Annotated in this window: 75 protein-coding genes, 4 tRNA genes and 1 pseudogene (1 of these 80 cut by a window edge); 47 read left to right on the top strand and 33 right to left on the bottom strand. The window is 57.6% G+C overall.

Features of this window, described 5'->3' with window-relative positions:
* Positions 1 to 554: 554 nt before the first annotated feature.
* The 4 genes and pseudogenes from KMP13_RS07775 to KMP13_RS07760 all read right to left on the bottom strand — a co-directional run.
* A pseudogene (locus tag KMP13_RS07775) lies at positions 555 to 786 on the bottom strand (transposase); the annotation flags it as partial.
* Between the two features lie 207 nt (positions 787 to 993).
* Complete coding sequence (locus tag KMP13_RS07770) at positions 994 to 2001, bottom strand: ABC transporter substrate-binding protein (RefSeq protein WP_215265276.1); 1008 nt, start codon at positions 1999 to 2001, stop codon at positions 994 to 996.
* The gene (locus KMP13_RS07765; protein WP_215265275.1) at positions 1980 to 3353 is read right to left on the bottom strand and encodes a sensor histidine kinase; all 1374 of its coding nucleotides are present in this window, start codon (positions 3351 to 3353) and stop codon (positions 1980 to 1982) included. The genes KMP13_RS07770 and KMP13_RS07765 overlap by 22 nt, the downstream gene beginning before the upstream one ends.
* The gene (locus tag KMP13_RS07760; protein ID WP_215265274.1) at positions 3350 to 4015 is read right to left on the bottom strand and encodes a response regulator transcription factor; all 666 of its coding nucleotides are present in this window, start codon (positions 4013 to 4015) and stop codon (positions 3350 to 3352) included. The genes KMP13_RS07765 and KMP13_RS07760 overlap by 4 nt, the downstream gene beginning before the upstream one ends.
* Before the next feature lie 107 nt (positions 4016 to 4122).
* On the opposite strand from KMP13_RS07760, the gene KMP13_RS07755 reads away from it, so the two are divergent.
* The 3 genes from KMP13_RS07755 to KMP13_RS07745 all read left to right on the top strand — a co-directional run bounded on the left by KMP13_RS07755 (position 4123) and on the right by KMP13_RS07745 (position 7194).
* Positions 4123 to 5106, top strand: coding sequence for a Bug family tripartite tricarboxylate transporter substrate binding protein (locus tag KMP13_RS07755; protein ID WP_215265273.1), 984 nt, complete (start codon positions 4123 to 4125; stop codon positions 5104 to 5106).
* Positions 5107 to 5198: 92 nt separating this feature from the next.
* Entirely contained in the window at positions 5199 to 5681 is a 483-nt protein-coding gene (locus KMP13_RS07750) for a tripartite tricarboxylate transporter TctB family protein (protein ID WP_215265272.1), read from the top strand.
* Between the two features lies 1 nt (position 5682).
* Positions 5683 to 7194, top strand: a complete 1512-nt coding sequence (locus tag KMP13_RS07745) for a tripartite tricarboxylate transporter permease (RefSeq protein ID WP_215265271.1) — start codon at positions 5683 to 5685, stop codon at positions 7192 to 7194.
* Between the two features lie 75 nt (positions 7195 to 7269).
* Here the strand turns inward: KMP13_RS07745 and KMP13_RS07740 are convergent, their stop codons facing one another.
* Positions 7270 to 8268, bottom strand: a complete 999-nt coding sequence (locus KMP13_RS07740) for a TraB/GumN family protein (RefSeq protein WP_215265270.1) — start codon at positions 8266 to 8268, stop codon at positions 7270 to 7272.
* 30 nt (positions 8269 to 8298) lie between these two features.
* On the bottom strand, positions 8299 to 9282 hold the full coding sequence (locus KMP13_RS07735; protein ID WP_215265269.1) for a TraB/GumN family protein: 984 nt from the start codon (positions 9280 to 9282) through the stop codon (positions 8299 to 8301).
* 113 nt (positions 9283 to 9395) lie between these two features.
* Here KMP13_RS07735 and KMP13_RS07730 point away from each other — a divergent pair, with 113 nt between their 5' ends.
* The 3 genes from KMP13_RS07730 (at position 9396) to groL (ending at position 12718) form a co-directional block, all read left to right on the top strand.
* The gene (locus KMP13_RS07730) at positions 9396 to 10070 is read left to right on the top strand and encodes a DUF2161 domain-containing phosphodiesterase (protein ID WP_215265268.1); all 675 of its coding nucleotides are present in this window, start codon (positions 9396 to 9398) and stop codon (positions 10068 to 10070) included.
* A 637-nt stretch (positions 10071 to 10707) separates the two neighbouring features.
* On the top strand, positions 10708 to 10995 hold the full coding sequence (locus KMP13_RS07725; RefSeq protein ID WP_215265267.1) for a co-chaperone GroES: 288 nt from the start codon (positions 10708 to 10710) through the stop codon (positions 10993 to 10995).
* A 76-nt stretch (positions 10996 to 11071) separates the two neighbouring features.
* The gene (gene groL / locus KMP13_RS07720) at positions 11072 to 12718 is read left to right on the top strand and encodes a chaperonin GroEL (protein WP_215265266.1); all 1647 of its coding nucleotides are present in this window, start codon (positions 11072 to 11074) and stop codon (positions 12716 to 12718) included.
* Positions 12719 to 12841: 123 nt separating this feature from the next.
* On the opposite strand, the gene KMP13_RS07715 is transcribed toward groL, so the two are convergent.
* The gene (locus tag KMP13_RS07715; RefSeq protein ID WP_215265265.1) at positions 12842 to 13318 is read right to left on the bottom strand and encodes a MarR family winged helix-turn-helix transcriptional regulator; all 477 of its coding nucleotides are present in this window, start codon (positions 13316 to 13318) and stop codon (positions 12842 to 12844) included.
* A gap of 219 nt (positions 13319 to 13537) precedes the next feature.
* On the opposite strand from KMP13_RS07715, the gene ectA reads away from it, so the two are divergent.
* From ectA to KMP13_RS07700, 3 genes are all read left to right on the top strand, one after another.
* Positions 13538 to 14068 (top strand): diaminobutyrate acetyltransferase, encoded by a 531-nt coding sequence (gene ectA, locus KMP13_RS07710; protein WP_215265264.1) that lies wholly within the window; start codon positions 13538 to 13540, stop codon positions 14066 to 14068.
* 65 nt (positions 14069 to 14133) lie between these two features.
* Positions 14134 to 15420 (top strand): diaminobutyrate--2-oxoglutarate transaminase, encoded by a 1287-nt coding sequence (ectB, locus tag KMP13_RS07705; protein WP_215265263.1) that lies wholly within the window; start codon positions 14134 to 14136, stop codon positions 15418 to 15420.
* Between the two features lie 4 nt (positions 15421 to 15424).
* Positions 15425 to 15823 carry an ectoine synthase gene (locus KMP13_RS07700; RefSeq protein ID WP_215265262.1) on the top strand — a complete coding sequence of 133 codons (399 nt, stop codon included), beginning with the start codon at positions 15425 to 15427 and terminating at the stop codon, positions 15821 to 15823.
* A 101-nt stretch (positions 15824 to 15924) separates the two neighbouring features.
* Here the strand turns inward: KMP13_RS07700 and KMP13_RS07695 are convergent, their stop codons facing one another.
* The 3 genes from KMP13_RS07695 to KMP13_RS07685 all read right to left on the bottom strand — a co-directional run bounded on the left by KMP13_RS07695 (position 15925) and on the right by KMP13_RS07685 (position 21291).
* Positions 15925 to 18717, bottom strand: coding sequence for a bifunctional aconitate hydratase 2/2-methylisocitrate dehydratase (locus tag KMP13_RS07695; protein WP_215265261.1), 2793 nt, complete (start codon positions 18715 to 18717; stop codon positions 15925 to 15927).
* 397 nt (positions 18718 to 19114) lie between these two features.
* A complete protein-coding gene (locus KMP13_RS07690; RefSeq protein WP_251363725.1) occupies positions 19115 to 20542 on the bottom strand; it encodes a sensor histidine kinase in 1428 nt (475 codons plus the stop codon).
* 17 nt (positions 20543 to 20559) lie between these two features.
* Complete coding sequence (locus KMP13_RS07685) at positions 20560 to 21291, bottom strand: response regulator transcription factor (protein ID WP_215265259.1); 732 nt, start codon at positions 21289 to 21291, stop codon at positions 20560 to 20562.
* A gap of 224 nt (positions 21292 to 21515) precedes the next feature.
* Here KMP13_RS07685 and KMP13_RS07680 point away from each other — a divergent pair, with 224 nt between their 5' ends.
* The 5 genes from KMP13_RS07680 to speB all read left to right on the top strand — a co-directional run bounded on the left by KMP13_RS07680 (position 21516) and on the right by speB (position 26936).
* Positions 21516 to 22760, top strand: a complete 1245-nt coding sequence (locus tag KMP13_RS07680; protein WP_215265258.1) for an ABC transporter substrate-binding protein — start codon at positions 21516 to 21518, stop codon at positions 22758 to 22760.
* A 63-nt stretch (positions 22761 to 22823) separates the two neighbouring features.
* On the top strand, positions 22824 to 23696 hold the full coding sequence (locus KMP13_RS07675; protein WP_215265257.1) for a carbohydrate ABC transporter permease: 873 nt from the start codon (positions 22824 to 22826) through the stop codon (positions 23694 to 23696).
* Positions 23689 to 24594: a carbohydrate ABC transporter permease gene (locus KMP13_RS07670; RefSeq protein ID WP_215265256.1), complete on the top strand. Its 906-nt coding sequence runs from the start codon at positions 23689 to 23691 to the stop codon at positions 24592 to 24594. The genes KMP13_RS07675 and KMP13_RS07670 overlap by 8 nt, the downstream gene beginning before the upstream one ends.
* Positions 24595 to 24597: 3 nt before the next feature.
* Entirely contained in the window at positions 24598 to 25695 is a 1098-nt protein-coding gene (locus KMP13_RS07665; RefSeq protein ID WP_215265255.1) for an ABC transporter ATP-binding protein, read from the top strand.
* Positions 25696 to 25970: 275 nt separating this feature from the next.
* Positions 25971 to 26936 carry an agmatinase gene (gene speB / locus KMP13_RS07660; RefSeq protein ID WP_215265254.1) on the top strand — a complete coding sequence of 322 codons (966 nt, stop codon included), beginning with the start codon at positions 25971 to 25973 and terminating at the stop codon, positions 26934 to 26936.
* Here speB and KMP13_RS07655 read toward each other — a convergent pair.
* Positions 26862 to 28565, bottom strand: a complete 1704-nt coding sequence (locus KMP13_RS07655) for a Hint domain-containing protein (protein WP_215265253.1) — start codon at positions 28563 to 28565, stop codon at positions 26862 to 26864. The two genes, speB and KMP13_RS07655, sit on opposite strands and share 75 nt — an antisense overlap.
* 257 nt (positions 28566 to 28822) lie before the next feature.
* Complete coding sequence (locus tag KMP13_RS07650) at positions 28823 to 31072, bottom strand: molybdopterin-dependent oxidoreductase (RefSeq protein ID WP_215265252.1); 2250 nt, start codon at positions 31070 to 31072, stop codon at positions 28823 to 28825.
* A 363-nt stretch (positions 31073 to 31435) separates the two neighbouring features.
* Here KMP13_RS07650 and KMP13_RS07645 point away from each other — a divergent pair, with 363 nt between their 5' ends.
* The 8 genes from KMP13_RS07645 to KMP13_RS07610 all read left to right on the top strand — a co-directional run bounded on the left by KMP13_RS07645 (position 31436) and on the right by KMP13_RS07610 (position 39184).
* Entirely contained in the window at positions 31436 to 32908 is a 1473-nt protein-coding gene (locus KMP13_RS07645; protein WP_215265251.1) for a calcium-binding protein, read from the top strand.
* 182 nt (positions 32909 to 33090) lie between these two features.
* A complete protein-coding gene (gene bioB / locus KMP13_RS07640; protein ID WP_215265250.1) occupies positions 33091 to 34068 on the top strand; it encodes a biotin synthase BioB in 978 nt (325 codons plus the stop codon).
* A complete protein-coding gene (locus tag KMP13_RS07635; RefSeq protein ID WP_215265249.1) occupies positions 34068 to 35207 on the top strand; it encodes an 8-amino-7-oxononanoate synthase in 1140 nt (379 codons plus the stop codon). The genes bioB and KMP13_RS07635 overlap by 1 nt, the downstream gene beginning before the upstream one ends.
* Entirely contained in the window at positions 35204 to 35848 is a 645-nt protein-coding gene (gene bioD, locus KMP13_RS07630) for a dethiobiotin synthase (protein ID WP_215265248.1), read from the top strand. Before KMP13_RS07635 ends, bioD begins: the two co-directional genes overlap by 4 nt.
* On the top strand, positions 35836 to 37128 hold the full coding sequence (bioA, locus tag KMP13_RS07625) for an adenosylmethionine--8-amino-7-oxononanoate transaminase (protein WP_215265247.1): 1293 nt from the start codon (positions 35836 to 35838) through the stop codon (positions 37126 to 37128). Before bioD ends, bioA begins: the two co-directional genes overlap by 13 nt.
* A gap of 3 nt (positions 37129 to 37131) precedes the next feature.
* Positions 37132 to 37749 carry a pimeloyl-ACP methyl esterase BioG family protein gene (locus KMP13_RS07620; RefSeq protein ID WP_215265246.1) on the top strand — a complete coding sequence of 206 codons (618 nt, stop codon included), beginning with the start codon at positions 37132 to 37134 and terminating at the stop codon, positions 37747 to 37749.
* On the top strand, positions 37746 to 38534 hold the full coding sequence (locus KMP13_RS07615) for a methyltransferase (RefSeq protein ID WP_215265245.1): 789 nt from the start codon (positions 37746 to 37748) through the stop codon (positions 38532 to 38534). The genes KMP13_RS07620 and KMP13_RS07615 overlap by 4 nt, the downstream gene beginning before the upstream one ends.
* 134 nt (positions 38535 to 38668) lie before the next feature.
* Positions 38669 to 39184, top strand: a complete 516-nt coding sequence (locus KMP13_RS07610) for a DUF2478 domain-containing protein (protein WP_215265244.1) — start codon at positions 38669 to 38671, stop codon at positions 39182 to 39184.
* A gap of 155 nt (positions 39185 to 39339) precedes the next feature.
* On the opposite strand, the gene KMP13_RS07605 is transcribed toward KMP13_RS07610, so the two are convergent.
* A tRNA-Tyr gene (locus KMP13_RS07605) sits at positions 39340 to 39423 on the bottom strand.
* A gap of 119 nt (positions 39424 to 39542) precedes the next feature.
* On the opposite strand from KMP13_RS07605, the gene rlmB reads away from it, so the two are divergent.
* The 3 genes from rlmB to KMP13_RS07590 all read left to right on the top strand — a co-directional run bounded on the left by rlmB (position 39543) and on the right by KMP13_RS07590 (position 41646).
* A complete protein-coding gene (gene rlmB, locus KMP13_RS07600; RefSeq protein WP_215265243.1) occupies positions 39543 to 40319 on the top strand; it encodes a 23S rRNA (guanosine(2251)-2'-O)-methyltransferase RlmB in 777 nt (258 codons plus the stop codon).
* Between the two features lie 209 nt (positions 40320 to 40528).
* Positions 40529 to 40990: a YHS domain-containing (seleno)protein gene (locus KMP13_RS07595; protein WP_215265242.1), complete on the top strand. Its 462-nt coding sequence runs from the start codon at positions 40529 to 40531 to the stop codon at positions 40988 to 40990.
* A gap of 230 nt (positions 40991 to 41220) precedes the next feature.
* Positions 41221 to 41646 (top strand): CoA-binding protein, encoded by a 426-nt coding sequence (locus KMP13_RS07590; protein WP_215265281.1) that lies wholly within the window; start codon positions 41221 to 41223, stop codon positions 41644 to 41646.
* A 33-nt stretch (positions 41647 to 41679) separates the two neighbouring features.
* On the opposite strand, the gene KMP13_RS07585 is transcribed toward KMP13_RS07590, so the two are convergent.
* Both KMP13_RS07585 and hisF read right to left on the bottom strand, forming a co-directional pair.
* The gene (locus tag KMP13_RS07585) at positions 41680 to 41997 is read right to left on the bottom strand and encodes a phosphoribosyl-ATP diphosphatase (protein ID WP_215265241.1); all 318 of its coding nucleotides are present in this window, start codon (positions 41995 to 41997) and stop codon (positions 41680 to 41682) included.
* A 10-nt stretch (positions 41998 to 42007) separates the two neighbouring features.
* Positions 42008 to 42769: an imidazole glycerol phosphate synthase subunit HisF gene (gene hisF / locus KMP13_RS07580; RefSeq protein ID WP_215265240.1), complete on the bottom strand. Its 762-nt coding sequence runs from the start codon at positions 42767 to 42769 to the stop codon at positions 42008 to 42010.
* A gap of 102 nt (positions 42770 to 42871) precedes the next feature.
* On the opposite strand from hisF, the gene KMP13_RS07575 reads away from it, so the two are divergent.
* Positions 42872 to 43324 (top strand): DUF302 domain-containing protein, encoded by a 453-nt coding sequence (locus KMP13_RS07575; protein WP_215265239.1) that lies wholly within the window; start codon positions 42872 to 42874, stop codon positions 43322 to 43324.
* Positions 43325 to 43392: 68 nt separating this feature from the next.
* On the opposite strand, the gene hisA is transcribed toward KMP13_RS07575, so the two are convergent.
* From hisA to KMP13_RS07560, 3 genes are all read right to left on the bottom strand, one after another.
* Entirely contained in the window at positions 43393 to 44115 is a 723-nt protein-coding gene (hisA, locus tag KMP13_RS07570; protein ID WP_215265238.1) for a 1-(5-phosphoribosyl)-5-[(5-phosphoribosylamino)methylideneamino]imidazole-4-carboxamide isomerase, read from the bottom strand.
* 76 nt (positions 44116 to 44191) lie between these two features.
* Positions 44192 to 44443 carry a WGR domain-containing protein gene (locus KMP13_RS07565; RefSeq protein WP_215265237.1) on the bottom strand — a complete coding sequence of 84 codons (252 nt, stop codon included), beginning with the start codon at positions 44441 to 44443 and terminating at the stop codon, positions 44192 to 44194.
* A 167-nt stretch (positions 44444 to 44610) separates the two neighbouring features.
* Positions 44611 to 45147 carry a peroxiredoxin-like family protein gene (locus KMP13_RS07560; RefSeq protein WP_215265236.1) on the bottom strand — a complete coding sequence of 179 codons (537 nt, stop codon included), beginning with the start codon at positions 45145 to 45147 and terminating at the stop codon, positions 44611 to 44613.
* An 89-nt stretch (positions 45148 to 45236) separates the two neighbouring features.
* Between KMP13_RS07560 and KMP13_RS07555 the strand changes: the two genes are divergently transcribed.
* Positions 45237 to 45971 carry an AraC family transcriptional regulator gene (locus tag KMP13_RS07555; RefSeq protein WP_215265235.1) on the top strand — a complete coding sequence of 245 codons (735 nt, stop codon included), beginning with the start codon at positions 45237 to 45239 and terminating at the stop codon, positions 45969 to 45971.
* A gap of 7 nt (positions 45972 to 45978) precedes the next feature.
* Here the strand turns inward: KMP13_RS07555 and hisH are convergent, their stop codons facing one another.
* The 12 genes from hisH to KMP13_RS07495 form a co-directional block, all read right to left on the bottom strand.
* Positions 45979 to 46617, bottom strand: coding sequence for an imidazole glycerol phosphate synthase subunit HisH (gene hisH / locus KMP13_RS07550; protein ID WP_215265234.1), 639 nt, complete (start codon positions 46615 to 46617; stop codon positions 45979 to 45981).
* On the bottom strand, positions 46617 to 47204 hold the full coding sequence (hisB, locus tag KMP13_RS07545; RefSeq protein WP_215265233.1) for an imidazoleglycerol-phosphate dehydratase HisB: 588 nt from the start codon (positions 47202 to 47204) through the stop codon (positions 46617 to 46619). Before hisB ends, hisH begins: the two co-directional genes overlap by 1 nt.
* A 486-nt stretch (positions 47205 to 47690) precedes the next feature.
* Positions 47691 to 49043: an aminotransferase gene (locus tag KMP13_RS07540; RefSeq protein ID WP_215265232.1), complete on the bottom strand. Its 1353-nt coding sequence runs from the start codon at positions 49041 to 49043 to the stop codon at positions 47691 to 47693.
* Between the two features lie 178 nt (positions 49044 to 49221).
* A tRNA-Gly gene (locus KMP13_RS07535) sits at positions 49222 to 49296 on the bottom strand.
* A gap of 180 nt (positions 49297 to 49476) precedes the next feature.
* Positions 49477 to 49551, bottom strand: a tRNA-Gly gene (locus tag KMP13_RS07530).
* Between the two features lie 102 nt (positions 49552 to 49653).
* A complete protein-coding gene (locus tag KMP13_RS07525) occupies positions 49654 to 50562 on the bottom strand; it encodes a NaeI family type II restriction endonuclease (protein WP_215265231.1) in 909 nt (302 codons plus the stop codon).
* 118 nt (positions 50563 to 50680) lie between these two features.
* Positions 50681 to 51640, bottom strand: a complete 960-nt coding sequence (locus KMP13_RS07520; RefSeq protein WP_215265230.1) for a DNA cytosine methyltransferase — start codon at positions 51638 to 51640, stop codon at positions 50681 to 50683.
* A gap of 135 nt (positions 51641 to 51775) precedes the next feature.
* Positions 51776 to 51850, bottom strand: a tRNA-Gly gene (locus tag KMP13_RS07515).
* Between the two features lie 202 nt (positions 51851 to 52052).
* Positions 52053 to 52715: a hypothetical protein gene (locus KMP13_RS07510; protein WP_215265229.1), complete on the bottom strand. Its 663-nt coding sequence runs from the start codon at positions 52713 to 52715 to the stop codon at positions 52053 to 52055.
* A gap of 352 nt (positions 52716 to 53067) precedes the next feature.
* Positions 53068 to 56511 carry a pyruvate carboxylase gene (locus KMP13_RS07505; protein ID WP_215265228.1) on the bottom strand — a complete coding sequence of 1148 codons (3444 nt, stop codon included), beginning with the start codon at positions 56509 to 56511 and terminating at the stop codon, positions 53068 to 53070.
* A 366-nt stretch (positions 56512 to 56877) separates the two neighbouring features.
* Positions 56878 to 58032 carry an alpha-hydroxy acid oxidase gene (locus KMP13_RS07500; RefSeq protein WP_215265280.1) on the bottom strand — a complete coding sequence of 385 codons (1155 nt, stop codon included), beginning with the start codon at positions 58030 to 58032 and terminating at the stop codon, positions 56878 to 56880.
* A gap of 53 nt (positions 58033 to 58085) precedes the next feature.
* A complete protein-coding gene (locus tag KMP13_RS07495) occupies positions 58086 to 58520 on the bottom strand; it encodes a BLUF domain-containing protein (protein WP_215265227.1) in 435 nt (144 codons plus the stop codon).
* Positions 58521 to 58797: 277 nt separating this feature from the next.
* Here KMP13_RS07495 and KMP13_RS07490 point away from each other — a divergent pair, with 277 nt between their 5' ends.
* The gene (locus tag KMP13_RS07490; protein ID WP_215265226.1) at positions 58798 to 61197 is read left to right on the top strand and encodes an ATP-dependent helicase; all 2400 of its coding nucleotides are present in this window, start codon (positions 58798 to 58800) and stop codon (positions 61195 to 61197) included.
* 606 nt (positions 61198 to 61803) lie between these two features.
* On the opposite strand, the gene KMP13_RS07485 is transcribed toward KMP13_RS07490, so the two are convergent.
* Positions 61804 to 62019, bottom strand: a complete 216-nt coding sequence (locus KMP13_RS07485) for a DUF1127 domain-containing protein (RefSeq protein WP_215265225.1) — start codon at positions 62017 to 62019, stop codon at positions 61804 to 61806.
* A 298-nt stretch (positions 62020 to 62317) separates the two neighbouring features.
* Between KMP13_RS07485 and KMP13_RS07480 the strand changes: the two genes are divergently transcribed.
* The 9 genes from KMP13_RS07480 to murD all read left to right on the top strand — a co-directional run bounded on the left by KMP13_RS07480 (position 62318) and on the right by murD (position 73291).
* Positions 62318 to 63385 (top strand): Mrp/NBP35 family ATP-binding protein, encoded by a 1068-nt coding sequence (locus KMP13_RS07480; RefSeq protein WP_215265224.1) that lies wholly within the window; start codon positions 62318 to 62320, stop codon positions 63383 to 63385.
* A 759-nt stretch (positions 63386 to 64144) separates the two neighbouring features.
* The gene (gene mraZ, locus KMP13_RS07475) at positions 64145 to 64636 is read left to right on the top strand and encodes a division/cell wall cluster transcriptional repressor MraZ (RefSeq protein WP_215265223.1); all 492 of its coding nucleotides are present in this window, start codon (positions 64145 to 64147) and stop codon (positions 64634 to 64636) included.
* Between the two features lie 12 nt (positions 64637 to 64648).
* A complete protein-coding gene (gene rsmH / locus KMP13_RS07470; protein WP_215265222.1) occupies positions 64649 to 65635 on the top strand; it encodes a 16S rRNA (cytosine(1402)-N(4))-methyltransferase RsmH in 987 nt (328 codons plus the stop codon).
* A complete protein-coding gene (gene ftsL, locus KMP13_RS07465; protein WP_215265221.1) occupies positions 65632 to 65979 on the top strand; it encodes a cell division protein FtsL in 348 nt (115 codons plus the stop codon). Before rsmH ends, ftsL begins: the two co-directional genes overlap by 4 nt.
* A complete protein-coding gene (locus tag KMP13_RS07460) occupies positions 65976 to 67760 on the top strand; it encodes a peptidoglycan D,D-transpeptidase FtsI family protein (protein ID WP_215265220.1) in 1785 nt (594 codons plus the stop codon). The genes ftsL and KMP13_RS07460 overlap by 4 nt, the downstream gene beginning before the upstream one ends.
* 15 nt (positions 67761 to 67775) lie before the next feature.
* A complete protein-coding gene (locus KMP13_RS07455) occupies positions 67776 to 69260 on the top strand; it encodes a UDP-N-acetylmuramoyl-L-alanyl-D-glutamate--2,6-diaminopimelate ligase (protein WP_215265219.1) in 1485 nt (494 codons plus the stop codon).
* Positions 69257 to 70663 (top strand): UDP-N-acetylmuramoyl-tripeptide--D-alanyl-D-alanine ligase, encoded by a 1407-nt coding sequence (locus KMP13_RS07450; protein WP_215265279.1) that lies wholly within the window; start codon positions 69257 to 69259, stop codon positions 70661 to 70663. Before KMP13_RS07455 ends, KMP13_RS07450 begins: the two co-directional genes overlap by 4 nt.
* Before the next feature lie 16 nt (positions 70664 to 70679).
* Positions 70680 to 71762 (top strand): phospho-N-acetylmuramoyl-pentapeptide-transferase, encoded by a 1083-nt coding sequence (mraY, locus tag KMP13_RS07445; protein WP_215265218.1) that lies wholly within the window; start codon positions 70680 to 70682, stop codon positions 71760 to 71762.
* 131 nt (positions 71763 to 71893) lie between these two features.
* Positions 71894 to 73291 carry a UDP-N-acetylmuramoyl-L-alanine--D-glutamate ligase gene (gene murD, locus KMP13_RS07440; RefSeq protein WP_215265217.1) on the top strand — a complete coding sequence of 466 codons (1398 nt, stop codon included), beginning with the start codon at positions 71894 to 71896 and terminating at the stop codon, positions 73289 to 73291.
* A 59-nt stretch (positions 73292 to 73350) separates the two neighbouring features.
* On the opposite strand, the gene KMP13_RS07435 is transcribed toward murD, so the two are convergent.
* Together KMP13_RS07435 and KMP13_RS07430 are read right to left on the bottom strand one after the other, a co-directional pair.
* Positions 73351 to 73860: a GNAT family N-acetyltransferase gene (locus KMP13_RS07435; protein WP_251363724.1), complete on the bottom strand. Its 510-nt coding sequence runs from the start codon at positions 73858 to 73860 to the stop codon at positions 73351 to 73353.
* A 92-nt stretch (positions 73861 to 73952) separates the two neighbouring features.
* Positions 73953 to 75131 carry an NAD(P)/FAD-dependent oxidoreductase gene (locus KMP13_RS07430; RefSeq protein ID WP_215265215.1) on the bottom strand — a complete coding sequence of 393 codons (1179 nt, stop codon included), beginning with the start codon at positions 75129 to 75131 and terminating at the stop codon, positions 73953 to 73955.
* 179 nt (positions 75132 to 75310) lie between these two features.
* Between KMP13_RS07430 and ftsW the strand changes: the two genes are divergently transcribed.
* The 10 genes from ftsW to ftsZ form a co-directional block, all read left to right on the top strand.
* Positions 75311 to 76480, top strand: a complete 1170-nt coding sequence (gene ftsW / locus KMP13_RS07425; RefSeq protein WP_215265214.1) for a putative lipid II flippase FtsW — start codon at positions 75311 to 75313, stop codon at positions 76478 to 76480.
* 22 nt (positions 76481 to 76502) lie between these two features.
* Positions 76503 to 77594, top strand: coding sequence for a UDP-N-acetylglucosamine--N-acetylmuramyl-(pentapeptide) pyrophosphoryl-undecaprenol N-acetylglucosamine transferase (locus KMP13_RS07420; RefSeq protein ID WP_215265213.1), 1092 nt, complete (start codon positions 76503 to 76505; stop codon positions 77592 to 77594).
* 2 nt (positions 77595 to 77596) lie between these two features.
* Positions 77597 to 78994 (top strand): UDP-N-acetylmuramate--L-alanine ligase, encoded by a 1398-nt coding sequence (gene murC, locus KMP13_RS07415; RefSeq protein ID WP_215265212.1) that lies wholly within the window; start codon positions 77597 to 77599, stop codon positions 78992 to 78994.
* Positions 78995 to 79003: 9 nt separating this feature from the next.
* Complete coding sequence (locus KMP13_RS07410) at positions 79004 to 79243, top strand: DUF2484 family protein (RefSeq protein ID WP_215265211.1); 240 nt, start codon at positions 79004 to 79006, stop codon at positions 79241 to 79243.
* A gap of 75 nt (positions 79244 to 79318) precedes the next feature.
* Positions 79319 to 80959, top strand: coding sequence for a hypothetical protein (locus tag KMP13_RS07405; RefSeq protein ID WP_215265210.1), 1641 nt, complete (start codon positions 79319 to 79321; stop codon positions 80957 to 80959).
* 111 nt (positions 80960 to 81070) lie between these two features.
* Complete coding sequence (murB, locus tag KMP13_RS07400) at positions 81071 to 81991, top strand: UDP-N-acetylmuramate dehydrogenase (RefSeq protein WP_215265209.1); 921 nt, start codon at positions 81071 to 81073, stop codon at positions 81989 to 81991.
* Positions 81992 to 82206: 215 nt separating this feature from the next.
* On the top strand, positions 82207 to 83130 hold the full coding sequence (locus tag KMP13_RS07395; RefSeq protein WP_215265277.1) for a D-alanine--D-alanine ligase: 924 nt from the start codon (positions 82207 to 82209) through the stop codon (positions 83128 to 83130).
* Positions 83118 to 84014: a cell division protein FtsQ/DivIB gene (locus tag KMP13_RS07390; RefSeq protein ID WP_353055691.1), complete on the top strand. Its 897-nt coding sequence runs from the start codon at positions 83118 to 83120 to the stop codon at positions 84012 to 84014. The genes KMP13_RS07395 and KMP13_RS07390 overlap by 13 nt, the downstream gene beginning before the upstream one ends.
* Position 84015: 1 nt before the next feature.
* Positions 84016 to 85350, top strand: a complete 1335-nt coding sequence (ftsA, locus tag KMP13_RS07385) for a cell division protein FtsA (RefSeq protein WP_215265208.1) — start codon at positions 84016 to 84018, stop codon at positions 85348 to 85350.
* Positions 85351 to 85683: 333 nt separating this feature from the next.
* Positions 85684 to 86355: the beginning of a cell division protein FtsZ gene (gene ftsZ / locus KMP13_RS07380; protein ID WP_215265207.1), read on the top strand. The gene runs 993 nt beyond the window's last position; 672 of the gene's 1665 nt are visible here — the first part of the coding sequence; its start codon is at positions 85684 to 85686; its stop codon lies beyond the right edge, outside the window.

Below are 86355 nucleotides of genomic sequence, written 5' to 3'. Positions count from 1 at the left end.
CCAGCACAGAACCGTTGCCTGCTTAATCGCAAGCTTTCGAGGTCCCGCAGGGACGTGGTTCCGATGATGCCGTGGTCAGGACGTCGCTGACATCCGTCAAGCACGCCTATGAGATGGGCACATCGGAATTACATCGAACCAGCATCCTGTTGGCAGCCGTCGCGCTGACCACGAACCGAAGCATGTACCCAAAGGACCTCAGTCAAAGGCTGTGAGAGAAAGCAGCGCGGACGCGACGAACTAAAAGCACCGCTCCGGCGGATCAGTTTGTTTGCGTGGAATCTCTTGACAGAAGTGCTCCCGTTACCGAAGGCCTGAACCTAACTACGCCAAACACAGTCAGAATGACCCAAGAGGTGGCAGCGGGGACGTTGAATATGCGCCTAAAGTACATCGCCACATAGGGGACAAGCAAGATCCCCCCTAAAAAGACAGCAACGCCAAGCGCCTATTGGCCAAGGCCCAGATAGCCACTCAGCAACCTAACAACACCCGATGCAGGCAGTGTCACAAACAGTCCTGTGGGCCAGAGAAAGCTATTTTTTTCGGTGCCTTTGCACAAAGCCAGTGGTCTGCCGTAATGGGAGCCCGAACAGGACCTTCAAAGTCAGGCACGCCTATCGCCGCGTCGCTGAAACTCTGTTATCGACCGCGCTTGCCGCTTGGCGGTGGCACCCAGGCCATCTCAGGGTCAAACCAAATCGACAGCGATCCGCGTAGCTTCAAACTGTCATTGTAAGACGGCCAATTTGTGGTCTTGTACTTCGTTGGGGCCCAGCTGCTCATGCCTTCAACGATCATGCTGGTTTCACAACATGAATCCCCTCAACCGATTTGCGCGGCAAAGCCATTGCCAGGGAGAAGCAAGCATCCGTTCGGTTCTGCAATAACCCATCCAATATCGGCTGCACGAGTTCGAATTGTAACAACGTCATTTTTCTGCAACACGCCGGAGGTCTCTCTTCGCTCGAGGAACATAGCAATTGCGTGAATCTATTGAATGACGGCGCTTTCCCATTCGCGGGTGAACGCCTGACGTTTGAGCCGATCGAGATAAATCATCAAGGCGGGCTCCAAAGGGATGACCTGCCTGTTTTTCTGCCCCTCTTTTGATAACAGCTGCGGCAATTGCGGCGTGCCCAATGGCGGTGGATTGGAGAAGTGTTCCAACATATAGGCCACGAAGTTGCGCGCGTTGTCCTGTTTGCTCGACCGACGCGACACCAGCACGGTGCGCATCATGGTGGTGGCAAAATCGGCCGGCACGATGACTTCGATCTGGGGGTGATCCTGCGCCTGGGCGGCAGCGTAGCTGCCCAGCACATTGTAGGCGACCAACATGTCGCCGCGCGCGACCGCATCGATCATGGTTCCGGAACAGCAATAGAGCCGGGTGCCCAACCCGCCCATCACCTCGGACAGGCGCCAATAGGTTTCGGAGGTACGCGCGTCTTGGGCGGCAAACAGATAGCCAAGGCCAGCGGTGCGAATGTCATAGGTGGCAACCCGGTTGCGAAACAGGTCAGGTTCGGCGCGCAGCAGGCGGATCAGATCCTGTCGCGTTTCGGGGGCAGGGTGGTTGGCCAGCACTGATTTATGCAGCACGATGGCGGCAGGTTCCGCGGTAAAGCCAAACAGGCTGTTGCGCCAATGGGTCCATTCCGGCGACGTGATGTCATCCAACGCAGAGGCAAACCCGTCGTTCACCAGTTTGATTTGCAGGTCCATCGCGCTTGAGATTACCAGATCAAACCGGCCAGGATCTGCACGCATCACGCGGTTCAGATTTTGAGTGCCGGTGACCAGGTATTCCACCGCTAGGTCAGGGTTTTGGGCAATGAAACCGTCGATCATGGCCGCTAGATAGTCGGTGTCGGTGCTGGACAGAACCCGCAGGGTCACCGCTGCATTTTTCTCGCCAAACAGGCGTTCATCTTCCCAATCTTGGGCCAGGGTAAGCGTGGCGCAAAATACCAGAATTAAAGCGATAAAATAGCGCATGCGCCGCCCTCCGCAGGGTTGGTCAGGGTCAATGTGCCGCCGTGCGCGGTGGCCACGTCATAAGCAATTGTCAGCCCCAGGCCCGATCCGATGATGCCTTCGGAATTGGTGCCACGTCGAAACCGGGTTGCCAGCTCGTCGATCTCATCCACCGGAAAGCCGGGGCCATAATCGCGCACTTTGACCTGTGCTGGATTGGCCGAAACTTTGATGGTGATTGCGGTCTCAAATGGGGCGTATTTCAGCGCGTTGTCGATTAGGTTGCGCAGGGCATTTTGCAGCAGGATCGAGTCGCCCTCGGTGTAAACCGTGTCACTGGCGATGAGGTCAAGTTCGACGTCCTTCATTTCAGCAATGGGGCGCATGGCTTGCATCAGCTCTTGGGTCAGTTCGGTCAGGTTCAGCTCTTCCTTGTTCAGATGATCAGCGCGAAAGGTGATCATCGCGTGATCCAGCAATTGCCCCGCCGCGCGGGAGCTTTCGTCGATGGCGCGCACCATGGATCGCAGGGCCTGACGGTTCTCCAACTTGTCGACCCGCTGCAATGTTGTTTCCGCATAAGAGCGTACGGTGGCGAGCGGGGTGCGAACACGGTGCGCTGCCTCGGCGATGAATTCTTCGGATTGGTTCAGCGAATGCGACAACCGCCCCATAAAGCTGTTGAGCGCGCCGACCAGCGGCGCCATTTCGGCCGGGACAGGGGCGGCCACCGGGCGCAAGTCCTCGGCGCCGCGCCGCTGCACCGATGCGGCCAGCCGGGTGAGAGGGGTGATGGTGGCATAGGTCAGCCACAGGGACAGCAGGGTCATCAGGGCAAAGAACCCAAAGCCCAGCAACGCGGCATTGCGGGAAATCCGGTTCAGCACCCCGGCCAGACTTTCCTGTGTTTGGGCCACGGTCACGCTGAGGGTGGTGCGTTCGGTGCCACCGACCAAACGCCGCGCGGCGGTGGCCATGCGCAGGTCAGATCCGTCAAAACGCCCGCTGACAAATTGCACCTCACCGGGTGGGGTTTCGATATGGATTATCCGGTCATAGCCAGACAGAAATTCACCGTCCTGATAGAGGGCGTAGAAAAACCGATCATCGGCCTGCGTCGACAGGATTGAGAAGGCCGAATAGGGCAGTTCCACCGACAAGGTATCATTGCGGATCGCAGCCGCATCCAGGATCGAGGTGACAGATGCGCTCAGGATCCGGTCCTGCGTCGATTGCGCAATCTGGGCCGCATAGGTGCGCACCACCAGATAAAGGATCACCGCCAGCACCACTGCACCACCGATCAAGGAGATCATCAAGGTATTGCGCAGCGACCCGGATGTGTTGACCTTACCGGCCCGTTGATCGCTCATCTGGGGTCCAACTTGTAGCCAAGTCCACGGTGGGTGGTGATGGTTACAGAAGAGGGCTCCAGATGTTTGCGCAGACGTCCGATATAGACCTCAATCGCATTCTCTGAGACGTCCTCATCAAAGGTGAAAAGCCGGTCGCAGAGCTTCTGTTTTGAGAAGATCTGATTGGGCGCGTTGATCAGTAGTTCGAACAGCCGCAGCTCGCGGTTGCGCAGTTTGACGGGCGTGCCTTTGACCCGCATTTGACCGGCCACAGGGTCAAAACTGACATCGCCAACAGAGATCACCGGTTGCGAAGATCCGTGGTTGCGGCGCAACACTGCCCGCACCCGCGCCTGCAATTCGGCGTGGTCAAAGGGTTTGGTCATGTAGTCATCGGCACCCAGATCGAGCAGGCTGATTCTGTCAGAAACCTGCGAACGGGCCGTCAGAACGATGACAGGTGTGTCGCGTTTTTTGGCGCGGTGATGTTCCAAAAAGCTGCGCCCATCGCCATCGGGCAACATTATATCCAACAGGATCAGGTCATATTCCCCGGTATCGGAAAACAGTTTTGCGTCTTCTATTTTCTCTGCATGATCAACAACATGGCCATCCATCAACATGCGTGACGTGACAGCGTTTGCGAGATCCAGATTGTCTTCGACCAGAAGAAATTTCATTGAACATTCCGCCCCTCCCAAGGCGCGACAGGTTTGTGTCAGGTTCACGTGAACAATGCTCCAACGATTGTGTCGCCTTGCGACCAGTTGTCAAATGGGAGGAAATTATGACGACATTTAAACTGGGCCGCCGCGCCCTGTTGGCTACTGCTATCGCAACGCTATCTTTTGGCGCACCAGCATTTGCCGAAGAAAAAGTTCTCGACAGCATCCACTTCCTGATCCCCGGCGGCGCCGGTGGTGGTTGGGACGGCACCGCGCGTGGAACCGGCGAAGCGCTGACTGGCGCTGGGCTTATTGGCACCGCATCTTACGAGAACATGTCCGGTGGTGGCGGCGGCAAGGCGATCGGATTCCTGATCGAAAACGCCGACAGCAACCATGACACGTTGATGGTGAATTCCACCCCCATCGTGATCCGTTCGTTGACCGGTGTGTTTCCACACAACTTCCGCGACCTGACCCTGGTGTCAGGCACCATTGGGGACTACGCCGCGATTGTGGTCGGCAAAGACAGCCCGATCAATTCAATGGCAGATCTGTTGGCTGCCTATGACGCCAACCCATCCAAAACCGCCATTGGCGGTGGTTCGGTTCCGGGTGGCATGGATCACCTGGTCGCAGCGATGGTGATGGAAGCGGCCGGCAAAGACGCGCTGGGCGTGAAATACATCCCCTATGATGCGGGTGGCAAAGCCATGGCGTCGCTGCTTTCTGGCGAAATCGCAGCCCTGTCCACCGGATTTTCAGAAGCGGTTGATTTGGCAGCCGCAGGCGAAGTGAAGATCATCGGCGTTACCTCAGATGAGCGCGTGGATGCGGCGCCTGATGCGATGACCATGAAAGAACAGGGCATCGACACTAGCTTTGTGAACTGGCGCGGGTTCTTTGGTGCACCGGGTTTGCCTGCTGACAAATTGGCGACCTATCAGGCGGCGATTGAAAAAATGTACGACACCCCGGAATGGGAAGCCGTACGTACGCGCAATGGTTGGGTGAATATCCACAACTCGGGCGATGATTTCAAAGCCTTCCTGGAAGATCAGGAAAAGACCATTGGCGACCTGATGAAGAAGCTTGGCTTCCTCTGATCGCGAACAACCCTAGGCACGACCTTTGAAAAAACAAACCTAGGGCGGGACGAAAACTCCCGCCCTTCTTTTATCCCACGGGGAGGGGAATAATGGCACTTGATCGTTGGATCGCCTTGGTGCTGCTGGGCATTTGTCTGGCCTATGGCTATGCGGCGTGGTTCACCATGGACGCAGGTCTTGCACCCTTTATGAAACGCGCGCCCATCTGGCCCAGCACATTTCCAAAAGTGCTGTCGATTTTGGGAATTGTCGCGTCGCTGACCATTCTGTTGGGCCTTGAAAATGGCGAAGCTAAGATTGGCGAAATCGATTATCGCCGCCTTGGCGATTATCATATCGGTCAGGCGCTTTTGCTGCTGGGGCTGATGGTCGCTTATGCGCTGTGTTTGCGCCCGCTTGGTTTTTTGTTTTCAACAATCGCGTTTTTGATGCTGGGCTCCGCCATCCTTGGTGAGCGCCGCTGGGTCATCATGGCGGTGGTGGCAGGTATTGCGACCTTTGTGGTGTGGTATCTGGTTCAGCAAGTGCTGGGGATCTACCTGCGTCCGTTACCCGGTTTCATAGGAGGCTGATATGCTCGAAGGACTTTTGATCGGGCTGCAAACGGCCCTCTCGTTTCAGAACCTGTTGATGGTGATCGCAGGCTGTCTGATTGGTACATTCATCGGCATGTTGCCGGGCCTTGGCCCGATGTCGATCATTGCGATCATGATCCCGGTGGCGATCTCCATGGGGGACCCCTCGGCCGCGTTGATCCTGCTTGCAGGCGTTTATTACGGTGCGATTTTTGGTGGCTCGACCTCATCCATTCTGTTGAACGCACCCGGCGTTGCAGGCACGGTTGCCAGCAGTTTTGACGGCTATCCGATGGCGCGTCAGGGCAAGGCCGGGAAGGCACTGACCATTGCCGCGATCTCCAGCTTTGCGGGCGGCACCATTGGTGCGATCTTGTTGATGATCTTTGCGCCAGCCCTGTCGTCGGTAGCGCTGTTGTTCCACTCTTCTGAATATTTCGCATTGATGGTTGTGGGTCTTTCGGCCATTGCGGCTTTTGCCGGAACCGGGCAGGTGGCCAAGGCAATGTTGATGACCCTTTTGGGGTTGATCATGGCCACCGTGGGTGAGGGGGCATTGTTCAACCTGCCACGCTTCACGATGGGGGTGATGGATCTGCAATCGGGCTTTGGCTTTATCACACTTGCAATGGCGATGTTTGCCCTGCCAGAGGCGCTGTTTCTGGTTTTGAAAAAGAAAGAGATGAGCGGCAACAGCGGCGAAATCTCGGATCTGCGGATCAGCCGGCAAGAGGCCAAATCCATCGCGCCGGTCATTGGTCGCCAGTCGTTGCAGGGGTTCTTTATTGGGGTTCTGCCGGGGGCCGGTGCGACCATCGCCAGTTTCTTGGGCTATGCGTTGGAACGCAATATAGCCACCAAGGAAGAGCAGGATGAGTTTGGCAAAGGCTCCATCAAAGGGCTTGCCGCGCCAGAGACCGCGAACAACGCCGCCTGCACCGGGTCCTTTGTGCCGCTTTTGACGTTGGGTATTCCGGGGTCTGGCACCACGGCAATCCTGTTGGGCGCGCTGATTGCGCTGAATGTGACACCGGGTCCGCGATTGATGATTGATGAACCGCAAGTGTTCTGGGCGGTGATCATGTCGATGTTCATTGGCAATCTGGTTCTGTTGATCCTGAACCTGCCGTTGATCCCCTATATCGCCAAGGTTCTGTCAGTGCCGCGCAACTATCTGATCCCGTTCATTTTGTTCTTTACCCTGATGGGGGCCTATATCGGGCAGAACAATGCAACCGAATTGCTGCTGCTGGTTGGGTTCGGGGTCTGTGCCACGGCGCTGAAGTTTGCGGACTACCCACTGGCGCCGCTACTGATTGGCTTCATCTTGGGCGGTATGATGGAGGACAACTTTGCGCGCTCCATGCAACTGTATGACGGGGTGGCGTTTATCTGGGAACGTCCGATGACCTTGGGCCTGTTGGTGTTGGCCGCCATTTTAGTGGTGCTGCCCAGCTACCGTGCCCGGCGCGCCCGTCTGCGTGCAGCAGGGGTGGCTGACGGGGATTAAATCCCGACCTCTGATCGAGCAGGAGAGGGTGCGCAGTTTTGGCTGCGCGCCCTTTTTCTTGGCCTCTTGCAGTGATCAAAACGCTGCGCGTTCGATGCTGTAGCCCGCATCCGACAGCAGGTTCAGCAGGCCAAATTCACCGGGCAGATGTAGCGCGCCCACTGCGACGGCGATTGTATTGCCTTCAAAGGATTCAATGACCGGCATCCAGGTGGTGTTGCGCTCTTTCAAAAGACGCGCCATCAGGTCGGTCCAGATCTTGTCAGCCTCACCCGTTGAGGTGGTGGAGCCATTCAGAAACTCGGTGCGGCTGATTTCCAAATACTCGGCCACACGTTCATCAAAATAGGCGGCCAGCATGGTGGCAATCCCGTCTTCGCCATCTTCGCCGCCGCCGATCAGCGCAATATAGGGGCGCATCTGGCGCAGTTGTTCCTCAAGCGGGTCGCGGTCCAGCATGCGGATCACATCCAGCGGATCTTCAAGCGAGGCGGTGGGAATATTGACGTCATTGGCCACGGCGGCCAAGCGTTTGTCGAGCCCGTATTCAACGTTGGGATCGGCCCGCAGGCAGGCGGGCAATGACAGCGCGGTTGCCAGAAACCAGGGGCGCATTTTGGCCGCAACCCAAGACGGGATACCGGCCTCCTTGGCCTTTTGCGACAGGATCTCCCAATCACCCGCGGGCAGGCGATCGATCAGAGTGGGTCCTTCGGTGATAAAGGTCAGCTCGGGATCACGCGCCAGATGGTCTTGCATCTTGGCGATCTCATCCGGGGTGCTTTCCAGAAATAGAACGTCGGCCCCGGCGATGATGGGTTGTAGCTGCTCGGTAATGGGCGTCAACCGGTCCGAGGATATATGCACGGTGCCAATCAGATGGATTGTGCGCGCGCCCTGTTTGGCGACCCAATGATTGCCTTCGGCAAAGGGGACATCGGCCATGGATGCGGCCACTGCTGCGCGATCTTGCGGAGACAGATCGCGACGCAGATCCTGGCCATTGCACGTCGCAAGAGCCAGTCCGGGGACCAGAAGAAGCAGCGCAAGGGCCACCGTGATACGTTTAAGCATTGAAACCTCGTGGGTGGACATGCAGGGGCATCAAAATGCCGCCCGCTCCAATCTGTAACCCTGTTGTTTTAACAGGTTCAAAACACCGCTATTGCCAGGAAGATGCGCGCTGCCGACCGCGACCACCACAGTATCACCCTGGACATTCAACAAGGTGCGCATCCATTTGCGATTGCGCCATGTCAGCAGGCTTTCATTTAATACCCTGTTCAATCGCTCCAGCTCACGCGGGGGGCTGTCGACATATTGTTGGGTGATCCAAGGTAGCAGCAAAAAAGCCTGCCAGACGCTCTCGTCGAAATAAGCCTCGGTTGCGGTGGCGTCATCGGGGCGTGGAGACATCAGCAACGCGATATCGTTCTCCAGGATCTTGGCCTGATCGCGGACCGGAATGCGCACCATGGCCTGCAGGCTGGTTTCGACGCTTTCCAGCGCTCCAATTGGGATGCGTTTGCGGACCGCGAATTTTTCGATGCGGTCATCCAGGCCACGGCGCACGCCAAATCCGGAGGGCCGGCAGCCGTTTTGGACCAGAAAAGTGCTGATCGCCCAGGGCTGCAACCGCTCCACCGCCTTAAGATCCAATCCGGTGACTTTGGCGTAGAGCTGGAACTGTCGCCAGCCCGCCTGGGACATCACTTGGGACAATGTCCCCTCTTTCGGCAGCAAGAACGCATCGCGGTTTTTGATGAAATCCTGCCGGAAAGAGGCAACCTCGCGCCCGGTGACCTCAAAATATACCGCGTCCGCGTCGGCAATGACGGGGCGCAGGGTGCGCATGACGGCTGCCATGCGTTGGTCGCCGCTGTGCATGGTGCCCACGATATGCAGCGTCTTGTCGCCTTTGCGCGCGACCCAGTGGTTGCCGGTGGCAAAGGGGGTTGCGGCCATTTGCTGTTCCAGACGTGCGGCAACAGTTGGCGGCAGGTGGTCGCGGTAATCGACCCCTTTGCACGCGGCAAGAGCCGCGGTGCCATAAAGCGCAAAGGCTAGACCCAGCAGAAACTTTTTCATACGTAATCTCAATGCTCATAAAGTCCTTTGAGCTAACGGCCATTGCGCGCAATTTGCAAGGGGGGCAGTCACGATGACTTGTCACGATCTCTTCAACCTGCCAATCATCGCCCATGAACCGTGAAGACCAGCTTTATGCGCCCGTTAAATCCTTGTTGGAACACCAGGGGTATGAGGTGAAGGGAGAGGTGGTCGCCGCTGATGTGGTGGCGCGCAGGGGCGACGAGCCGCCGGTGGTGGTCGAGCTAAAACTGCGCTTTTCCCTGTCTCTGTTTCATCAAGCGATCGCGCGGCTGGCGGTGACGGATCTGGTCTATATCGCCGTACCCCGACCAACAGGGCGGCAGGCGCGGCGGCAAATGCGGGATAACCTGGCAATGTGTCGACGGCTGGGGCTCGGGCTGATCACAGTTCGGGAGGATGGTCGCGCCGAGGTGCAATGTGACCCGGGTCCCTATGCGCCGCGCCAGTCCAAGGTCAAACAAGCCCGTCTGTTGCGCGAATTCGAACGCCTGCGTGGTGATCCCAACCAAGGCGGTGCGACGCGCCATGGGATTGTGACCGCCTACCGCCAGGATGCGCTGGCCTGTGCGACCTATCTGGCGGAAAATGGCCCATCCAAGGGGGCGGTGGTCGCAAAAGAGGCAGAGGTGCCCAAAGCCACGCGGATAATGGCCGACAACCATTATGGTTGGTTTGAACGTGTTGCGAAGGGGATTTATGCCCTGACTGAGGCGGGACAGAAAGGTCTGGCCGATTGGGCGCATAGCGCGGACACGGACGGCTGAGGTCGGGGATCTCACACCGAAAGAGAGAGGGCAAAAGCCCTCTCTTCTGTCGATATGAAAATGGCTTTGTGAAATTCCGTATAGTCTCGAGCAATGCTATATACCGTTGCTCGTATACCTATTATTAAGGATTTCACGGACATATCAACCCTCTGATAACGAAACATTTTTGCAGAATTTGCGGTGATTGTTTCGGTTTGCTCAAAGCTGCAGCGGCTTGTGTTGAAATCACGGTGCGACGGTGACTTTTCTACGGCGATATCGCACCTAATTAATGGCGTAAAAACGACTCTCTGCGCCGTTTTGTCCAGACCGCCGGCCGTCGATTCGCGGCATGTGCGAACCTCAGTCCTGCCCCTTTGGCAGAGGCGACCGCGTCCTGGACTGTGTGGGAAAGGTTAACGCCGCCTGGGCTTCTGGCAAGATATAGGGCGAACTCGGGGCGATGGCCGCAGTGCAGCACAAAAAAGTCACAGTGTTTTCCCTTAGACCCCGTTGACAGGGGCCAACACCCGCCATAGCTTCCGTGCCGTTATCACTCGGCTGTTGTGAGTGATAATGATCCGTGCTCGTTGCTTCCAAGAAGGATGGCACGGGTGTTTAGAGAAACTAACTTTGAGCTTAAGGAGCTGCAAAGATGGCATTGAAACCGCTTCATGACCGCGTGCTGGTGCGTCGTACCGAAGGCGAAGAAAAAACCGCTGGTGGTCTGATCATCCCCGATAGTGCAAAAGAAAAGCCGTCCGAAGGCGAAGTCGTCGCAACCGGCGAAGGCGCACGCAAGGACAGCGGTGAGCTGATCGCAATGGCTGTTAAAGCTGGCGATAAGATCCTGTTCGGCAAATGGTCCGGCACCGAAGTTTCTGTCAACGGCGAAGAGCTGCTGATGATGAAAGAAAGCGACATCATGGGCATCATCGAGTAAGCGACCGGGTTTTTCCCAACGCTTCTCTGATCCCCCATCTCGCATATTCTAACTTAATTCTCGAAGGAGAAAGAACATGGCTGCAAAAGACGTCAAGTTCGACACCGATGCCCGCAACCGTATGCTGGCTGGCGTAAATGTACTGGCAGACGCCGTCAAAGTGACCCTGGGCCCCAAAGGCCGTAACGTCATTCTGGACAAATCCTTTGGCGCACCGCGCATCACCAAAGATGGTGTTTCCGTTGCCAAGGAAATCGAACTGGAAGACAAGTTCGAAAACATGGGCGCCCAGATGGTGAAAGAAGTTGCTTCTCGCACCAACGACGAAGCAGGCGACGGCACCACCACCGCGACTGTTCTGGCCCAAGCCATCGTCAAAGAAGGCCTGAAGCAAGTTGCTGCTGGTCTGAACCCAATGGACCTGAAGCGCGGCATCGATCTGGCAACTTCCAAAGTTGTTGAAGGCCTGAAGTCCGCTGCACGTGAAGTTGCAGATTCTGCCGAAGTTGCACAGGTTGGCACCATCTCCGCCAACGGCGAAGCTGAAATCGGTCAGCAAATCGCAGACGCGATGCAAAAAGTTGGCAACGAAGGTGTTATCACCGTCGAAGAAAACAAAGGTCTAGAAACAGAAACCACCGTTGTCGAAGGCATGCAGTTCGACCGTGGCTACCTGTCACCTTACTTTGTCACCAACCCTGACAAGATGACTGCAGAACTCGAAGACTGCATGATCCTGCTGCACGAGAAAAAACTGTCTTCTCTGCAGTCCATGGTTCCGCTGCTGGAATCTGTGATCCAGTCGCAAAAGCCTCTGCTGATCATCGCAGAAGATGTTGAAGGCGAAGCGCTGGCGACCCTGGTTGTCAACAAACTGCGCGGCGGTCTGAAAATCGCAGCTGTTAAAGCACCTGGTTTCGGCGATCGCCGCAAAGCCATGCTGCAAGACATCGCGATCCTGACCGGCGGCCAGGTGATCTCCGAAGATCTGGGCATGAAGCTTGAGTCCGTGACCATGGACATGCTGGGCACCGCCAAGAAAATCCAGATCACCAAAGACGAAACCACTGTTGTGGACGGCGCTGGTGAGAAAGCTGAGATCGAAGCACGTGTTGCACAGATCCGCAGCCAGATCGAAGAAACCACCTCTGACTACGACCGCGAAAAGCTGCAAGAGCGCGTTGCCAAATTGGCAGGTGGTGTTGCTGTGATCCGCGTTGGTGGTATGACCGAAGTGGAAGTAAAAGAGCGCAAAGACCGCGTTGACGATGCACTGAACGCGACCCGCGCGGCCGTTCAAGAAGGTGTTATCGTTGGTGGTGGTGTTGCTCTGGTTCAAGCTGGTAAAGCACTGGCCGGTCTGGAAGGCGCAAACGCTGACCAGAACGCTGGTATCAAGATCGTTGCTAAAGCAATCGAAGCGCCTCTGCGTCAGATCGCTGAGAACGCCGGTGTTGACGGAGCGGTTGTTGCAGGCAAAGTTCGCGAAAGCTCCGAGACCTCTTTCGGCTTCAACGCACAGACCGAAGAATATGGCGACATGTTCTCCTTCGGCGTGATCGACCCTGCAAAAGTAACCCGTACCGCTCTGGAAGATGCGGCGTCGGTTGCTGGTCTGCTGATCACCACCGAAGCAATGGTTGCTGACAAACCATCCAAAGACGGCGGCGCATCTGCAGGTGGCGGCATGCCCGACATGGGCGGCATGGGCGGCATGATGTAAGTCACCCCATCCAGTCGGATGATAGGGAAGGGGTCGCCATCTGGCGGCCCCTTTTCGTTTGGCCCAAGGCGATTGGACGCGATCTCGCGCCTTGGCCAAGTGTTCTGATATACGAAGTCGGCGCTATGTCGCCGGTCGGATCTCCCCAGTGTCCAGAACGGGGGAGGCATCCATATCTTCGGCGTCCAGCATCGACGCCACACGTTCCAGACTCGCAACCAGCATGGCCTGTTCCCAGTCGTCCATAGCGGCGAATTTACGCACGAACCGCTGCTGCAAGGGATCGGGGGCGTCCGCGATAACGCCGCGCCCGGCATCCGTCAGCAGGATATTGGTCTGGCGTCTGTCCTGGCTTGATTTCTCCCGCAAGGCCAGTCCTTCGCGCACCAGCTTGTCCACCAGCGATGTGACCGTTCCCTGGGAGACGCGCATCCTGAGCGAGATCGCCTTGGCCGTCGCGAACCCGTTTTCCGCGATGATTTGCAAAACTCGAAACTGGGTTGGGGTAACGCCCGTTGTCTGGCGGATTTCACGGCCGAACAATTCAGTTGCGCGCACAATGCGGCGCAAGGCGATCAGGCTGCTGTCAATCCGTTCCATTCAAGCTCCATTACTTCAGATGTCAAAGCATACCGGTGGTGTCGACGTTTCGCAAATTCAAAAATAGTTGGCTTGTCCAAGTGTTTCGTGGTCGATATGCGACGGTTTGGGCCGCGTATTGCTCAAATGAGTCGCTTTTGAACATTTTATGCTTTGATTGTTGAAGTTTTGGATTGTGTCTGATACTTCGTGCATCGAAGCGATAAGGAGAGCTGATAGATGCAACACCCCGCTGACCTGGCACGCATTGCCCTGCCAACACTGCGCCAACCTACTGCCACTGATGGTGCCGATGTTTGGAAACTGGTGCGCGCGTGCAGACCGCTCGATGAAAATTCCATGTATTGCAATCTTCTGCAGTGTGACCATTTCGCGGATACCTGCGTGTTGGCTGAGCTTTCGCAAGAGGCTGTGGGCTGGATTTCGGCTTATGTGATGCCGAACGAGCCGGACACGTTGTTTGTCTGGCAGGTCGCCGTTGCGGAATCTGTGCGCGGTCGTGGCCTGGGTGCGATGATGTTGCAATCGATCCTGCGTCGTTCCCAGTGTGAGGACGTGACGCGCATTCAAACCACAATCACGGCTGAAAACGACGCCTCATGGGCGCTGTTCCGCAAGTTTGCCAAGCTGCAAGACAGCCAGCTGGATATCACCCCGTATTACACGCAAGCGCAGCATTTTCAGGATCGGTGCAAGACCGAGAACCTGGTCACTATCCCGCTGAAAAACCGGGTCGCGCTTGCTGCATGATTGCGTGGCACCTTTTGGTGCCGACGCGATTTTTCCCTTTCCCCTCAAAAGCTGAAAGAGGTCGTATGTCTACGAATACCTCCGCCAAAGCCATTTTTACCCGTCGCGAGTCTGATGCACGCAGCTACTGCCGCGGCTTCGACACTGTGTTTACCTCCGCCTCCGGTTCACAGATGACCGCCCAGGACGGGCAGCAATATATCGACTTTCTGGCAGGCTGTTCTTCCTTGAATTACGGTCACAACAATCCAGATATGAAGGCGGCGCTGATTGACCACTTGCAATCGGACGGCCTGGCTCATGGTCTGGACATGCACACAAATACCAAGGGTGCGTTTCTGGAGGCGTTCGAACAGCTGATCCTGCGTCCCCGTGACATGGATCACAAGGTTATGTTCACCGGGCCTACGGGTGCAAATGCCGTAGAAGCCGCGATGAAAATCGCGCGCAAGGCAACCGGGCGCACCAATGTGATCGCCTTTACCAATGGGTTTCACGGCGTCACTCAAGGGGCGCTAGCAGCCACCGGCAACAGCTACCATCGCGGTGGTGCGGGCGTCAGCCTCAACAATGTGACCCGCATGCCATTTGATGGCTACATGGGGCAGAGCTGCGATACGTCCGAGCTGTTGGAGACGATGTTGAACGACCGTTCGTCCGGTCTGGATGCACCCGCAGCGATCCTGCTGGAAACTGTCCAGGGCGAAGGCGGTTTGAACGCGGCCAGTGGTGAATGGCTGCAACGGATTGCAAAGCTTGCCAAGGACGCAGGCGCCTTGTTGATTGTGGATGACATTCAGGCGGGTTGTGGCCGTACCGGGCAGTTCTTCTCGTTTGAGAGCATGGGCATCACGCCGGATATCGTCACCCTGGCCAAATCGATTTCGGGCTTTGGGCTGCCGATGGGCTTGGTCCTGGTGAAACCCGAGTTTGACGTGATGGGGCCGGCCGAACACAATGGCACCTTCCGTGGCAACACCCATGCCTTTGTCACTGCACGGGTCTCGATCGAGACGTTCTGGGCGGACACTGCTTTTGAAAAAGATATCGCGCGCCGGGCTGTGATTGTCGAAAAAGGCCTGAACACCATTGCCGATATGGTGCCCGGTGCCCGCATCAAAGGGCGGAGCATGATGCGCGGCGTCGATGTGGGCTGTGGTGAGCTGGCGAGCAAGATCTGCCGCCGTGCCTTCCAGAATGGGTTGATCATCGAAACCTCAGGCGCTGAGGATCAGGTGGTCAAGATCCTCGCCCCGCTGACAACACCGGATGCGGTGTTGCAGGACGGGCTCAATATACTAATCGGTGCCGCACAGGATGTGCTGGGCGCCCAGAAAATGGCAGCGGAGTAAGACAATGATTGTCCGTGACTTTAACGAAATCATCGAAAGCCAGCGCGACCGGGTGGTTGCCGATGCAAAATGGACCAGCGTGCGCATGCTGCTGGCGGATGATGGGATGGGGTTCTCCTTCCACATCACGTTTCTGGAGGCGGGTTCCGAACATACGTTCGAGTATAAGAACCACTTTGAAAGCGTCTATTGCATGCAAGGCTCCGGTTCGATCACCGACATCGCCACGGGGGAGACGCACCACATCAAGCCCGGCGTGATGTATGCGCTGGACAAGCATGACCGCCACATCCTACGCGCCGATGAAGAGCTGGTCATGGCCTGCTGTTTCAACCCGCCGGTCACCGGCAATGAAGTGCACCGCGAAGACGGATCCTATGCATTGGAAACCGAGACCGCTTGATCCTGTGATCTGATCTGGCTGTCGTTTCAAACAGCCACGCAACGAAAAAAGGCCGCGACGGAGTTTCCGTCGCGGCCCTTCTTTTTGGTGCAGTCGTGGTCTTAGAAGAACATCGATTTTGCCGCTTCGTTCTTGTCGAGGGGCGGTGCAAATTTGGTCAGGTCAATGCCTTCAACGGCTGTCTTGTACTCTTCCAGGGTCGGCGTGCGGCCCAGGATTGCGGACAGGACAACAACCGGGGTCGAGCCCAGCAGCGATTCACCCTTTTTCTCGGGCAAGTCAGCCACGACACGGCCTTGGAACAGGCGGGTCGAGGTCGCCAGAACGGTGTCGCCCTTGGCCGCTTTTTCCTGGTTACCCATGCAAAGGTTACAGCCCGGACGTTCGAGATAGAGGATGTTGTCATACTCGGTCCGCGCTTTTTCTTTGGGCGCGGTGTCGTCGAACTCAAAGCCTGAGTACTTCTGGAGCACTTCCCAGTCGCCTTCTTCTTTCAGCTCATCGATGATGTTGTAAGTCGGCGCAGTCACAACCAGCGGCGCTTTGAACTCAACCTTGCCATTGGCAACTTCAAGGTTACGCAGCATTTGCGCCACGATCTTGATGTCGCCTTTGTGGACCATGCAGGAGCCAACGAAACCCAGGTCGACCTTCTTTTCTGCCTTGTAGAAGGAGATCGGGCGGATGGTGTCGTGGGTGTAACGTTTGGAGACGTCGACGTTGTTCACGTCTGGGTCCGCGATCATTGGCTCAACGATCGCGTCGAGGTCTACAACAACTTCGGCAAAGTAGTTGGCGTTTGCATCTGGAACCAGCGCGGCTTTTTCGCCTGATTTGATCTCAGCAATGCGGTCATCCGCAATCTTGATCAGGTTGGCGAGCATGCCGTTTTCATGCTCCATACCCTTGTCGACCATGATCTGGATGCGGGATTTCGCCAGCTCCAGGGACCCGATCAGGGTTTCATCGTTGGAGATACAGACAGAGGCTTTCGCCTTCATCTCAGCCGTCCAGTCGGTGAAGGTGAACGCTTGGTCCGCCAGTAGGGTGCCGATGTGCACTTCGATGACACGGCCCTGGAACACGTTGTCGCCGTGTTGTTCCAACATCTGTGCCTGGGTGGCATGCACCACGTCGCGGAAGTCCATGTGGTCTGCCATTTGACCGGTGAAGGTCACTTTGACGGACTCGGGGATTGGCATGGAGGCTTCGCCGGTTGCCAGCGCCAGCGCCACGGTGCCGGAGTCCGCACCAAAGGCCACGCCTTTGGACATACGGGTGTGGCTGTCGCCGCCGATGATGATCGCGCGGTCATCCACGGTGATGTCGTTCAGCACCTTGTGAATAACGTCGGTCATCGGGTGATACGCACCCTTGGGGTCACGACCGGTGACCAGACCAAAGTCGTTCATGAACTGCATCAGGCGCGGTGTGTTGGCCTGTGCCTTCAGATCCCAAACGGACGCGGTGTGACAGCCAGACTGATAGGCGCCATCAACAGAAGGGGACACAACGGTCGCGGCCATTGCTTCCAGTTCCTGCATGGTCATCAGGCCGGTGGTGTCTTGCGAGCCAACGATGTTGACTTTGACACGCACGTCCGATCCCGCGTGCAGCGGCTTGTCGGTTTTCACACCCAAAGCGTTGCGGTTAAAGATCTTTTCAACAGCCGTCAGGCCCTGGCCCTCAACGTTGATCTCTTTGGACGGCGCAAAAGCGGATTCCAGTTTGATGCCCAGAGCTTCGGAGGCAAATGTCTGCAGTTTCTTACCAAAGACGATGGCATACGAGCCGCCCGCCTTCATGAACTCCATCTTTTGCGGAGTGAAAGATCCGGCCATATCGACCAGCTCTTCGCTGCCGTCTTCGCTATAAAGCTTCTTGGACTTGGTATTGATAGTCAGAACTGTGCCGGTCTCAACCGAGTACTTCTGCTCAAGAATGGCATTGCCATCGTTGTTCAGGATCGGATTGCCGTCCTCGTCAACTTTCTTGACCCAGTTTTTCAGATCGACACCGATACCACCGGTCACGCCGACGGTTGTCAAAAAGATCGGCGAGATGCCGTTGGTGCCCGCAACGATCGGTGCGTAGTTCACAAATGGCACATAGGGCGAGGCTTGTTTGCCGGTCCACAGGGCCACGTTGTTGACACCGGACATCCGGGAGGAGCCAACACCCATGGTGCCTTTTTCCGCGATCAACATGATGCGCGCATCGGGGTGTTTGATCTTCAGCGCTTCGATTTCTTGCTGAGCGGTTTCCGAGATCAAGCACTTGCCGTGCAATTCGCGGTCCGCGCGCGAGTGCGCTTGGTTGCCCGGAGACAGAAGGTCGGTGGAGATATCGCCTTCGCCGGCGATATAAGTCACAACTTTAATCTCTTCGTCGATCTCGGGCAGGTTGTTGAAGAACTCCGCCTTGGCGTAGCTTTCCAGCAGGTCTTTGGCGACGGCGCTGCCAGCCTTGTAGGCGGCATCCAGGCGGTCGGTGTCCGCGTCATACAGGAAGACTTGTGTCTTCAGCACGTCTGCGGCCTGTGTGGCCAGCGCTGCGTCGTCACCCAATGCGATGTCCAGCAGAACTTCGATCGAAGGGCCGCCTTTCATGTGGGACAGCAGCTCGAACGCAAATTCAACAGAGATTTCTTCGAGAGCGCATTCGCCCAGAACAATCTCTTTCAGGAAGGCGGCTTTTACGCCTGCAGCACTCGTGGTGCCGGGCAGGGTGTTGTAGATGAAGAACTGCAAAGAGGCAGCGCGATGTGCATTGTCCACATCTTTGATTTGATCGATGATCTCTTGGGTCAGAGCGCCACCATCAATGGGCTTGGGGTTCAACCCTTGCTCTTTGCGCGTTTCGATCTCTGTTAAGTAGTCTGTGTACAAGCTCATGACTGCCTCGACGAATATGCGTTTCGGTAAGCTTGACCACTGAATCTAAGACAGGTCTGGCGAGTCAGCGACAAGCGCGTTGTATGCGGATGTATACCAAGCATGCTTGGTTTGCAAGATCATCAGCAGCACAAAGGGACCGTCCTCATTGTCGCATCTCTGCACGGCTGATCTATTGGGCTCCTGAATTAGGCGGCTTCCATTGAAATGCTGTTACTACAGTTGCTGTTCGTGCTCAATCGGGTGAGCATTGCTAATTTAATAAGCCTGCACACGTAAATTTAGCACGTTTCATAATACGATTTCTTACCATAGAGAGGCACCGGGACTGCGGTTTTTATGGTGGTGTTGTTGTCATTGCCCAAAGAGGGGGACAGATCTGTGCAAACGGAGACGTTCACCGGGGCAGAACAACCCGTGCGCGCAGCCCCACATCCCCCTGTTCAAACGTCAAAGTGCCGCCGTGGATCGACACGATTGTAACCACGATGGAAAGCCCCAGACCGGTGCCTTCGATCTGGGTGGTGTTATGGCCGCGCTGAAACGGGGCCATCATGCGGTTGATGTCGTCCAGGGTGAATTCGGTGCCTTCGTCCTCGATCAAAACGGTGGCAAAGCGGCTGTCGGCCTGCAAGGTCACCCGCGCGGTGCGACCATATTTGATTGCATTGTCGATCAGGTTTGACAGGGCCCTTTGCAGCCCCACCGGGCGACAGGTGACAATGACACGGCGATCCTGAGGGATGGTTGCGGACCCTTTGCGCGATTGAAACAGCGAGCCCATGCCGTGCACCACAAGCGGGGCGTTTTCGACCAAATCCACCGGATGGCCCACATCGCGGTAGTCGTCCACCAAGGCTTCGACCAAGGACGACAGGGACAATTCGCGCGGCTCTTCCAGGTTCAATTCAGCGCGTGTGTAGGTCAGGACGCTTTCGATCATACCGGTCATCTGGTCGATGTCGCCTTCGAGTTTTGAGCGCAGCGCGGCGTCCTCGATCAGGCGGGCGCGCAGCCGTAACCGGGTGGCAGGGGTGCCCAGATCATGGCTGATACCGGACAGAACCACCGCCCGTTTCGACAGGCTGTCATGTTCGGCCTCAAGGTAGAGGTTCACCGCCTCTACAACTTCTTTCAGTTCAGATGGGCCGTCGCTTTCATAGCTTTCTGGCCCGCCCAGACGTCGGTGCTGCCGCAGGCGGCGGGCAAAAGCTTCGAACAGGCTGGCGACACGCACCACTTGCGACAACAAGACCGCCATAACCAGAAACAGACCAAAAGCAGCCGGTAGGCGCCAATCGGTGGGCCGCGCGCTGCAGCCCCAGATGGATGTGCCGTTCACCTGCAACCAGGGCCCCAGCCCATAGCGTGCGTAAATCACCGGGTTCGAACAATAGGTCGCGAGGATCTGCGTGACATTCCCCAGCTTTTCAGCGGCACTTGCCTCCGCACGCGGCGTGATGTCGCCCACACGGTAGCGCAGCCGGTCCGACACAATGGCCAGGGTCAGCGTATCCCCCAGCAAGGGATCGATACTGCTGGAATGGATCGACAGGTTGGTGACATAGGCCGGGTGAGGGGCTTGGTTTAACCGTTCAAACCGCCCCGCTTCGGCCAACGCGGATTGTTCATGCGACATTGGCTCTGCGCGAATGTCCTGTGGCAGGGGCGTGCCTTGGCGCAGGGCTTCATATAAGGAAAAGCCCGCAACAAAACTCTGGGTCAGATGTCGATCCCAAGCACGCGATGACCCAATCCAGACCCCGCTAAAGAGTACGCCGGACAGAGCCGCAACCAGAACCCAGATCTGCCCCAAACGGCGCAATGAAAGCGCGCGCGCCCTCAACTGGCTTCAACCTCAACATCCGCGGAGAAGACATAGCCAACACCGCGTTCGGTGCGCAGCATCTTGGGGTCTTTGGGGTTGGCCTCGACCTTGGTGCGCAACCGTCCGACCAGAACATCGATGGCCCGCCCCGCCGCATCACCGCCACTGTCGCCGGTGACATCCAGCGCGGCGGCGATCTCTTCGCGAGTCAAAGGGATATGGGGATTGGCCAGAAACACCTTGAGCAAGGCGGTCTCCCGTTTGGACAGGGCCACCTGCACACCATCAGGCGCGCGCACCTCGTCGCGTTTGCCGTCATAGATCCAGCCCTGAAAGTGGAACGTTTCGGTATTGCGGCGATAGATAAGCGAGGCGCTGCGGCGGGCACGGTGCAAAACCGCCTTGACCCGCGCCAGCAACAGATCCGGATTGAAGGGCTTGGCGATATAGTCATCGGCGCCAACCTCATACCCCGCCATGCGCTGGTGATCTGCGGACAGGGCCGAGACCAGAATGATCGGCACGTCCCGATCCTTGCGGAGACGGGCGCAGATCTCGACCCCGTTTTCATCCCCCAACATGACATCCAGCAACACCAGATCCACCCGGTTGTCTTTGATCAGGGTCTGGATCTCGGCCTCAGTAGACGCGGGCAGGGCGATATAGCCGTTCTGGCGCAGAAATTGCACCATCATCGCGCGCATCTCTGCATCGTCATCAACGACCAACAGTCGGGGAATCGTCACGGTGCTTCTCCTCCTTTTGCCAATGAATTGGCGCTCCCTCCTTGTGTCATTGTAACGCTGTGCAACAAAATCAATGCCAAAGTAACAGGGCGTAACAAAACCGCACAAAAACTGCCCTCGCATCCGTCTGGCGGGTGTATTGCACGTTGTCACAGGCCCCCTTCATTCACAATGATGAGCCACAGCTGCCCGGGAGGGGCGGCACCAATGGGAGGAAATCTAACATGAAATTCACCGCATTTGCGGCAGTCTCTGCCCTTGCCATAACGTCGGCATCCGCCGCATTCGCAGGCCCCGAAGCCGAAGTCCTGCATTATTGGACATCCGGTGGTGAGGCGAAATCCGTGGCCGTGCTCCAGCAAGAGTTCGCAGCCAAAGGTGGCACCTGGACGGATATGCCAGTGGCCGGTGGCGGCGGTGACGCTGCGATGACCGCGCTGCGGGCACGTGTCCTGTCCGGCAATGCGCCAACCGCGGTTCAGCTGAAAGGCCCCGCCATTCAGGAATGGTACGAGGAAGGCGTTCTGGCCGATATCTCCAGCGTGGCCGAGGCGTCGGGCTGGGCCGCTGTTCTGCCAGAATCCATTGCCAACCACATGAAATGCGAAGGAAGCTGGTGTGCCGCACCGGTCAACGTGCACCGCGTCGACTGGATCTGGGCAAACGCCGAACTGCTGGCTGCCAATGGAATTGAAATGCCCACAACTTGGGACGAATTCAACGCCGCTGCCGAAAAACTGGCGGCTGCTGGCATCACCCCGCTGGCCCACGGCGGGCAAGCCTGGCAGGACGCAACCGTGTTCGAAGCTGTTGTGTTGGGAGTTGGTGGTGCGGAGTTTTTCCAGCAGGCACTGGTTGATCTGGACACCGATGCGCTGACGTCTGACACGATGGTTCAGGCCTTCGACCAGATGCGCACCCTGCGTGGTTATGTGGATGGCAACTTCTCTGGTCGGGATTGGAACCTTGCCACGGCGATGGTCATGAACGGCGAAGCGGCGTTCCAGATCATGGGCGACTGGGCCAAGGGTGAGTTCCTGGCTGCAGGCAAAGTGCCTGGCGAAGACTTCCTGTGTGCTTCAACGCCGGGTGATGGCTTCCTGTACAATGTCGACAGCTTTGCGATGTTTGATGTGGCCGGCGCCGACAAAAAGGCCGGTCAGGATCTCTTGGCCGAGCTGATCGTGGGGCAGAACTTCCAGAAGGTTTTCAACCTGAACAAGGGGTCAATCCCGGCGCGTGTTGACGTGGCTCTGGATGAGTTTGACAGCTGTGCGCATCTGTCAGCCGCTGACATGACATCTTCGTCCGAAGGGGGAACTCTGCTGCCGTCTTACGCCCATGGCATGGCGCTGCGTGGCGCACAGGCGGGTGCGATCACCGACGTTGTGACCGCGCATTTCAACTCTGACATGTCCTCAGCCGAAGCGGTGCAGATGCTCGCTGACGCCGTCGCCAACAGCTACTAATCTTGACATCATGTGGCCGCCCCCATGCGCGGCGTGGGGGCGGCTTTTTAATGGGAGGACATCATGTCTGACTGGCTCGAAAATCACCTGCCCAAGGTGGTGCTCGCCCCGTCCTTCATCGCCATATTGATCTTTGTCTATGGATTTATTGGCTGGACGGCGTGGGTCTCTTTTACCCGCTCAAAACTTCTGCCCCGCTACGAACTCAAGGGCACGATCCAATACGAGAAACTCTTTGCCTCGCCGCGCTGGGATACGGCGATGGACAACCTCTTTATCTTTGGCGCGCTGTTTATCGTGATCGCCATGGTGCTGGGGCTGATGCTGGCGATCTTTCTCGATCAGCAGGTGCGCACCGAAGGGGTGATCCGCACGATCTATCTGTACCCGATGGCGCTGTCGATGATTGTGACCGGCACTGCGTGGAAATGGATCCTCAATCCCGGTCTGGGACTCGAGGCAACCGTGCGCGGCTGGGGGTTTGAGAACTTTACCTTTGACTGGCTTGTGAACCCGGACTACGCGCTCTACACGGTTGTGCTTGCGGCTGTCTGGCAAAGCTCGGGCTTTGTGATGGCGCTGTTCCTGGCAGGCCTGCGCTCTGTGGATGGAGAGATCATCAAGGCAGCCCAGGTCGACGGTATCCCCACCTGGCGGATCTATACGGCGATCATCATCCCCTCGATGGCGCCGATCTTCCTGTCTGCCTTTATCGTGCTGGCCCACCTGGCGATCAAAAGCTTTGATCTGGTGATCGCGCTTACCGGCGGTGGTCCGGGATATGCCACCGATCTGCCCGCGACCTACATGTATGCCATGGCGTTTTCGCGCGGTGACATTGGTCAGGCGGCAAGCTCTGCGATGATCATGATGGCGGTCGTTTTCACCATCGTTGTTCCCTATCTCTACTCAGAACTGAGGGCGAAAAATGACTGATCTCCCTATGTCTTCAACCGCGCGCAGCGCAAAATCCGACACCGGGTTTGGCAAGCTCGCCCTGCGTTTGGGCCTCTATCTGATCCTTGGCCTCTTTGCGCTCTACTATCTGTTGCCGTTGTTTGTGATGCTGACAACATCCCTCAAAAGCCTTGAGGAAATCCGCACCGGATCGCTGATGGCATTGCCGCGCGAGGTCACGTTTGACGCCTGGAAAACCGCCTGGTCCGGTGCTTGTACGGGCATTCAATGCGAAGGGCTGCGTCCCTATTTCTGGAATTCGGTCATTCTTGCCATTCCGGCGGTTGCGATCTCGACCATCCTTGGCGCGCTGAATGGGTATGTGATTGCCCATTGGAAATTCAAAGGGGCCAACCTGATCTTCTCTTTGATGCTGTTTGGCTGTTTCATCCCGTTCCAAGTGGTGTTGCTGCCGATGGCACGGGTACTGGGCATGATGCAGCTGGCGGGCAGTATTCCGGGGCTGATCTTTGTCCACGTGATCTACGGGCTTGGCTTTACCACGCTGTTTTTTCGCAACTACTATGTGACGGTTCCGGCTGAGCTGACCAAAGCGGCCAAGGTAGATGGCGCCAGTTTCCTGCGCATCTTCTGGTCGATCTTTATGCCGCTGTCGCTGCCAATCATCGTAGTGACGGTCATCTGGCAGTTCACCCAGATCTGGAACGACTTTCTGTTTGGTGTGTCTTTCAGCCAGGCGGGTACCCAGCCTGTCACCGTTGCGCTGAACAATATCGTCAACTCCACCACTGGCGTCAAAGAGTACAATGTGGATATGGCCGCAGCGATCATCGCCGCGCTTCCTACGCTTTTTGTCTACGTCGTTGCTGGCAAATACTTCATCCGCGGCCTCACCGCCGGTTCAGTGAAAGGGTGACCCATGGCTCCTATTCTTGATATTAAAAACCTCTACAAAAACTACGGAAACGTCGAAATCCTCAAGGATATCAACGTCTCCATCGAACCCGGCGACTTTCTGGTGCTGGTTGGTCCGTCGGGCTGTGGCAAGTCCACGTTGCTGAATTGTATCGCCGGTCTCGAACCCATCACCGACGGCCACCTCAGCATTGGCGGCAAGGACATGACCCACGTCAGCCCCAAGGACCGCGATATCGCGATGGTGTTCCAGTCCTACGCGCTTTACCCGACCATGAGCGTGGCAAAGAACATCACCTTTGGCATGAAAGTGCGCGGCGAAGATGCCGCCACCCAAGAGGCCAAGCTGATGAAAGTTGCGGCCCAGCTGCAGATCGAATCGCTGCTCAACCGGCGTCCCGGCCAGCTTTCGGGGGGGCAACGTCAACGGGTTGCCATGGGACGCGCGCTGGTGCGGGATCCCAAGCTGTTCCTGTTTGACGAACCCCTATCGAACCTGGACGCGAAGCTGCGGGTTGAGATGCGCTCTGAAATCAAGAAACTGCACCAGACCCTTGGGGCCTCCATGGTCTATGTGACCCACGACCAGATCGAAGCGATGACCCTCGCGACCAAGATTGTGGTGATGAAAGGCGGCGTGATCCAGCAGATCGGCACCCCGGCTGAGATCTACAACACGCCCGCCAACCTCTTTGTGGCGGACTTCATGGGCTCGCCCGCGATGAACCTGATCCCGGCCAAAACCCACAAGGAAAAGGGCAACACCGTGCTGGAAATCTCTCGTCCCGACGGCGCGCCGTTGAAGCTGATGGATCAGCGCGATCTTGACTTGCCAGCGGATGTTTTGCTGGGTCTGCGTCCCGAAGACATCGCCGAAAGCGGCTTCCGATCTGGCGCCGACGTACAAGAGGCCGAATGCATGGTGGAGATGGTCGAACCGGCTGGAGCAGACACCTATGTGGTGTCCCATCTGGGCGGGAAACAGGTGACCGCGCGTCTTCATGCGGAAACTTCGGCGCAGGCGGGACACGCCTTGTCGCTGGCTTTTGATCTGGGCAAAGTGTCCTACTTTGCGCCACTTACCGGTGATCGTTTGAATTGACGCCACATCGCTAAACGCTGGCCCGCGTTCGACCTGCGGGCCCGTTACGTGCTGGAATGATGATCACACCGGGGATCGGCCTGGCAGCTACTTTTGATGCGCTCGATCACTCTTGCAGCGCAGGCCCGCGCGCATCGAGCATTCTAGGCTAGACATTTTCCATTTCAAATTGTGAGGTCCTTTTCTGCAAACGGTGCCCGGGTTTTTTAACGCCCGCCTGGGACACCGCAATCAAGGATTGGCTACATGTGTTGGCCGCAAATAAAGGAATGCCGATGTCATCCCATGGATATGATGCGGGCCGCTTGAACCTCCCCTTTGTCGGAATTCCGACATTCGGCAAGTCGCCGTATGTACAGGACTGGGAAACAATCGACGCCGATGTCGCCATACTGGGGGCGCCGTTTGATTTTGGCGCGCAGTATCGTTCGGGTGCACGGTTTGGACCGCGTGCGGTGCGGGAGGCCTCAACGCTTTTTAGTTTCGGTCACGCGGGTGCCTATGATCACGAGGACGATGCGACCTATCTGGGTGAAGACGTACGCATTGTGGATCTCGGCGATGCAGACATCATTCATACCAAGACCGAAGAAAGCCATGCCAATATCGAATTTGGCGTCCGCAAGATTTTGGAAGCTGGCGCACTGCCTGTGACCATCGGTGGCGATCATTCGGTGAATATTCCCTGCATCAATGCTTTTGCAGATGACTGTGCGCAGAACGGGGCGATCCATGTCATTCAGATCGATGCCCATTTGGATTTTGTGGATGACCGCCACGGGGTCACTTTGGGCCATGGCAACCCGATGCGCCGCGCGATGGAAAAAGACTACGTTTCCGGGATGACGCAGCTTGGCATCCGTAATGTCTCTTCAACCGCAAAGGAAGGCTACGAGGATGCCCGTGCGCGTGGGTCTGACATCCTGTCGGTGCGCCAAGTGCGCAAGCTTGGCACGGATGCGGTCTTGGCGCGCATTCCGGAGGGTCAGCGATACTATGTGACCATCGATATCGACGCCTTTTGCCCCTCCATCGCAGCTGGCACCGGCACGCCCAGCCATGGGGGATTTCTGTACTATGATGTGCTGGAAATCTTGCAGGGGTTGAGCACGCGCGGCGATGTGGTTGGCATCGACCTGGTCGAAGTCGCACCTGCCTATGACCCTTCAGAAAGCACTCAGATCCTGGCAGCGCAGCTGTTGCTGAACTTCTTGGGATTTATCTTCCACAATCGGCGCTAGGTGTGAGTAGGCGACATTGACGCACGCGACTTGGTTTTGCAGGGACGCTTGCAGGGGTTTGCCGTTGGCTTGGTGGCGGCGCAGCAGGGTTTTGATGCGTTTGCCCTGTTCGGGGATCAGCCGCGCGGCATCCGTCGCCCGTTGCTGCGCGGCAGGCACAGGGCCTGATGCTGCCAGCAGCGCAAGGCAGTGATCGGCATCCTCTGACAGGGCGCGCAACGCCTCTTGGCCTAACAGCAGTGTTTCGCTCACCGTGCCATTGGCCTGTAACAGGTGATGCTGGTCTAACAGAACATGCGTGTAACAGATCGAGCTTTGAGGACGGATTTGTTGGATACCGGCGTGGCCAACCAGTTTGATCGCGGCCACCAGAACCTCGTCCGTGCCAAACATGCGTTGGGCGATTTTGGATTTGACCAAGACGCGATGTTGCGGCGACAAGTAAAGATCACGCGCTGGGCAGCCTGTGCCCAAAGCGCCCGTAGGTATCAAAACGGGGCGCAGTTTGGGCGATTGATCCAACTGCTTGCGCGTCAAAAGACGGCTTCCGATCCAGCGAATGGGTTGCGCGCCTTGATCGATGGTCTCAACCAGATCGCCGATCCGCAGAGCCTCGACCGCAGTTGCCCCACGGGGCGTGTCAATCAATGTGCCCGCAACGAAACAGGGCGCTGTGCTGGCGGTTTCCAGATTGGAGTACCGAATGGTATGGCCACCGGGCAGGGTCAGGCGCCCTTGGGACAGGGTATAATCTCCGCCTTCTTCAATGGTGAAACGCCCCAGCGTGCGGTCGTTGATTTCCGTGCCAACTGGCAGCGACAGGTGGTCGGTGCCATCACCGCCATTAATCCGACCGAAGATTGTGACGTCATCAGTGAGGGCAATCCTGTCGTCGCCATCCCCGGCGTTCAGGCCGTTGTTGAGAACCGATGAAGACAACAGCAGCGTGTCACTGCCATCACCAAGCAGGAGCCCGTTGTTGACCGTGCTGCCGGTTATCTCAACCAGATCATCACCATCACCGCTGTCCAATCCCCGGTTCAAAGTGCTGTCTTGCGCAGAAATCGTGTCGTCGCCGTCGCCGGTGTCCAACTCCGCATTGATCGTGGTGTCAGTGAGCTCGACGGCATCCGCGCCATCGCCGGTTTCAAACCGGGTGTTTACCGTGACGCCGGTGATGCGGATGACGTCTGCACCGTCACCGGCAGAGAGCCCGCCGATTTGATCAAAGGCCGCGCTGGTCGCTTGGATCGTGTCATTGCCTGCGCCGCTTGCAATGCCGCCGCTTGCGGTGCTGTCGAGCAAGCTGATCGCGTCGTCGCCACCTTCGCTGCTGATCACCCCATAGAGCGTGCTGTCCGTCAGGGTGAAGGTATTGTCGCCTGCGCCGAGGGCGACTTGCGCTCCGAATGTGTCAGAGATCGTGACGACATCGTTGCCACCGGACACCGAAACGCCATTGAACAGATTGGAGTTGCCGGAAATCGAAACAAGGTCAACGCCAGCCGTCCCAAGGACTCCGCTGACGGACGTCACATCCTGTTGGCTCGGATCGCCAAGCACCGAACCGATGGAACCCGTTACCGTGATTGTGCTCCCGGTCGGAGAGTTTCCAAACAAAATCGCCATGCGGGCCTCCCCGTGCTGATCAGGTTAAAAGTTGTCTCGCCAGCATCTGGAATTTTCATGCGCGGGAAAGGGGTAAATTTATGGTTAAGCGTCACATATGGCGAGAGAGCAAAGGGCTATTGCGATCCAGAACGGGCACCAGACCGCGCTTTAATTTACTTGTCGTTAAGCAAGAATTCTTAAGCTGGCGTTAACGGTGAGGTGACGGCCTCGGATAGTGTGGTTGACGTCTCGTTGATGATGCACGACGCGCCGGGTCAATCGATTTTAGTGACCTCAACCAGTGCGGTGTGCGCAGAACACCCTTGTCCCAGACGTGAGGTGCCGACGTCCTTGGTCAGGACATTAGGGTTGCCATTGGGGTCGATCAGCGCGCCGGGTTTGCCGTACCATGCCCCTGTGGGCAGCGCGACAACGCCCGGGGTGATGTCCTCGCTGATCATGGCGCGGGCGCGGCAAACTCCACGCGCGTTGAACACTTTGACTAGCATGCCGGTTTCGATCCCACGGGGGACCGCGTCATCCGGGTGCAGGATCAGCTGTTCAGGCCGCGCACCGGCTTGATCTGCCAGCGCGCTTTCAAATTGGCTGTGCAACTTGTCGCCGGGCTGGGGGGAGACCAGATGCAAGGGTGCGGCAGCGGTTGCTGCACCCGGCCATTCTGACGGCGGCAACCAAACGGGATGCCCCGGACAGTCCGCATAGCCAAAGCTGTCGATCGTCTCAGAAAAGATCTCAATCTTGCCGGAAGGCGTTGCCAAGGGCCGACCAACTGGATCCGCACGAAACCGGTTGAGGAATGATGGCGGCGCTTCTTTCTGCGCGACCGGTAGCTTGACCCAGTTCTGATCCTTGAGCGCGTCAAAGCTTGGCAGCTCCAGCCCCAAGCCTTGGGCGCTTGTTTCAAGCTCACCGTAAAGATGTTCCAGCCAGCCCTGAGCGCTGCGCCCTTCGGTAAAGGTCTCAGTCGCGCCCAACCGCTCTGCAAGACCCACAAAAATCGCGTAGTCATCGCGGGCGTCCCCAACGGGCGGGATCAGCTGCGGCATGTGGTAGAGGTACTCGTCCAGATCGCTACGCCCAATGTCTTCGCGCTCATATGGGGTTGTGGCCGGAAACACGATATCGGCGCGCTGGGCCGTCGCGGTCCACCAGGGTTCATTTACAATTATGGTCTCGGGCTGCTGCCAGGCCTGGTGCAGCCGGTTGAGATCCTGATGGTGGTGGAACGGATTGCCGCCCGCCCAATAGACCAGCCGGATATCGGGGTAGGGTTCACGTTTGCCGTTGAAATCATAGTCTTCACCGGGGTGCAGCAGCATATCGGAAATGCGCGCGACGGGGATGACGGTCTTGATCGCATTGTCGCCTTGGGGAAGGGTGGCTCCCCGTGGGCCGCGCATCGACTTGCCAATTGTGCCGATGGCGCCATAGCCATATCCAACGCCGCCGCCCGGCAGGCCGATCTGGCCGAGCATGGCTGCGAGGACTGCGCTCATCCAATAGGGTTGCTCGCCGTGCTCACCGCGCTGCAGGGACCAAGCAACGGTGATCAAGGTGCGCGTGGTCGACATACGGCGCGCAAGCGTGCGAATCTCCGCGGCTGCGACACCGCACAGCGCTACGGCCCATTCTGGCGATTTCGGCTGCCCGTCTACCTCTCCCATCAGGTAGGGGCGGAAGCGTTCGAACCCTGTGGTGTATTGCGCAAGGAACGCATGGTCGGTGCGACCTTCCTCTTCCAGGACAAAAGCCAGGGCCAGCATTAGGGCCGTGTCGGATCCCGGACGACAGGGCATCCATGCGCAGCCCTCGGGCGCGTCGCTGCGTTGGGGGCCGATGTTGATGCGCTGCATCCCCTTGGCGGCAAAGCGGTCGAACCAATCTTCGGTTTCATGCTCGGTTATCCCGCCCATCGAGACCTGACTGTTCTTGGGGTTGATACCGCCAAACATCACCAGAGTTTCGGTGTGATCCAGGATAGTTTGCCAACTGTCTTGCGAGTCGTAGGTGTATTTCAGGAAGGGTATGCCAAACACATGGGGCATGATGGATTGCGCACAGCCGGTGGAATAGCTGCCAAAGGATTTCACATAGCCGCCGATCGCATTCAAAAACCGATGCACCTGGCTTTGGGCGTGATGAAACCGCCCAGCCGAGGCCCAACCATAAGAGCCGCCGAAAATAGCGTCATTGCCATGGGTCGTGCAAACGCGGTCAATCTCTTGCGCCGCAATGTCCAAAGCCTCGTCCCAGGGGAGGTCCACATAGTCACCCTCGCCCCGGCCAGAGCGGTCACGGCGATCAAGCCAAGCGCGCCGGATCGCGGGCCGCGCGACGCGGGATGAATGATGTACGGCGTCCGGTAGAATATGTGCAATTTTGGACGGATTTGGGTCGCGCGCAAAAGGGCGTGCTGCGGTCAGCCGATCACCGTCAACATCCACTTCCATCGCGCCCCAATGGCTTGAGGTGATGAAGGTTCGACGCCCGTGACGCTGTGCCATGTCTGAGGTTCCTCATGCGCAATAGTTCCTGATCAGATCAGTAACCACAGCGCGTCGAAGGCCGCCATGAAAAACATGTAGCGTCATACATGAGAACCCAGCGATGGCCAGCGGTTCACCACACTGGATCGCGTGTCTTGGGTCTAACGAGCGCTATCCGGCGGTTTCTCTTAGATTTCACTTTGTCGAATAAGGTGAGATGATTCGAGGTTGCGTATTCGTTTATTATGGTTTTTTGTTAGATGTTTGTGGTTATTTGTCCAGATGTTTTTTATTTTGAAATTAGGAATCTAAACATAGAAAATTAAGAATTTGTTAACCCTTGGGGATGCTACCTGTGCCTGCAATTTTAGGAGGCAAGCTATGTCAATTATATCAGAAATTTCTGCAACCAGTGAAGTTGTCGAGGGAGAGCTTTTTTTGGGCACGGCCGGTGAAGATTTTCTTCAAGGCGGTGAAGGGAATGACACTGTATCGGGGCTGGAAGGCGACGATTGGATTTCGGGTGGTTACGGCGGCGATGACGTCCTGACCGGCGGCGCGGGCAACGACAATTTCTATCTAGAGTTCAGCTCGGATTTCAGCGCAGGCAATGACGTCGTGACGGACTTCAGTGCCGGGGATTTTTTGTATTTCTTCAATTTCGGTGGCGCACCGGTTTCGTTCGATGTGACTTATGATGGGAACGATACACTTCTGGTTTTGGCGGCGGGCACCCCGGGGCAAAGCACGCTGCGTTTGGTGAACTACATTGCGGGTCCGTTTGAAGACGACACAGTTGTGGACTACTCCTTTGGATTCGGCTTCGTACCTGATGGTGTCGTATCCGATGACATCTTGACCGGAAGCGCAGAGGTACAAGATGACCTTCAAGGGTATGCGGGCGACGACCTCTTGATCGCTGTAGGCGGCAACGACTTTTTGAACGGGGGACTGGGCAACGACACGCTGATCGCTTCAGATGAAGGGGGCGACCTCCTTTATGCGAGCGGCGGCGAAGATGTTTTGATCGGCGGCACGGGCTCGGATAGCTTCGAGGTCTTTGACGGCGACAATGTTCTGACCGGTAACGGTGGTGGCGACAGGTATGAGGTCTATATCGGCCACGGCAACGACACGATCACGGATTTTGGCGAAGGCGACACGCTGCGGATCTTTGACAGCCAATCCGGCGTGTTCTCGATCTCAGCTGAATATACCGAAACGGACACGGTCCTGACCATCGCCGAAGGCACAGAGCAAGAGAGCACGATTACACTCGAAAGCTACATCTTGCCGACGTACGAGTTGCCAGAAGATGGCTTTGTAAACCTCCGTCACACGTTCCATGGCTCTGAATTTAACGTTGTGTCAGACGATGTTTTGTTCAGCTCTGCAGACAATGGTTTTGTTGTTTCGGGTGGCGCTGGCAATGACGTGCTGATCGGCAGTGATGGCTTCGACTATCTTTACGGTGGAATCGGAGACGACACTGTTCTGGGCAATGCGACCGCCGATGTGATCAATGGTGGTGAGGGCGACGATCTTCTGGAAGGCGGCTCTGGCGCTGATACATTTGAATTCTTCGTTCACGCCGGTGAGGACATGGATATTGGATTTGGCAACGACACGATCCGCGATTTCGAAGAGAGTGATTGGATCTCGATCTCGATCGACGGCACGGATACGTCCAACTTTGACGTAACACTGGATGGCACAGATTCTATCCTGACCGTTGGCGTGGGGACCGCAGTCGAAAGCCAGATCGTGTTCGAGGATTACGTTCTTTTGGAGGAGAGCGTTCAAGTCACAAATACGCAGCTGTCGATCACCGGACAATTTGATTTCGAATTCTAATTCGACATCTCAAATGGGGCGAGGGCGGTGCGAAATGTACCGCCCTTTGTCGTGCAAAGCGTCCAAGCCGCTCTACGAAAAAATGCGGGCTTGATAAGTAAGCAGATACTTATCTATAAAAGCTGCCAACTCGCCGAATGTGTGGCGAATTTTTATAGATAAAATGATCGCAGGAGATCTCCATGCTGGACGCAGCCCCTATTCGCACCGACTGGACGCGTGAGGAAGCCGAGAAAATTTACAACCAGCCGTTCATGGATCTTTTGTTCCAGGCGCAAACGGTTCACCGAGCACTGTTTGATCCCAATCAGGTGCAGATGTCCAAGCTCCTGTCGATCAAAACCGGCGGCTGCCCCGAAGACTGCGCCTATTGCTCGCAATCTGCACGCAACGGTGCCCAGCTTTCAGCGGCCAAATTGATCGAGGTTGAGCGTGTGCTGTCCGAGGCCCGCAAAGCCAAGGAAGCAGGCGCCACGCGCTATTGCATGGGGGCCGCTTGGCGCTCGCCCAAGGATCGCGATATGGCCGCGCTTGAGGCGATGATCCACGGGGTCAAAGAGATGGGGATGGAAACCTGCATGACCCTTGGCATGTTGGAAGAGGATCAGGTCTTCCGTCTGCGCGATGCGGGGCTGGATTATTACAACCACAATATCGACACCTCTGAGCGCTATTACAAAGAGATCATCACCACCCGCACCTTTGCCGACCGGATCGACACGCTGAACCGTGTGCGCGAAGCCGGGATCAAGGTCTGTGCCGGCGGTATCGTTGGCATGGGTGAGCAGCAGATGGACCGTATCGATATGCTACTGGCGCTGGCGACATTGGAAGAGCACCCGGATTCCGTGCCGGTCAACATGCTGATCCCCATCGCGGATACGCCCTTGGCTGACGTGGAAAAACTGGACCCGATCGAATTCGTGCGCACCATCGCGCTGGCCCGTATCTTGATGCCGAAATCCCATGTGCGCCTGTCTGCCGGTCGCACCGATATGACAGATGAGCTGCAGGCGATGTGCTTCTTTGCCGGTGCGAATTCGATCTTTGTCGGCGACACGCTTCTGACCGCAGACAATCCCGAAGAAGACCACGATGTCGCCCTGTTCAACCGTCTAGGCATCACCGCTATGGCGGCGGGGTGCGACGGCAGCCGCTGATGGCGGCTCGTTTTGCGCGGCATGCGCAGGCGCTGGATCGCCTGCAGGAGCGGGGGCGATTGCGCCAGCTCTTGCCGCGCAAAGGGCAGGACTTTGCCTCGAACGACTATCTGGGCCTCGCCGACAGCGATGTGCTGCGGCAGGCTGCAGGCGATGCAATTGCGCGTGGTGTTCCAGTTGGGGCAGGCGGGTCCCGTCTGTTGCGCGGCAACGCGGATGAGCATCAACAGCTTGAGGATGAAGCTGCTGCCTTCTTTGGCACGCAGGCCGCGCTCTTTATGGGTGGTGGGTTCAATGCCAATATGGCAATTTTTTCAACTCTGCCGCAGCAAGGCGATCTGGTGCTGTTTGATGCGCTGATCCACGCCAGCGCCCATGACGGTATGCGCCTTGGTCGGGCCGAGACACGCAGCTTTGCGCACAGTGACGTTCAGGCCGCAGGGGATGCAATTGCGGCATGGCGAAACGAAGGCGGCGCGGGGCGGATCTGGATCGCGGTTGAAGGCGTCTACTCAATGGATGGCGACATCGCCCCCGTTTCGGACCTCTTTCAGCTCGCCCAACAACATGACGCGGTGCTGGTCGTGGACGAGGCGCATTCAACAGCTGTGATGGGGGACCTTGGGCGTGGCGTCGCACATGCGGTTGCGCATCATAAAAACGTCCTGTGCCTGCACACCTGTGGCAAAGGGCTCGGGGTGTCTGGTGCTTTGATCTGCGGCGCGCGGGTCTTGGTGGACACGCTGATCAACAAGGCGCGCAGCTTTATCTATGCCACGGCACCCTCGCCGTTGAATGCAGCGCTCGTGCGGGCGGCTCTACGGGAAGTGGCGGAAAACCACGATCTGCGACGCCGCGCGCGCGCGACGGTTGATCATGCCCACCGGGAGGCCGCGCGGCTTTGTGGGCTCAGCGGTTTTCAAAGCCAGATCATGCCGGTGATCATCGGCGGCGACAAACCCACGATGGCTCTGGCACACGGCTTGCAAGAAATCGGCTACGACATTCGCGGCATCCGCCCGCCCACGGTGCCACGCGGCACCTCACGTCTGCGGCTATCGATCACTTTGAACACAGACGCGGGTGTCATTTCTTCGATGTTCTCGGACCTCGCGCAACTGCGGCAGGATTTCACATGAACACGGTTGTTGTCACTGGAACGGATACGGGTATCGGCAAAACTGTGGTCTCAGCCGGGCTGACGCAGGCGCTCGGGGCAACCTATTGGAAACCTGTGCAATCCGGATTGGCAGAGGAAACCGACACACAGGCTGTTGCGCGCCTGACCGGCCAGCCGATTTTGCCCGAAACCTATCGCCTGCAAGTGCCCGCCTCGCCCCATCTGTCGGCCGAGGCCGAAGGTGTCACGATTGACCCATCGCAGCTCACCTTGCCAGTGGGGAAGGGGCCGTTTGTCGTTGAGGGCGCAGGCGGGGTCATGGTGCCCTTGAGCCGGGATACGTTATACTTGGATCTCTTTGCCCGTTGGCAGGCGCCGGTTGTTTTATGCGCACGCACCGCGCTTGGTACGATCAACCACAGCCTCCTGTCGCTCCGTGCGTTGCGTGCGGCGCAGGTGCCGGTTGTGGGCATCATCTTTGTGGGGGAGACCACCCCGGATGTCGAAGACACGATTTGCAGCTTTGGCGCGGTCGCGCACCTGGGGTGCTTGCCTCATTTGGCCGAAGTGACACCCAAGACCGTGAAATCCGCCGTCGCCGAGAACCTGAAACTGGATCTGATCCGCAACACGATGGAGGGGACATCATGCGCGACCTGACGCAGCTGGAGTTTGACCAGCACCATCTTTGGCACCCCTATACCAATGTCACCAAACCGGGTCCTACCTTTGTCGTGAAAGAGGCCGAGGGCGTCCATCTGACGCTCGACGATGGCACGCGGTTGATCGATGCGATGTCGTCCTGGTGGTGCATGATGCATGGTCACCGTCACCCCGAAATTACCCGCGCGATGCATGACCAGTTGGACCGCCTGCCACATGTGATGTTCGGCGGGTTGACCCATGATCCTGCTGTCGATTTGGGGCGGAAACTGCTGGAAATCACACCGGACACGCTCACCCGGATCTTTTACTGCGACAGCGGCTCGGTCTCGGTTGAAGTGGCGATGAAAATGGCGGTGCAGTATCAGCACGCCCTTGGCCACCCCGGGCGCAGTGAATTTGCCACGGTCCGCTCCGGCTATCACGGTGACACTTGGAAAGCGATGAGCGTCTGTGATCCCGACACTGGCATGCACCATCTGTTCCAAGGCGCGCTTAGCGTGCAGCATTTTGTCCCGCGTCCACCGGCGGTGTTAGGGCAAGATTGGCCAGAGGATCCAAGCGCCAACGGATTGGCCGAGCTGCGTCGCACGCTGGAAACTGGCCAGCACAAAATCGCAGCCTTGATCCTGGAACCGGTCGTCCAAGGCACCGGCGGCATGTATTTCTACCACCCCGAATATCTGAATCAGGCGCGCCGGATCTGTGATGAGCTTGGTATTTTGTTGATCTTTGACGAAATCGCAACCGGTTTTGGCCGCACCGGAGAGCTGTTCGCTACGAGCTTTTGCAATGTGGAGCCGGATATCATCTGCCTTGGCAAGGGTTTGACCGGTGGGCATATCTCCTTTGCCTGCACTATGACCAATGACCGCGTGGCCAAAGGGGTCGGCGGCGGCAATCCGGGTATTTTTATGCATGGACCGACCTATATGGCGAACCCTTTGGCCTGTGCCGCGGCCAAGGCGGCGCTGGATGTGTTGACGGCGCAGGATTGGCGCACCCGTGTTGCGGACATTGCCGCGCAGATGGCCACGGAGTTGGCCCCTGCGCGCGATCTGGAAAACGTGGCGGATGTGCGGGTTCTCGGCGGGATCGGCGTGATCGAGATGAAGTATCGCGTCAGCGCCGATGACGCCCATGCACGGGCCAAGGACATGGGCGTGTTTCTGCGTCCCTTTGGTAAGAACATCTACACCATGCCTCCGTTCATCACGACGCCGGATGAGCTGGGCCAGATTACGGCCGGCATGCTGCGCCTGGCGCGGGAGCTCTAGGCCATGAACGGGCGCTGGTTGCATCAGTCGGGACAAGAAGAGGCCATGGTGGTCTTTGGCGGTTGGGCAGTCGGATCCGCGCCGTTTGACGCGCTGCCCAAGGATCGCGATGTCTATTTCCTGGATGACTACCGCGATCTTGATGCGGACTTGCCCGATCTGAGCGTCTACTCTTCGGTGGATCTGGTGGCCTGGTCCTTTGGTGTCGCGGCCTTTGGTCATTGGCAGGCCGAAAACCCAACTGCGTTTCGCCACCGCGTCGCTCTCTGTGGCAGTTTGAACCCGGTCGACCGCAGGCAAGGGATCCCGCCGCTGGCCTATCGTCGGACCATCGACGGGTTAACGCAAGCCAGCTATCAACAGTTCCAGACGCGCGTCTTTGGGCAAGAGCAAGGCGAGGCAGAGATCGATGTCGCGGCGCGTCGCGCGGAATTGCAGGCGGTCGAAGGGCGGGGTGCGGCGCCTGACACGGTCTTTGATACGGTCTGGATTGCGCAGAACGATGCGATTTTCCCCCTGCAAAACATGCAACGCGCCTGGGCTGGGCAGGAGCCGCGTGTCGTTGATGCGCCCCATGCGCCATTTGAGAAAATTTCCAGATGGGACGCGTTTTGGTCATGAGAGATCATCAACGTAGCCAGGACAGCCGGTCCCGTGTCCGCGACAGCTTTCGTCGTGGGTTGGACACCTACCACGATGCGGCAATTGCCCAAAAACGCATTGCCCAGGACTTGGTTGCGATGTTGCAAAGGGCCGGTGCGCCCGAGCGTATGACCCGCGCGTTTGAGTTCGGCTGCGGCACCGGGCATCTCACCCGCGCGCTAGTGTCCGCACATAACATCGACACGCTTTTGCTGAACGATCTGGTCGGTGAAGCCGAAGGCAGCGCCTGCCAGCTAGCACGCGAGCATTGTCAAAACGTGCAGTTCACCGCAGGCGCGATCGAACAGCTCGCACTGCCGCAAGATCTCGATCTGGTGGCCTCTGCGTCGACCCTGCAATGGGTGCGTGACGGGCGGTTGGCGCTGGAACGCCTTGGCGCGGCGCTAAAACCCGGTGGCTATCTGGCGCTCTCAACCTTTGGGACGTCCCATTTCCATGAATTGGTCGCCCTCGGCTCCGATGCGGCGGCACCAAATTATAGTGACGCTGAAACCTTGGCCGCGTGGTTACCGGCCGGGATGGAGCTTGTCACGCTCAGACAAGCGCCTGTGGTTTTAAATTTCGCAACCGCATCACAGGTCCTACGACATCTGCGCGCGACCGGGGTCAACGCCCGATCTGGTTGCCAGTGGAGCAAACGCATGCTCGCGGAATTCGACGCGGACTATCGCAACCAGTTTGGCGATGGCGCGCAGCTGCCGTTGACCTATGACACGGTCTGGATGGTCGCCCGCAAGGTCTAAGCACGGGCTTGCATGACCACGATGTGAAGTTACCACTGCAGGGCGCATTATCGCGCCCACTGGCGCTTTGCGCTACCTATTGCTAGCCTTGTCCGGCGCACTGCCGTGCACGGATGAAATAAGGAAGTACCCAAATGCAACTGGCCTATGTACGAGACCCTGAACGTGGCGCCACTGATAAATTGCTGAGCGCATTGGCAGACAGGCTGCAGGAGCTGGGCATTCGAACCGCGGGCATTGTGCAGATCAACGAAGAGATCTGCGATACCGAATTATGCGACATGGATGTAAAAGTTCTGCCGGACGGTGCGCATATTCGCATCTCACAATCCCTGGGCCACGAGTCTCGCGGATGTCGCCTGGACCCCGAAGCATTGGAGCGCGCGGTTGCACTGGTGCAAGAGAGCCTGAAGCAGGAGCCCGCACCGCAAATTCTTTTGGTCAACAAATTTGGCAAACACGAAGCGAACGGGCGCGGCATGCGTGTCGTCTTTGCCGAGGCTCTGGAACGTGGAATTCCGGTTGTGTCAGGCGTGAACAAAATGAACGTGGATGCGTTTCACGACTTTAGCGGCGGCATCGCCGAGGCCGCGCCATTGGATGTGGATGGTTTGGTAAACTGGGTGCAAAACTGCCTGCAGGACGCGTGAGGGCGCGTAAATGGCCCATAAAAATAACGCGCAATCAATGTTTTATTGATTGCTCATGTTTCACGCAGTCTGTGGATAAGTCCGGGATATTTTTTGCCGATGGCGGATCTCGCCACCATTCTCACTTTTGCAATTATGTCTTGAAAGAGTGAAAATGGTGGGCGACCCTGGAATCGAACCAGGCGTGCGTCTCCGCGAGGGAGTTACAGTCCCCTGCCACACCTTGCGGCCTGTCGCCCACTGTCAGGTGACTGTTGCACCTGACGTGGAGGCGTGATTAATACCGCCACCTGCTGGCGTCAACACGAAAATCACCTGATTTTTGCGATGACCTTAAAATTTTTGTCCGGAGCGGAAAATGTCCAAGAAACCCAAATGGGTCGTCGAAAAAGAACAGGCGAAAAAGGCCGCTTCGGCGGAGACTGTGTGGCTGTTTGGCCTGCATGCTGTGCGCGATGCGTTGCTGAACCCAAAGCGGGAAAAACTGCGCCTGATGGTGACGCTGAATGCGCGTGACAAACTGGCGGATGCGATTGCCGAAAGCGGCATCGAGCCCGAGATGGTCGACCCGCGCAATTTCAAAGCCCCCATCGATCCGAATTCGGTGCATCAGGGCGCGGTGCTTGAAGTGAAGCCGCTGAACTGGGGTGGGCTGGCCGAAAGCTGCATCGGCGCCGAGGTGCCACGGGTGCTGTTGCTGGATCGTGTTACCGATCCGCATAATGTCGGCGCGATCCTGCGGTCTGCCGAGGTTCTGGGGGCCAGTGCTGTGATCGGCACTCGCCACCATTCCGCACCTGAGACGGGCGCCTTGGCCAAAACCGCCAGCGGTGCGCTGGAACGCCAGCCCTATCTGCGGATGCGCAACCTGGCCGATACAATCACCGAGCTGCAGTCCATGGGCTTCTTGGTCCTGGGACTCGACGGTGAAGCGGAAGAGACCATCGAAGAGGTCCTGGAAGGGCGCACGGGGCATCCCGTGGCATTGGTACTGGGCGCAGAAGGGCCTGGATTACGACAAAAAACCAAGGAAACCGTCGATAAGCTTGTCAAAATCGATGCGGCAGGCGGGTTTGGGTCGTTAAATGTTTCAAACGCCGCGGCGATTGCGCTCTATGCCTCGCTGCGCGGGTGATGAAACTGACCTTTCGGGGCTGTTTTGCACAATAAATAGGCGAAAATCCGGGTTGAGTTAGAATCAACCCGGTGTGTTGATTTTCTCAATAAGGTTTCCCTATCACATAATCGCGACCTGTCTTGATCCACGGCCGGGATGCGGCATTTTGGAGACCTGTTTGGAATCAAACGCGGCGTGCGTTTTTAGGTTTAAGGTACGATTGAGTAATGCGGTTTTTGACAGCAACTGCGGTTGGATTGACACTTGTTCTGACCCCAGTCTCGGCTTTTGCCGAGCAGCGCACACTTGCCCATTCAATTTATTATCAGGACCTTGGCTACGCAATTGGCGGCTTTGATCCTGTCTCCTTCTTTGTCGAAGATGAACCTGAACACGGTGCCATGTCCTATTCCGTGATGTGGAAAGGCGTGACGTGGTTGTTTGCCTCAGCCGAGCATCAGGCGATGTTTGAGGCCAATCCACGTGCCTATGCGCCGCGCTTTGGCGGTTATTGCGCCTATGGGGTTTCGGGCGGCTATTTGGTGTCGGGTGATCCCAACAGCTTCGAAATCCGCGACGGCGCGCTCTATATGCTGCATAGCCCGGACATTCAGACGCGCTGGCGCCGCGATCCCGAAGAGCGGTTGACGATGGCGCATGAGAATTGGCCAAATATCCTGCGCGATTGACGATGCTATAGCCTAGGGCTTTGAAACCTAGGCAGGAAAATGCTCACGATTTCGAGAGTGAGGGTTTAAATGCGCGGCCAAAGACCCAGATAATAGAGCAGGACTGCGGATTGGAACTTCCGCAGATCACTTCACTGTCCCTCGTTCCGTACTTAGCGCCCAGTATTGACTGGGCGCATTTTTGTTGGTGGGTTGCGATCATGACGTATGCCGCAAGTGAGGACGCCGAGATGCCGCTAACAACCGACGAAGACATCCGCGCCGCATTGTCGTCCGCCAAGGTTATTGCGCTGGTCGGGGCCTCAATGAAGCCTGAACGTCCCAGCAATTACGTGGGTGAATTTCTGCGCCAAAAGGGCCACCGGGTCATCCCGGTCAATCCCGGGCATGCGGGCAAGACGCTGTTTGGAGAGACCGTGCACGCCAGCCTCAGCGAGATCGAGGCCGATGTGGATATGATCGACATCTTCCGACAGTCAGATGCGGTGCCAGGCATCGTCCAAGAGGCGCTGTCGCGTTTTCCCAAGTTACAGACCATTTGGATGCAGTTGGACATCACCCACTCAGAGGCCGCCAAAGAGGCCCGTGCACGTGGTGTGCGTGTGATCGAGGATCGATGCCCGAAAATAGAATATCCGCGCCTGATGGACGTCTAAAGCCGTCTGGCAGGCAACAACAGCGCTGGCCGCTTACCCCTTGGGGCGGGCCGCTTTTTCCGCGATACCGCTGAGGCCCTGACGCTCTGCCAGAACGGACAACACATCATCCAACGCCACATCACGTGCGGCCAACATGACCAGGAAGTGGTACAGAACATCCGCCCCTTCGGAGGCGAGCTTGTCCTTGTCGTCCTTCACTGCCTCGATGATGGCTTCAATCGCTTCTTCACCAAATTTCTCGGCACATTTCTCAGGGCCTTTGGCGAGCAGTTTGGCGGTCCAACTGCTGTTAGGATCCACAGTTTTGCGCGACAGGATCGTGGTTTCCAGATCGTGGAGAATGGTCATCTGCGTCTCCTCACGCCAGCCGCATTGGGATGCCCGCGGCCTGCATATGCGCCTTGGCTTCCTGGATGGTGTATTCGCCAAAGTGGAAGATCGAGGCCGCCAGAACAGCAGAGGCGCCGCCTTCGGTCACGCCTTCCACCAGGTGGTCCAGATTGCCAACGCCGCCTGATGCAATGACGGGCACCTTTACCGCGTCTGAAATGGCTTTGGTCAGGGGTAGGTTGAAACCCGATTTGGTGCCGTCACGATCCATCGAGGTCAGCAGGATTTCACCGGCGCCTTTGCCGGCCACTGTGCGGGCAAACTCCACGGCATCGATGCCGGTTTCCTTGCGCCCGCCATGGGTGAAAATCTCCCACTTGCCGGGAGAGACGGTTTTGGCGTCAATCGCGCAAACAATGCATTGGCTGCCAAACTGGTCGGCGCTTTCTGCGATCACGTCCGGATTGGCCACGGCGGCGGAGTTGAACGACACCTTGTCAGCACCGGCCAGGAGCAGTGCGCGCACGTCCTCTTTGGTGCGCACACCGCCGCCGACGGTGAGCGGTACGAAACACTGCTCAGCCGTGCGGCGCACCACGTCAAACATGGTTCCGCGGTTTTCATGGGTGGCATGGATGTCCAGGAAGCAGATCTCATCCGCGCCGGCCGCATCATAGGCTTTGGCGCTTTCGACCGGGTCGCCCGCATCGCGCAGGCCGACAAAATTCACGCCTTTGACAACACGGCCGTCAGCCACGTCCAAACAGGGGATGATGCGGGTCTTGAGCATATTTTCGTGATCCTGTGCCTTTTCGGGATGTTTCTAGGAGGTTGCGTCCTAAAACACCAGTGCGCAGTGCGAGTTGGCTGCGCAGTAGAGAGGGAGATTGTGATGAACACATTGAGAGCAGCAATTGTAGGAGCCATGGTGATGCCAGCTTTGGTACAGGCCGGAGAAATCGCACAGGTTAAATCAGCCCACGACGTGCCCACAACCATGGACGCGCTTGAGGCGGCTGTGAACGGGGCAGGGGCCACCGTCTTTGCGCGGGTTGATCACGCAGGCGGCGCGGCCAAGGTCGATTTGGAGCTGGCACCGTCGGAGCTGCTGATCTTTGGCAACCCCAAGCTGGGCACGCCCGCGATGCAGGACGATGCGCTGGCGGGGCTGTACTTGCCGTTGAAAGTGCTGGTCTATGCAGATGCCGCTGGCGATGTCTGGCTGTCGTATGAAGAGCCAAAGGCAATGCTGGGCAAGCTGGACGGTGTTTCGACCGAAGCGGAATATCTGGCCAAAATGGCCGGTGCGCTTGGCAAGTTGACGGCCAAGGCCGCAGGCGAATAAGCGCCGTACCTATAAGAAAGGGCGGCGCAATTTGCCCCGCCCATTTTGCCGTCGATGTAGCCGTAGGCTTAGGCTTTCAAAACTGCCAGAGCTTCGGCCAGATCAATCGCGCCATCATAGAGCGCACGGCCCGAGATCGCGCCGTTCAGCTCTGCACCGCAGGATTTGAGCGCACGCAGATCGTCCAACGAGGACACGCCGCCAGAAGCGATCACCGGGATTGACACCGCATTGGCCAGATCTGCCGTGGCGGGCACGTTCGGCCCCTTCATCGCGCCATCGCGCATAATGTCGGTATAAATGATCGCGGCAACGCCCGCATCCTCAAACGATTTGGCGAGATCGGTGACCATCACATCAGTCTCTTCCGCCCAACCTTTGGTCGCGACTTTGCCGTTGCGGGCGTCAATGCCCACCGCAACCTTGCCCGGAAACTCACGCGCGGCTGCGCGCACCAGATCGGGGTTTTCCACCGCAACGGTACCCAGGATCACCCGTGCCAGACCTTTGTCGATCCAGTTGGCGATGGTTTTCATGTCGCGGATGCCGCCACCCAGCTGAGCAGGCACTTTGGTCTGTTTCAGGATCTCTTCGACAGGGGCCGCGTTTACCGGTTCACCGGCAAAGGCGCCGTTCAGATCCACCAGATGCAGCCATTCACAGCCCGCTTTGACAAACTCCAACGCCTGAGCAGCAGGGTTGTCGTTGAACACGGTGGTTTTGTCCATGTCGCCATGCAGCAGACGCACGGCCTGGCCGTCTTTGAGGTCAATCGCGGGATAAAGGATCATGGCAGCGCGCCTTGTGCAAAATTCAGTTAGCGATCTTTTGCACAAGGTGGGGTGGGAATGCAATCGGCGGTGCTGGTCACAACAGGCCAAGCTGCACTGGAATGGGGACAAAGCCGCGTTTGATCTGACGTGCACGGCTGGCTTCGGCCAGGGTCAATGCTTCTGCATAGGAGGTAAAATAACTGCGCCGCGTGGTGCCGCCCGCGTCGCCCAAAGGACCGGTGGTCAGCTCCACGCACCATTCCCCCAACAGAGTCTGGCTGAGGCTGACGCAGCAATAGCGGTGCTGGCCTTCAACATGGTCGAATTTTTCAAGTCGGACGAACACGATGCGCGGTGGATCTCAGGAGCAAAGAAACTGTCTGGCACCTTTGCCCGATCACGCGGGAACTGTCCATATTTGTAACGGATGTGTGGCGCTGGTTTTGTGATCTTATACGCCGTCGGAAAACCCGTGGGCCTGGACCCCGTGTTGGGATCCAGGTCGCAGATGTTTTATACGTCGCCGGTGTATTCGCCACGGGCCGGGTAGTTGTTCGGGATCGCGAAATCCAGCGCGCCAACCAGCTCTTTGAAGTGAGGACGTACAAACGGCATGGTCTGAACCGCACCGTAATAGAGCGTCTGCTGCGGGGTTACCATGAACAGGCCGGGCTCAGAGAACAGCGCAGGCTCCTCGATACCGATCGAGGTCTTGCCGCGGCTGGTGGAGATATAAAGACCCCATTCCTTAGCAACGCTCAGCGACAAGTCATAGCCAAAGCGCAGCTTTTCGGCGCCCACGGATTCGATCATCTGGCGGGTGCGCTCTTCGCCGTCCGAGCTGATGGCGATTGTGGCCACACCACGTTCAGCAAAGGCATCAACCTGTGCTTCGAACTCTTTCAAATAGGTCGCGCAGATTGGGCAGTGCACGCCGCGAAAGAAGCAGATCACGGTGCCGCGTTCTGCGGTTTCAGTCGTTAGGTCAAATGTGCCATGGCTGACGGTTGGAACCGACAGGGCGGGGACTTTCAGACGAGGGATCAACATGGTGGGCCTCCTATGCCAAATGTATTGAGCCCGGGTTTGCCACATGTTAATGTTAGGAAAACACGAAAAACCTAACCGAAAGACCCGAAATGGATCGTTTGACCACTTTGATGACCAAATTCCACCTTTCGGTGCGACGGGCCGATAAGGGGCGTGCGAACCTTTTGGTTTTTGGTGGCGACGACGGGGTGCCGCTGCAACTGGTCTACTATACGTCGGGAGCAGTATCAGAGGTGCCCGCGCAGACTGTGCTCTGGGCCGGAGAGGTCGATTGGGCCGGTGATGTGAACCCGTTCGTGGTCGCGCTGCCGGATGTGGTGCGCTACGATTTGTCCAGCAATCCCGAGGCTTTGGGCGTTGTGCAGATGATGCGCAGCGAGATGGATGGCGGGCGTTGTGGCGCGCAATCGGTGGTCAACCGGCTGGCCGAAGTTCTGATTGTCCGTCTGCTGCGCGATCAATTGCAACAGGGCGCGACAGAGGCCGGGCTTTTGGCCGGGCTTGCCGATCCGCGTATCAGCCGTGCGGTGGTGGCGATCCATGACAAGCCGGGGTGCAATTGGACCAACGCAAGCCTCGCAGATGAGGCCGGGCTGTCCCTATCGCGTTTCTCTGAGGTTTTTGCATCCACTGTGGGGGAGACCCCGATGAGCTATTTGCGCCGTTGGCGTCTGACCTTGGCCCAGCAGGATTTGCAACGCGGTTCGCGGGTGGATGCGGTGGCACGGCGCTATGCCTATGCCTCGGGTGAGGCGTTCTCGCGGGCGTTTCGGCGCGCATACGGCGTCTCCCCCATGGCAGTCCGCAAGGGAGAGACGGTTTGAATGCTGATCAAGGTGCCCAGGTCAGGAAGTTTGCGATCATGCGCAGGCCGACGTCCTGGCTCTTTTCCGGGTGAAACTGCATGCCGAGGATGTTGTCGCGCCCGATCACGGCCGTCACATCGCTTGCATAGTCCACATGCGCCAACCGTTCCGCAGCCTTGGCCACGCGGAAATGGTAGGAATGCACGAAATAGACATGATCGCCTGAGTTGATGCCATCAAACACCGGGTGGGCGTGGTCGATCACCAGATCATTCCACCCCATATGGGGCACTTTGAACGTCGCATCGTTTGGCTCGATCTTGACGACATCGCCGTCGACCCAATCAATGCCGTTGGTCTCTTCATATTCGTGGCCCGTGGTGGCCAAAAGCTGCATGCCGACACAGATGCCAAGGAAGGGACGCCCCTTTACCTCAACCGCGTCCACCATCGCGTCATAGATCCCTTTGTGGCCGCGCAGCTCTGCCGCACAGGCAGGAAAGGCACCATCGCCGGGCAGCACCAGCCGGTCCGCCCGCGCAATCACATCCGCATCCGATGTGACAACAACCTCACCTACGCCGATCTCTTGCGCCATGCGCTGAAAGGCTTTTTCGGCGGAGTGCAGATTGCCGCTTTCGTAGTCGATGATGGCCGTCAGCATCAAAGCGCCCCTTTGGTTGAGGGGATGGCATCTGCCTTGCGCGGATCCGTCTCAACCGCGGTGCGCAGCGCCCGGGCCACGGCCTTGAACGCTGCTTCGACGATGTGGTGGCTGTTGAACCCGTGCAGCTGATCCAAGTGCAGTGTGATGCCGCCATGGGTCGAGAACCCTTGGAAAAATTCACGCACCAGCTCGCTGTCGAAAGTGCCGATTTTCTGCGTAGGCAGCGCGATGTTCCAGACCAGGAAGGCACGCGCCGACAGATCCAGCGCGCAGCGCACCTGGGCGTCATCCATGGGCAAGTGGCATTCCCCATAGCGGCGGATGCCCTTCTTGTCGCCGAGCGCCGCAGTCAAAGCCTGCCCCAGCGCGATGCCGGTATCTTCAACAGTGTGGTGATCATCGATGTGGTAGTCGCCCTTGGCGCGGATGGTCATATCGATCAACGAATGGCGCGCAAGCTGGTCCAGCATGTGGTCAAAGAAACCAACGCCGGTCTGATTGTCGTATTCACCGGAGCCATCCAGGTTGATGTCCACGATGATTTCGGTTTCCGCCGTTTTGCGGGTGATCTGTGCTGTGCGCATGGTTGATCCTTCCAATCCTGCGCCGTGCTTATAGGCGCTGAGGTGGACATGGCTCAAGCCTTGTCAACATTTGTGTGGAAAAAGAGATCACAGGTTTGCGCACGGTGGGTATGTAAAATTGCATAACCCATTTGCGATAAATTCATGTAAGCTGATCCTGCGCCTATGGTAGCAAGCGCGGAGCGTATTGCCGTGTGACATGATACTGGAAACCACAAGTTTACCTGTAAAATGACCGCCACACGGCATATGCCGAAAAGATAGCAACCTACTAAGCGCAAACCGGACGTGCGGGGAACAGATGCACGTCCGGCCAGTATTGCACCACAAAACTCGTTACTATCTCACTATAACCTAGAAACACGGGAAATCACAAAAAAAAGAGTATCGGATTTGTGATTTTTCAGCCGTGCGTCGATGGATTTGATCTGAAACGCTAAAGGTTAACTGCCTTGTGCACCGCATAGGATGCACAAGGCTTAGTCGCTAGTTGGCGATCAATCCTTGATCATTCAAATCCGTAAATGCCTGATCTAGAGATGTTTTTACGCGCGAAATGAGGTCGTTCACTTCATCCACTGTGATGATCAGCGGTGGGCAGAATGCCAAAGCGTTGCCGCCGACGGCCCGTAAAATCAAGCCGTTTTTTTCACATGCTTTTTGCGCTGCAGCACCTCCGGCGGCCTTTTCAAAACTGGCTCCGGTTGTCTTGTTCGATACCAGTTCAAGCGCTGCGATCAATCCTTTGCCGCGCACCTCGCCGACCAGCGGGTGATCGGTGAACGATTCCCGCAGCTGCGCCTGAAAATAGTCGCCGACATCCGCCGCATGTTCAAAGATCTTGTCGCGCTCATAAATTTCCAGCGTCTTTAGTGCGGCCGCACAGGCGGCTGGGTGGCCGGAATAGGTAAATCCATGGCCAAACACGCCCGCCTGATTTGACGGCTCAATCATCGCTTCGTACATCCAACCCGGGATGACGGAGGCAGAGATCGGGAAATAGGCCGAGCTGAGCTGTTTCGCAAAACTCATAAGGTCGGGTTTGATACCCATCGTGGTGCAGCCAAAATCATTGCCCGTACGGCCAAACCCGCAGATCACCTCATCTGCCCAGATCAGGATGTCATGCTTGCGCAGCATCTCTTGCAGCTTTTCGTAATACCCTTCGGGCGGAACAATGACGCCAGACGCGCCGGTGATCGGCTCGACAATCATGGCAGCGATAGTGTTCGGATCTTCGGCCAGGATCATGTCCTCAAGGTTCTTGAGGATCCGGTCGACAAATTGCGCCTCGGTCTCATTGCCTTGGCGGCCCGTGTAATAATGCGGCGCGTCGGTGCGTAGGATGTTCAGGTCTTCCACCGGGGCGTCGAAATGGGCGAGGTTAACCGGCAAAGACGTCAACGCACCGGCGGCAACCGTTACCCCATGATAGCCACGCTCACGGGTGATGATCTTGCGCTTTTCCGGCTTGCCAATAGCGTTGAAGTAATAACGCAGCATCTTGTAGTGGGAGTCGTTGGCGTCAGAGCCTGAATTGCCAAAGAAGATATAGGCGTCCTCAACAGGCACCATATCGCTCAGTTTTTGCGCCAGTTCCATCAGGGCAGGGTGTGTTTTGCCGCCAAAGGAATGAGAGAACGGCAGGGTGTTCAATTGGGCAGCAATCGCGTCAGCCAATTCGCTGTTGCTATATCCAAGCGAGGTGCACCACAGGCCGGCCATACCTTCGATGAATTTATTGCCCTTTTCGTCAAACACATAGATGCCTTCGCCGCGAACCAGGTTCAACTGTTCGGTCGCCGCAAGATTGGTTGTAGGGTACACGACGGGTGCCATAAGGACCTCCTGCAAAAAAAAATGTCATAGTCCATCCATGCAATAGCGGATGGCTTGATCTACTGTTCACGTGAATGCCTGGAGGGTCAAAGGAAATTTGATCAAATTATCGAGGCGTGGAGAAATGGATCGGCCAATCACAAAAGAACCGCCCATTGGGCGGTTGTTTTGAACCAAATGGAGCGGGCGAGGCGATTCGAACGCCCGACCCTAACCTTGGCAAGGTTATGCTCTACCCCTGAGCTACGCCCGCACTCCGTTTCGGTGAGAGATTGAATAAGCGATGGGCGCGCAGGCTGCAACATCAAATGTGCATTGTGGTGAATGAATTCAGAACTTTTGTCGCACACAATGTTAAGCGACAGATAAGAACGCCAAGCCAAGCCGAATTTAATCTGCCTGGCAACCTGTTGATTCTTTTGAAATTTCCGAATGGAGCGGGCGAGGCGATTCGAACGCCCGACCCTAACCTTGGCAAGGTTATGCTCTACCCCTGAGCTACGCCCGCACTCCGTTTCGGTGAGCGGGATTTACGAAAGCACGCGCAGGAGCGCAAGAGGAAAATGTTGTTTCGGTGAGAAAAAATAGCGCTTTGTCGGTGAAGACAAAGTCAGCTCTGCGTAAGGTTCGGCAGCGCGTCAAATCCCGCCTGCCGCGCCAAGGTCAGATCTGCCACGGTGGAAGGCCTGAACGAGATAAAGCTGCTTGGCCCGCAGTCAGGCAGGTTAAAGGCCCTAATCAACTGCTCGTCCGCGCGCCCCTCCATCAGGACCAGACCTTCGCGTTCCAGGATGTCCCGCGTGCCGCGACCGTTATCCTTGCGAATGCGGCGGGTGAAGTCCTTTTGCCTGGCCACGGCCTCAATCACATCGCGGGGTATGGATCGACCTTGCAGTTGACGAAACAGCTCCGCCATCCGCGCATTGCCGGAGTGACCGGCAAAGATGTTATCAACCGCCTCTGGCGCGACGTTGCGCCAGAAATTCGCTGGGTAGGGCTGCTCCTTCAACAGCCACAAGATGTGGCGGAAGCCTCCGGCCGAGATGCTGCGCTTGGCATCCTTGTTCTTTCCCACAGTCAGATAGGCGGGGCGCGCCACGATGAGGCCTAGATAACACAAAGCCCGTGCCTCATCGGCGGCGACCAGAATGCAGGGTTGATCCACCGCTTCGGTCGGGATCATCCAATTGCTGCCCATGGTGTTTTTGATATCGACGTCCTGGCCGAGGATTTCCGTATCCAGCCGCCCCTTGCGCAATCGCAGCAAGGCGCGCAGTTCAATTTCAACCCGGGTGCCGATATAGGTCTTTTCGGTCTTCTCCAGCTCTTCATAGCTGCGCCGCCCGGTCTTTGTGGTCATGATCACCGCGTCGATACAGTCGCGCAGCATTTGGGGAAACGTCCGCTCCAGCTCAAACGGTCCTCCGGCGCGGGCGGTGATTTCCTTCGACAGCGCCGTCAGGCGGTCAAAGTCGGGGTGCGACCGGGTCAGATCACTTGGCGGAAGACTGCGCTTCATCAGAAAGGCCTCACCTGTGGCTCAGGGGTCATTGTAAGTATTTTCGAAAAGATGAAAGCGGCGGTCGGGCTTTTCATCTTTTTCCAAATACTTAAAGCGCAACCGTGCCCAGCAGAGCCTAGGCAGAGACGCTGCGCAAGTTGGGGCGGGCAATTGCCGCGCTCAATTGTTTGGCCACCGCTGCTGCGACGGGGGGCGGGAAGGCATTGCCGACCTGGCGATAGGCATTGGTTTTTGCCCCGGAGAAGTGCCAGTCATCCGGAAAGCCCTGAATGCGCGCCACCATGCGGCAGGTCAAGCGAGGCATATCGTTGTGAAAGGGATCTGGCGCTTCGTTGGCGATCGTGCGCCCTTCGACGCCCAAAGCAGCCCAGGCGCGACGGGCGCGGGTTGGGCCCAGATCTGGGCCGCCATGTTTTTTGGAGCCACCGACGATAGTGGGCGCGATTTCGCTGGCCTGTTCTTTCCAGGCATCAGCGCCGCGCCAACCGCGTTCCTTCATCAAGTCGATCAAAGTCTCGCCAACGGTCAATGGATTGTGGGGCAGCGGGTCGGGCCAGGCGAATTGGCCGGAGAACTCTTTGCGCAGGGCGATGATCACCACACGTGGCCGCAGCTGGGGCACACCAAAATCTGACGCATTCAACAGCCGCCAATCGGTTTCATAGCCGAGCTTGGACAGTTGTTTTTTCAGCTTCTCTCGGTAATCTAGGAAAACCGCATCCAGAAAGCCGCGCACATTCTCGATCATCACCGCACGGGGGCGGGTGGCGTCGACAATTTCCATCGCATCGTCAAACAGGTTGCGCTCATCCTTTTCGCCCAATTGTTTGCCAGCAACCGAAAAAGGCGGACATGGCAGCCCGCCTGCTAGAAGGTCGATGCCTTTGTAGTCGCCAGTGCGCTCTTTGAAATCGCGGACGTCCTCTTCCAGAACGTTCCACTGGGGGCGATTGTGGCGCAGGGTTGCACAGCAATGTTTGTCAATCTCAACCAGTGCGGTGTGGTCAAACCCCGCCCGTTCCAATCCCAAAGCCTGGCCGCCTGCACCCGCGCAAAGTTCCACCGATGTAAGCATCCTGCCTCGTTCTTGTGTTCTGGATCAGGGTGATCATTGTTCGCCCTCTGTTCCTATCGCTTGCGGCGATTCTGATCAAGGGAGGGAGGGGGTAAAAACAACAAAACCGCCCATCGGGCGGCTTGTTTGTCCGAATGGAGCGGGCGAGGCGATTCGAACGCCCGACCCTAACCTTGGCAAGGTTATGCTCTACCCCTGAGCTACGCCCGCACTCCGTCTCGGTGACGCGGTTACTAGGCAAAGCTGGGCAGGGCTGCAAGGGTAAAATGCATGAAAAGGCGCCGATACCTGAAAATTGTGAGCCCTGCGCTGTATTGCTGTTTTGTCTACCTTTTGCCAGCGGTCGGGCGAGCACTGCACACGTTTTCTAATCAATCATGCTTGGTACGAAGAGCAGCCTTGCGCAGGGAAGCTATTGGTGGAACTTTGCCAGTGCATAGCCATAGATCAAATAGTCTTCGTGATGGAAAGCGCGAAACTCCCTCAAGAAACCTGGGTCGGCTTTGAATTCGCCCTTGCCCGGAGTGACGTTCGACTTAGGGATCTCTTCGTTTGCAACTTGAGACAGACCAAGGGCGTTCAGGCAATTCCAGATCGAATTCTGTAAGTTCTCGTAAACACCAATGTATGAAAACGCACCTAGTGGTGTATGGGCGAGGTACTGCGCGTAAATGCTTTTCATTTCGTCGCTTAGCGCGAATTCTTCAAAGCTCCAATTTTCGGTCTTCATTTTCTTCCAAATGAAATGGTCCACGTTTTGAAGTGCGTTCCAGAATTTGTAATGGGAATAGGCCCTTTGAAGCGGGCCTCGTAAGATAGTCACCAAATTTGAATTCTCAGCGCTTAGCAAATTGTCGCCGAGATATTTGACGGGAAAAAAATGGCCGAAGACAATCGCGTGCCTGCTGAGGTTCTGCGGGTGACGCAACAGTTCCCCCAATCGCTGCGCGCGTTCCGCGGGCGGAAGCCTGAAGTGACTGTTATAATCAGTTATCAATCGACCAGGTTCTGTTTGTGCGATCATCTCGCGCAGAGAGGTGCCAGCACATTTCGGCATATGCAGAAATAGGTTCATAAGCTGTTCTTGGATCTAATATAGTAGGTCTATGTCGTATGTTTTGCTGCGAATATTGGGCGTCCAAATAATTTTTGCCACCCTCCTTGCGGGTGATCGCAATGATCTGAAGCCCTAAAGAAGCAATCAGATGCAGTGACGCCTGCTTTTCTTCCTAAAAAAGCGAAGTCCTGACGTGAATATGGAGCAATGAACGTAAAGGAAGGGTGCATGTTTCTAGGTTTCGCGTCTGTGCCTGCAGGCCTGCTTTAGGACGCGGAAACATTGAAACGGGCTTCAGGTTTTGTCGGCATCACGCCGTTTGAAGCTGTCCCCCTCCGGACAGGAGGGGGAGTGTGTTCTTGAAGCGACCTTACTCCAGCTCAACCAGCAGATCTTTTGCGTCGATCTGTCCGCCTGCGTGAACATGGACGGCAGCGATGGTTGCGTCACGTTCGGCGTGGATGCCGGTTTCCATTTTCATCGCTTCGATCGTCAACAGGAGATCGCCTTCTTTGACCTCTTGTCCGGGCTGCACCGCGACCGAGGCGACGACACCGGGCATCGGTGCACCGATGTGGTTGGCATTGCCTGCTTCGGCTTTTTTGTTTGCGGCCTGGGTGGCGGCAACTTTGCGGTTTGGCACCCGGATCACACGGGGCTGGCCATTCAGTTCAAAAAAGACTTTGACCTCACCTTTGTCATCGGTTTCACCAATGGCCTGCAGGCGGATTTCCAGTTTCTTGCCGGGATCGATTTCGGCGGCGATTTCCTCGCGCGGCTCCATCCCGTAAAAGAACGTCTTGGTCGGCAGCGTCCGAACGGGGCCATAAAGGCGGTGGCGTCCCATGTAGTCCAAGAAGACCTTGGGGTACATCAGGTAGCCGTTCAGATCCTCATCATCGACGGTGAAGCCTTCCAGCTCTGCCGACAGCTCGGCGCGGGTGGCCTCCAGATCGACAGGCTCCAGATGGGCACCGGGGCGCGCGGTGTTTGGCGCGTCGCCTTTTAGAACCTTGTTGACGATACCTTCAGGGAAGCCACCGGGGGGCTGGCCCAGGTTGCCGCGCATCATGTCGACCACAGAGTCGGGGAAGGCCACATCAGTGTCGGGGCTTTCGACCTCGTCGCGAGTGATGTTCTGGCTGACCATCATCAGGGCCATGTCGCCAACCACTTTGGATGACGGCGTCACTTTGACGATATCGCCAAACATCTGGTTCACATCCGCATAGGTCTGGGCGACCTCGCTCCAACGCTCTTCGAGGCCCAGAGACCGCGCCTGTGCTTTGAGGTTGGTGAACTGACCACCGGGCATCTCGTGCAGGTAGACCTCGGACGCGGGCGCCTGAAGGCCGCTTTCAAAGGCCAGATACTGGCTGCGCACCTGCTCCCAATAGCCAGAGATCTCGCGGATTTTGGAGATGTCCAACCCGGTGTCGCGGTCGGTGTTTTTCAGCCCTTCGACGATCGAGCCCAAGCAAGGCTGCGAAGTGCCGCCTGAGAAGGCGTCCATGGCTGCGTCCACCGCATCGACACCTGCGTCAGCAGCGGCGAGGATGGTGGCCCCGGCAATGCCTGAGGTGTCGTGTGTGTGGAAGTGGATCGGCAGTCCTACTTCTTCCTTGAGCGCTTTGACAAGTACCCGAGCCGAGGCCGGTTTCAACAGGCCCGCCATGTCTTTGAGACCCAAAACATGGGCGCCTGCAGCTTCCAGTTCTTTGGCCATGCCGACATAGTATTTGATGTCATATTTGGCGCGAGCCGGATCCAGGATATCACCGGTGTAGCAGATGGTGCCTTCGCAGATCTTGCCGCTCTCCACCACAGCGTCCATGGCGACGCGCATGTTTTCCACCCAGTTCAGGCTGTCAAAGACGCGGAACACATCGACACCGGTGACAGCCGCCTGGCGCACAAACTCCTGCACCACATTGTCCGGATAGTTGGTGTAGCCCACGCCGTTTGACGCGCGCAGCAACATCTGGGTCATCAGGTTCGGCATGGCATCGCGCAGATCGCGCAGGCGCTGCCAGGGGCATTCCTGCAGGAAGCGATAGGCCACGTCAAAGGTCGCACCACCCCAGCATTCAACCGAGAACAGCTGGCTGAGGTTTTGCGCATAGGCCGGGGCCACTTTGATCATGTCGTGTGATCGCATACGCGTGGCCAGCAGCGATTGGTGCCCGTCGCGCATGGTGGTGTCGGTCAGTAGCAGTTGGCGCTGTGCCTTCATCCAATCGGCGACAGCTTGTGCGCCTTTTTGCTCCAGCAGGTTGCGGGTGCCATAGGGTTGCGCGCTGTTGTCGACCTTGGGCGCGCGGGGCGCTTTTAGGTCGGCAGCGGGTTTGGCGCGGCCTTCGGTCTCGGGGTGACCGTTCACTGTGATATCCGCGATATAGGTCAGAACCTTGGTGCCGCGGTCCTTGCGCTTGGCGAATTGGAACAGCTCCGGCGTCTCGTCGATGAATTTGGTGGTGTATTCATTGGACAAGAAGGTCGGATGCTTCAGCAGGTTCTCAACAAAGGCGATATTGGTGGACACGCCACGCACCCGGAATTCACGCAAAGCGCGGTCCATACGAGCGATGGCTTTTTCAGGCGTTGGCGCCTTGGCGGTGACCTTGGTCAGCAGGCTGTCATAGTACCGCGTGATCACGCCGCCCGCATAGGCGGTGCCGCCGTCGAGACGAATGCCCATGCCGGTGGCCGAGCGGTACGCGGTGATGCGGCCATAGTCGGGAATGAAATTGTTCAGCGGGTCCTCGGTGGTGACCCGGGTCTGCAAGGCGTGACCGTTCAGGTGGATTTCATCCTGCGCGTTCTTACCGGTGGCCTCGGCAATTGTCTTGCCTTCGGCGATCAGGATCTGCGCTTGCACGATGTCGATGCCGGTGACTTCTTCGGTGACGGTATGTTCCACCTGCACACGCGGGTTCACTTCGATGAAGTAGAACTTGCTTGTGTTCATATCCATCAGGAATTCGACGGTGCCTGCGCATTCGTAGTTCACATGAGCGCAGATTTTGCGACCCAATTCACAGATCTCGGTCCGTTGTTCTTCGGTCAGATAGGGGGCAGGGGCGCGCTCAACGACTTTCTGGTTGCGGCGCTGCACGGAACAGTCACGTTCAAACAAGTGGTAGATTTCACCGTGTTTGTCGCCCAGGATCTGCACCTCAACGTGGCGGGCGCGGGTGATCATCTTTTCCAGATAGCCCTCACCGTTGCCAAAGGCGGCTTCGGCTTCGCGGCGGCCTTCCAGCACTTTTTCTTCCAGCTCATCCTCGGACAAGATGGGGCGCATACCGCGTCCACCACCGCCCCAGGACGCTTTGAGCATCAGGGGATAGCCGACCTCACCCGCCTCTTTCTTGATTGCGGTCATGTCATCGCCCAGCACTTCGGTTGCCGGGATCACCGGCACGCCGGCCTGAACCGCGACACGGCGCGCCGAGGCTTTGTCGCCCAGGGCGCGCATGGTCTCGGCCTTGGGGCCGATGAAGGTGATGCCGTTGCGCGCGCAGGCGTCGACAAAATCGGGGTTCTCAGACAACAGTCCGTAGCCGGGGTGGATCGCATCCGCGCCACATTCTTTGGCTACGCGGATGATCTCATCAATCGAAAGATAAGCCGCAACGGGGCCCATGCCTTCGCCGATCCGGTAGGCCTCATCCGCCTTGAACCGGTGTAGGCCCAGCTTGTCTTCCTCAGCATAAACAGCGACGGTTTTCTTTCCCATCTCGTTTGCAGCGCGCATAACCCGGATCGCAATCTCTCCGCGGTTTGCGATCAGTATCTTCGAAAAATCCGTCATGTCTTCCCCCGGTCAAGTCGGTTTGCGCAGAGTGTTAGGCGGAGAATGAAGTGGGGTATACTCGTATTTTTAGGTATTTTCCCGCCTATTTGCGACTTTCGCCCCAGAAATAAGGCACTTAACCGGCGGCAAATAAAATGTATCGAGACATTTCGGAGGGGGGAATTCGCAAAATTTTGATGGCAACGCACAACAGTTAGCGCAAAATCGGTCACCGCGCCTCGAATCAATGCAGTTTTTGCAAAGGAAATCAGCGCAGATAGCGTTAACATTGATGCAGGTAACTCTTTGCGCGTTGACGTGATTTGATCATATTTGCGTTGGGTACAAAGTTCGATACAATCCGCTCTGGTGATCTGTTTGGTGTCAATCCAACTCAAACCGGGGGGCCTGTCGCACCTCAGGCAGGGTCGCGACGCCGAGTTGGCCCATGTTGGCAAAGAGATCTTTCTTCAAAACATCGATCAAATGAGCAGGCCCGCGCGGGCCCAAAGCCGCGAGCGCAAAATGAAAGCCGCGCCCCATCATGACCAGATCCGCCCCCAGCGCAAAGGCGCGCAGAATGTCCAAGCCGGTCTCCACACCGCTGTCCAGGATCAGGGGTAAATCGGTGGCAGCACGGATCTGCGTCAGCGCTTCAATCGTTGCGGGGGCCGCATCAAACTGACGCCCGGCGTGGTTTGACACCCAAAGAGCGTCACAGCCGATCTGCTCCAACCGGGTCGCATCCTCGGGCCGCAGGACACCTTTGGCTACCAGTGGGCCGTCCCAATTGTCGCGCAGCCACGTGACATAGTCCCAGTCAGGTGAGGTGCGCAGCAGGTATCCGATATGAGCCGTGGAGGACCGCGACATCATGGGGGAGGTGGTGTAGGTATCGAGCGTACGCATCCGCGGCATGCCCCGGCGCGCCATGCCAGTGGCCCAGGCAGGGCAGGTGGCGATCTGGGCCAATAAGCGCGGGGTCAAACGAGGCGGCTGGGTCAGGCCCGATCTGGTTTGCCGTTCCCGGCGCGACGCAACCGGCACGTCCAGTGTCAGAACCAATGTCCCAAATCCGGCTGATTTCGCCCGGGCCAGCATGTCTTGGCGAATGTCGGGATCTTTGGGCGGGTAGAGCTGGAACCAGGCCTGATCACCCACATGCGGGGCAAGGTCTTCGGGGGATTGGCTCGCAACCGTGCTCAAACAATAGGGAATGCCCGCCTCCCGCGCGGCGCGCGCCAGATGGCCTTCGGCATCGGGCCAGATCAGCCCGGACATGCCGATTGGTGCCATTCCAACTGGCAAAGGTAGGGACGCGCCCAGCCAGAGTGTCGACACATCACACTCGAGCGGGCCATGCAGAACTGAGGGCACAAAGCCGATCCGATCCAGTGCGCGCCGGTTGCGCTGTTTGGTCGCCTCGACCCCTGTACCACTGTCGAGGTATTCCCAAACAAAGCGCGGCAAGCGGCGCTGCGCACGCCTGCGCAGATCGCTGAGCGCTGGGAAACGTTGATCTAAATCCATATGGGGCATAGTCATCGGATTTTCCGGGCTGTCCAGATCAAAGCCCTACTTATGGCGGGGGGTTAAGCCGCCGCCATCCGCTTGAAGCTCGCAAGAAACTGGCGCACGACGGCCCGCACCTCGGGGTCATCGCCGCGATCTGGGCTGTTCATGGGAATGAGCGCGTCAATTGACAGGGCCGCATCCTTTGCCTGCTCTGGCAGTTGCTCGGGGTGAAACAGGCTCATCTTCCAGTCGGGAAAGGCGCGCTGCGTTATCGGGGTGCTTTGCAACAACTGCATATGGCTGTGGCGCTTGTCCTGTTGGATCCTGCCGTAACACTGCGCCAGCGCATTTTCGGGCCCTTCCAGCACTTGCAAAAAGCGGGATTGCAACAAAACCAGCATGCCCGTCAGCCCCGCTTTGGCGTTTCGCGCTTGCGCTTTTGCGATCAATCGACCGGTTTCCAAGGACGACATGGGGCGGGTGGTTTGGCTCAGATAAATCAATCGGTGCATCAGCATACTCCCATAACTCGCCCGAGTGCCGCGCACGCACAGCATTCTGGCGTCAGACATTACATGTCATTCAGATTAGGGTTGAGCGGGCGATATGTGTCATGCGCATCCGTGGAAGCGCGTCACCCATTGGTAGTGCCAGCCTGCCGATGCGGATGGGGAATTGCGGCGCAGCTATCCCAAAGCGCGGGAAATTTTTGGAGATCCGTGTAAAATGCGCGAACAGACTGTGAACATCCTCTTTCCGCTTTGACTGAATCACGTTAGGATCGCGGGCATGAGCAGCTTTGACGAAATGGACGCCTTTGAAGGCGCATCGCTTTCCGCCCGTGCGATGGCCGCACGCCCGATGCCTTACTTGGATGGGCTGAACCCGGCCCAGCGGGAGGCTGTTGAATGTCTGGAGGGGCCGGTTCTGATGCTGGCCGGCGCGGGCACCGGCAAGACCAAAGCGCTTACCACTCGGATCGTGCATTTGCTGAACACCAACAGCGCGCGTCCGAACGAAGTGTTGGCGGTGACCTTTACCAACAAAGCTGCGCGCGAGATGAAGAACCGCGTCGGCGCGATGATGGGGCAGGCGATCGAGGGGATGCCGTGGCTTGGAACCTTTCACTCGATCTGCGTGAAACTGCTGCGCCGCCATGCAGAGCTGATTAGCGCCGAAGACGGCGATGGCGTGATCGAAGAGGCGCGGCCTGCGCTGCACCTGAAGTCGAATTTCACCATTCTGGACACAGATGACCAGATCCGCCTGCTCAAACAATTGATCAAGGCCAATGGGATCGATGACAAACGCTGGCCCGCCCGCATGCTGGCCGGGATCATCGACGATTGGAAGAACCGTGCGCTGACACCGGAGAAAGTGCCAACTGCGGACGCGGGTGCCTACAATCACCAAGGGCCGGAACTTTATAAGCAATATCAACGCCGTCTGCTGGAGCTGAACGCGGTCGATTTCGGTGATCTGCTGCTGCATGTGGTGACGATTTTTCAAACGCACCCGGACATTCTGGCCCAGTACCAACGCTGGTTTCGGTTCATCATGGTGGACGAGTACCAAGATACCAACGTCGCGCAATATCTCTGGTTGCGGCTTCTGGCCAGCGCCCATCACAACATCTGCTGCGTGGGCGACGATGACCAATCGATTTATGGCTGGCGCGGGGCCGAAGTGGGTAACATCCTGCGGTTTGAAAACGATTTCCCCGGCGCCAAAACGGTTCGGCTGGAGCAAAATTACCGATCAACCGAACATATCCTTGCCGCCGCCTCCAATGTGATCCGGGGCAATCAGGGTCGTTTGGGCAAAGAACTCTGGACCGAGGCGACTGGAGGCGAAAAGGTGCGCTTAATCGGCCACTGGGACGGCGAGGAAGAGGCGCGCTGGATCGGGGAAGAGATCGAATCTATTCAACGCGGCAGCCGTGGCATGCGGCCGATGGATCTGGACAAGATGGCGATTCTGGTCCGGGCATCCCACCAAATGCGCGCGTTTGAGGACCGGTTTCTGACCATTGGACTGCCGTATCGTGTGATCGGCGGTCCACGCTTTTATGAACGTTTGGAAATTCGCGATGCGATGGCCTATTTCCGGGTTGTGACCTCACCCGATGATGACCTCGCGTTTGAGCGGATCGTCAACACGCCGAAACGCGGGCTGGGCAACAAAGCGCAGCAAACCATTCAAAGCGTTGCGCGGACCAATGGCGTGTCCCTGGTGGAAGGGGCACGATTGGCGGTTGAGGCCGGACTGATCAAAGGCAAGGGCGGCGCGGCTCTGCGCGTTTTGGTCGACGATCTGCGTCGTTGGGGGCGTATGGCCGGTGATGGGCATATGACCCATATGGAGTTGGCCGAGACCATCTTGGATGAAAGTGGCTACACCACCATGTGGCAAAACGACAAAACACCTGAGGCTCCGGGACGTCTGGAGAACCTTAAGGAATTGATCAAAGCCCTTGAAAGCTTTGAAAATCTGCAAGGGTTTCTGGAACACGTCAGCCTCGTGATGGACAATGACAGCCAGGACGCCGAGCAGAAGGTCAGCATCATGACCCTGCACGCGGCCAAGGGTTTGGAGTTCCCCGCAGTGTTCCTGCCGGGCTGGGAAGATGGCCTGTTCCCATCACAACGCTCAATGGATGAAAGCGGTCTCAAAGGGCTCGAAGAAGAGCGGCGGCTGGCCTATGTGGGCATCACCCGCGCCGAGGAAGTCTGCACGATTTCCTTTGCGGGCAACCGTCGGGTGTTTGGTCAATGGCAATCGCAATTGCCGTCCCGCTTTGTCGATGAGCTGCCCGAAGAACACGTCGAAGTCCTCACCCCGCCCGGCTTGTACGGCGGCGGATACGGTGCTGCGGCGCCTACATCGCCGCGTTCAACAATCGATGAAAAAGTATCCCAGGCGGATGGCTACAACTCTCCCGGTTGGAAGCGGATGCAGGCCAGAATCGGTGAGCACGGCTTGTCACAGCCCAAGGAAAGCCGAAATCAGGTGATCGATCTGAGTGCGGTTTCGGCCTACACATTAGGGGATCGGGTGTTCCATCAAAAGTTTGGCTATGGCGCAGTTGTCGGGATCGAGGGCGACAAGCTTGAAGTTGATTTCGAGAAAGCCGGCCTCAAGAAGGTGGTCGCACGCTTTGTTAGTGCAGACTCCGACGTTCCGTTCTGACGCGCACTGCATGGCTGTTTGGAAGGGGCGGTATCGAAAGATGCCGCCTTTTTTGTCTCATGTTGAATTTGTGATATTTCCGCGTTTTTCTAGAGAGCAGCGGAAAGATCTTCGCGCGACGGTTGAACACGTGTTGCTTGCGACCCTTTGCAGGGTGTCGCCATGTTCCCAGCCCGCAAAGCCACGTTCAATCTCATGGATCCAGACACAAAAAAACGGTGACACCAGGGAGGAGGAGGGTGCCACCGTTCTTTGTAACATCAGAGCAAGGGAGGAGGAGCCCTGACGCATATATGGCCGATTGGCCGTTGTTAGGTCGCGACGACACCAGGGAGGAGGAGAGGTGCCGTCGCTTTATTTACATCAGAGCAAAGGGAGGAGGAGGCCCCGATGTATTTATGGCCAATTGGCCGTTGTTGGATCGCGACGACACCAGGGAGGAGGAGAGGTGCCGTCGCTTTATTTACATCGGAGCAAAGGGAGGAGGAGCCCCGATGTATATATGGCCAATTGGCCGTTGTTAGGTCGCGACGACATCAGGGAGGAGGAGGATGTCGTCGCTAAAGTACAGGCCCTAGGGAGGAGGAGAAGGACCTGATCTCTGAATTAAATATCGTCGTAGGCCGCTTCAAGGGCGACACGTTTGATCATGCTGCGCGACAGACCCAGATCGACCAGGTCTGCATTGCTCAGCGCGCGAAGTTCGTTCAGCGAGGTGCGGTACAGGCGGTATGCTTTCCACTTGGCAACCAGAGCAAAAACCAGGCCGGAGTTCACAGTGTTGGACAGTGCGCTCGGTGTGATGTTCAGTGCAGTTGCCATGTCTACCATCGCTTTCTTAATGTTTCGTCTTCGTCTCTGTTGTGATTGAAAATAAACAATTGCTGCATTCGCACAATATCAGACTTGGCAAGCCCGCTATGCGGTTTGTGCATGGGTCACAGGATTGGCCACCACCGCGATTGGATCGAGTTTGCCGCGAATTGTCGTGGATGCGTTTTTTTTAATACGTGGTTGGATTTTATTGCCACAATCGAGCGAAATTCGTTGCTTTGCCTCTATTGGGCCTTGCTGAAACTGGATCTATATGTGCGGAACGCGGGAAAGTGATGTGGATAAAATGGAAAATTTGATTCGAGAGACGCTGAATCGCTTGCCCTACCCTGGTGAGGGCACGTTGATTTCCAACGACATTGTACGTGCGTTGCGGGTTGAGGGCGACCAGGTATCTATGGTGCTTGAGGCACCTAACGCCGCTGTTGCGGCGCAGATGGAGCCTTTGCGGCGCGCGGCCGAAGCTGCAGTTCTTGCGATTGACGGGGTTGAGGCGGTCTCTGTTGTGCTGACAGCCCATCAATCCAGTGCTCCGGCGCCTGCGCCAAAGGGTGGGCTTAAGTTCGGTGGACATATGTCACCGCAAGCGGGGCAGATGCGTCCCTCCGGCGTGGATCGCATTCTGGCTATCGGTTCTGGCAAGGGCGGTGTCGGTAAGTCCACCGTCAGCGCGAACCTTGCTGTGGCACTGGCGCGTCAAGGGCGTCGGGTTGGTTTACTGGATGCGGATATCTATGGGCCCAGCCAGCCGCGAATGATGGGCGTGTCCAAACGCCCAGCGAGCCCGGATGGCAAGACGATTGAACCTTTGCAGGCCCATGGCGTGACCGTCATGTCGCTTGGTCTGATGGTGGAAGAGAAAGAGGCGATCATCTGGCGCGGTCCCATGTTGATGGGCGCCTTGCAGCAAATGATGACCCAGGTGAACTGGGGCGAGCTGGACGTTCTGCTTGTGGATCTGCCGCCGGGCACCGGTGACGTACAGTTGACCCTGTGCAGCAAATCCGACCCCACCGGCGCGATTGTAGTCAGCACGCCGCAGGATGTCGCGCTGCTTGATGCCCGCAAGGCGCTGGATATGTTTGCCAAGCTGAAAACGCCGGTTCTGGGCCTGATCGAGAATATGTCCTTCTTCACATGTCCTGACTGTGGTGGAGAGCACCACATTTTTGGGAATGGCGGCGTCGCGGCCGAGGCCGAGGAGATGGGCATCCCGTTGTTGGGTGTGCTGCCGATTGATCTGGAGACCCGCTTGGCAGGGGATGCTGGTCGTCCCGTGGCGCTTGGCGATAGCGCGATGGCGGAGGCCTATATGAAAATGGCCCAAGGTTTGGTGCAGGGCGGCATGGCCTAACGTCCCCAGGCCTAACGTCCCGAAGTTTTGTTCCGAAAATGGGATGAGATGGGACGTGCTGGCGAATTTGGGAAATTACGGCACTTTTGGGAAAACACGGGAACCCGTCGCACGTTTGTGGGGCGGGTTCTTTCTATTGTGCGCTGGGATTTTGTGGGCGGCATGGGAAATGCAGGGAATTTCCGAAAATTTGATGAAGCGAATCACCTGAATTGGGCGTTTTGGGTGGATTTTGCCCGGTGGTGTGAGAACTTATGGGGAACGTGTGTTTTCGCAGATCGAGGTTGGCGGCAGTGGCGGGAATTTATGGGAACTTTTTGCATGTCTCGGTGTGTGTCTATATGTAGTGATTTAGTTCAAATTGCCCACTACATTGACCGAAATGTGACTGAAATGAGGCGCCAAGCTGAGTGGTTCATGGGTGTGTGTGCTCATATTCGGGGCTCTATTTAGAAAATAATAGTTGTCAGCCCATTAATTCCCATAGTATCCCTATCTACATCGAGAGACGGAGAGCTGGGGCAGCAAACGACCCCAACCAAAACTAAAAAATAGCAGGTTTCATACAGGCCTTCGCTTTTTCGACAAAAGAGAGATCCGGCGCGCGGGCGAGCAGACATCCCCCCAGGTGGCGCGCGCAGTCGGACACCCGCTCAGCGGGACGTGGAGGCGGGTTGATCAGTGGCAGCAGATCAACCCGCCCCTTTTCATTCTGGGGGACGGGACAGCGCCAAAAGGCGCGATATAAGGAGCGGTCGTTTGGGTCGCAGGTTCAGAGGCGAAGGCCACCACAAGGTGGATGCAAAGGGGCGGGTATCCATTCCAGCTTCCTTTCGCCGTGTGCTTGAAGCCTCGGATCCGAACTGGCAGCCCGGCGGCAATCCTGAACTGGTCATTGTCTATGGCGATCAGCGCCGCACCTACCTAGAGGTCTACACGATCGAAGCCATCAACGAGGTGGACGACAAGATCGACGCCTTGCCGCGCGGCTCGATGCAGCGCAAGATGCTGCAACGCATGTTCCACGGGCAGTCGTTCCCAACCAATGTGGACGAGACGGGTCGACTGGTCCTGCCTGCAAAGCTGCGCAACAAGATCGAGCTGGATAAAGAAGCGTTCTTTATTGCAGCGGGCGATACCTTCCAGATCTGGAAGCCTGAGACTTATGATGCCGAAGAGCTGGCTCAGGAAGAGAAATGGATGGAAGAGCTGCCCGAAAATTTTGATCCGATGGAGTTTCTTGATGGCTAAGGTAGCTGGGTTATGACGCAGACCGGGGGGAATGCACCGCATATTCCAGTGTTGTTGAGACCGCTTTTAACTGCGGTCGCCCCCGTTTCGGGGACTTGGCTTGATGGAACATTTGGCGCAGGCGGCTACAGCCGTGGCCTGCTGGAGGCCGGAGCCGATCATGTCATTGGCGTGGACCGCGACCCGCTTGCCTTGGAAATGGCTGCAAGCTGGAAGGATCAATACAGCGCGCGTCTGACGCTACAGCAGGGCGTATTCTCCAAAATGGACAGTTATGCCTCTGATCTGGACGGGGTTGTGCTGGACCTTGGCGTGTCATCGATGCAGCTCGATCTGGCGGAACGCGGCTTTTCTTTCATGAAGGACGGCCCGCTCGATATGCGCATGTCGCAAGAGGGGCCAAGTGCGGCGGACCTTGTGGCTGAACTGGACGAAGTGCAGCTGGCTGAAATCATTTTCATCTTTGGTGAGGAACGCGCAAGTCGTCGCATCGCCAAAGCCATCGTGCGCGAGCGTGAGATGGAACCGATCACCACGACATTGCGCCTTGCCAAGATTATCGAGGGATGTCTGCCACGGCCCAAACCCGGTCAATCCCATCCGGCAACCCGCAGCTTTCAAGCGCTGCGCATCGCGGTGAATGGCGAATACGAAGAGCTTTTTGAGGGTATGCTGGCGGCTGAACGTGCGTTGAAGCCGGGCGGTTTGTTGGCGGTGGTCACCTTCCACTCGGTCGAAGATCGCATGGTCAAACGGTTCTTTCAGCATCGTGCCGGGCGCACGGGGCGGGCCAACCGCTATGCGCCAGAGCTGGAAGAGACCCCAAATCAGTTTGAACTGGTCACCCGCAAGGCTGTTGGCCCGGATGATGATGAGCTGGCGGAAAACCCCCGGTCGCGCTCCGCGCGGTTGCGGGTGGGGCGGCGCACCGCCGCAGAGCCTGAAGAGATTTCGGCCAAAGAGCTGGGCATGCCGCAATTGAAAGGCGCGCGCCGATGAGAACACTTCTTTACATGGCCACTGCAATCTGCGTTCTGGGACTGGCATTTTGGGCTTATCAGGAAAACTATGCCACGCAGCAGGCCTTGAAGGACACGCGCAGTTTGCAACGTCAGATCGGGGCTGCTCAGGCGCGTCTGAGCGTATTGCGGGCCGAGTGGGCCTATCTCAACCGTCCGGATCGTCTGCGTGAATTGGCCGAGCTGAATTTTGATCGGCTGGGCCTTCAGCCGTTGCGTCCCGACCAATTTGGCCGCGTGGATGAAATCGCCTTTCCCGAGACGGAGCTGGAAATTGAAAACGGCGTTGTTGTCTCGACCCTGAACGCGGAGAGAGAGCCATGATCCGCAAACCCCTGCGCCCCTTGGCCCGTGTTCTGGCGGCCCGAGCGAATGGTGAAAACCCGGATGTGATCGAGCGCGAAAATCTGCGCGAACGCCATGCCGAGATGGCCGTGAAGTCCCGCCAGCGCGCCGAAGGGCGGCTGTTGGTTTTGGGGGTTTTCTTTGTCTGTGCCTTTGCGGCGATTGCCGCACGCATGGGGATGATGGCGACGTCTGAACCGCAAGAGCCGCTGGCCAATGTGGTGGGTGGCACCATCGCCATGCAGCGGGCTGACATCGTGGATCGTCAGGGCCGTATTCTGGCCACCAATTTCGAAACACACTCGCTCTATGCGCAGCCCCCGCAGATGATCGACCCGGCCTACGCGGCGGATGAGCTGGTCAAGATCTTCCCAGATCTTGAGCGTGAGGATCTAATCGAAGATTTCACCGGCAAGCGTAAGTTCCTGTGGATCAAGAAAAAGATCAGCCCCGAGCAAAAGCAAGCCGTGCATGACATCGGCGATCCCGGCCTGATGTTTGGCCCGCGCGAGATGCGTCTTTATCCCAATGGTCGCCTTGCATCCCATGTTCTGGGCGGTGCCGGTTTTGGCAAAGAAGGCGTCAGCGCTGCTGAGGTGATCGGCGTTGCCGGTGTTGAAAAACAGTTTGATGACTATCTGCGTGATCCGGCAAACGGCAATGCGCCGCTGCAATTGTCGCTGGATCTGACCGTGCAAACCGCAGCCGAACAAGTGCTGAGCGGCGGTATGGAATTGATGAACGCCAAAGGTGCGACATCGATTGTGATGGATGTGCACACGGGCGAAGTGGTCTCTGTCGTGTCCTTCCCGGATTTCGACCCCAACGACCGCCCGCGTCCCCCCACAGACGGGTTTGACCCCTCGGTCAGCCCGTTGTTCAACCGCGCGGTGCAAGGCGTATATGAGCTCGGCTCTACCTTCAAGATTTTTGCCGTAGCGCAGGCCTTGGACCTGGGACTAGTGGGCCCGGAAACGGTGATCGATATTCGTGGCCCCTTGCGTTGGGGCAAGCATGCGATCCGTGACTTCCATTATTACGGCAAGGAAATGACGGTCTCAAAGATCATCGTCAAATCCTCCAATATCGGCACAGCACGTCTGGCGCAGCAGATCGGCGTTGCGCAGCAAAAGTCATTCTTGGATCGGTTGGGCCTGTTGGAACCAACGCCGTTTGAAATCGTAGAAGCCCAGGGCGGCCAGCCTTTGTTGCCACCAAACTGGTCTGAACTGTCAGCGATGACGATTTCCTATGGCCACGGGATTTCGACCACGCCGATGCATTTGGCTGCTGGTTATGCTGCGATCGCCAATGGCGGACACTATGTGGCGCCCACGGTTCTAAAACAACAAGGGCCACAATACGCCCACCGGGTCATGTCTGAACAGTCTGCAGCGGCCTCGCGCGAAATGCTGCGCAAAGTGGTCACCGAGGGCACCGCGTCGTTTGCCGAGGTGCCGGGGTATCAGGTGGCTGGTAAAACAGGCACCGCCGACAAGCCGCGTCCGCGTGGGGGCTATTATGATGACAAGGTCATCGCGACCTTTGCCACGATGTTCCCAGTGGATGATCCGCAATATGTTCTGGTCGTGACCTTGGACGAGCCTGAGATTATCGCCCACGGCGAAGAGCGGAGAACCGCCGGTTGGACGGCTGTTCCTGTCGCCGCCGAGATGGTTTCGCGCCTTGCGCCGCTGCTCGGTGTGCGCCCACGCGTTGAACCTGCGAAAGTTACAGGTATAACGCTGACCTCAAACTGACCGTCGAGGGTACCAATGACCGTAGCGAGTGAAGTGCCGCTGAGCCAATTGGGGCTGACAGCCCGTGGAGGAGCGGACCCGATGATCCGTGGTCTTGCAACGGACAGTCGTAAAGTCGGCGAAGGTTTCCTGTTTGCAGCGCTTCCCGGCAGTCAGGTCCACGGTGCGCAATTTATAGAGATGGCGATCGAACTGGGTGCTGGGGCTATTTTGACCGATGTCGAAGGGGCTGCGCTGGCGGCTGAGGTGTTGGACGACGCCCGCGTTGCACAGGCCATCGTCGAAGATCCGCGTCAGGCGTTGTCGGGGGCTGCGGCCCTTTGGTTTGGTGGCCAGCCCCAGACCATGGTGGCTGTGACGGGCACCAATGGCAAAACCTCGGTTGCGAGCTTTGTCCGCCAGATCTGGTCCGAACTGGGTTATCAGGCGATCAATGTGGGCACCACCGGGATCGAAGGTGCCTGGAGCCGCAAGCTGCATCACACCACGCCGGACCCGATCACCCTGCACGCGGCCCTGGCCGAGGCTGCCGCGGCTGGTGTGACCCATGCCGCGATGGAAGCATCCTCGCACGGGTTGGTTCAACGTCGCCTGCACGGCGTGCATCTGGCAGCGGCGGGTTTTACAAATTTCACCCAGGATCATCTGGACTATCACGAGAGCTTTGAGGCCTATTTCGCAGCCAAAGCCAGCCTGTTTCGCAGTGTTCTGCCTGAAGACGGCGTTGCAGTTTTGAACATGAATGACCCGCGCGGCGCGGAAATGCGCGCCGTTGCCGCCGCCAAGGGGCAAGAAATCCTGTCGGTGGGGCTTGGCCTTGGTGATTTGGCGCTGATTGGCACGCGCTATGATGCCAGCGGCCAGGACATCCGCTTTTCCTGGCACGACAAACCCTATGTGGTGCGGCTGAACCTAATCGGCGGCTTTCAGGCCGAAAACATTCTTTTGGCAGCCGGGTTGGTGGTCGCAAGCGGTGAAGAGCCCGACAAGGTTTTTGACACCTTGCAACATCTGACAACCGTGCGCGGCCGGATGGAGCTGGCGGCGACCCGCACAAATGGCGCAACCGTCTTTGTTGATTATGCCCATACGCCCGACGCGGTTGCGACAGCGGTCAAGGCCCTGCGTCCACACGTTTTGGGGCGATTGATTGCCATCATCGGTGCCGGCGGTGATCGCGACACCAGCAAACGCGCCCTGATGGGCGAGGCGGCTCAGGCCAATGCAGATGTGGTGATTGTCACCGATGACAACCCACGTAGCGAAGACCCAGGGGTCATCCGCGCCGCTGTCATGTCCGGCGCGCCGGACGCTTACAATGTCGGCGATCGGGCCGAGGCTATCTTGCGCGGTGTCGATATGCTGGCCCCGGGTGATGCGTTGATTATCTGCGGCAAAGGTCACGAAAGCGGCCAGGTGGTAGGGGACACCATCCTGCCGTTTGACGATGTGGAACAGGCAAGCATTGCCGTCGCCGCACTGGACGGGGGGATCGCCTGATGTTGTGGACCGCACAAGAGGCACAGACCGCCACCGGTGGTCAAACACCCGTGGATTGGGCGGTGAATGGCATCTCAATCGACACCCGCACCTTGCAGCCCGGTGATTTGTTTGTCGCGCTAAAGGCGGCGCGCGATGGGCATGATTTTGTAGCGCAGGCGTTGGAGAAAGGCGCAGGTGCGGCGCTGGTGACCCATGTGCCCGAAGGGGTGAACGCCGACGCGCCGCTGTTGATTGTTGAGGATGTGCAGCGCGCTTTGGAAGATCTGGGGCAGGCGGCACGCGCGCGGACGGACGCCAAAGTGGTCGCGGTGACCGGATCGGTTGGCAAAACCTCGACCAAGGAAATGCTGACATCCATGCTGCGCGATCAGGGCAAAACCCATGCGGCTGTCGCCAGTTACAACAACCACTGGGGCGTGCCGCTGACGCTGGCGCGGATGCCGCGTGATACGGAATTTGCGGTGATCGAAGCCGGTATGAACCACCCCGGCGAAATCGCGCCCTTGGCCCAACAGGCTCGTCCGCATGTGGCGATGGTCACAACCGTCGCCGCCGTGCATCTGGAGGCCTTTGACGACGTAGCGGGGATCGCCCGCGAAAAGGCTGCGATCTTGACCGGGCTGGAACCCGGCGGCACCGCCATCTTGAACGCAGACGTTGAGACCGCAGATGTCCTAGCCCAAGCCGCCGCAGAGCAGGGATGCACGACACGCTGGTTTGGCAAAGCCTCCGCAACGCACAAGCTCCTGTCGGTTGCGACCGAGGGGGAGGCCACCTTGGCGCAGGTCTCAATCGCAGATCAGCCGCATGCGCTGTCGATCCAATCCTTGGGCGCACATTTTGCCATGAACGCGCTTGGCGCGTTGGCCTGCGTCGAAGCCTTGGGCGCGGATGTGAAACGCGCGGTGCAAAGCCTTGCGCTGTGGTCACCGGTCACAGGACGCGGTGCCCGACTGGAGCTTCCATGGGATGACGGCACCCTCACCGTGCTGGATGACAGTTATAATGCCAACCCGACCTCGGTCGCGGCTGCCCTGTCTGTTTTGGCGCTGGTCCCGGCAAAGGGGCGCAAAATTGCGGTTCTGGGGGATATGAAAGAGCTTGGCCCCGATGAAATCCCGATGCACCAGGCGTTGGCCGAATTGGCGGCATTGGATGAGATCGACACTGTTCACGGTGTTGGCCCGTTGATGTCACATCTGCATGCAGCCTTGCCACCAGGCAAAAAGGGCCAGCATTGGCGTGCAACCCAAGACGCAATCGCGCAGCTGCCCTCACAACTAAAAGCAGGCGACGTGCTCTTGGCCAAAGGGTCATTGAGCATCGGACTGGGAAAGCTTGTTGACGCGCTGCGTGATATGAGCGATGCCCGCGCAAATTCCAAAAACAACCATTCGTGAATAGGACCCTTAAGGCATGTTATATTGGCTGACCGCGCTGTCAGATGGGGGCGACCTCTTCAACCTGTTCCGCTATATCACCTTTCGTGCAGGCGGTGCGTTCCTGACGGCGCTGATCTTTGGCTTCCTGTTCGGCAAACCGCTGATCAACGTGCTGCGTAAACGGCAGGGCAAAGGCCAGCCAATCCGTGACGATGGCCCCGAAAGCCACCTGTCCAAAGCGGGCACGCCGACCATGGGCGGCTTGTTGATTGTGGGCGCGCTTGTCACCAGCACATTAATGTGGGGCCGGTGGGACAATCCTTATATCTGGATGGTGCTTCTGGTCACGCTGGGCTTTGGCCTGATCGGCTTTGCTGATGACTACGCCAAAGTCTCCAAACAAAACACCAACGGTGTCTCGGGCAAGATCCGCCTGGCGCTTGGCGTGTTGATCGCGCTTCTGGCGACGATGTGGGCGACCTATTTCCACCCCGAAGGGCTGCAGAACCATCTGGCCCTGCCGATCTTCAAAGACACGCTGATCAATATGGGCCTGTTGTATTTGCCCTTTGGCATCTGTGTGATCGTGGGCTCCGCCAATGCGGTGAACCTGACCGATGGTCTGGACGGGCTTGCGATCATGCCTGCAATGATTGCTGGCTTGACCCTCGGTGTCATCGCCTATGTGGTTGGCCGGGCTGACTTTACCCAATACTTGGATGTGCATTACGTGGAAAACACGGGCGAGATCTTTATCTTTACCATGGCGCTATTTGGCGCGGGCCTCGGCTTTTTGTGGTACAACGCTCCGCCGGCCGCCGTGTTCATGGGCGATACCGGATCGCTGGCATTGGGTGGTGCATTGGGTGCCATTGCGGTGGCCACCAAACACGAGCTGGTTCTGGCCATTGTCGGCGGTCTGTTCGTAGTAGAGGCCCTGTCGGTCATCATCCAGGTGTTGTACTTCAAACGCACCGGCAAACGCGTCTTCCTGATGGCGCCGATCCACCACCACTATGAAAAGAAGGGCTGGGCGGAACCTACCATCGTGATCCGTTTCTGGATCATCGCCCTGATCCTCGCGATGATTGGACTGGCCACGCTGAAAGTGCGCTAAACTCTCGCACAATAAAATCAAAGGGTCGCCGTGGGGCGGCCCTTTTTCGATGTGCTGCCTTGCAAGTGTTTGCGATCTCAGTACAGGGTGGCCGCGACTAAGACGGCAGATTTGAAGAAAAGGGGCGGGGCATGATCCCGGTGGTTGGTTTCAAAGGCGAAAAAGTTGCGGTTCTGGGGCTCGGGCGCTCTGGTCTGGCTACGGCACGTGCCTTGCGCGAAGGCGGGGCAGAGCCGATCTGCTGGGACGACAACACTGCCGCGCGGGAGACGGCCGAAAGCGAAGGCTTCACCTGCCGCAAACTGACCCGCGACGATGCCTTTGATGATATCGCCAGCCTCATTGTGTCGCCGGGCATTCCGCATCTTTATCCCACGCCCAATCCTGTGGTGAAACAGGCGCTGTTGGCTGGGGTGCCGGTCGACAATGACATCGGCCTGTTCTTCCGCTCCTTTGCGACGCGGGACTGGGACAAGTTTGAACAGATGCCCAAGGTTGTCGCGGTCACGGGTTCTAACGGTAAATCCACTACGGTTGCGCTGCTGCACCATATCCTCGAAGAGGCCGGGCGTGAAAGCCAGCTGGCCGGTAACATCGGGCGCGGTGTTCTTGATATTGACCCGCCCGGTGATGGCGGCGTTGTGGTGTTGGAACTGTCCAGCTATCAAACCGACCTTGCCCGTTCGTTGACGCCGGATGTGGCGGTCTTCACCAACCTGTCGCCCGACCATCTGGACCGCCATCACGGCATGGGCGGCTATTTCGCGGCCAAGCGTCGCCTGTTTGCCGAAGGTGGACCGGACCGCGCGGTGATCGGCGTCGACGAGGATGAAGGGCTGTTCCTGGCCGGGCAATTGTCCGAAGGCGCAGCGGATGACCGGGTTCTGCGTGTCTCATCCGGGCAGAAACTCACTGGTCCTGGCTGGCAGGTCTTTGCGCGCAAAGGGTTCCTGAGCGAGTATCGCAAAGGAAGGCAAGCGGCCTCAATCGACTTGCGCGATATGAGCGGTCTGCCGGGCGCACATAACCACCAAAACGCATGTGCGGCCTATGCGGCTGCGCGCGCGCTGGGGCTGGCTCCGCGCCAGATCGAAGGCGCGCTGGCCAGCTACCCCGGACTGCCCCATCGCAGCCAAACCATCGCCGAAGTGGGCGGCGTGCGTTACGTCAATGACAGCAAAGCCACCAATGTCGACAGCGCGATCAAAGCGCTGAGCGCGTTCAAAAACATCCGCTGGATCTGTGGCGGGCTGGAAAAAGAGGGCGGGCTGGCGGCTCTAAAAGGCCAGACAAGCAACGTGCAAAAGGCCTATGTCATCGGCCGCGAAGCCGCCAATTTCGCCATGCAGTTGGATGTAGAGAGCGAGGTCTGCACCACGATGGAGCAGGCGGTTGCGCAAGCCATGCGTGATGCCAACGCCGGTGAAACGGTCCTGCTGGCTCCGGCTGCGGCGAGTTTTGATCAATACAACAGCTTTGAAAAACGTGGTGAGGACTTTGTCGCCCAGGTACAGACGCGGTTGGCGTAATGTCTCGGGTGTCTAGTGTTCTCTAAGGGTGTAACTGATCTGTGTGAGCGACACTATTCTTACGCCACGTGCCGCGAATAAACATTGTTCAGATATTGCTGGTCATCAATGCAAAAATGCGTCTCACCCACATGCTCAAAGCCCTGTGAACGATAGAACCGGATGGCGGGATCATTCTCGGCGTTGGTGGCAAGCCAAAGGGACTTAGCTTGCAAGTGGCGACATTCGGTGAGAGCGGCTTGAAGTAAACGTTTCCCGATGCCTTTTCCATGGTGGCGTGGCTGTACATAAAAGGTCGAGATTTCCACATCTGAACACCCTTCTACCGGGGCTGTGCTTTCTGTGGAGAGGTGTATGAAGCCATCTATGCCTTCTGCGTTATCAGAAACGATGAAGTGCTGAGTGGGGTCAAGTATGAGGGCCTTGATCTTGGACGGTGTGAACTCGTTGAGCGCGTAATCTGCAAACAAAGAATTCACGCCCTTTTTCAAATAGGTTCCAACCCATACCTGGATGGAGATTGCAGCAATGCTGGATGCATCTTCAACATGTGGCTTGCGGAGTGTCATTGCCCAAAGATGGCATGTCATTCTCTGAAATCAATGAGAGATTGAGTTGGTTGGCAATCCAGTGTCACTGAAAGGTTCCAACTCCGCGTATTCTATCCCAGCGCTATCGCCGTGCCCGCCGCAAAACCTGACGCCCAGGCCCATTGGAAATTGTATCCGCCAAGCCAGCCGGTGACATCCACCGCTTCGCCGATCGCATAAAGGCCGCTGTGTGATTTGGCTTCCATCGTTTTGGAGGAGAGTGCGTCGGTTGAAATGCCCCCCAATGTGACCTCGGCGGTGCGATAGCCTTCGGTGCCCGATGGTTTCAGGCTCCACGATGACAACGCATCACAAAGCTCTTGCAAGGCTGCGTCCGAGTGATCCGCAAGGCGGCCCGCGAGGTTCAACTGCGGAGCAAGAAAATCCACCAAGCGAGAGGGTAGGTGTTTGGCCAGCTCGGTTGTCAGCGCCTTGCGCCCGGATGTCTGCCGCTGGTCGCGCAGTTTCTCAAACAAGGTGCCGTCGGGGATCAGGTTCGCGGTGAACGCCTCTCCCTCGTGCCAATAGGATGACAGCTGCAACACGGACGGGCCGGACAGGCCGCGATGGGTGAACAGCAGCGCCTCATCAAAGCTTTTGCGCGCGTTGGACAGGCGGGCGGGCAGGGCGACACCGGCGAGCGGTTTGAACCGTTCCTCAGCAAAGGTAAACGGCACAAGGCCCGCGCGGGTTTCCTCCAGTGGCAAATCAAACTGACGCGCCAGATCATAGGCAAGCCCGGTGGCGCCCATCTTGGGAATGGATTTGCCGCCGGTTGCCAAAACCAGATTGCGGCAGGTGACGCGGGTGGTCTTGTCACCGCGCATCAGGGTGATGTGGAACCCGTCTGAGCTGCGGGTGACGGACTGGACCGATGTCTCAAGCCACAGATCCGCGCCGGCCTGTTTCAGCTCTTGCACCAGCATCGTCACGATCTGTTTAGCCGAACCATCGCAAAACAACTGTCCCAAAGTCTTTTCGTGCCAGGCGATATTGTGGCGATCCACCAGTTCGACAAAGTCCCACTGGGTGTAACGCGCAAGCGCCGATTTGCAGAAATGCGGGTTTTGAGACAGGTAGTTTTCGGCGCTGGCATACATATTGGTGAAATTGCAGCGCCCTCCGCCGGAGATGCGGATCTTCTCGCCCGGATTTTTGGCGTGATCGACCACCAGAACATCGCCGCCTGCGTGGGCTGCGCACATCATGCCGGCCGCGCCAGCGCCAAGAATGACTGTTTGATACTGCATAAAGGGGCATTGGCGCGGATTACTGCCAAAGGCAAGAGGAAGAGACTGGCCTGAGACGAAGTTTGTGGTTACAGTCGCCTTAATGATCCTCTCAAGAGGGCGTATTTGAGGCAGATATAAACAGACCACCCTGCGTAATAGACGTGAATACGGGTGGCAGAAACGGCGGCGGTGAACCCATGACTGAAATGGTCTATGGAGCGGTTCCGGTACATACCGGAGAACCTATTCTTCCCAAATGGTGGCGGACACTGGACAAGTGGACGATGACCTGCATCCTGATCTTGTTTGTGGTCGGTCTGCTGCTGGGGCTTGCGGCTTCGGTGCCCTTGGCCGCGCGCAACGGGTTCGACAATTTCCACTATGTGCAGCGGCAGGCGGCCTTTGGACTGATGGCGCTGATGGCGATGGTGGTGACGTCGATGATGTCGCCGACCATGGTGCGGCGTGCGGCTGTCTTGGGGTTTGCGGGTGCTTTTGTGGCCTTGATGCTGTTGCCATTTCTGGGCACCGATTTTGGCAAGGGCGCTGTGCGCTGGTACAGCCTTGGCTTTGCTTCCGTGCAGCCGTCTGAGTTTTTGAAACCGACCTTCATTGTTGTCGCCGCGTGGCTGATCGCGTCGAGCCAGCAGATCAACGGACCGCCCGGTACGCTGATCTCATTCGGGCTTTGTATGACGGTGGTGATGTTTCTGGTGATGCAGCCGGACTTTGGCCAGTCTTGCCTGGTGCTGTTTGGCTGGGGTGTGATGTATTTTGTTGCGGGCGCGCCGATGCTGTTGCTGGTGGTGATGGCCAGCGTGGTCGTCTTGGGCGGTATTTTGGCCTACTCCTCATCCGAACACTTTGCCCGCCGGATTGATGGCTTCCTGAACCCGGATGTGGATCCAACCACCCAGCTTGGCTATGCGACCAATGCAATCCGCGAAGGCGGTCTGTTTGGTGTTGGCGTCGGCGAGGGGCAGGTGAAATGGTCGCTGCCCGATGCGCATACCGATTTCATCATTGCGGTTGCTGCCGAAGAATACGGTCTGGTCCTCGTGGTGATTGTGATCGCCCTATATATGCTGGTGGTTGTGCGCTCATTGTTCCGCCTGATGAAAGAGCGCGACACCTTTATCCGCCTTGCCGGAACCGGACTGGTCTGCATGTTCGGCGTGCAAGCCATGATCAACATGGGCGTAGCAGTTCGGCTGCTCCCGGCCAAAGGGATGACGCTTCCCTTTGTCAGCTATGGCGGTTCTTCCTTGATTGCTGGTGGAATTGCAGTAGGCATGCTTTTGGCGTTTACCCGCAGCAGGCCCCAAGGCGAGATCGCCGATTTCCTGCGCGGCGGTGGCCGAGGCTAACGGATTACGGAAGACGATTGCTATGGCGCAGAAATTGCTTTTGATGGCTGCTGGCGGAACCGGCGGACATATGTTCCCGGCCCAGGCTCTGGCCGAGGCGATGTTGCGAAAGGGCTGGCGGGTCAAACTCTCCACCGATCCGCGCGGCGCGCGCTACACCGGTGGCTTTCCCCATACCTGTGAGATCGTGCAGGCGGCGTCCTCGACATTCGCGCGCGGTGGACTGCTGGCCAAAGCGCTGGTTGGTCCCAAGATTGCGGCTGGCACCGGAGGCATGGCGCTACAGATGATGCGCGACAAGCCGGACGTTGTGGTGGGCTTTGGCGGCTATCCGTCAATCCCTGCGCTGGGTGCGGCGACGCTTTTGAAGCTGCCGCGTATGATCCACGAACAAAACGGCGTGTTGGGGCGGGTCAATCAGATCTTTGCCAAACGCGTGGCCCAGGTAGCCTGTGGCGTTTGGCCAACCGAACTGCCCGAAGGGGCGACCGGCGTGCATGTGGGCAATCCCGTGCGTTCAGCCGTGTTGGAGCGCGCAGGGGCTGGATACATCGCTCCCGGTGACTACCCAATGGAAATTCTGGTGATGGGTGGCAGTCAGGGCGCGCGGATCCTGTCCGATGTTGTCCCGCCAGCGATCGCCAATCTGCCGATGGAAATCCTGCAACATTTGCGGGTCTCACATCAGGCGCGTGCCGAGGATCACGACCGAGTGTCGGCCTATTATGCGGAACAGGCGATCAACGCGGATGTGCAACCGTTCTTCAACGACGTCCCAAAACGTTTGACCGAGGCGCAGCTTGTGATCTCAAGGTCAGGTGCGTCTTCGGTTGCGGATATTTCCGTGATTGGGCGCCCATCGATCTTGATCCCTTTTGCAGCTGCGGCAGGCGATCATCAATCCGCCAATGCGCGGGGGCTGGTTGACGCGGGGGCGGCTGTGCTGATGCCTGAAAGCGCTATTGACGTTTCTGTTCTGACGGAGCAAATGACCGCAATTCTGAGTAACCCCAAAGCCGCGCTTCAAATGGCGATCGCAGCGCACAGCACCGGCATCCCCGACGCGACAGATCGACTGGTGGCCGAGGTCGAGCGCCTCGCAGAGGAAGGATAAAGATGAACCCTGCAACCAAACTGCCCGGCGACGTAGGTCCGATCCATTTCGTAGGTATCGGAGGGATCGGCATGTCGGGCATTGCTGAGGTGTTGTTGAACCTCGGCTATGTGGTGCAGGGCTCGGATCTGAAATCCTCCAAGATCACTCAGCGTCTGGAAACCCTGGGGGCAACCGTGTTTGAAGGCCAGCGCGCCGAGAACCTAGAAGAGGCTTCCGTCGTGGTGATCTCTTCGGCGATCAAACCCGGCAATCCCGAGCTGGATGAGGCCCGCCTCAAAGGTCTGCCGGTGGTGCGCCGTGCCGAGATGCTGGCCGAGCTGATGCGCCTGAAATCCAATATCGCGATTGCGGGGACCCATGGGAAAACCACCACCACCACAATGATGGCGGAACTCATGGTGCATGGGAAGTTCGACCCCACTGTCGTGAACGGCGGCATCATCCACGCCTATGGCTCCAACGCGCGCATGGGGCAGGGCGAATGGATGGTGGTTGAGGCGGACGAATCCGACGGCACCTTTAACCGACTGCCCGCCACAATCGCTGTGGTCACCAATATCGACCCTGAACATATGGAGCACTGGGGCAGCATCGAAAACCTGCGTCAGGGGTTTTATGACTTTGTCTCCAACATTCCGTTCTACGGCGTCGCGGTTTGCTGCACCGATCACCCCGAAGTGCAGGCGCTGGTGGGGCGGATCTCGGATCGCCGCGTTGTGACCTATGGCTTTAACGCCCAGGCCGATGTGCGCGCGGTCAATCTGACCTACAAACGTGGCGTTGCCCATTTCGACATTCATCTTCAGGCCGAAGACACCGTGATTGAGGGCTGCACTCTGCCGATGCCCGGCGACCACAATGTCTCAAACGCGCTCTCGGCCGTGGCCGTGTCCCGCCACCTTGGCATGCGCTCGGCTGAGATCCGCGAAGCTCTGGCCAAATTCGGCGGCGTCAACCGCCGCTTCACCAAGGTCGGCGAAGTGGACGGCGTCACCATCATCGACGATTACGGCCACCACCCGGTGGAAATTGCAGCCGTCCTCAAAGCTGCGCGTCAGGCAAGCGAAGGCCGCGTCATCGCCGTGCACCAACCGCACCGCTATTCGCGCCTGTCCAACCTGTTCGACGATTTCTGCGCCTGCTTTAACGAGGCGGATGTTGTTGCCATTGCCGAGGTTTTTGCCGCCGGCGAAGCCCCAATCGAAGGGGCAGGGCGCGATGATCTGGTTGCCGGCCTCATCCGCCACGGCCACCGTCACGCCCGCGCCATCCTGAACGAAGACGACCTGGAACGCCTGGTGCGTGAACAGGCCGGTCCTGGCGATATGGTTGTCTGCCTCGGGGCCGGTACCATCTCCACCTGGGCCAATGGCCTGCCTGCCCGGCTTCAGGCATAGGAGGCGCTGGTGAACCTATCCCTGATCCTTGCCTGTGTGTGGGTTGTGACGGCCAATCTGGTTGCCATGTTGCCGAGCAAGGACAACCACTGGACCTATGCCTATATCCTCATCGGCGTCGGCATCCCGCTTTTGGGCTATGTCACCTATGAAAACGGCCCCTGGTGGGGGCTCGCGCTGTTGCTGGCCGGCATGTCAATCCTGCGCTGGCCGGTGATTTACCTGTGGCGCTGGCTGACCCGGCGATAGCGTACCCCATTGCCCACAGGTCCCAGTTGTGTCTAATCTGGTCAAAGATTTGAACACAGCGGATTAAAACGGCCAGTGGTTGAGATTTCAGAGATAAAAGACACCAGGAGTCTTGAAGCTTGGCTTCAGGACAAGCCGAGCGAATTTGCAACAGTCATCGCGGCCCGCAGCGCATTGCGAACTTTGCCCCTGTTCTGGGACTGGAGTCTTTCAGATGACGCACGCAAATCTGGTTTTACAGCGCTGTCCGTCTTGAAGTGCATCTTCGCTGCCGCGGTTGTCTGCCGTTATCCAGGGATATCGTTGAAACACATCGAGATCGATGTGCCAGTAATATTGACCACTCGAGGAAAGGGAATAAATTCCGCTGCATGGGACGCAGGCCATGCCGTGGGTTCTGCTGTTAGGTTGCATGCCGGTCAAGCTGCGAACGCGGCCTATGACGCCGTTTCGGCAGTTTTCTTTTCAAAGTTCTTTACCGGAGAACCGGGCAGCGGTTCTACTAAGGCTCGAAGTCTCGCGGCTGCAACGATTTGGGGCAACGTTCGCTCTGATTGCTCAGCCCTACAGCGCGGAATTGAGTTGTTGTCTTCACCGCTATGGCACGATGAAAACCCGTCGTTTGCGGATCTTTGGCAGGACCTCCGCCCCAAAGTCCTGAGCGCTGAAAACTGGCAACCCGGCGATTGGCGGTTTTGGGTGGAGTGGTACGATCAGATGCTCGACCCCATCGCCAACCCGCCGAAATGGGACCTGCTGGAGCAGGTCGTGACGAAAATCTCATCTGAGATCTGGGACGCTGGACCTGTGTATGTGAGCGAAGCGATTGTCGCCATTCAAAATGAGTGGCACGTAGAAACAAACCTAGACGAACGTATCGCAGCGCAATCGCTGATGCGGGCAGCCCTTTCCGATTTCTCCTTTGACAGCGCGGCGCGTCTGATGAGGATGGTGCCGTTTCCTGAGGATGTTCGGTTCATCGACGACCCTGATCGGCTGCGCAGCTTCTTGTTGGACGCAGACGACTTGCGCGATGAGATTGAAGATTATTCGGCGGCCCTAAAACGAGAAGGGCGCGCTGTTCAAGGCGCGCAATTCATAACCAGTTACCTTGACAAACTGTTGGATGAATTTTCCAAGGCGCGGCAAACGGATCAGCTCAATATCGGAAAGATCGTTCGCTATGGGGCGTTTCTAGATGAGGCCAGACACTCCGAAGAAACGCGCAAGGAATTCGGTTCGCTTTTGATCAAGCCGCTGGTCAATATTTCGGACAATTTGCTTGACCTTACGCGTCGGCATTTGAGCGAGACTTTGATGCGGTTTGCTCCGCTCGACGAGCTCACGCTTGAGGCAGGGACCACGGATTGGGAGTATCTCAATGAGTTGCGACTTGTGCTCACGGATCTTTCGAAGCCAAGTGACCGAACTCCGCTGGATGAAAAAGATCAAGCGGTCCTGAATGACCTTGCAAATGCCGCAGAGCGGGCGATGCAGGCCAAGTCTTCAATCACTGACGGAAACGCACTGGAAGGCGTGTCACGCGAGGTGAACTTTCGACTCGCGCAATTGACCGTGACGTTAGCGCTTTTTGGTGTGCGTCGACAGCGCGCTGATGGCCGCAGCCTTGCTGGCGTCGAGCGCGTTATCGACTGGTTGGTGCGGGTGAAAGACATGAAAGAACTGTTGGAATTGGTAAAGACTTTTCCTCCATAGGCTCGTCTCTGTCGCGACAGGTGGACTGCGGCGACTATCCTCTTTCCTCCCATTCCCACATGCCCTAAACCCATCTCCAGTTTTTCAAGGGCCTTTGCGGCGGGAGCGGGTATGGCAGATCTTCCAACAGTGCGCGGCACATTGACCGAGAACCGCGATCTCTCGGGGTTGACCTGGCTGCGGGTCGGTGGTCCGGCGGATTATCTGTTTCAACCTGCCGATCTGGAGGATCTCGCCCATTTCCTGCGCCATCTTGACCCTACGGTGCCGGTCTTTCCCATGGGTGTCGGCTCCAACCTGATCGTGCGCGATGGTGGTTTGCGGGCGGTGGTGATCCGCCTTGGGCGCGGCTTTAACGGGATCGCGGTTGCGGGCGACCGTGTCACCGCCGGCGCCGCAGCCCTGGATGCGCATGTGGCCAGGAAAGCAGCCGATGCGGGCGTCGATCTGACGTTTCTGCGCACAATTCCGGGCTCCATCGGCGGTGCGGTGCGGATGAACGCGGGCTGTTATGGCTCCTATGTGGCGGATGTGTTCCAGTCGGCGACCCTTGTCACCCGTCAGGGCGAGATCCGCGAGCTCACGGCCGGAGAGCTGAATTTCCAATACCGCCAGTCCGACCTGCCCGAGGGCGCAGTGCTGGTCGCGGCCACGTTCAATGGTGTCATGGGCCGCCCGGATGAGCTGCACGCGCGCATGGACGCACAGCTCAAGAAACGAGATGAGACGCAGCCAACCAAAGACCGCAGTGCAGGCTCAACCTTTCGCAATCCGGCCGGGTTTTCGTCGACAGGGCGCGCGGACGACGTGCATGATTTGAAAGCCTGGAAGGTCATCGACAACGCCGGTCTGCGCGGGGCCACACGCGGTGGTGCGCAGATGAGCGAGAAACATTCCAACTTTATGATCAATACCGGTGGCGCAACTGCCGCAGACCTTGAAGGTTTGGGCGAAGAGGTGCGAAAAACTGTTTACGACGATTCTGGCATCACGCTAGAATGGGAAATCATGAGAGTTGGCGAACCGCTGTAACGAGAATTTGCCCAATCCGGCATCTTGGTTAATGGGCGTTAGGTTTTTACTAACTTTCGTGGCCTAATGGTTAACGGGTCACGCCGCGTTGTATCTTTTCGAGTATTCGCAAGCTGCGCGGTTTGAACCGACTGGGGAACGCCCCCACAAGATTTGCCCGCAAAGGGCAGTAACAATAAGGGGCGCAAATGCCCCGTGAGCTTTCGAGGCGCGGTATGGTGAGTGGGACGAGCACGGCCCTCCCAAAAGTCGCAGTATTGATGGGTGGACCTTCGGCGGAACGCGAAGTGTCCTTGTCAACAGGTCGTGAATGCGCGACCGCACTGCGGGGAGAGGGATATGAGGTTGTGGAGATCGATGCAGGCGGTGACCTGGTCGATCAACTCAAGAATGTGCAGCCAGATGTGGTTTTCAACGCCCTGCATGGTCGCTGGGGCGAAGACGGCTGCGTTCAGGGTATTCTGGAGTGGCTGAAACTTCCATACACCCATTCCGGCGTTCTTGCCTCAGCGCTTGCGATGGACAAACAGCGATCCAAAGAAACGTTCCGTGTGGCGGGACTGCCGATTGCACAAAGCGGTCTGTTTGCCAAAGAGGACGTGGCGCGCGCCCATGTGATGGCCGCGCCTTATGTGGTGAAGCCGAACAACGAAGGCTCTAGCGTTGGCATCTATCTGGTGCATGAAAACAGCAACACCCCGCCGCAGCTGGACACAACGATGCCTGACCAGGTCCTGGTAGAGGCCTTCGTGCCCGGGCGCGATCTGACCGTTTCTGTCCTCGGGGATCGCGCGCTGACTGTGACCGATATTCTGACCGATGGTTGGTATGATTATGACGCGAAATATAAACCCGGTGGATCGCGCCATGTGGTGCCTGCAGATCTGCCGGCTGAGATCTTTGATCTGTGTATGGAGTATGCGGTCACCGCGCATCAGGCGCTTGGGTGTCGTGGCCTCAGCCGCACCGATTTCCGCTGGGATGAGAGTAAGGGCAAAGACGGTTTGATCCTGCTCGAGGTCAACACCCAACCTGGAATGACGCCAACTTCGCTGTCACCGGAACAGGCCGAACACAGCGGTTTGACCTTTGGCCAGCTCTGCGCGGCTTTGGTGGAGGATGCCTCGTGCGATCGTTGATCCAAAGGGTTCTGATCCGGACTTCGGTCCACAAAGTTGACCCCGCCCCCTCCCGTCTGAAGTATCGAATCCAGCGCTGGATGCTTACGCCCGGTATTCGCATGGGCGTCCGCTTTGGCGTGCCGCTCTGTGCGGTTGTCGCAGCGCTCAGTGTTTTCTTGGCGGATGAAGCGCGTCGGGATCTGATTGTCAGCACCGCCAATGAGCTGCGCGCTGAGTTTGAAAACCGGTCAGAGTTTCTGGTCAATGTCATGGCGATTGACGGCGCGGGCCGGGATCTGTCTGAAGATATTCGCGAGATCATGTCGATCGACTTCCCGCTCAGCTCCTTTGATCTGGAGCTGGCTGAGCTGCGCGAGCTGGTCGAAACCCTGGATCCGGTGAAAACCGCCAAGGTCCGCATTCGTCCCGGCGGGATCCTGCAGGTCGACGTGGTGGAGCGCACCCCGGCTGTGGTTTGGCGCACCCGAGATGGTCTGGCGTTGCTGGACGAGTCCGGCGCCTTTGTTGCGGAGCTTGGCAGCCGTGATCTGCATCCTTTGCTGCCATTGATCGTGGGGCGAGGAGCGGATGAACACGTGGCTGAAGCGCTGCAATTGGTGGATGCCTCACGTCCGCTGAACGGGCGATTGCGCGGTCTGGTGCGTATTGGCGAGCGGCGCTGGGACGTGGTTCTGGACCGGGAACAGCGCATTTTGCTGCCAGCCGATGATCCACTGTCCGCCTTGGAACGTGTGATTGCGGTCAGTGAAGTGCAAGAGCTGCTGGAGCGAGATGTGGCAGCGGTCGATATGCGCTTGGCGGCGCGTCCAACTGTGCGTATGACGGAATACGCAGTCGAGAATTGGTGGCACATCAAACAAACCAACGCAGGCAATCCGTAACATGGCAGATCTCTATCAATCACAACGTGCAATGCGGCAGATGCGTCGGTTGGCGATGCAGCGTGGTGTGGTGGCGATCCTGGATGTGGGCAGTTCCAAAATCGCCTGCCTGATCCTGCGCTTTGACGGGCCGGATCGTATGGGCGAAGACGGCTCGGTGGGCGCGCTGGCGGGGCAATCCGGATTTCGCGTCATTGGTGCCAACACTACCCGGTCACGCGGTGTGCAATTTGGTGAAATCTCCGCCATGCAAGAGACCGAACGCGCGATCCGAACCGCTGTTCAAGGCGCGCAGAAAATGGCCGCCGTACGGGTGGATCACGTCATCGCCTGTTTCTCAGGCGCGCACCCTCGGTCATATGGCCTCAACGCGCAGGTCAATCTGGAAGGGCAGGAGGTCACCGAAAACGAGGTGGCCCGCGTTCTGGCGGCGTGTGAAGTTCCGGAATATGGCGGCGACCGCGAAGTGTTGCATGCCCAGCCGATCAATTTCGCCTTGGATCATCGCTCGGGCCTCAGTGATCCACGGGGCCAGATAGGCCATGCGCTGGAGGTTGACATGCATATGTTGACCGTTGATGCGCCGATTGTTCAAAACCTGGTCCATTGTATCAAACGCTGTGATCTCGAACTCGCCGGGATCGCGTCCTCGGCCTATGCCTCGGGTTTTTCCGCTCTCGTAGAAGATGAGCAGGAGCTGGGCGCGGCCTGTATTGATATGGGAGGCGGGTCGACCTCGATCTCGGTCTTTATGAAGAAACACATGATCTATGCCGATGCCGTGCGCATGGGTGGTGATCATATTACCAGCGACATCTCTATGGGGTTGAGCGTGCCAACCGCCAATGCCGAACGGATCAAGACCTTCTGTGGTGGCGTGCAGGCCACCGGTGCCGATGACCGCGATATGATCGATATTGGTGGTGACACGGGCGATTGGGAACATGACCGGCGCACAGTCAGCCGGGCCGAGCTGATCGGAATTATGCGTCCACGTGTGGAAGAAATCCTCGAGGAAGTTCGCGCCCGCCTGGATGCGGCCGGTTTTGAGCATTTGCCTAGCCAACAGATCGTTTTGACCGGGGGCTCCAGCCAGATCATGGGGCTGGATGGGTTGGCTACACGTATTCTGGGACATCAGGTGCGTCTGGGACGTCCGCTTCGTGTGCACGGCTTGCCGCAATCTGCGACCGGTCCCAGTTTTGCCTCCTCCGTTGGGCTTTGTCTGTTGGCAGCACACCCACAGGATGAATGGTGGGATTTTGAAATGCCCGTGGATAAGCACACCCGTGGCACTTTCCGTCGTGCGGTGCGTTGGTTCAAAGAGAATTGGTAATCGGGCGTGACAGCGCCCGCGATTATCGCTAAGACTTCATTAATTGCCGCAGAATGTCGGCACACAGGCGGTCGAGCAGGCCACCAATTTACCGAAAGATGTGCACCGGAGGTTTGCCCTGCGGCGCTTTCGTTCGTTGTGTCTGCTCCGGCGGTTTCCGCAATATCTGCCCTGATCGGCGAAATGCCGCGTTCTTTTACCCTTAAAACGGCCATATTTTGTGGTCGCTTGTGCATTAGGGGATGACGCGTCACCTGTCGTTGGGTAGACTTGATTTAATTTAGGACAGGAAAAGCCCTTTGCGGGAGGGCTAAAAACACAGGCGGATAGATCATGGCTTTGAACCTTTCGATGCCCGGACAAGAAGAACTGCGGCCGCGGATCACGGTGTTTGGTGTCGGCGGGGCCGGCGGCAATGCTGTGAATAATATGATTGCCAAGGAGCTGGATGGCGTCGAATTCGTCGTTGCCAATACAGACGCACAGGCGCTGCAACAAAGTTCAGCCAAAAGCCGTGTGCAGCTTGGTGTCAAAGTCACCGAAGGTCTTGGTGCCGGCGCGCGCCCCTCGGTTGGCTCAGCCGCAGCTGAAGAAAGCATTGAACAGATTGTCGACCATCTGGCGGGGGCGCATATGTGCTTTATCACCGCTGGTATGGGCGGTGGCACCGGAACCGGGGCGGCCCCAATCATCGCGCAAGCCGCGCGTGAGCTGGGTGTCTTGACCGTTGGTGTTGTGACCAAACCCTTCCAATTCGAAGGCGGCAAACGTATGCGCCAGGCCGAAGAGGGTGTGGAATCGCTGCAAAAAGTTGTCGACACGCTGATCATCATTCCGAACCAGAACCTGTTCCGTCTGGCGAATGAAAAGACCACCTTTACCGAAGCCTTCTCGATGGCGGACGATGTTCTTTATCAGGGTGTCAAAGGCGTCACCGATCTGATGGTACGTCCAGGTCTGATCAACCTCGACTTTGCTGACGTTCGTGCCGTGATGGACGAAATG

The organism is Epibacterium ulvae, from assembly GCF_018678075.1.
Classification (GTDB): domain Bacteria; phylum Pseudomonadota; class Alphaproteobacteria; order Rhodobacterales; family Rhodobacteraceae; genus Epibacterium; species Epibacterium ulvae_A.
This window is presented reverse-complemented; position numbering and strand designations above follow the sequence as displayed.

Excerpts from the sequence above, each read along its gene's own strand:
- KMP13_RS07770 (WP_215265276.1), bottom strand. The coding sequence starts at position 2,001 with ATGCGCTATTTTATCGCTTTAATTCTGGTATTTTGCGCCACGCTTACC.
- KMP13_RS07765 (WP_215265275.1), bottom strand. The coding sequence starts at position 3,353 with ATGAGCGATCAACGGGCCGGTAAGGTCAACACATCCGGGTCGCTGCGC.
- KMP13_RS07760 (WP_215265274.1), bottom strand. The coding sequence starts at position 4,015 with ATGAAATTTCTTCTGGTCGAAGACAATCTGGATCTCGCAAACGCTGTC.
- KMP13_RS07755 (WP_215265273.1), top strand. The coding sequence starts at position 4,123 with ATGACGACATTTAAACTGGGCCGCCGCGCCCTGTTGGCTACTGCTATC.
- KMP13_RS07750 (WP_215265272.1), top strand. The coding sequence starts at position 5,199 with ATGGCACTTGATCGTTGGATCGCCTTGGTGCTGCTGGGCATTTGTCTG.
- KMP13_RS07745 (WP_215265271.1), top strand. The coding sequence starts at position 5,683 with ATGCTCGAAGGACTTTTGATCGGGCTGCAAACGGCCCTCTCGTTTCAG.
- KMP13_RS07740 (WP_215265270.1), bottom strand. The coding sequence starts at position 8,268 with ATGCTTAAACGTATCACGGTGGCCCTTGCGCTGCTTCTTCTGGTCCCC.
- KMP13_RS07735 (WP_215265269.1), bottom strand. The coding sequence starts at position 9,282 with ATGAAAAAGTTTCTGCTGGGTCTAGCCTTTGCGCTTTATGGCACCGCG.
- KMP13_RS07730 (WP_215265268.1), top strand. The coding sequence starts at position 9,396 with ATGAACCGTGAAGACCAGCTTTATGCGCCCGTTAAATCCTTGTTGGAA.
- KMP13_RS07725 (WP_215265267.1), top strand. The coding sequence starts at position 10,708 with ATGGCATTGAAACCGCTTCATGACCGCGTGCTGGTGCGTCGTACCGAA.
- groL (WP_215265266.1), top strand. The coding sequence starts at position 11,072 with ATGGCTGCAAAAGACGTCAAGTTCGACACCGATGCCCGCAACCGTATG.
- KMP13_RS07715 (WP_215265265.1), bottom strand. The coding sequence starts at position 13,318 with ATGGAACGGATTGACAGCAGCCTGATCGCCTTGCGCCGCATTGTGCGC.
- ectA (WP_215265264.1), top strand. The coding sequence starts at position 13,538 with ATGCAACACCCCGCTGACCTGGCACGCATTGCCCTGCCAACACTGCGC.
- ectB (WP_215265263.1), top strand. The coding sequence starts at position 14,134 with ATGTCTACGAATACCTCCGCCAAAGCCATTTTTACCCGTCGCGAGTCT.
- KMP13_RS07700 (WP_215265262.1), top strand. The coding sequence starts at position 15,425 with ATGATTGTCCGTGACTTTAACGAAATCATCGAAAGCCAGCGCGACCGG.
- KMP13_RS07695 (WP_215265261.1), bottom strand. The coding sequence starts at position 18,717 with ATGAGCTTGTACACAGACTACTTAACAGAGATCGAAACGCGCAAAGAG.
- KMP13_RS07680 (WP_215265258.1), top strand. The coding sequence starts at position 21,516 with ATGAAATTCACCGCATTTGCGGCAGTCTCTGCCCTTGCCATAACGTCG.
- KMP13_RS07675 (WP_215265257.1), top strand. The coding sequence starts at position 22,824 with ATGTCTGACTGGCTCGAAAATCACCTGCCCAAGGTGGTGCTCGCCCCG.
- KMP13_RS07670 (WP_215265256.1), top strand. The coding sequence starts at position 23,689 with ATGACTGATCTCCCTATGTCTTCAACCGCGCGCAGCGCAAAATCCGAC.
- KMP13_RS07665 (WP_215265255.1), top strand. The coding sequence starts at position 24,598 with ATGGCTCCTATTCTTGATATTAAAAACCTCTACAAAAACTACGGAAAC.
- speB (WP_215265254.1), top strand. The coding sequence starts at position 25,971 with ATGTCATCCCATGGATATGATGCGGGCCGCTTGAACCTCCCCTTTGTC.
- KMP13_RS07655 (WP_215265253.1), bottom strand. The coding sequence starts at position 28,565 with ATGGCGATTTTGTTTGGAAACTCTCCGACCGGGAGCACAATCACGGTA.
- KMP13_RS07650 (WP_215265252.1), bottom strand. The coding sequence starts at position 31,072 with ATGGCACAGCGTCACGGGCGTCGAACCTTCATCACCTCAAGCCATTGG.
- KMP13_RS07645 (WP_215265251.1), top strand. The coding sequence starts at position 31,436 with ATGTCAATTATATCAGAAATTTCTGCAACCAGTGAAGTTGTCGAGGGA.
- bioB (WP_215265250.1), top strand. The coding sequence starts at position 33,091 with ATGCTGGACGCAGCCCCTATTCGCACCGACTGGACGCGTGAGGAAGCC.
- KMP13_RS07635 (WP_215265249.1), top strand. The coding sequence starts at position 34,068 with ATGGCGGCTCGTTTTGCGCGGCATGCGCAGGCGCTGGATCGCCTGCAG.
- bioD (WP_215265248.1), top strand. The coding sequence starts at position 35,204 with ATGAACACGGTTGTTGTCACTGGAACGGATACGGGTATCGGCAAAACT.
- bioA (WP_215265247.1), top strand. The coding sequence starts at position 35,836 with ATGCGCGACCTGACGCAGCTGGAGTTTGACCAGCACCATCTTTGGCAC.
- KMP13_RS07620 (WP_215265246.1), top strand. The coding sequence starts at position 37,132 with ATGAACGGGCGCTGGTTGCATCAGTCGGGACAAGAAGAGGCCATGGTG.
- KMP13_RS07615 (WP_215265245.1), top strand. The coding sequence starts at position 37,746 with ATGAGAGATCATCAACGTAGCCAGGACAGCCGGTCCCGTGTCCGCGAC.
- KMP13_RS07610 (WP_215265244.1), top strand. The coding sequence starts at position 38,669 with ATGCAACTGGCCTATGTACGAGACCCTGAACGTGGCGCCACTGATAAA.
- rlmB (WP_215265243.1), top strand. The coding sequence starts at position 39,543 with ATGTCCAAGAAACCCAAATGGGTCGTCGAAAAAGAACAGGCGAAAAAG.
- KMP13_RS07595 (WP_215265242.1), top strand. The coding sequence starts at position 40,529 with ATGCGGTTTTTGACAGCAACTGCGGTTGGATTGACACTTGTTCTGACC.
- KMP13_RS07590 (WP_215265281.1), top strand. The coding sequence starts at position 41,221 with ATGCCGCTAACAACCGACGAAGACATCCGCGCCGCATTGTCGTCCGCC.
- KMP13_RS07585 (WP_215265241.1), bottom strand. The coding sequence starts at position 41,997 with ATGACCATTCTCCACGATCTGGAAACCACGATCCTGTCGCGCAAAACT.
- hisF (WP_215265240.1), bottom strand. The coding sequence starts at position 42,769 with ATGCTCAAGACCCGCATCATCCCCTGTTTGGACGTGGCTGACGGCCGT.
- KMP13_RS07575 (WP_215265239.1), top strand. The coding sequence starts at position 42,872 with ATGAACACATTGAGAGCAGCAATTGTAGGAGCCATGGTGATGCCAGCT.
- hisA (WP_215265238.1), bottom strand. The coding sequence starts at position 44,115 with ATGATCCTTTATCCCGCGATTGACCTCAAAGACGGCCAGGCCGTGCGT.
- KMP13_RS07560 (WP_215265236.1), bottom strand. The coding sequence starts at position 45,147 with ATGTTGATCCCTCGTCTGAAAGTCCCCGCCCTGTCGGTTCCAACCGTC.
- KMP13_RS07555 (WP_215265235.1), top strand. The coding sequence starts at position 45,237 with ATGGATCGTTTGACCACTTTGATGACCAAATTCCACCTTTCGGTGCGA.
- hisH (WP_215265234.1), bottom strand. The coding sequence starts at position 46,617 with ATGCTGACGGCCATCATCGACTACGAAAGCGGCAATCTGCACTCCGCC.
- hisB (WP_215265233.1), bottom strand. The coding sequence starts at position 47,204 with ATGCGCACAGCACAGATCACCCGCAAAACGGCGGAAACCGAAATCATC.
- KMP13_RS07540 (WP_215265232.1), bottom strand. The coding sequence starts at position 49,043 with ATGGCACCCGTCGTGTACCCTACAACCAATCTTGCGGCGACCGAACAG.
- KMP13_RS07525 (WP_215265231.1), bottom strand. The coding sequence starts at position 50,562 with ATGAAGCGCAGTCTTCCGCCAAGTGATCTGACCCGGTCGCACCCCGAC.
- KMP13_RS07520 (WP_215265230.1), bottom strand. The coding sequence starts at position 51,640 with ATGCTTACATCGGTGGAACTTTGCGCGGGTGCAGGCGGCCAGGCTTTG.
- KMP13_RS07510 (WP_215265229.1), bottom strand. The coding sequence starts at position 52,715 with ATGAACCTATTTCTGCATATGCCGAAATGTGCTGGCACCTCTCTGCGC.
- KMP13_RS07505 (WP_215265228.1), bottom strand. The coding sequence starts at position 56,511 with ATGACGGATTTTTCGAAGATACTGATCGCAAACCGCGGAGAGATTGCG.
- KMP13_RS07500 (WP_215265280.1), bottom strand. The coding sequence starts at position 58,032 with ATGCCCCATATGGATTTAGATCAACGTTTCCCAGCGCTCAGCGATCTG.
- KMP13_RS07495 (WP_215265227.1), bottom strand. The coding sequence starts at position 58,520 with ATGCACCGATTGATTTATCTGAGCCAAACCACCCGCCCCATGTCGTCC.
- KMP13_RS07490 (WP_215265226.1), top strand. The coding sequence starts at position 58,798 with ATGAGCAGCTTTGACGAAATGGACGCCTTTGAAGGCGCATCGCTTTCC.
- KMP13_RS07485 (WP_215265225.1), bottom strand. The coding sequence starts at position 62,019 with ATGGCAACTGCACTGAACATCACACCGAGCGCACTGTCCAACACTGTG.
- KMP13_RS07480 (WP_215265224.1), top strand. The coding sequence starts at position 62,318 with ATGGAAAATTTGATTCGAGAGACGCTGAATCGCTTGCCCTACCCTGGT.
- rsmH (WP_215265222.1), top strand. The coding sequence starts at position 64,649 with ATGACGCAGACCGGGGGGAATGCACCGCATATTCCAGTGTTGTTGAGA.
- ftsL (WP_215265221.1), top strand. The coding sequence starts at position 65,632 with ATGAGAACACTTCTTTACATGGCCACTGCAATCTGCGTTCTGGGACTG.
- KMP13_RS07460 (WP_215265220.1), top strand. The coding sequence starts at position 65,976 with ATGATCCGCAAACCCCTGCGCCCCTTGGCCCGTGTTCTGGCGGCCCGA.
- KMP13_RS07455 (WP_215265219.1), top strand. The coding sequence starts at position 67,776 with ATGACCGTAGCGAGTGAAGTGCCGCTGAGCCAATTGGGGCTGACAGCC.
- mraY (WP_215265218.1), top strand. The coding sequence starts at position 70,680 with ATGTTATATTGGCTGACCGCGCTGTCAGATGGGGGCGACCTCTTCAAC.
- murD (WP_215265217.1), top strand. The coding sequence starts at position 71,894 with ATGATCCCGGTGGTTGGTTTCAAAGGCGAAAAAGTTGCGGTTCTGGGG.
- KMP13_RS07435 (WP_251363724.1), bottom strand. The coding sequence starts at position 73,860 with ATGACACTCCGCAAGCCACATGTTGAAGATGCATCCAGCATTGCTGCA.
- KMP13_RS07430 (WP_215265215.1), bottom strand. The coding sequence starts at position 75,131 with ATGCAGTATCAAACAGTCATTCTTGGCGCTGGCGCGGCCGGCATGATG.
- ftsW (WP_215265214.1), top strand. The coding sequence starts at position 75,311 with ATGACTGAAATGGTCTATGGAGCGGTTCCGGTACATACCGGAGAACCT.
- KMP13_RS07420 (WP_215265213.1), top strand. The coding sequence starts at position 76,503 with ATGGCGCAGAAATTGCTTTTGATGGCTGCTGGCGGAACCGGCGGACAT.
- murC (WP_215265212.1), top strand. The coding sequence starts at position 77,597 with ATGAACCCTGCAACCAAACTGCCCGGCGACGTAGGTCCGATCCATTTC.
- murB (WP_215265209.1), top strand. The coding sequence starts at position 81,071 with ATGGCAGATCTTCCAACAGTGCGCGGCACATTGACCGAGAACCGCGAT.
- KMP13_RS07395 (WP_215265277.1), top strand. The coding sequence starts at position 82,207 with ATGGTGAGTGGGACGAGCACGGCCCTCCCAAAAGTCGCAGTATTGATG.
- ftsA (WP_215265208.1), top strand. The coding sequence starts at position 84,016 with ATGGCAGATCTCTATCAATCACAACGTGCAATGCGGCAGATGCGTCGG.